Source organism: Chryseobacterium sp. CP-77, from assembly GCF_036362765.1.
In the GTDB taxonomy this organism is placed as follows: domain Bacteria; phylum Bacteroidota; class Bacteroidia; order Flavobacteriales; family Weeksellaceae; genus Chryseobacterium; species Chryseobacterium cupriresistens.
In genome coordinates, this window is record NZ_CP143637.1 from 4,960,072 (window position 1) to 5,075,414 (window position 115,343).

General features: G+C 37.5%; 107 protein-coding genes (2 of these 107 only partly in view). 65 read left to right on the forward strand and 42 right to left on the reverse strand.

The annotated features are described in order from the left end of the window. Window positions 1–380 carry the 5' portion of a hypothetical protein gene (locus V0410_RS22230; RefSeq protein WP_330745667.1) on the reverse strand. The gene continues 331 nt to the left of window position 1, outside the view, so only the first 380 of its 711 coding nucleotides appear in the window; it begins with the start codon at window positions 378–380; the stop codon falls past the left edge of the window. A 13-nt stretch (window positions 381–393) separates the two neighbouring features. Next, on the reverse strand, window positions 394–1,086 hold the full coding sequence (locus V0410_RS22235) for a hypothetical protein (protein ID WP_330745668.1): 693 nt from the start codon (window positions 1,084–1,086) through the stop codon (window positions 394–396). Between the two features lie 109 nt (window positions 1,087–1,195). On the opposite strand from V0410_RS22235, the gene V0410_RS22240 reads away from it, so the two are divergent. From V0410_RS22240 to V0410_RS22275, 8 genes are all read left to right on the forward strand, one after another. Further along, window positions 1,196–2,026, forward strand: a complete 831-nt coding sequence (locus tag V0410_RS22240) for a CPBP family intramembrane glutamic endopeptidase (protein ID WP_330745669.1) — start codon at window positions 1,196–1,198, stop codon at window positions 2,024–2,026. Window positions 2,027–2,067: 41 nt separating this feature from the next. After that, window positions 2,068–2,643, forward strand: a complete 576-nt coding sequence (gene rdgB / locus V0410_RS22245) for an RdgB/HAM1 family non-canonical purine NTP pyrophosphatase (protein ID WP_442879161.1) — start codon at window positions 2,068–2,070, stop codon at window positions 2,641–2,643. A gap of 68 nt (window positions 2,644–2,711) precedes the next feature. Beyond that, window positions 2,712–3,626, forward strand: a complete 915-nt coding sequence (locus V0410_RS22250; RefSeq protein ID WP_110009301.1) for a ribonuclease Z — start codon at window positions 2,712–2,714, stop codon at window positions 3,624–3,626. A gap of 7 nt (window positions 3,627–3,633) precedes the next feature. Beyond that, window positions 3,634–4,404, forward strand: coding sequence for a TIGR02757 family protein (locus tag V0410_RS22255; protein WP_442879162.1), 771 nt, complete (start codon window positions 3,634–3,636; stop codon window positions 4,402–4,404). Between the two features lie 11 nt (window positions 4,405–4,415). After that, complete coding sequence (locus V0410_RS22260; protein ID WP_330745670.1) at window positions 4,416–4,982, forward strand: DUF1003 domain-containing protein; 567 nt, start codon at window positions 4,416–4,418, stop codon at window positions 4,980–4,982. A 195-nt stretch (window positions 4,983–5,177) separates the two neighbouring features. Further along, on the forward strand, window positions 5,178–7,538 hold the full coding sequence (locus V0410_RS22265; protein WP_330745671.1) for a choice-of-anchor L domain-containing protein: 2,361 nt from the start codon (window positions 5,178–5,180) through the stop codon (window positions 7,536–7,538). Window positions 7,539–7,706: 168 nt separating this feature from the next. Continuing rightward, window positions 7,707–11,291 (forward strand): choice-of-anchor L domain-containing protein, encoded by a 3,585-nt coding sequence (locus tag V0410_RS22270; protein ID WP_330745672.1) that lies wholly within the window; start codon window positions 7,707–7,709, stop codon window positions 11,289–11,291. A 288-nt stretch (window positions 11,292–11,579) separates the two neighbouring features. After that, window positions 11,580–13,937 carry a choice-of-anchor L domain-containing protein gene (locus V0410_RS22275; RefSeq protein ID WP_330745673.1) on the forward strand — a complete coding sequence of 786 codons (2,358 nt, stop codon included), beginning with the start codon at window positions 11,580–11,582 and terminating at the stop codon, window positions 13,935–13,937. Between the two features lie 127 nt (window positions 13,938–14,064). On the opposite strand, the gene rsmA is transcribed toward V0410_RS22275, so the two are convergent. Continuing rightward, window positions 14,065–14,835 carry a 16S rRNA (adenine(1518)-N(6)/adenine(1519)-N(6))-dimethyltransferase RsmA gene (gene rsmA, locus V0410_RS22280; protein WP_330745674.1) on the reverse strand — a complete coding sequence of 257 codons (771 nt, stop codon included), beginning with the start codon at window positions 14,833–14,835 and terminating at the stop codon, window positions 14,065–14,067. 91 nt (window positions 14,836–14,926) lie between these two features. On the opposite strand from rsmA, the gene V0410_RS22285 reads away from it, so the two are divergent. The 7 genes from V0410_RS22285 to V0410_RS22315 all read left to right on the forward strand — a co-directional run bounded on the left by V0410_RS22285 (window position 14,927) and on the right by V0410_RS22315 (window position 20,460). Then, window positions 14,927–15,826, forward strand: coding sequence for a cell division protein FtsX (locus V0410_RS22285; protein ID WP_330745675.1), 900 nt, complete (start codon window positions 14,927–14,929; stop codon window positions 15,824–15,826). A 2-nt stretch (window positions 15,827–15,828) separates the two neighbouring features. Continuing rightward, entirely contained in the window at window positions 15,829–16,125 is a 297-nt protein-coding gene (locus tag V0410_RS22290) for a DUF3098 domain-containing protein (RefSeq protein WP_110009308.1), read from the forward strand. 110 nt (window positions 16,126–16,235) lie between these two features. Beyond that, on the forward strand, window positions 16,236–17,054 hold the full coding sequence (locus V0410_RS22295; protein WP_330745676.1) for an undecaprenyl-diphosphate phosphatase: 819 nt from the start codon (window positions 16,236–16,238) through the stop codon (window positions 17,052–17,054). 20 nt (window positions 17,055–17,074) lie between these two features. Further along, a complete protein-coding gene (gene truB / locus V0410_RS22300; RefSeq protein WP_330745677.1) occupies window positions 17,075–17,773 on the forward strand; it encodes a tRNA pseudouridine(55) synthase TruB in 699 nt (232 codons plus the stop codon). Window positions 17,774–17,853: 80 nt separating this feature from the next. Further along, on the forward strand, window positions 17,854–18,348 hold the full coding sequence (locus V0410_RS22305) for a hypothetical protein (RefSeq protein ID WP_330745678.1): 495 nt from the start codon (window positions 17,854–17,856) through the stop codon (window positions 18,346–18,348). Next, window positions 18,348–19,070, forward strand: coding sequence for a 23S rRNA pseudouridine(2604) synthase RluF (gene rluF, locus V0410_RS22310; RefSeq protein WP_110009312.1), 723 nt, complete (start codon window positions 18,348–18,350; stop codon window positions 19,068–19,070). The genes V0410_RS22305 and rluF overlap by 1 nt, the downstream gene beginning before the upstream one ends. A gap of 166 nt (window positions 19,071–19,236) precedes the next feature. Further along, window positions 19,237–20,460: a YncE family protein gene (locus tag V0410_RS22315; RefSeq protein WP_330745679.1), complete on the forward strand. Its 1,224-nt coding sequence runs from the start codon at window positions 19,237–19,239 to the stop codon at window positions 20,458–20,460. Between the two features lie 78 nt (window positions 20,461–20,538). Here the strand turns inward: V0410_RS22315 and V0410_RS22320 are convergent, their stop codons facing one another. Further along, complete coding sequence (locus V0410_RS22320) at window positions 20,539–21,801, reverse strand: hypothetical protein (protein WP_330745680.1); 1,263 nt, start codon at window positions 21,799–21,801, stop codon at window positions 20,539–20,541. A 228-nt stretch (window positions 21,802–22,029) separates the two neighbouring features. On the opposite strand from V0410_RS22320, the gene V0410_RS22325 reads away from it, so the two are divergent. After that, window positions 22,030–22,254: a hypothetical protein gene (locus V0410_RS22325; RefSeq protein ID WP_202838507.1), complete on the forward strand. Its 225-nt coding sequence runs from the start codon at window positions 22,030–22,032 to the stop codon at window positions 22,252–22,254. A 106-nt stretch (window positions 22,255–22,360) separates the two neighbouring features. On the opposite strand, the gene V0410_RS22330 is transcribed toward V0410_RS22325, so the two are convergent. Next, window positions 22,361–22,705, reverse strand: coding sequence for a MerR family transcriptional regulator (locus V0410_RS22330; protein WP_062671077.1), 345 nt, complete (start codon window positions 22,703–22,705; stop codon window positions 22,361–22,363). A gap of 203 nt (window positions 22,706–22,908) precedes the next feature. On the opposite strand from V0410_RS22330, the gene V0410_RS22335 reads away from it, so the two are divergent. Next, window positions 22,909–23,790, forward strand: a complete 882-nt coding sequence (locus tag V0410_RS22335; RefSeq protein WP_330745681.1) for an AraC family transcriptional regulator — start codon at window positions 22,909–22,911, stop codon at window positions 23,788–23,790. A 187-nt stretch (window positions 23,791–23,977) separates the two neighbouring features. Here V0410_RS22335 and ccoG read toward each other — a convergent pair whose 3' ends face one another. Further along, window positions 23,978–25,420 carry a cytochrome c oxidase accessory protein CcoG gene (ccoG, locus tag V0410_RS22340; protein ID WP_330745682.1) on the reverse strand — a complete coding sequence of 481 codons (1,443 nt, stop codon included), beginning with the start codon at window positions 25,418–25,420 and terminating at the stop codon, window positions 23,978–23,980. A 254-nt stretch (window positions 25,421–25,674) separates the two neighbouring features. Between ccoG and V0410_RS22345 the strand changes: the two genes are divergently transcribed. Continuing rightward, on the forward strand, window positions 25,675–26,568 hold the full coding sequence (locus V0410_RS22345) for an SMP-30/gluconolactonase/LRE family protein (RefSeq protein WP_330745683.1): 894 nt from the start codon (window positions 25,675–25,677) through the stop codon (window positions 26,566–26,568). 78 nt (window positions 26,569–26,646) lie between these two features. Here the strand turns inward: V0410_RS22345 and V0410_RS22350 are convergent, their stop codons facing one another. Then, window positions 26,647–27,954, reverse strand: coding sequence for a DEAD/DEAH box helicase (locus tag V0410_RS22350; RefSeq protein ID WP_330745684.1), 1,308 nt, complete (start codon window positions 27,952–27,954; stop codon window positions 26,647–26,649). A gap of 472 nt (window positions 27,955–28,426) precedes the next feature. Between V0410_RS22350 and rpsA the strand changes: the two genes are divergently transcribed. The 4 genes from rpsA to V0410_RS22370 all read left to right on the forward strand — a co-directional run bounded on the left by rpsA (window position 28,427) and on the right by V0410_RS22370 (window position 35,416). After that, window positions 28,427–30,217, forward strand: coding sequence for a 30S ribosomal protein S1 (rpsA, locus tag V0410_RS22355; RefSeq protein ID WP_137905342.1), 1,791 nt, complete (start codon window positions 28,427–28,429; stop codon window positions 30,215–30,217). A gap of 384 nt (window positions 30,218–30,601) precedes the next feature. Continuing rightward, window positions 30,602–33,229, forward strand: coding sequence for a T9SS-dependent M36 family metallopeptidase (locus V0410_RS22360; protein ID WP_330745685.1), 2,628 nt, complete (start codon window positions 30,602–30,604; stop codon window positions 33,227–33,229). 128 nt (window positions 33,230–33,357) lie between these two features. Further along, window positions 33,358–34,335 (forward strand): EamA family transporter, encoded by a 978-nt coding sequence (locus V0410_RS22365; protein WP_330745686.1) that lies wholly within the window; start codon window positions 33,358–33,360, stop codon window positions 34,333–34,335. An 88-nt stretch (window positions 34,336–34,423) separates the two neighbouring features. Beyond that, entirely contained in the window at window positions 34,424–35,416 is a 993-nt protein-coding gene (locus tag V0410_RS22370) for an alpha/beta fold hydrolase (protein WP_330745687.1), read from the forward strand. Window positions 35,417–35,562: 146 nt separating this feature from the next. On the opposite strand, the gene V0410_RS22375 is transcribed toward V0410_RS22370, so the two are convergent. Then, window positions 35,563–36,705, reverse strand: a complete 1,143-nt coding sequence (locus V0410_RS22375) for an MFS transporter (protein WP_330745688.1) — start codon at window positions 36,703–36,705, stop codon at window positions 35,563–35,565. Between the two features lie 75 nt (window positions 36,706–36,780). Between V0410_RS22375 and V0410_RS22380 the strand changes: the two genes are divergently transcribed. Together V0410_RS22380 and V0410_RS22385 are read left to right on the forward strand one after the other, a co-directional pair. Beyond that, window positions 36,781–37,563: an AraC family transcriptional regulator gene (locus V0410_RS22380; RefSeq protein WP_330745689.1), complete on the forward strand. Its 783-nt coding sequence runs from the start codon at window positions 36,781–36,783 to the stop codon at window positions 37,561–37,563. A gap of 150 nt (window positions 37,564–37,713) precedes the next feature. After that, window positions 37,714–38,181: an SRPBCC family protein gene (locus V0410_RS22385; RefSeq protein WP_330745690.1), complete on the forward strand. Its 468-nt coding sequence runs from the start codon at window positions 37,714–37,716 to the stop codon at window positions 38,179–38,181. Window positions 38,182–38,250: 69 nt separating this feature from the next. Here the strand turns inward: V0410_RS22385 and rplS are convergent, their stop codons facing one another. Further along, window positions 38,251–38,607 (reverse strand): 50S ribosomal protein L19, encoded by a 357-nt coding sequence (rplS, locus tag V0410_RS22390; RefSeq protein WP_002980648.1) that lies wholly within the window; start codon window positions 38,605–38,607, stop codon window positions 38,251–38,253. Between the two features lie 293 nt (window positions 38,608–38,900). On the opposite strand from rplS, the gene V0410_RS22395 reads away from it, so the two are divergent. After that, window positions 38,901–41,639: a fibronectin type III domain-containing protein gene (locus tag V0410_RS22395; RefSeq protein ID WP_330745692.1), complete on the forward strand. Its 2,739-nt coding sequence runs from the start codon at window positions 38,901–38,903 to the stop codon at window positions 41,637–41,639. 200 nt (window positions 41,640–41,839) lie between these two features. Here the strand turns inward: V0410_RS22395 and V0410_RS22400 are convergent, their stop codons facing one another. Then, complete coding sequence (locus tag V0410_RS22400) at window positions 41,840–43,381, reverse strand: membrane-binding protein (protein WP_330745693.1); 1,542 nt, start codon at window positions 43,379–43,381, stop codon at window positions 41,840–41,842. Window positions 43,382–43,768: 387 nt separating this feature from the next. Here V0410_RS22400 and V0410_RS22405 point away from each other — a divergent pair, with 387 nt between their 5' ends. Further along, window positions 43,769–44,470 (forward strand): CoA transferase subunit A, encoded by a 702-nt coding sequence (locus V0410_RS22405; protein WP_062671053.1) that lies wholly within the window; start codon window positions 43,769–43,771, stop codon window positions 44,468–44,470. A gap of 48 nt (window positions 44,471–44,518) precedes the next feature. On the opposite strand, the gene V0410_RS22410 is transcribed toward V0410_RS22405, so the two are convergent. Beyond that, the gene (locus V0410_RS22410) at window positions 44,519–46,321 is read right to left on the reverse strand and encodes an ABC transporter ATP-binding protein (protein ID WP_330745694.1); all 1,803 of its coding nucleotides are present in this window, start codon (window positions 46,319–46,321) and stop codon (window positions 44,519–44,521) included. 124 nt (window positions 46,322–46,445) lie between these two features. Here V0410_RS22410 and V0410_RS22415 point away from each other — a divergent pair, with 124 nt between their 5' ends. Continuing rightward, the gene (locus tag V0410_RS22415) at window positions 46,446–47,099 is read left to right on the forward strand and encodes a CoA transferase subunit B (protein ID WP_002980639.1); all 654 of its coding nucleotides are present in this window, start codon (window positions 46,446–46,448) and stop codon (window positions 47,097–47,099) included. A gap of 1,388 nt (window positions 47,100–48,487) precedes the next feature. On the opposite strand, the gene V0410_RS22420 is transcribed toward V0410_RS22415, so the two are convergent. Next, entirely contained in the window at window positions 48,488–49,297 is an 810-nt protein-coding gene (locus V0410_RS22420; RefSeq protein WP_330745695.1) for a DUF4197 domain-containing protein, read from the reverse strand. A gap of 232 nt (window positions 49,298–49,529) precedes the next feature. Between V0410_RS22420 and V0410_RS22425 the strand changes: the two genes are divergently transcribed. The 6 genes from V0410_RS22425 to V0410_RS22450 all read left to right on the forward strand — a co-directional run bounded on the left by V0410_RS22425 (window position 49,530) and on the right by V0410_RS22450 (window position 55,992). After that, complete coding sequence (locus V0410_RS22425) at window positions 49,530–51,794, forward strand: family 20 glycosylhydrolase (protein ID WP_330745696.1); 2,265 nt, start codon at window positions 49,530–49,532, stop codon at window positions 51,792–51,794. A gap of 8 nt (window positions 51,795–51,802) precedes the next feature. Next, a complete protein-coding gene (locus tag V0410_RS22430; RefSeq protein ID WP_330745697.1) occupies window positions 51,803–52,444 on the forward strand; it encodes a Crp/Fnr family transcriptional regulator in 642 nt (213 codons plus the stop codon). Between the two features lie 171 nt (window positions 52,445–52,615). Next, window positions 52,616–53,410, forward strand: a complete 795-nt coding sequence (locus V0410_RS22435) for a sulfite exporter TauE/SafE family protein (protein ID WP_330745698.1) — start codon at window positions 52,616–52,618, stop codon at window positions 53,408–53,410. Window positions 53,411–53,492: 82 nt separating this feature from the next. Continuing rightward, entirely contained in the window at window positions 53,493–54,908 is a 1,416-nt protein-coding gene (locus tag V0410_RS22440) for an MBL fold metallo-hydrolase (protein ID WP_330745699.1), read from the forward strand. Window positions 54,909–54,912: 4 nt separating this feature from the next. Beyond that, window positions 54,913–55,476, forward strand: coding sequence for a YeeE/YedE family protein (locus V0410_RS22445; protein WP_330745700.1), 564 nt, complete (start codon window positions 54,913–54,915; stop codon window positions 55,474–55,476). Window positions 55,477–55,503: 27 nt separating this feature from the next. Then, complete coding sequence (locus tag V0410_RS22450) at window positions 55,504–55,992, forward strand: DUF6691 family protein (RefSeq protein ID WP_330745701.1); 489 nt, start codon at window positions 55,504–55,506, stop codon at window positions 55,990–55,992. Between the two features lie 59 nt (window positions 55,993–56,051). Here V0410_RS22450 and V0410_RS22455 read toward each other — a convergent pair whose 3' ends face one another. From V0410_RS22455 to V0410_RS22470, 4 genes are all read right to left on the reverse strand, one after another. Continuing rightward, window positions 56,052–57,431 (reverse strand): TolC family protein, encoded by a 1,380-nt coding sequence (locus V0410_RS22455; RefSeq protein ID WP_330745702.1) that lies wholly within the window; start codon window positions 57,429–57,431, stop codon window positions 56,052–56,054. A gap of 22 nt (window positions 57,432–57,453) precedes the next feature. Then, the gene (locus V0410_RS22460; RefSeq protein ID WP_330745703.1) at window positions 57,454–58,611 is read right to left on the reverse strand and encodes an HlyD family secretion protein; all 1,158 of its coding nucleotides are present in this window, start codon (window positions 58,609–58,611) and stop codon (window positions 57,454–57,456) included. Window positions 58,612–58,616: 5 nt separating this feature from the next. Then, window positions 58,617–58,982 (reverse strand): DUF3302 domain-containing protein, encoded by a 366-nt coding sequence (locus V0410_RS22465; protein ID WP_330745704.1) that lies wholly within the window; start codon window positions 58,980–58,982, stop codon window positions 58,617–58,619. Window positions 58,983–59,208: 226 nt separating this feature from the next. Then, window positions 59,209–59,787 (reverse strand): Crp/Fnr family transcriptional regulator, encoded by a 579-nt coding sequence (locus V0410_RS22470; protein ID WP_330745705.1) that lies wholly within the window; start codon window positions 59,785–59,787, stop codon window positions 59,209–59,211. A 148-nt stretch (window positions 59,788–59,935) separates the two neighbouring features. On the opposite strand from V0410_RS22470, the gene V0410_RS22475 reads away from it, so the two are divergent. From V0410_RS22475 to V0410_RS22515, 9 genes are all read left to right on the forward strand, one after another. Next, on the forward strand, window positions 59,936–60,931 hold the full coding sequence (locus V0410_RS22475) for an isoaspartyl peptidase/L-asparaginase family protein (RefSeq protein WP_330745706.1): 996 nt from the start codon (window positions 59,936–59,938) through the stop codon (window positions 60,929–60,931). A 105-nt stretch (window positions 60,932–61,036) separates the two neighbouring features. Next, the gene (locus V0410_RS22480; RefSeq protein WP_330745707.1) at window positions 61,037–61,597 is read left to right on the forward strand and encodes a hypothetical protein; all 561 of its coding nucleotides are present in this window, start codon (window positions 61,037–61,039) and stop codon (window positions 61,595–61,597) included. 14 nt (window positions 61,598–61,611) lie between these two features. Continuing rightward, window positions 61,612–62,274, forward strand: a complete 663-nt coding sequence (locus V0410_RS22485; protein ID WP_330745708.1) for a copper homeostasis protein CutC — start codon at window positions 61,612–61,614, stop codon at window positions 62,272–62,274. A 231-nt stretch (window positions 62,275–62,505) separates the two neighbouring features. Next, a complete protein-coding gene (locus V0410_RS22490) occupies window positions 62,506–62,892 on the forward strand; it encodes a GxxExxY protein (RefSeq protein WP_330745709.1) in 387 nt (128 codons plus the stop codon). Continuing rightward, a complete protein-coding gene (locus tag V0410_RS22495; RefSeq protein ID WP_330745710.1) occupies window positions 62,885–65,353 on the forward strand; it encodes a beta-mannosidase in 2,469 nt (822 codons plus the stop codon). Before V0410_RS22490 ends, V0410_RS22495 begins: the two co-directional genes overlap by 8 nt. Before the next feature lie 247 nt (window positions 65,354–65,600). Then, window positions 65,601–66,509 (forward strand): AEC family transporter, encoded by a 909-nt coding sequence (locus V0410_RS22500; RefSeq protein ID WP_330745711.1) that lies wholly within the window; start codon window positions 65,601–65,603, stop codon window positions 66,507–66,509. Window positions 66,510–66,798: 289 nt separating this feature from the next. Beyond that, complete coding sequence (gene priA / locus V0410_RS22505) at window positions 66,799–69,246, forward strand: replication restart helicase PriA (RefSeq protein WP_330745712.1); 2,448 nt, start codon at window positions 66,799–66,801, stop codon at window positions 69,244–69,246. A gap of 161 nt (window positions 69,247–69,407) precedes the next feature. Beyond that, complete coding sequence (gene dacB, locus V0410_RS22510) at window positions 69,408–70,877, forward strand: D-alanyl-D-alanine carboxypeptidase/D-alanyl-D-alanine endopeptidase (RefSeq protein WP_330745713.1); 1,470 nt, start codon at window positions 69,408–69,410, stop codon at window positions 70,875–70,877. A gap of 83 nt (window positions 70,878–70,960) precedes the next feature. Then, window positions 70,961–72,892, forward strand: coding sequence for a M1 family aminopeptidase (locus V0410_RS22515; RefSeq protein WP_330745714.1), 1,932 nt, complete (start codon window positions 70,961–70,963; stop codon window positions 72,890–72,892). Between the two features lie 67 nt (window positions 72,893–72,959). On the opposite strand, the gene V0410_RS22520 is transcribed toward V0410_RS22515, so the two are convergent. Next, window positions 72,960–73,838 (reverse strand): cupin-like domain-containing protein, encoded by an 879-nt coding sequence (locus V0410_RS22520; protein WP_330745715.1) that lies wholly within the window; start codon window positions 73,836–73,838, stop codon window positions 72,960–72,962. A 158-nt stretch (window positions 73,839–73,996) separates the two neighbouring features. Here V0410_RS22520 and kbl point away from each other — a divergent pair, with 158 nt between their 5' ends. From kbl to gldG, 5 genes are all read left to right on the forward strand, one after another. Continuing rightward, window positions 73,997–75,193 (forward strand): glycine C-acetyltransferase, encoded by a 1,197-nt coding sequence (gene kbl, locus V0410_RS22525; protein WP_110009461.1) that lies wholly within the window; start codon window positions 73,997–73,999, stop codon window positions 75,191–75,193. Between the two features lie 175 nt (window positions 75,194–75,368). Beyond that, complete coding sequence (locus V0410_RS22530) at window positions 75,369–75,827, forward strand: hypothetical protein (protein ID WP_330745716.1); 459 nt, start codon at window positions 75,369–75,371, stop codon at window positions 75,825–75,827. Window positions 75,828–75,835: 8 nt separating this feature from the next. Further along, on the forward strand, window positions 75,836–76,387 hold the full coding sequence (locus V0410_RS22535) for a CopD family protein (RefSeq protein ID WP_047432297.1): 552 nt from the start codon (window positions 75,836–75,838) through the stop codon (window positions 76,385–76,387). A 59-nt stretch (window positions 76,388–76,446) separates the two neighbouring features. Then, a complete protein-coding gene (locus V0410_RS22540; RefSeq protein ID WP_330745717.1) occupies window positions 76,447–77,175 on the forward strand; it encodes an ABC transporter permease in 729 nt (242 codons plus the stop codon). A gap of 4 nt (window positions 77,176–77,179) precedes the next feature. Next, a complete protein-coding gene (gene gldG, locus V0410_RS22545; RefSeq protein WP_123278027.1) occupies window positions 77,180–78,850 on the forward strand; it encodes a gliding motility-associated ABC transporter substrate-binding protein GldG in 1,671 nt (556 codons plus the stop codon). A gap of 85 nt (window positions 78,851–78,935) precedes the next feature. On the opposite strand, the gene V0410_RS22550 is transcribed toward gldG, so the two are convergent. The 3 genes from V0410_RS22550 to V0410_RS22560 form a co-directional block, all read right to left on the reverse strand. Then, a complete protein-coding gene (locus V0410_RS22550) occupies window positions 78,936–79,754 on the reverse strand; it encodes a DUF2314 domain-containing protein (RefSeq protein ID WP_330745718.1) in 819 nt (272 codons plus the stop codon). A gap of 38 nt (window positions 79,755–79,792) precedes the next feature. Further along, window positions 79,793–80,431 carry a hypothetical protein gene (locus tag V0410_RS22555; protein ID WP_330745719.1) on the reverse strand — a complete coding sequence of 213 codons (639 nt, stop codon included), beginning with the start codon at window positions 80,429–80,431 and terminating at the stop codon, window positions 79,793–79,795. 111 nt (window positions 80,432–80,542) lie between these two features. Further along, window positions 80,543–80,971, reverse strand: a complete 429-nt coding sequence (locus V0410_RS22560; protein WP_330745720.1) for a DUF4268 domain-containing protein — start codon at window positions 80,969–80,971, stop codon at window positions 80,543–80,545. Between the two features lie 152 nt (window positions 80,972–81,123). Here V0410_RS22560 and V0410_RS22565 point away from each other — a divergent pair, with 152 nt between their 5' ends. The 4 genes from V0410_RS22565 (at window position 81,124) to V0410_RS22580 (ending at window position 83,079) form a co-directional block, all read left to right on the forward strand. Then, window positions 81,124–81,531: an RrF2 family transcriptional regulator gene (locus V0410_RS22565; protein WP_202844131.1), complete on the forward strand. Its 408-nt coding sequence runs from the start codon at window positions 81,124–81,126 to the stop codon at window positions 81,529–81,531. A gap of 88 nt (window positions 81,532–81,619) precedes the next feature. After that, complete coding sequence (locus tag V0410_RS22570; RefSeq protein ID WP_330745721.1) at window positions 81,620–81,811, forward strand: hypothetical protein; 192 nt, start codon at window positions 81,620–81,622, stop codon at window positions 81,809–81,811. 1 nt (window position 81,812) lies between these two features. After that, window positions 81,813–82,700, forward strand: coding sequence for a sulfite exporter TauE/SafE family protein (locus tag V0410_RS22575; RefSeq protein ID WP_330745722.1), 888 nt, complete (start codon window positions 81,813–81,815; stop codon window positions 82,698–82,700). An 88-nt stretch (window positions 82,701–82,788) separates the two neighbouring features. Continuing rightward, entirely contained in the window at window positions 82,789–83,079 is a 291-nt protein-coding gene (locus tag V0410_RS22580; RefSeq protein WP_034696070.1) for a putative quinol monooxygenase, read from the forward strand. Between the two features lie 137 nt (window positions 83,080–83,216). Here the strand turns inward: V0410_RS22580 and V0410_RS22585 are convergent, their stop codons facing one another. Together V0410_RS22585 and V0410_RS22590 are read right to left on the reverse strand one after the other, a co-directional pair. Then, window positions 83,217–84,509, reverse strand: a complete 1,293-nt coding sequence (locus tag V0410_RS22585; protein ID WP_330745723.1) for a T9SS type A sorting domain-containing protein — start codon at window positions 84,507–84,509, stop codon at window positions 83,217–83,219. A 195-nt stretch (window positions 84,510–84,704) separates the two neighbouring features. After that, on the reverse strand, window positions 84,705–85,511 hold the full coding sequence (locus tag V0410_RS22590; protein WP_330745724.1) for a T9SS-dependent choice-of-anchor J family protein: 807 nt from the start codon (window positions 85,509–85,511) through the stop codon (window positions 84,705–84,707). Window positions 85,512–85,606: 95 nt separating this feature from the next. Between V0410_RS22590 and V0410_RS22595 the strand changes: the two genes are divergently transcribed. The 9 genes from V0410_RS22595 (at window position 85,607) to V0410_RS22635 (ending at window position 95,051) form a co-directional block, all read left to right on the forward strand. Then, window positions 85,607–87,712, forward strand: a complete 2,106-nt coding sequence (locus tag V0410_RS22595; RefSeq protein WP_330745725.1) for a TonB-dependent receptor plug domain-containing protein — start codon at window positions 85,607–85,609, stop codon at window positions 87,710–87,712. 16 nt (window positions 87,713–87,728) lie between these two features. Continuing rightward, window positions 87,729–88,844 carry an HmuY family protein gene (locus tag V0410_RS22600; protein WP_330745726.1) on the forward strand — a complete coding sequence of 372 codons (1,116 nt, stop codon included), beginning with the start codon at window positions 87,729–87,731 and terminating at the stop codon, window positions 88,842–88,844. A 21-nt stretch (window positions 88,845–88,865) separates the two neighbouring features. Continuing rightward, window positions 88,866–89,744, forward strand: a complete 879-nt coding sequence (locus V0410_RS22605; protein WP_330745727.1) for a heme/hemin ABC transporter substrate-binding protein — start codon at window positions 88,866–88,868, stop codon at window positions 89,742–89,744. Window positions 89,745–89,760: 16 nt separating this feature from the next. Next, on the forward strand, window positions 89,761–90,768 hold the full coding sequence (locus V0410_RS22610; RefSeq protein WP_442879163.1) for a FecCD family ABC transporter permease: 1,008 nt from the start codon (window positions 89,761–89,763) through the stop codon (window positions 90,766–90,768). Then, window positions 90,768–91,541: a heme ABC transporter ATP-binding protein gene (locus V0410_RS22615; protein ID WP_330745729.1), complete on the forward strand. Its 774-nt coding sequence runs from the start codon at window positions 90,768–90,770 to the stop codon at window positions 91,539–91,541. The genes V0410_RS22610 and V0410_RS22615 overlap by 1 nt, the downstream gene beginning before the upstream one ends. 2 nt (window positions 91,542–91,543) lie before the next feature. Then, window positions 91,544–92,194 carry a class I SAM-dependent methyltransferase gene (locus tag V0410_RS22620; RefSeq protein ID WP_330745730.1) on the forward strand — a complete coding sequence of 217 codons (651 nt, stop codon included), beginning with the start codon at window positions 91,544–91,546 and terminating at the stop codon, window positions 92,192–92,194. 4 nt (window positions 92,195–92,198) lie between these two features. Further along, window positions 92,199–93,227, forward strand: a complete 1,029-nt coding sequence (locus tag V0410_RS22625) for a hemin-degrading factor (protein ID WP_330745731.1) — start codon at window positions 92,199–92,201, stop codon at window positions 93,225–93,227. 118 nt (window positions 93,228–93,345) lie between these two features. Then, complete coding sequence (locus V0410_RS22630; protein ID WP_330745732.1) at window positions 93,346–94,218, forward strand: ChaN family lipoprotein; 873 nt, start codon at window positions 93,346–93,348, stop codon at window positions 94,216–94,218. A 197-nt stretch (window positions 94,219–94,415) separates the two neighbouring features. Beyond that, window positions 94,416–95,051 carry a peptide deformylase gene (locus V0410_RS22635; RefSeq protein WP_330745733.1) on the forward strand — a complete coding sequence of 212 codons (636 nt, stop codon included), beginning with the start codon at window positions 94,416–94,418 and terminating at the stop codon, window positions 95,049–95,051. A gap of 167 nt (window positions 95,052–95,218) precedes the next feature. On the opposite strand, the gene V0410_RS22640 is transcribed toward V0410_RS22635, so the two are convergent. Genes V0410_RS22640 through V0410_RS22650 form a run of 3 tightly spaced genes read right to left on the reverse strand, consistent with a single transcriptional unit; the run spans window position 95,219 to window position 96,743 of the window. Further along, window positions 95,219–95,644, reverse strand: a complete 426-nt coding sequence (locus V0410_RS22640) for an organic hydroperoxide resistance protein (RefSeq protein ID WP_330745734.1) — start codon at window positions 95,642–95,644, stop codon at window positions 95,219–95,221. Further along, entirely contained in the window at window positions 95,641–96,078 is a 438-nt protein-coding gene (locus V0410_RS22645) for a MarR family winged helix-turn-helix transcriptional regulator (RefSeq protein ID WP_062670961.1), read from the reverse strand. Before V0410_RS22645 ends, V0410_RS22640 begins: the two co-directional genes overlap by 4 nt. A 32-nt stretch (window positions 96,079–96,110) precedes the next feature. Next, window positions 96,111–96,743: an NAD(P)H-dependent oxidoreductase gene (locus tag V0410_RS22650; RefSeq protein WP_110009438.1), complete on the reverse strand. Its 633-nt coding sequence runs from the start codon at window positions 96,741–96,743 to the stop codon at window positions 96,111–96,113. A 278-nt stretch (window positions 96,744–97,021) separates the two neighbouring features. Here V0410_RS22650 and V0410_RS22655 point away from each other — a divergent pair, with 278 nt between their 5' ends. Beyond that, a complete protein-coding gene (locus V0410_RS22655) occupies window positions 97,022–97,774 on the forward strand; it encodes an SDR family oxidoreductase (RefSeq protein ID WP_330745735.1) in 753 nt (250 codons plus the stop codon). Between the two features lie 6 nt (window positions 97,775–97,780). On the opposite strand, the gene V0410_RS22660 is transcribed toward V0410_RS22655, so the two are convergent. The 14 genes from V0410_RS22660 to V0410_RS22725 all read right to left on the reverse strand — a co-directional run bounded on the left by V0410_RS22660 (window position 97,781) and on the right by V0410_RS22725 (window position 109,680). Beyond that, window positions 97,781–98,056: a hypothetical protein gene (locus tag V0410_RS22660; protein WP_330745736.1), complete on the reverse strand. Its 276-nt coding sequence runs from the start codon at window positions 98,054–98,056 to the stop codon at window positions 97,781–97,783. A 106-nt stretch (window positions 98,057–98,162) separates the two neighbouring features. After that, window positions 98,163–99,122 carry a protein-glutamine glutaminase gene (locus V0410_RS22665; protein ID WP_110009435.1) on the reverse strand — a complete coding sequence of 320 codons (960 nt, stop codon included), beginning with the start codon at window positions 99,120–99,122 and terminating at the stop codon, window positions 98,163–98,165. 550 nt (window positions 99,123–99,672) lie between these two features. Next, on the reverse strand, window positions 99,673–100,401 hold the full coding sequence (gene lipB / locus V0410_RS22670) for a lipoyl(octanoyl) transferase LipB (protein ID WP_110009434.1): 729 nt from the start codon (window positions 100,399–100,401) through the stop codon (window positions 99,673–99,675). Window positions 100,402–100,432: 31 nt separating this feature from the next. Beyond that, complete coding sequence (gene trpA, locus V0410_RS22675) at window positions 100,433–101,167, reverse strand: tryptophan synthase subunit alpha (protein WP_330745737.1); 735 nt, start codon at window positions 101,165–101,167, stop codon at window positions 100,433–100,435. An 86-nt stretch (window positions 101,168–101,253) separates the two neighbouring features. Next, window positions 101,254–102,438, reverse strand: a complete 1,185-nt coding sequence (trpB, locus tag V0410_RS22680; RefSeq protein ID WP_330745738.1) for a tryptophan synthase subunit beta — start codon at window positions 102,436–102,438, stop codon at window positions 101,254–101,256. Between the two features lie 4 nt (window positions 102,439–102,442). After that, window positions 102,443–102,988: a GNAT family N-acetyltransferase gene (locus V0410_RS22685; protein ID WP_330745739.1), complete on the reverse strand. Its 546-nt coding sequence runs from the start codon at window positions 102,986–102,988 to the stop codon at window positions 102,443–102,445. Continuing rightward, entirely contained in the window at window positions 102,985–103,494 is a 510-nt protein-coding gene (locus V0410_RS22690) for a hypothetical protein (protein WP_330745740.1), read from the reverse strand. The genes V0410_RS22685 and V0410_RS22690 overlap by 4 nt, the downstream gene beginning before the upstream one ends. A gap of 18 nt (window positions 103,495–103,512) precedes the next feature. Continuing rightward, on the reverse strand, window positions 103,513–104,196 hold the full coding sequence (locus tag V0410_RS22695; RefSeq protein ID WP_330745741.1) for a phosphoribosylanthranilate isomerase: 684 nt from the start codon (window positions 104,194–104,196) through the stop codon (window positions 103,513–103,515). An 11-nt stretch (window positions 104,197–104,207) separates the two neighbouring features. Continuing rightward, window positions 104,208–104,981: an indole-3-glycerol phosphate synthase TrpC gene (trpC, locus tag V0410_RS22700; protein ID WP_330745742.1), complete on the reverse strand. Its 774-nt coding sequence runs from the start codon at window positions 104,979–104,981 to the stop codon at window positions 104,208–104,210. A 59-nt stretch (window positions 104,982–105,040) separates the two neighbouring features. Next, on the reverse strand, window positions 105,041–106,027 hold the full coding sequence (trpD, locus tag V0410_RS22705) for an anthranilate phosphoribosyltransferase (RefSeq protein WP_330747742.1): 987 nt from the start codon (window positions 106,025–106,027) through the stop codon (window positions 105,041–105,043). Window positions 106,028–106,068: 41 nt separating this feature from the next. Continuing rightward, on the reverse strand, window positions 106,069–106,671 hold the full coding sequence (locus V0410_RS22710; protein WP_330745743.1) for an anthranilate synthase component II: 603 nt from the start codon (window positions 106,669–106,671) through the stop codon (window positions 106,069–106,071). A 52-nt stretch (window positions 106,672–106,723) separates the two neighbouring features. Further along, window positions 106,724–108,148, reverse strand: coding sequence for an anthranilate synthase component I family protein (locus V0410_RS22715; protein ID WP_330745744.1), 1,425 nt, complete (start codon window positions 108,146–108,148; stop codon window positions 106,724–106,726). A 246-nt stretch (window positions 108,149–108,394) separates the two neighbouring features. After that, entirely contained in the window at window positions 108,395–109,036 is a 642-nt protein-coding gene (locus V0410_RS22720; RefSeq protein ID WP_330745745.1) for a hypothetical protein, read from the reverse strand. A 191-nt stretch (window positions 109,037–109,227) separates the two neighbouring features. Next, window positions 109,228–109,680 carry a cupin domain-containing protein gene (locus V0410_RS22725; protein WP_330745746.1) on the reverse strand — a complete coding sequence of 151 codons (453 nt, stop codon included), beginning with the start codon at window positions 109,678–109,680 and terminating at the stop codon, window positions 109,228–109,230. Window positions 109,681–109,881: 201 nt separating this feature from the next. Between V0410_RS22725 and V0410_RS22730 the strand changes: the two genes are divergently transcribed. The 4 genes from V0410_RS22730 (at window position 109,882) to lysS (ending at window position 113,268) form a co-directional block, all read left to right on the forward strand. After that, window positions 109,882–110,094, forward strand: coding sequence for a hypothetical protein (locus V0410_RS22730; RefSeq protein ID WP_330745747.1), 213 nt, complete (start codon window positions 109,882–109,884; stop codon window positions 110,092–110,094). Next, window positions 110,094–110,468 (forward strand): c-type cytochrome, encoded by a 375-nt coding sequence (locus V0410_RS22735; protein ID WP_330745748.1) that lies wholly within the window; start codon window positions 110,094–110,096, stop codon window positions 110,466–110,468. The genes V0410_RS22730 and V0410_RS22735 overlap by 1 nt, the downstream gene beginning before the upstream one ends. A gap of 3 nt (window positions 110,469–110,471) precedes the next feature. Then, the gene (gene rlmF, locus V0410_RS22740; RefSeq protein ID WP_330745749.1) at window positions 110,472–111,401 is read left to right on the forward strand and encodes a 23S rRNA (adenine(1618)-N(6))-methyltransferase RlmF; all 930 of its coding nucleotides are present in this window, start codon (window positions 110,472–110,474) and stop codon (window positions 111,399–111,401) included. 169 nt (window positions 111,402–111,570) lie between these two features. Continuing rightward, window positions 111,571–113,268: a lysine--tRNA ligase gene (gene lysS, locus V0410_RS22745; RefSeq protein ID WP_330745750.1), complete on the forward strand. Its 1,698-nt coding sequence runs from the start codon at window positions 111,571–111,573 to the stop codon at window positions 113,266–113,268. A 41-nt stretch (window positions 113,269–113,309) separates the two neighbouring features. On the opposite strand, the gene V0410_RS22750 is transcribed toward lysS, so the two are convergent. The 3 genes in view from V0410_RS22750 to V0410_RS22760 are tightly spaced (at most 4 nt apart) and all read right to left on the reverse strand, a layout consistent with a single transcriptional unit that may run on beyond the window. Continuing rightward, window positions 113,310–113,825 carry a ClbS/DfsB family four-helix bundle protein gene (locus V0410_RS22750; RefSeq protein ID WP_330745751.1) on the reverse strand — a complete coding sequence of 172 codons (516 nt, stop codon included), beginning with the start codon at window positions 113,823–113,825 and terminating at the stop codon, window positions 113,310–113,312. Between the two features lie 4 nt (window positions 113,826–113,829). Next, window positions 113,830–114,834: a cytochrome d ubiquinol oxidase subunit II gene (locus V0410_RS22755; protein ID WP_330745752.1), complete on the reverse strand. Its 1,005-nt coding sequence runs from the start codon at window positions 114,832–114,834 to the stop codon at window positions 113,830–113,832. After that, window positions 114,831–115,343, reverse strand: the 3' end of a protein-coding gene (locus tag V0410_RS22760) for a cytochrome ubiquinol oxidase subunit I (protein WP_227943934.1). The gene runs 831 nt beyond the window's last position; 513 of the gene's 1,344 nt are visible here — the last part of the coding sequence; the start codon falls outside the window, past its right edge; it ends in the stop codon at window positions 114,831–114,833. The genes V0410_RS22755 and V0410_RS22760 overlap by 4 nt, the downstream gene beginning before the upstream one ends.

Consider the following 115,343-nt stretch of genomic DNA (forward strand, 5'->3'; position numbering starts at 1 on the left):
AAAACATGTACATCGGTGGATGAGTGCTGAGCTGGCTGAAGTTCATGATATAATATGGTTTCAATAATTGCATTACGGTGGTTGTAGAATGTTACTCCTTTTTCATCTACAATGGCTTTTCGGATCTTTTGTTTTTTTCTGTAAGTTAAAGCCACGATCAAAGCGATACAGCAGAACATAAGAAGAAGCAGGGCAATAAGAATCGTGAAAAAGATACCAAGGTCATTTTCTATAAATGGTTTGAAATTATTATAAATAAGATTGAAAACAACCCCGATTACCACCATAATCAGAATAACAGCGATCCACAGAATTCCCGTGAGAAAGTAAGTAATGGGTATATTGATTTTGGATTCTATGGTCTGGAATTTTTCAATCATATTAATTCTTAGCTTAAGTTAACAAAAATACAAGCCCGCATATAAATGACGTAATTATGAGTGCTGCCAGTATGACAAGCCAGCCTCCCAGAGAAATCCCTTTGCGGTTCACTTTCCAGGTTTCTGTATCAATAGAATAGCTTCGGAAAACGAGAGGATCTACCTTCAAATCACGTCGAAAAGTGACGATGCCGTGTAGGAAACGGGCATACAAAATAGATTTGTTTTTTACCACTTTTAAAGGAAGATTCATATCAATACGTCTTGAAGTTTGTTCTTTTTTATCTGATAAGATTGTTACTTCCAGTAAAGGGGCGATTCCTGATCCTACCGGATTTACCGTGTAAATATCAAAATCCTGTGTTGAAGGCCGGAGATCTGTATAGAGGATCTGATCCACAATTTCATTTCCTGAATTATAAAATAAAAGTCCGGTTTCATCAACCACAATTGTATGGGCCAGTTTTTTTCTTTTAATAATATAATAACGGATTGCAGGAATCAAAATCAACAATGAAAGTCCCCAGCCGATCAGGGCAGGGTACAGCATGGCTTCAAATCCTCTTTTGTAAATTCCATAAGCAGGGCCTAAAACGAAAATCAAAGCGAAGGAAATAAAGATCACAAAGAAAAGAGCATTCAGGACAATGGTCATCCATCTGTTGGTGGTAGACTCAATTTTTTGGAATGGAAATTCTGTATGCATTTTGTGATGTTCATGGATAAAGGAACGAAAATAAGAAAATCCTTTTTTAGTTGCCTGTAGCAGTCAAAAAAATTATCTTTGTTTTTCATAAACTTTTTACAGAGAAAGGATGGAAAATAGCAAATATCCGAAGTTTACGTTTACATGGTTGGGCGGTGTTGTCTTGGTGGTTGGATTATTCGTAGGAACAATGGCCGTTTCTTTATTCAGTACTTTTTGGAAAGTGGTTTTCAGGGAAAATATTGAATTGAAAGACTGGTTTCTGATGGTAGCGAATTCTGTAGGATTCCTTACTGCTATTGCCTTTTTTGACTTTTTTATCGTAAGGCGTACCACACAGAAAAAGCTTAATTTCAACTTGTCATCAGTTAATTTTTCAACCTATCTCCTCATCTTTCCAATGATGGCGGGAATGATGTTTATTTCTGAATTTGTAGCCGCTCAGATCCCAACTACAGGGCCTTTTTTCGGAGATTTTTATGAATATTTTACAAGGCTGATGAGCCAATTGACAGACAATCCGGTGATAATGATTATCATGACGGTTATTATGGCTCCCGTTTTTGAGGAAATTATTTTCAGAGGAATTATTCAGAAAGGATTGATCAATAAAGGAGTAGAACCCTGGAAAGCGATTCTGTATGCTTCCATTATTTTTGGAATAGTTCACGGAAATCCATGGCAGTTTATCAGTGCAGTGATGCTGGGCTGTGTGCTTGGATTGGTGTATTATAAAACAAAATCTTTACTGATGCCGATATTACTGCATGCCTTTAATAACTTAACACTGTCGTTGTTGGTTCTGTATGGTAAAGATGAGAGTTTTGCAAAAGTTCTTCATATTTCAGAATGGCTTGTATTAGCCGTAGGAATTGTACTTTTTTCCTTATTCTATTACCTGTTTATGAAAAAGTATAAAGTACATTATGCTGAAATGTAAGTAACCCGATTTAAAAAGTAAAATTGAAAATGAATATAGAAATGGAATTATTAGTAGCTACACACAATGAACATAAAAAAGAAGAAATCCAACAGATCCTGGGAAGTGACTGCGTGGTGAAAAGTCTTACCGATTATAATATTCACGAAGAAATTGTAGAAGACGGAGATTCATTTCATGCCAATGCCCTGATCAAGGCTAAATATTGCTTTGAAAAAACAGGTGTTCCAAGTTTGGGAGATGACAGCGGTTTGGTTGTAGAATCTTTGGATGGAAGACCTGGGATTTTCTCAGCCCGCTATGCCGGAGACCACGATTTCGCAAAAAATATCGAAAAGGTATTAGAAGAAATGCAGGACGTTGAAAACAGAAAGGCTTATTTTGTAACGGTTCTGTGCTATTATGATGAAAACGGGGCTCAATATTTTGAAGGCAGGGTTCATGGAAATTTACTGACAGAAAATAAAGGTTTCAAAGGTTTCGGATATGATCCGATTTTTGTTCCTGAAGGATATGAAAGAACCTTTGCAGAAATGGATCCTGAAGACAAAAATAAAATCAGTCACCGCAAACAGGCATTAGACCTGTTTATGGATTTTTTAAAAGTAACCGATTAAGTTTACATATCAGGGCGAAATCCCCATTTAGTTTTTCTGTTGTACATTTGTCATCATAAATTATTGATTTGAGTACTTATTTAACAATATTAGGTTTTAACTCTGCGATTCCGACCATCAACACGTCACCCACAGCACAGCTGCTGGAAATGGAAGAAAGACTCTTCCTGATCGATTGTGGAGAAGGTACACAGGTTCAGCTGAGAAAAGCAAAAGCAAGATTTTCAAAAATCAATCATATTTTTATCTCTCATCTTCATGGAGATCATTGTTTTGGGCTGCCGGGGCTTATAGCTTCTTTCCGTCTCTTAGGAAGAGATATGCCATTGCATGTTTATGGGCCGAAAGGTATTAAGAAAATGCTGGAAACTATTTTTCAGATCACGGAAACCCACCGTGGTTTTGAAGTGATTTATCATGAACTGGATAAAGATTATTCTGAAAAAATATATGAGGACAACAGGGTAGAAGTATATACTATCCCGCTGGACCACAGAATCTACTGTAACGGTTATCTTTTTAAAGAAAAACCGAAAGACAGACATCTTAATATGAAAGAGATTGCGAAATACAGCGAAATTGAAACCTGCGATTATCACAATATCAAAGCAGGGAAGGACTTTGTACTGAGTGATGGCTATGTTCTTAAAAATGAAATTCTGACTGTTGATCCTGCTCCGTCGGTATCCTATGCATTTTGCAGTGATACCCGTTATCTTGAAAGTGTCATCCCGATTATTAAAAATGTAACGGTTCTGTATCATGAATCCACATTCTTACATGATCTGAAGGAAATGGCAGATTATACAGGTCATACCACAGCTTTGGAAGCAGCTACGATAGCTCAGAAAGCTCAGGTTGGAAAGTTGATTTTAGGCCACTTTTCCAACAGATATGGAGATCTGACCGTATTTACTGATGAGGCGAGAGAAATATTTCCCAATACATTTTTACCAAAAGCATTGGAGAGTGTAAAGATTTAGAATGAATATGCTGAAATTTGAAGAACTCAGAGATTTTCTCAACGAAAAAGCAGATCAGTATAACGCTCCTGATTTTATTGAAAATGATCCGATACAGATTCCTCATCGTTTTTCTTTAAAACAGGACATTGAAATTGCAGGATTTCTGGCAGCTACGATTTCCTGGGGAAACAGAAAGTCGATCATTAATTCTGCGGATAAAATGCTTGATATTATGGGAAATTCTCCCTATGATTTTGTAATGAATTATTCTGAAAAAGATCTGGAAAGTATTCAGGATAAAAGCATTCACAGAACTTTCAACGGACAAGATTTCTCTTATTTTATCAAACAGTTCAACAGAATTTATAATGAAAATGAAAGCCTGGAAAGTTTATTTAAAGTAAAAAAAACAGAAAATAACTTTCTGCATGCCATAGAAAGATTCAGAAGTGGTTTCCTGGAAACAGAAAAGCACAGAAGCCATAAACACATCAGTTCACCTTATAAGAATTCCTCTGCCAAAAGGATTATTATGTTTTTAAGATGGATGGTGCGTAAAGACAAAAGAGGGGTAGACTTTGGAATCTGGGAGAATATAGATCAGAAAAATCTTTCCATTCCTCTGGATGTGCATACCGGGAACATTTCCAGAAAACTGGGATTGGTTTCAAGGACACAAAATGATTGGAAAACAGTGGAAGAGCTGGATATTGCCATCAGAAAATTTGATGAAAAAGACCCTGCAAAATATGATTTTGCATTGTTTGGATTAGGAGTAACAAAAGAACTGTTGTAAAAATAGAAAGGATGAAAAAATATAACGAAAAAACAGAAGTTCTTGAGAAAATTGCAGACAGCATTACCTCATGGATCGGATCTATTCAGTCCCTGATTGTTCATACCCTGCTGTTCCTTACCTCGTTTTTGCTTCCGATGCTGAATATCGTGGATTTTGATAAAATGCTTCTGATTCTTACGACCGTACTTTCCCTGGAAGCTATTTATCTGGCAATCTTCATTCAGATGTCTGTGAATAAAAGCCACGAGAAAATTGAAGATATCCAGGAAGATATTGAGGAGATCAGCGAAGATATCGAAGACATTCAGGAAGATCTTGAAGAAATCAGCGAAGACATTGAAGAGATCAATGAGGATATAGAAGATATCCAGGAAGACATTGTGGAAATCAGCGAGGATATTGAAGAGATCAACGAAGAAGAGGATGAGGAAGATCACAATGAAAGAGCGAAAAATGTAATGCTCAAGAGCAATGTAAGCTCCAACAAAAATGAAATAAAAGCTTTAAAGGATATTATCTCGCAATTGCAGAATGAAATAGACCAATTGAAAAAAGATGATAAATTGCCGGAATAAGTTTATTAAAAATAGAAACAGACTAAACCTCTTAGTCTGTTTTTTTATGTCTGAATTGTTGGGTTTAATGATTTATGGAAAATGTAATGATAAGAAAAATTTATTGTGAATGTACACGATGAATTATAAAAATAGTAGTGGTTAAGGGGGGATTAGTATAATTATTTTTGCTACATTTGAACAAATGAAAACAAAATGTTAATTTATAGACTAAAAAACTATTTTTTCCTTTTTTCTTTTTTATTGATTTCTGTTTCTGCATTTTCTCAAACGAGACCTGTCAGGAAGTCTGAAAAAATAAAACCTTCTGCGGCCAGTCTCAGAGCTGGAGCATTCATTGATGTGAATGTGCCTCCATATACACCTTCCAATTATACACCGGAGCAGTTGGTAAAGAATATTCTGATCAATGGCGGTACCAACTGTACAACAGCCAATGTGACCAACGTTACCGTATCTCCTAATCATGATGTGACCAACAGCAACAGATTCTGGGGCTATTTTCATAAAGGAACTACCAACTTTCCTTTTACCGATGGTATTGTCCTTACTACAGGATACGCTTCAGAAGCTGGTAATAACTATGTAGCAGCTGTCGGGCAATCCGTAGGAACAGGAAGTGATGCGGATCTTGTAGCCGCTACCGGAGCCAATGTCAGTTTAACGGATGCAGTAGCTCTTGAATTTGATTTCGTCCCGAATTCCAATCAGGTAAAATTTAATTATATATTTGTTTCTGATGAATATACTTCCAATTATCCCTGTACAGGTTATTCCGATGCCTTTGCATTATTGCTGAAAAAGGTGGGTGACCCTACCTATACCAATCTTGCCGTATTACCGGGAGGAGCGGGACCTGTAAGTGCAACCAATATTGTTCCTGCAGGAAATGGATTCAGCTGCGGACCGATCAATGCCAGCTATTTTGGAGCACTGGAAAACCCACACCTGGTTACAAACTATTTTGGAAGAACAACTCCCTTAACAGCTATTGCAGATGTAATTCCGGGACAGACTTATCACTTCAAAATGGTATTGGCAGATGCCAAAGACCCTTCTCATGACTCTGCGGTCTTCCTGGAAGGAGGATCTTTTGACGTGGGAATTAAAATTGTAGATGAAGCAGGAGTAGTGTTACCGGGCAGTATCAATATGTGTGATAATACTCCAAAACAGTTGAAAGCACAGGTGGCAGCAATTCCGGGAATGACTTATCAGTGGTACAAAGACGGAGTGGCTATTCCGGGGGCAACCAGTGCCGTGTATGTAGCTACCCAGGCGGGAGTTTATACGGTAAAAGTAATGGTTCCCGGAAATCAGTGTCCTGGCGAAGCTACTATTACCATTATCGGAGGAACAAGTCCTACTGTACAAAATGCTGAACTTAAACTCTGCACAACCCCTGCAATTAACAGCTTTAATCTGGAAACAGCAAAACCTCTGATCAGTACAACGCAGGGAGCGGTATTCCGTTTTTATGCGAATCAGGCTGATGCGCAGGCTCAAAATAACAGTTATATCACCAATCTTACCAATTATACAGGAACAGATGGACAGATATTATATGTTCTGGTTTCCAATGGCGCTTTCTGTAGTAAAATTGCAACCTTAACGTTAAGAAAAGAAGAAACACCAACAGCATTGGTTACAGCACCGAGATTGAAAATCTGTGCCGGAGAATCCGTATTGTTAACAGCTGCCGGCGGTGTAACCTATGAATGGACCGATTCTGCAGCTGCTACCGGAGGAATCAGAACGGTAAGTCCAACTCAGACGACTACCTATACGGTATATGCTATCGGAGCACAGGGATGTAAATCTCTTCAGCCGGCACGTATTACCATTGAAGTAGTACCGGCTATTGTTTCAAATTTAAAAGGCGGCCATATCTGCCAGGGAGATAAAATTATTCTGGATGCGGGTTCAGGGCCAGGATATACCTATCAGTGGAGTACTGGTGAAACGAGTCAGAGCATTACTGTAGGTACTCCTGGGGAGTATTCAGTAGTAATCAGTAACGGGGTTTGTTCAAAAGAGTTCGAAACTGAGGTGATTAAAGCTGTAATTCCGGAAGTGATCAAAGTGGATTATAATGAGAGTGGAACCATGATCGTTACAGCAAGTAATCCAAGTAACGGTATCCTGGAATATTCAGTAGATAACGGAGTTACATGGCAGTCTTCCAATGTATTTAATAATGTACCTAAAAATAAGATCATTTCGATCAGGGTAAGAGTTAAATTTACAAGCTGCGTAGGTTTCCTTGAATTCTTTACATTCGTCATGAAAAATGTAATTACTCCAAACGGGGATAATATTAATGATACGATTGATTTTAGCGGGGTAGTTAATTACAAAGATTTCAGCGGTCAGGTTTTCGACCGATATGGAAGAGAAGTTTTCAAAGCAGAGAAGACCAGACCGTATTGGGACGGGTATTTCCAGGGTAAAAAGCTTCCTACTTCAACATATTGGTATCAGGTAACCTTCGAAGATCCTGCAAGCAAGGAACTTACTGTGAAAACAGGCTGGATATTGCTTAAAAATATAGAATAATTTGAACTATAACTGAAAGACTGACTATTTTGTCAGTCTTTTTTTATTATTTTAAAATAAACAGAGTTGATATTCTAACATAAATAAATTTGCGTTAGTAATAATGTAAATTGTGTTAACATGAATTTCAATTAAAAAAAATAGTATTTTTGTTTAAAATAATATAAAATGTTAAATAGGAGGATAGGAAATTTATTTTTAGCGTTATTTTTAGCTTTCATGGGGAACTTTATTTTGGCCCAAAATAAAGGAAGGGTAGAAATAGCATCAAAACCTACTGCTGCTTCTTTGAGGGCAGGTGCCTTTATAGATGTGAATGCACCCAGTTACCCGGAATCCGGCTATCCTATCACTCAGCTGATCAATGATGTTCTTATATCCGGAGGTTCCACCTGTACCAGCTCAACAGTAAGTAATGTAACTGTTTCCCCCAACCTGGCTGCTACCAATCAGAACCGAAGCTGGGGATATTTTAATAAATCAAATACCAATTTTCCTTTCAGCAAAGGGATTATCCTTTCTACCGGATATGCCAATAAAGCAGGGAACACTCTTCAGGGAACTTTAAGTGATGATCTTGGAACCGGAGGTGATATAGATCTTGCGAATGCGTTGGGAATCAGTAATACTAACCTCACCAATGCTACCTCTATAGAGTTTGACTTTGTAGCTGCTTCTACTGAAATTACTTTCAGGTATTTATTTGCTTCTAAAGAATACCAGCAAAACTTTCCATGTACCATCACAGATGGTTTTGCATTGCTGTTAAAAAAATCAACAGATCCTACTTATACCAATCTTGCAGTGCTTCCGGGAGGAGCGGGACCTGTAAGTGTAACGAATATCCACCCGCAATATCAAAACTGCGGACCTAAAAATGAAGCGTATTACGGAGGAACCAATACCGCTCAGATTGAAACCAATTTTAATGGACGTACTATTCCTCTGACAGCAAAAGCAACTGTCATTCCCGGGCAAACCTATCATTTTAAAATTGTGCTTGCGGATTATCAGGATCCCAACTTTGATTCAGCAGTATTTCTTGAAGCAGGATCATTTGATATCGGGGTGAAAATCCTGGATCCGGCTGGCGTGCAGCTTCCAGATTCCGTTAATATGTGTGACAATACACCACAGACTTTTACAGCTTCTGTGCAGGGACCTAATATAACGTATCAGTGGTATCAGGGTACCACTCCGATTGCAGGAGCTACCAATGCAAGTTACACGGCAACAGCACCAGGGGTATACACCGTTAAGGTTTTCATCCAGGGGAATACCTGTCCGGGAGAAGCTACTATTACAGTAGTTGGCGGAACATCTCCTACAGTACAGAATGCTACATTAACAGCCTGTTATGCTGCCGGAAACGCAACTTTTAATTTAACATCAGCACAAGCTTCTATAAGTACTACTCCGGGAGCTGTGTTTTCATATTATACTACCTTGGCGGATGCCAATGCAGGAAATGCCAATACAATCCCTAATCCAACAGCTCATCAGAGTGCAGGTGGAACGGTGTATGTAAGAGTAGCCAACGGTTTCTGTGCAAAAGTAGCACAACTCCAACTGGTAAAAGCTCCACAGATGATACCTACCATTGCCCCTCCGGCAGTGCTTACCTGTAACAATTCTCAGACCACGCTGGATGCATCAGCTTCCGTTTATCCGGCAGGAGCTACTTTCAACTGGACGACTACGGGAGGGAATATTGTTTCAGGAGCAACGACTTTAAATCCTGTGATTAATGCTGCAGGAACTTATACTTTAACCATTACAAAAGTGTATCAGCCTGGAAATATCAGCTGTACAGCGGTAGGGACTGTAACCGTGACAGGAAACAGTGCTCCGCCAGTTACCGGGCTTACAGCAAGCAAAATAAAAATCTGTAAAGGAGATTCTGTAACACTCACCGCTTCAGGCGGGGCTACCTATAACTGGGGTAATGGCCTTACAGGAAACGGAAGTACACAGGTTGTTTCACCTACTGCCACAACTACTTATACCGTAACAGCAGTAGGGGCGAATGGCTGTGTTTCTCAAAACCCTGCAACGATAATAATAGAAGTTTCAGAACCTTTTACAGCGCAAAATGCAACACTTCATAAATGTTATCAGCCGGGATTAACTTATAATCTTACGGAAGCCCAGCCGCAGATTACAACTACTGCAGGAGTTACTTTTACTTACTACGTCAATCAGGCTGATGCCAATGCTGCTAACGGAAACTTTATTGCAGCACCTACAACATATACGCCGCCGGGAGGAAGCCAGACTATTTATGTACTGGTAAGTAATGGAGGCTGCAGTTATGTAGTATCCCTGCAGTTACTAAGCACGGCTCAAACTACGCTTACCATTGCTGCACCACAAACAATTACCTGTACAACACCACAGGTTACCATCAATGCATCAGCGTCTGTTGTACCTGCTGGATCTACCATTGCATGGACAACCACCGGAGGTACTATTGTGTCCGGAGCTAATACACTTACCCCTGTTGTAAGCGCCGGCGGAACCTATACTTTAACAGTTACGAATGTATCACAACCAGGAAATCTGAGCTGTACATTTACTTCGACAGTAACAGTACAAGAAGATAAAGTACAGCCGGTTGCTGCATTAGTTTCATCACAACCCCGTATTTGTGTAGGAGAATCCGTAACATTAACGGCTTCCGGAGGGGTAACCTATAACTGGGGAAATGGTCTTACAGGAAATGGAAATACCCAGGTAGTTTCACCTACTACAACTACTGTATATACGGTATTTGCCGTTGGAGCTAACGGATGTATTTCTGCTACACCAGCGTCAGTTACTGTTCAGGTAGGTCCGCCTATAGCAGGGCTTACAGCATCTAAATTAAAAATCTGTGAAGGTGAATCTGTAACATTGACTGCCACAGGAGGAATTACATATAACTGGATAGGCCTCACAGGAAACGGAAACACTCAGGTAGTTACTCCTACAGCAACAACAGAATATTCAGTATATGCATTGGGAGGAAACGGATGCAGCTCTGTGGATCCTGCCAAAGTTAAGATTGAAGTTGTTCCTGCAATCGTTTCCACATTAAAAGATGTATTTGTCTGTGCCGGAGATAAAGGAACGCTGGATGGCGGTTCAGGACCAAACTATACTTATGTATGGAGCACGGGAGCCACTACTCAAACCATAACAACGAATATTCCCGGAACATATTCTGTGACAATCAGTAATGGGGTTTGTTCCAAAACTTTCTCAGCACAGCTTATTAATCCTGATCTGCCGCAGTTTACCAATATTGTGTATGATAATCATATTCTTACGCTTACGGCAAGTAACCCTACAGGCGGAGTTTTAGAATATTCCATCGATGGAGGATTGACATGGCACGAATCGAATGTGTTTACAGGTATTTTAAACAATACCATGTATACTGTAATGGTAAGAGTGAAAGGTGCTAAATGCGGTACTTCGCTGGATTATTTTACATTCATTATCAGCAACGCTATTACCCCTAATATGGATGGTATCAATGATACCATTGACTTCACCGGAATAAGCGGTTACAAAGACTTCGCAGCTTCTATTTTCGACAGGTACGGCGCAGAAGTATTCAAAGCCAGTAAAGGAAATGTTATCTGGACAGGCTCTTTAAAGGGAATTAATCTTCCTACTGCTACTTATTGGTACAGGGTACAATGGGAAAATCCAGCCAGTAAGAAAATGGAACAGCGTTCAGGGTGGATTCTTCTTAAAAATAGAAACTAGATTTTATAAAAATAAAAATTGATCAAAAAAATCTTTCAGTAATGGAAGATTTTTTTTGATTTGATGAATAAATATTATCGTGTTTTGTGAATTATTTAAAATAAGTGGAAAATATGTTAAAATGATTTGTAATACGATGCTGGTACAACAGGTATGATTTGTCCGAATAGGGATTGATTAATGAAAATTTACTGTAAAAGCTTCTTGTTTTGTTTTTTTATAGTAAAAAATATAAATATGTATGCGAGATATTTAAAAAAAAATTAAATTTGTTGAAACAAAAATATTATGAGAAGATATCTACCGCTTTGTTTATTTTTTTTAGTCATCTCGACTTTTTTATTTTCACAAGATCTGCCACCACGAAAACACGCCAAAGAAACACCCTCAAATCTGTCTGCCAGAGCTGGTGCTTTTATTGATGTGAATGCTCCGCAGTATCCTGAAACCGCTTATACTATTGAAAAAATGGTTAAAGATGTATTGATCTCCTCCGGGACCAATACCTGCCTTACTCCCAATGTAACCAATGTAAAAATTACTCCTAACCACGCTGCAAGTGAGGCAAACAGAGCATGGGGATATTTTCATAAGGCTGCAACCAATTTCCCTTTTAAAGACGGGCTTATTCTTTCCACAGGGTATGCAAGAAGAGCTGGTAATACTTTTGAAGGTGGTCTGAGTGATGTCAACGGTGGAGGTTCAGATGCTGATCTTGCACAGGTGATCGGGGTTGTGGAAAGCAGACTGAATGATGCCGTTCTTTTGGAGTTTGACTTCGTTCCTACAACTTCTCAGATCAAATTTAATTACCTTATTGCCTCAGAAGAATATACAGGCTCATTCCCTTGTACCTTTGCAGATGCATTTGCCATCTTATTGAGACCTACTTCAGGTGGACCTTATGTAAATATGGCTGTACTTCCGGGAGGAGCAGGACCGGTAAGTATTACCAATATCCACCCTGCAATCGGATCCAGTTGTGGTGCTGTAAACGAACAATATTTTGCAGGATATAACACCGGGAACGTTGAAACAAATTTTAACGGGAGAACGATTCCATTGACTGCCACAGCAACCGTAGTAGCAGGACAGCAATACCACTTCAAAATGGTAATTGCCGATTATAGTGACCATAGTTATGACTCTGCTGTATTCCTTGAAGGAGGATCTTTCAATATCGGGGTAGACCTTTTAGATCCTGCAGGAACAAAACTGCCTTCAGATATTAATGTATGTGATAATGTACCTCAGGTCATTACAGCTTCTGTAAATGATCCTAACCTTGTATACCAGTGGTTCTTTAATGGAGCACCAATCCCGAATGCTACAACCAATACCATTACTGCAATACAACCCGGTACCTATACGATCGAAGTAAGTGTTCCTGGTAACCCTTGTCCGGGTAAAGCTTCCATACAGATTCACGGAGGAACAACACCTCAGGCTCAGGATGCAACATTGCTGCTTTGTACCACACCGGATATTACTACTTTCGATTTAAGTACAATTATGCCTACCATCAGCCCAACGCCTGGTGCTATCTTTAAATTCTATGAAAATCAGGCGGATGCTGTTGCACAGAATAACAACTATATTCAGACACCTTTAAATTATAATGGTAACGATGGCCAGATTCTGTATGTTCTTGTTTCCAATGGAGGATTCTGTAGCAAAATTGTAGAATTGACATTACAGAAAGAAGCAACGCCAACCGCTAAAGTGAAGGCTTCCAGAATAAAAATCTGTCCGGGAGAATCTGTAACCCTTACGGCTGAAGGAGGAGATACCTATCTTTGGAGCAATTTCATGGGAACAGGGAATATGCAGACGGTTACTCTATATCAGACTACAACATTTACAGTATATGCCATTGGGGCAAAAGGATGTAAATCTCTTAATCCGGCAACGATCAGAATTGAAGTGACACCAGAAATTACCTCTACATTAAAAGACGTTGAAATGTGTGTCGGTGATATTGTAACTCTGGATGCAGGAGCTGGTGATGGTTATAAATATCTTTGGAGTACAGGTGCCACAACACGGAAAATTAATGTAGACCAATGGGGAATCTACTCAGTAGAAATTGATAATGGTATCTGTAAGAAAGTTTTTGAAGCCAAAGTAATGGGGGCAGCAACTCCTTTTGTTACTGCATTAAATTATGAAAGCATCAAAAAAACAGTAACAATCACTGCTGAAAACCCGCCAATGAACAATACACCAAGCACTTTGGAATATTCTCTTGATGGAGGTATCACATGGCAGGCTTCAAACGTATTTACGAATCTTTTAGACAATACAAACTATACTGTTTTGGTAAGAAGAGTAGGTACACACTGTGTAGGATCTCTTGAATTCTTTACATTGCAGATCAACAATATCATTACTCCTAACGAAGACGGAATCAATGATGTATTGGATCTTAAGGCTCTTGGAGACTTTAAAAACTTTACAGGTTCTATCTATGACAGATATGGAGTGGAAATGTTCAGGTTCTCGAAAGAAAATCCTGTCTGGGACGGAACAGTAAGTGGTAAGAGACTTCCTACAGCAACATACTGGTATAAGTTCAATTTTGAATATCCGAAATCAAAAGCCCAGATGAACTGGTCGGGATGGATCATGCTGAAAAACAGAAATTAAAATTGATAATGTAATATAAAAGAAAGCCTTTCGGATTTATTCGAAAGGCTTTCTGCTTTTAACAAACAATGTATTGTAATGTATTCAGCAAAAAAGCTCCCGGTAAGGAAGCTTTATAGTGATTATTTTATTGATTTTCTTTCCACAGATTGGCAAAGTGTATAAAATCTGTTACACTCAGTTCTTCGGCTCTCTTATCTAAAAATTCGTGCCCTTTCAAGGCTTCAGGAATATTGAGTGTTTTTAAAGCATTGGAAAGCTTTTTTCTTCTTTGGTTGAAACCTGTTTTCACGATTTGTTTAAACAGGACTTCATTGCCCGCAAGCCCTTCTTTAGGGTTTCTTGTAAGCCTGATGACTCCCGATTTTACCTTTGGCGGCGGATTGAAGACATTCTCATGTACCGTAAACATATAAGATACATCATAATAAGCCTGTATCAGAACAGAAAGAATACCGTAATCTTTAGTTCTCGGAACAGCCGCTGTCCTTTCCGCTACCTCTTTCTGGAACATTCCTACCATTTCCGGGATCAGCTGGTAATGATCTACAATCTGAAACAGAATCTGTGACGAAATGTTATAAGGGAAATTACCAATGATTGCAATCTGATCATCCTTAATAAAACTGAAATCCTGCTTCAGAAAATCGCCAACAAAAGTTTCTTCAGTTACTTTTGTATAGTTGTTTTTCAGGTATTCTATAGATTCCGTATCTATTTCGGCAAGGTAAATGTTCTGATCCTTTTCAAGAAGATATTTGGTAAGAACGCCCATTCCGGGACCTACTTCCATGATGTTGGTATAGTTCTCAAAACTAAGACCTTCTACGATTTTTCTTGCGATATTTTCATCTGTCAGGAAGTGCTGTCCAAGATGTTTTTTTGCTTTTACACTCAAAGTTTTTTATGATTTTATTAACAGTGATTTTCTTTATTTCGTCCCAAATTTCGGAAGATTTTTTCTATTTTAGCCAAAAATTTTAATATTAATGGCTAAATCTGTAGATGAATTTAATAAGAAAAGGCTTCGGTCCAGCAATATTACAGTAGTGATAAGTATTGCCTTAGTGTTATTTTTGTTAGGATTAATGGGGCTTATTCTGATTAATGCCCAGAAGTATTCTGACTATATCAAAGAACAGTTGGTAGTGAATGCCTACTTTGATGAAAACTATGACGCTAAAGATTCTGTAAAAATTGCAAAACTTGAGGAAGAAACTTTTAAAAAGGTACAGTTATTAGCTCCTGTAAAAAAAGCGACTTATATTTCAAGAGAAATGGCGGCAAAAGAAGCCAAGAAAAGTATGGGAATCGACAGTGATGCATTGTTTGAGGAAAATATTTTCCCTTCTTCTATTGAAGTGGCTTTAAAGCCGGAGTTCGTAGATCCAGCAAAAATTGATGAAGCTATTAAAGAAATCAAATCCGTTTCCGGAATTATTGATGTTAAAAATGACAGTACTCTGATGGTAGATGTCTACAATAACCTGAGCAGAATCCTGAAGTGGATCCTTGGATTTTCAGTCCTGTTCCTGATATTGGCTGTTGTATTGATCAACAACTCTATCCGTCTGAAAATATTCTCGAAGAGATTTATTATTAAAACAATGCAGCTGGTAGGGGCGAAAAGAAGATTTATCCTTAAACCTTTCATTGTGGAAGCTATTATTTTAGGAGCTATCGGTTCTGTTATAGGTCTTCTCGCTTTGGGTGGAGTGTGGTATTATTTCACAAGTCAGATTGGTTCTGCATTCGTACAGGACAATAACCAGTACTTCTTGTTAGTAATCCTGGTACTGGGTGTTGGAATTTTTATTTCTGTCTTAAGTACCATTTTCGCTACATGGAGGTTCTTGAAATCAAACGTTGACGATTTATATTACTCTTAATAATGAGCAAAAAAACAAATAAATTTTCTGCTTCAGACTACGGGCATGAAGCTGAAGTACCACAGGAAAACGCTTTCTATTTCGGACAGCAGAATTTCAAATGGATGCTGATCGGATTAGCCTTCATTGTAGTAGGATTTCTACTTATGATGGGACCTGATGCCAATACGGTAGACGGAAAATTTGATCCTAACTCATGGAATGACGGGATCTTTTCTATCAGAAGAATCAGAATAGCACCTTTGTTTGTGGTTATAGGATTTGCAATAGAAGTGTACGCGATCTTAAAAAGAAAATAAATAAAACAATTTTATTTAAGGATTAAAAAATTTAAGAATTGAAAGATGTAAGCCAATGAGCTGATTTTTTAATTCTTAAATCTTTTAATCTTTTTAATTTTTAAAAGAATATGGATTTAATCAAAGCAATTATTATTGCCATTGTAGAAGGGTTGACGGAATATCTTCCGATTTCCTCTACAGCACATATGGGATTTACTGCAAATCTTATGGGGTTGGAAGAAACAGAATTTTTAAAAATGTTTCAGGTGTCTATTCAGTTTGGAGCTATTCTATCGGTGGTAGTAGCCTATTGGAAAAAGTTTTTTGACTTAAATAATATTCAGTTCTATTTTAAACTTGCATTTGCTGTAGTTCCGGCTTTGGTGTTGGGTTATTTATTCGATGATAAAATTGAAGCCGTTCTTGGGAACCAGATTGCGATCTCTTCTGTATTGGTGTTAGGTGGTGTAGTTTTATTATTTGCAGATAAATGGTTTAAGAATCCTAAAATTGATGATGAAAAAGGAATTACCGTAAGAAATGCTGTTACCATTGGTTTCTGGCAGTGTCTTGCGATGATGCCGGGAACAAGCCGTAGTGCGGCCTCTATTATTGGAGGAATGGCACAAGGTCTTACCAGAAAGGCTGCTGCAGAATTTTCTTTTTTCCTTGCAGTTCCTACCATGCTTGCGGTAACAGTGTACTCAGTTTTTGTTAAGACCTGGGGAAAAGAAACCGCAAATCCGCAGAAAGGATATGAAATGATTATGTCTTCGCAGGATCATATTATGATCTTTGTAATTGGAAATATCGTTGCATTTATTGTGGCACTTATTGCCATTAAAGCATTTATTGGTGTGCTTAACAAATATGGATTCAAACCTTGGGGCTGGTACCGTATTTTTGTAGGAATAGCCCTGTTGATTTATTTCTATTTCTTTAAATAAGAAATCTTTTATACTCATTCATGACTGCTGAAGAACTGAAATCAGGATACATCTTTTTATTGGACAAACCTTTGGACTGGACCTCCTTCCAGGCTGTCAATAAAATGAAATATAAACTTAAAAGGGAATTTGATCTTCCCAAGAAATTTAAAATCGGACACGCCGGAACCTTAGATCCAAGAGCAACCGGGCTGCTTATTGTCTGCTGTGGAAAATTTACCAAGAAAATTCCTGAAATTCAGGATGCTCCCAAAGAATACTGGACAGAGATCAAGATCGGTGTCCAGACAGAATCCTATGATACCGAAAAACCTGAAATTCTTCATCAGGATATCTCTCATATTACTGAAGAACAGGTAAAAGAAGTTCTTGAAAAATTTGTTGGAGAAATTGAACAGAAACCACCCGTTTATTCAGCTATTAAAATTGATGGCGAAAGAGCTTACAACCTTGCCAGAGCCGGTGAAGAAGTGGAAATGAAGGCAAGGAAAACAACCATCCATTATATCAAAGATATAAAAATCGATTTTCCTTTGGTAAGTTTTATGGTAGGCTGTTCAAAAGGAACCTACATCAGAAGTCTGGCTCATGATATCGGGCAGGAACTGGGAGTAGGAGCGTATCTGACACAGCTGAGACGTACCAAAATTGGTGATTACGCCATTGAAGATGCTACAGATCAGTTCCTGAATAACGAGTACAGATTTGAAGGCCTATGAAAATAAAATTATCCATTTTCTTATTAATATTTTCTTTTTGTAAAGCATTTTCTCAGGATACAGAAACTGGAAAATCAAAAATGGATTTCTACTTCAATCCTTCTCTGAATGTAGGATTTAATAGTAATAAGAAGAACCAGACCAGCAATTCGCAGTATATTGAAAACAGATCTTCACTAGGAAATCTTACTTATGGGATTACTGCTGTCGGTGGATATAATTTTCTTCCTAACTTTGCATTGGGAACAGGATTTAAATATAGCTTTATCCAGGATAATTATCATCTGATTTATTGGGTTATTCAGCCAAAGATTATTTTTTCTCCGGGCGATAGACCTTTTTATATCGATATTAATTATGGAAAACAGCTTAATCACTCTGCTGTTTCAGATACTGAATTCTGGGGCGGGAGACTGGGAATGCAGGTTTCCTATTCAAAAAGATTGAGCCAGGAAGGAGGAATTGTTTTTGAATCACATCGGCTGAAAGACGGAGCTGACGGTTTTTTCATAGGCCTGAGCTATGGAATTACCCTTTTCAGCAATAAAAATTATACCGGTTACGGAAAAGACTAATGGAAAAGACACGTATTAATAAATATTTATCAGAAGCAGGATACTGTTCGAGAAGAGCAGCTGATAAACTTCTGGAGGAAGGCAGAATTAAGATAAACGGAAAAATTCCTGAACTGGGAACCAAAGTTTCTGATGAGGACCTCGTAGAAGTAGACGGAAAACCCATCAGAGAACCTCAGGAAAAACCTGTGTATATCGTTTTTAATAAACCGGTAGGAATCGTTTGTACTACCGATACCAAACGTGAAAAAAATAATATCGTAGATTATATCAACCACCCGAAAAGAATTTTTCCTATCGGAAGACTGGATAAACCTAGTGAAGGGCTTATTCTCTTAACGAGTGACGGTGATATTGTCAATAAAATCCTGAGAGCTCGAAATAATCACGAGAAGGAATATCTGGTTCGTGTAGATAAGCCGATCACTCCAAAATTCCTGGAGAAAATGAGAAATGGAGTTCCCATCCTGGATACTGTGACTAAAAAATGTGAGGTAGAGAAGATTGACGAAATGAATTTCAGGATTATCCTTACTCAGGGACTGAACAGACAGATCCGAAGAATGTGCGAATATCTGGGGTATGAAGTTAAAAAACTCAAAAGAATCCGTATTATGAATATCAAACTTGATCTGCCGATAGGGAAATGGAGAGATATGACTGATGAGGAACTTAATACCTTAAACTCCTTGCTGGTAGATTCCAGTAAAACATTTGATTAAAAATATCTAAGATACTTTAACGATTTTTAATTTCATGCTTCCTTGTATAACTACAGGAAGCATTATTTTTGATGTTATCTGTTGTTTTTTCACATATTAGTGTGTTATATTTTTATTTTCATTGGAAATGTTTTATATTTATAATACTAATAATAACCACAAAACCATGAAATTAAAATTGAATTTAGTGTTCTTGTTTGTTATTTTGATAATATCTGCGAGTTGCCTGAATGAGAACCATAATCCCGATCACCCCCATAATACTTCGTTTTACATTGATTACAGAAGCCTGAAAGGGTCATCAGACGGAATAGCCGTTATAGAACTCGATCCTGAGGCTCCGAATTTTGGAAACATCAGCAGTAAGCTTGAATTGGGTAATGGAGTATTGCCTCATCATATTTATTACAATCTGGATGCAAAAAAAATGTTCACCACTGCTTTGGGAGGCAGTTATCTCTATGAAATAAAAACTGATAAGGACCAATACGGACAGCCGAAATTAATAAGCGCAACTCCTATTGATACGGGCGAAAATACAGTAGGTGAAAACTTATTTTTCACAAATGACGGTAGATATTTTATGACTTTTATGGGTGGGGCAGGAGGTCCGAAAGATGGAAGTATTGGTGTTTTTAATGCTAATAATAATCAGCTTATCAAAACGATTAAAGCTTCCATTCAGGCTAATCCCGGTAAGTTTATCATGTATCCCCATGGCATTTCCGTTAACGAGGAAAAAGGATTAATGATGGTAACTTCTACCATTCACCCTGATCTTACGACAGGAATGGGAAACACCTGTACTTTATTAGATCTGAATACCTATGAAATCAAGGAAACATACCAGGTGGCAGATTCACCAACGGATTTGTCTGCTCCGGTTGAGGTATTGTTGCTTCGCGGAAAATTTCCACAATATGCACTTGCTACAACAATGCTTGGCGGTGATATCTGGATTGCCCCATACAATACTGCGACTAAAAAGTATGATGCTTTTACCAGGATTTTTGACGGAAGTACACAAGGATTAGGCTGGGCGCTTGAAATGTATATTGATGATACAAATAAACTTTATGTAAGTTTTGCAGATCCTGGAAAAGTACTTGTTTTTGATATAAATAATCTTCCCCAGCTAAAGCTTTTGAAGATTTTTGAAGCTGATAGAGGGGCGCATCATATGGCTTTCTTTAAAACCAAGTCAGGAAAAGATGTTGTAGCAGTACAGAATAACCTATTGGATCTACCTAACTTAAATTCCGGTACGATCAGTATCATTGATATTAATTCCGGGAAAAAATTAGGAACAGTAGATTTAAGGAATAAATATGGAATTCTACCGGAATCCATTGAAGGAACTAACGGGCCAAGCAGTTATATGCATCACTAAAGTGTAAGACATTATTTATAGTATAACTCTTCCGGAATATTATTTCGGAAGAGTTTATGTCAACTTCTTGTTGTCATGTTATTTTACATATAATTTCATTCTTTCTTCATACTCAGGTTTCAGCTTTAAGAGTTTCCATATTTTTTTATCATCTGGATTACTGATCCTGTAGAATATGATTTTATCTGCTGAGTACTTGAAATAAGGATGATTTTTAAGCCATTCCTCCGGTGCATTTACTAATGAGTACCGGGGAACATCTGATGTATTCAACGGAGCTATTGAAATCAGTTTCTGAACCAGATCCTGATCGATGTTGTAAGTACTTAGGATTTGCTGCTTATTCATAAAACCTCCCAGTTTCTTTCTGAAACCAATGATTGAACCTGCACTTCTTTCATCCAGTCCGAATTCTATAAGCTGTTTAAACGTAATGGTATTAAGGTCTGTTTTTGAAAAGTCTGTTTTTTCCTGCTGTTTTTCCTGAAGTTTGATATAAGGTTTCATTTCCTGAAATTTCTCAGCAGAAATCACAAAACATTTCTGCAGATCGTCAAGGCTTTTAAAGCTTCCTCTTAAATTCCGGTTCCGGTAATTGAGGATTGTGATTGCTTGTTTTTCTGAGAATCCAAGTGTTTTCCAGCCCTCTAAGTCCAGTTGATTAGGATCAAAAATATGATATTGAATTCTGGATTTTACAGGATTATCCTTCGCGAAATTCCTGAAGTTTTCCGGAGTTTTTGCCGGCAGCAAAAGATAAGGTTCAAGTTTGCTGTAATTCTCCGGGGAAATGATGAAGCATTCTTTAAACTTTTTCTTACTGACAAAACTTCCCCCAAGATAATTTTTATACTTTATAATGGCTTCTGCCTGCTTTTCACTGAAACCCATCTTAAGCCAGTCATGAACAGAAAACTGATCAGGATTGAATTTTCCTGAAATCATAATTCCTTTCTTCCCGTATGGAGTGAATCTTTTGGAATCTCCTTTTTCTGCTGTTTCAGGAAGTAAAATGAAAGAGGACAGTACACTGAATTTCTCATTGGAAATAGCATAACATTTTTTCAACTGCTGTTTCGAAGTAAACTTTCCTCCAATAATATCTTTATACTTCAGAATGGTTGCTGTTTGTTTCTCTGAAAATCCAAGTTTCTGCCATTGTTCTTTGTCCAGTATATTGGGATCAAAATCTGATAGATTTGCTGGTATTGAAGCATCTGAAATAAACGTTACCTTGGGAAAAGGTTCTTTTTCACGACTGGTGTATTTCTGATAGGCTAATAAAACAGTCAGCAATGTGACCATCAATGCCAGTTTCCGGTAATAGTTTTTTCTCATCATACAGTAAACATATTAATAAAAATAAAGCACTGCAATAGCTGATAATGAAATGATTAAATATGATATAGAGAAAGTGTTTTATGGTTTATAAGGTGGCGGGAATATTGCTTTTTTGGTGATATGATTTCGTAATTGATACTGAAATTCTTGATTGCTCTTTATATAGCATTTCTTCAAACGGCTTGGTTTTTGTAAATTTTTTATCACACCTAATTAATCGATATAAATATGAATTACACAGAAGCATTAAAATACAAGGAAGAGGCATTGAAAAAAGCCGACAGTACAGTGGCTGATAATTACCATATTGTTATAGTTCCGGCTGATACAGCTGAAAGTGCGAGGTATATTGAAGAATACACCAAAAAGCCTGAAAACTTTAAAGATGACAGTTGTAAGAAATACTGTTCAAACGGAGAATATCTGGTGGTGAGTTTTAAGAAAGAAGAATAAGTCTGGACAAAAAGCAATAATGAATCATTGTCTTTCCCATGTGTTACTATGAATAAAAACCTCCGCTGCAATTCATTGCAGCGGAGGTTTTATATTTTCAAAGCATTTAATCCTCTTCTCTTTCTCCTAAAGATTCTTTCAGCTTGATCAGTTCAGCTTTTACAAACTCCAGGCGGTCGATCAGGGTAATGGTTTCGGAAATTTTACTGTTGGTGGTCAGAGCGATACGGGCTCCGTCAAGGGTATATCCTTTTTCTTTTACGAGATGATAGATCATCTGAAGATTTTTGATGTCTTCAGGAGTGAAATACCGGTTTCCTTTTCTGTTTTTTTTAGGCTTGATAATCGGGAATTCCTGTTCCCAGTAACGTATTAATGAAGTGTTTACATCAAATGCTTTCGCAACTTCTCCTATAGAATAATACAGCTTATCAGGTAAATTTATTTTCATTTTACAACTCCTAAACTTCAAAGATAAAAATTTTTTAAAGTTTCATCCAAAATATATTGTAAAAAGTGCGGTCAGACTTTGTTTTAAAGGAAAAATAAAGATGTAAAATCATCACAAAACAGCCATTTGGTCATCACAGAGAAGAAGAGCAGCTATTACCGGTTCTTTTTATCTAAATTTGTGAATCCTTAAGATATTTATCAATGAATCCGATCTCCGTTCTTCATATTGATCTTTTCCAGGCGGGTAAAAATACTTCAGATTTTTATTTTAACACTATGAAGAGTCATTTGGTGTTGGGGCATCGTCATATAGAGAAGCCTCACAGACATGATTTTTATGCAGCTGTTCTCTTTACCAAAGGGACAGGAGTGCATGAGATTGATTTTCAAAAATATGAAGTCTCTGAAGGAAGTCTTTTCTTCCTGTCACCGGGACAGATTCACAGCTGGGAGCTATCAGAAGATATAGACGGTTATATTTTCTTTTGTTCCCAGGAATTTTATGAAATGCATTATGTGAATCAGAAACTCAGAAATTTTCCGTTTTTCGGATCCGTATCATTCCCGAGAAAACTACAATTGAACGCTCAGGAATTGAAGAAAAACATGAGTTTATTTAAAGAACTGGGAGAAGAGCATCAGGCTAAGAATATCATGAAAGAAGGCCTGATTTTATCATTAATGTCTCAGATTTTTATTAATGCTGCAAGATTGTTTTCAAAAGATTTTGATACAATGGATTCTGCTGCCGGACTTTCTTATTTTAAACATTATCAGGATTTCGAAAATCTGATTGAACAAAACTTCACAAAACACAAGTCCATTACGCATTATGCCTCTTTGTTAGGTATTTCATCCAAACATCTGAACAGGATTGCCCAGACTGTTGTTCAAAAAACAGCAACTGATGTGATCACCGAAAGGGTAGTGCTGGAAGCCAAAAGAATGCTCATGTATCTCAACGAGAGTTTGGTGGAAATTGCCTTTAGACTGGGATATGAAGAATATTCCTACTTTGTAAGAGTATTCCGGAAAAGCTCCGGAATGACTCCCACGCAGTTTATGAGGAAATATAAGGCTTAATGAGTGTAAAGTTTAAAGTGTAAGGTTTAAGGTTCACAGTTTAAAGTTTAATGGAGAGGTTGTTGTAAACCACCCCGTCAAAAATTCTTTGAATTTTTGCCACCCCTCCGGAGGAGGGGAATTAGGGAAGCATCAACTACTTTTTCTGATCCAAACAACCTACCACCGATCACCTATCATCTGCCACCTAAAGAGCCAGCTTAAACGGTCCTTCAAAAGTAGTTTCAAACGAATCTACCAACTGTCCCTTTTCATCAAATACTCCGATGACCATATTCTGTTTTGAGAATTTAATTTCGTTTTCAGGAAAGGAAATGTTGATGTTTCCTTTCAGGATCTGATCCCCTTTTAAAATAATTTTTTCAGAACCAAAGTAAGTGATCTCTGCATTTGTTGGGGTAATCACTTTTATGGTAAGCATTTTTTTCTCGTTAGATTTATTCAGAAGGGTGTAAATAAAGGTGTTTGTGATTTTGCCATTTTTAACAAAGAATGTGGACCCTGCCGGTTTGATGAATTTGGCTTCCATAGAACCACGATCGTACATTAAAAATCCAAGGAATCCGATTAATAAGGCAAGGATAACGGTTGTTGCTTTCATTCTTGGCGTAAAGCGGAATTTATCCTGATTTTCAATTTCAGCTTCCGTTGCATAACGTACCAATCCTTTAGGTAAGCCAACTTTCTCCATAACTTCATCGCAGGCATCAATACAGGCCGTACAGTTTACACATTCCAGCTGCTGTCCGTTTCTGATATCGATTCCCGTAGGACATACCACAACGCATTGGTTACAGTCGATACAATCTCCTTTCCCTGCTGCTTTTCTGTCTTCATTATTTCTCCATTTTGCACGGCCTTCCCCTCTTTTAAAATCATAATATACATTGATCGTTTGCTTGTCGATCAATACACCCTGCAGCCTTCCGTAAGGGCAAACCAGCGTACAAACCTGCTCACGAAGCCATGCGAAAACAAAATAGAATGTCATGGTAAAGAAGATCATAACGATAAACTTCAGTGAGTTGGCTTCAGGTCCTTCACTCATAATACGGAAAACTTCTTCGTAGCCCACAATATACATGAACATAAAGTGAGAAATAATCAATGAAATTAAAAGGAAAACAGACCATTTCGTCAGTCTTTTTCTTATTTTCTCTGCATCCCATTCCTGTCTGTCCAGCTTCATCTGTTTATTACGGTCTCCTTCGATCCAGTATTCTATTTTACGGAAGACCATTTCCATAAAAAGCGTCTGCGGGCATAGCCACCCACAGAATATTCTTCCGAAAACGACAGTAAATAACATCACAAAAATGACGGAGGTTACCGCTCCTAAAGCAAGAATAAAAAAGTCCTGCAGATAAAACGGCTGTCCGAGGATAAAGAATTTCCTGTCGATGACATTGATCAGCAGAAAAGGATTGTTATTGATCTTTACAAACGGCAGTCCGAAAAATAAAGCAAGAAGAAAATAGCTGGTGTAATTCCTGTAGTTGGTATACTTTCCTTTGGGCTTTCTGGGAAAAATCCACTTCCTTTTACCGGTTTCATCCATGGTTCCCACTGAATTTCTGAAATCTTCATTTTCAATTTCCAAAGACTTGATATTGTTGGACTCTGCGCTCATTGTTATATGCTATAAAAGTATTTTAGTACAATTTTCATCCTGACCAATCTTATTTTCAAATTGACTGTTCCATGAAAAAGTGATTGATTCTGTTACTGCAAAGCTCCGGATTATATCTTTTCATTACTAATATGATCTACTTCAAAAATAGGACAATTAGGACATTTTGTGTCTGTTGTTTTTATTGTGTCAAAATGGGAAAATATTTTGAAACCTCTGGGTCATATCGTAAATTGCAGCCTTAAAAATGAAGCATGAAGAATATACTTAAAATAGGTATGATTGGTTTGGTTTTCGCATTGGTAAACTGTCAATCAGTAAATTATAGTAAAATGTTTTATGAGGGAGTGCAGCCGGAAAAGGTTTCCGACAAGTTCAGTTTCACAGAAGGACCATCAGCAGATAAAGAAGGGAATGTTTATTTCACCGATCAGCCTAATGATAAAATTTATTATTGGGACTGGAAAACCAATCAGGTGATAGAGTTTTTGAATAAAACAGGAAGGGCAAACGGAACACACTTTGACAAAGATGGGTATTTGATCACCTGTTCAGACGATCAGGGTGAGATATGGAAGATATCCAAAGACAAAAAAGTAGAAGTTCTGCTAAAAGGTTTCGAAGGAAAAAGGCTGAACGGCCCCAATGATGTATGGAATGATGAATTTGGGGGAATGTACTTTACAGACCCTTTGTATGAAAGAGATTACTGGGTTGGTTTTAAACAGGAAATTCAACATAAAAGTCTTTATTACAGAGATAAATCAGGAAAAGTTACCAAATTAGAGACTTTCACCCAACCCAATGGTATTGTTGGGAGTGAAAAACTAAAGAAATTGTACTTATCTGATATTGATGCCGGAAAAACCTACGTTTATGATATATTGGGAGAAGGAAAATTATCTGAGAAAAAACTGTTCTGTGAGATGGGGTCAGATGGTATGACGATGGATAAACACGGAAACCTCTACCTGACAGGAAAAGGAGTACATGTTTTCAACAGTTCCGGGAAGAAGATCTATCACATTCCGATTCCTGAAGACTGGACCTCCAATGTCACTTTTGGCGGTAAAAACAATGATATTCTTTTCATTACTGCCTCCAGGTCAGTGTATACTTTCCCTCTGAGAGTGAAAGGAATTAAATAATATTATGTCATTGCGGGGAGGGCAGATTGCTTCGTCGCTGTGCTCCCCGCAATGACAATAAAGTATAGAGTGAAAGGTCTAATAAGCAATCTCCATTTTTACCTTCTTACCTTTAAGTTTTTCGTTCTGAAGCTTTCTTAAAAGGGCGTTTACTTTATTTCTAGAGACAGCAACATATGATGTCGTATCTTTTACTTCGATAATTCCTACATCTTCTTTTTGAAGCTCTCCTTTCTTTAGCAGATATCCTACAATATCTACCTTATTTACTTTATCCTTTTTTCCTGCACTGATGTAAACCGTCTGGAAAGATGTTTTTTGCGGAACTTTAGTGAATCCGGCAACGCTTTCTTCAGGAGTATTGTTTTTAATGAACGGGAAGTTTTCCTCTTCAGTCATGATCAGGTAGACAAAACCTTTGGCATTCATTCTTGCGGTACGTCCGTTTCTGTGAATAAAAGCATCTTCTTTTGGAGGAAGTTGATAATGAACAATAGATTCTACCTCAGGAATATCAAGTCCGCGGGCAGCAAGATCCGTAGTAATAAGAATTCTTGCAGAATCATTACGGAATTTCAGCAGCGCACGTTCTCTTTCATCCTGTTCCATACCGCCATGGAAGGTTTCTCTGTCTATTCCCATCTGATGAAGAAGTTCAGAGATACGGTCTACAGCATCACGGTGGTTGCAGAAAATCAACGTCCTTTTGTTTCCGATTTTACAAACCAGATTGAAAAGTGTATCCAGTTTTTCCTCCGGAATAGTCATCACTTTTCTCAGCTGGAGATCGGGTTTTACATCATTTTCTTTTAGGAAACTGATTACTTTCTCATCTTTTAAGCCTGTAAAAGCCGGAATTTCATCCATAGCTGTGGCAGATGTTAAAATTCTCTGAGAAAGCCCTTTTAAAGAATTGGAAATAAATTCCATATCATCATGGAAACCCAATTCCAGAGCTTTGTCGAATTCATCAAGAACCAGAGTCTTAATTGTTTTCGGATCAAAATTGTTATTTCTTAAATGATAAACAACTCTTCCGGGAGTTCCGATCAATACAGCCGGAGCTTCAATCAAATTGTTAACTTCAATTTTTTTATCATGTCCTCCATAGCATACAGAAACTTTAAAATCTGTTCCCATGGATTTAAAAACCTGCTCAATCTGTAAAGCAAGCTCCCTTGCCGGAACCAGTATCAATGCCTGAACACCCTGAACATTTTTTTTCAGATTTCTGAGAACAGGAAATAAAAAGGCCAGCGTTTTCCCGGATCCTGTAGGAGAGAGTAAGACAATGTCTGTATTGTTTTCAGACGCTTTATAAGTAGATTTCTGCATCTGATTCATATCCTGAATCTGCAGTTTTTGATAGATCGGCTGTAATTCCATGCTGCAAAGGTAGTGAATTTTGGAGTTTGAGGGTTTAGAGTGGAAGAGTTTGAGAGCAGGAGAGTTTGAGAAGGATAAGAAAGTGTGGGCCTTCTTTAATTCTGTGTTCCTGTCATTCTGAATGAAGCGCAGCGAAATGAAGAATCTCATGAACTGCTTTCGTAAACTTTCAGTTTATGCTCAGCATTACCACTATAATACTATGCTGTTGCATTATATTGTTCAAATCATACATTGTCATGCTGAGCTCAGTCGAAGCATACTTTAATCAAGGTGTTGATTTTTAAATATATAAATTAAATATCAGAGTAGTAGAATCTATTGCTTATCTCAAATAAAAATAGTATCTTTGCACCCACTTTTGTGGCGAAAAGGTTTGAAGAGTAAATTACTTAAAATTAATTACTTCCGTATTTTTTAATCTGCATTTATTCAAACCGTTAAAAAAGAAGGAATACAAATTTATTAGAAAATGTCAAAAGAGACAAATTCAGCAGAGGTTTTATTAAACCAAAACGTAGCACCAGAACAATTTGATTGGGATTCATTCGAATCAGGTCTTGATGCAGATGCGAGAAAAGAAAAAAGCGATTTAGAAGAAATCTACAACGGATCATTAAACAACTTAGACGATAACGACGTTCTAATTGGTAAAGTTGTAAGATTAACTGATAAAGAAGCTATCGTAGACATCAACTTCAAATCTGAAGGTGTTATCTCTCTAAACGAATTCCGTTACAACCAAGGCCTGAAAGTAGGTGACGAGGTAGAAGTAATGGTTGACAAGAGAGAAGACAAAACTGGACAATTACAGTTATCTCACAGAAAAGCGAGAACGCTTAAAGCTTGGGATAAAGTAAACGAACTTCACGAAACTGGAGAAATCGTTAACGGTTTTGTTAAATCAAGAACTAAAGGTGGTATGATCGTTGACGTTCACGGAATCGAAGCATTCTTACCTGGTTCTCAAATTGACGTTAAGCCAATTAAAGATTACGATCAGTTCGTAGGAAAAACTATGGAGTTCAAAGTTGTGAAAATCAACCCTGAGTTCAAAAACGTAGTGGTATCTCACAAAGCATTGATCGAAGCAGATATCGAAGGTCAGAAAAAAGAAATCATCGCTCAGCTTGAAAAAGGACAGGTTCTTGAAGGTACTGTTAAGAACATCACTTCTTACGGTGTATTCATTGACTTAGGTGGTGTAGATGGATTGATCCACATTACAGACCTTTCTTGGTCTAGAGTGAACCACCCATCTGAAATCCTTGAGGACGGACAAACTGTAAAAGTTGTAATCCTTGATTTCGATGATGAGAAAACAAGAATCCAATTAGGTATGAAGCAATTAGAAGCTCATCCTTGGGATGCTCTTTCTGCTGACTTGAAAGTAGGTGACAAAGTAAAAGGAAAAGTAGTAGTTCTTGCTGACTATGGTGCATTCGTAGAAATCGCTCCAGGTGTTGAAGGATTAATCCACGTTTCTGAAATGTCTTGGTCTACTCACTTAAGATCTGCTGGAGATTTCGTAAAAGTAGGTGATGAAGTAGAAGCTGAAGTATTAACTTTAGATAGAGAAGAAAGAAAAATTTCTCTTGGTATCAAGCAATTGTCTAAAGATCCATGGGAAAACATCGAAGCTAAGTATCCGGTAGGATCTCAGCATGTAGGAACTGTAAGAAACTTCACTAACTTTGGTGTATTCGTAGAGTTAGAAGAAGGTATCGACGGATTAATCTACATCTCTGATCTTTCTTGGACTAAGAAAATCAAGCACCCATCTGAGTTCTGTGCAGTAGGTGATAAATTAGACGTTGTAGTTCTTGAATTAGATATTCAGGCTAGAAGATTATCTCTAGGTCACAAGCAATTGACTGAAAACCCATGGGATAAATTCGAAACTAAATATGCTGAAGGAACTATCCACGCTGGTAAAGCTGTAGAAGTTCACGATAAAGGAGCTTCTGTTCAATTCGAGGATGCTGAGGTTGAAGCTTTCTGTCCTTCAAGATTATTAGAGAAAGAAGATGGATCTAAAATCAAAAAAGGTGAAGAAGCTCAGTTCAAAGTAATCGAATTCAACAAAGAATTCAAGAGAGTAGTAGTATCTCACACAGGTATCTTCAGAGACGAAGAGAAGAAAAACGTAAAAGAAGCTTCTTCTAGAAACGTAACTTCTTCTTCTAACAACGAAGAAAGATCTACTCTTGGAGACATCGATGCATTAGCAGAGTTGAAAAGAAAAATGGAAGAAGGTAAATAATCTTTGAACCATTATAATACATAAGAGCCGCTCATTTGAGCGGCTTTTTTTATGGCTGTACGGCAAAGAACATAAAAGTGTAATAAGACATTAAAAAAACAAAAACTATCGGGTAAAACAGTAAAAACAGATTTCTGTGGGTCAGAAATTTATATTCATTAAAATGACTTATAAAAAGAAAATGTTTGTATGGAAAAAAATTAAACATGTGGTAAACATAATGTGGTACGCGTAAATATAATGCAGGATTCTCATGATTGAGAAATATGTAAATTGATTTCAAAGTGGTCTTTCTTTATTTGTATTGATTTATATTTAATTTTTAATATAAAAAGTATTAAAGTTATGTGAATTATTTGTAGATTAGCGCCTTTAATAATGGATATGAAAAACAAAGCTTTACCTATTTTATTTGCGGTATTTTCTGCATTTCCGGCAATATTATTCGGACAGGATAATGAAAAACTGATTAAAGATTATATTTCTCAAAATAAAATCAGGGAATATAAAAAGTCTGATCTTAATAATATCATTGTTGATAATGTAGATCCGTCAAAATCATTGAATGGTAATGTTGTTAAATTTTTACAGACTTATAATGGTTTGCCAATATACAGCTCTGTAGGAACAGCATTGATTCAGGACAATAAAATTGTTTACTACACTGATAATTTTGTAAAAGATTATACTGCATCTACATCAGGTACTGCTGCTATCAGTAAAAGTACAGCGCTTCAGAAGATTGCTGAAGATCTGAAAAATCCTGAGATAGCAAACTTCACTATTCTTGAGTATCTTGAAAAAACTCAGAAGAAAGCAACTTCGGCCAATCAAAGATTGGTATACGCAAATGATGAGAGCGGAGACCTCCGTTTGGCATATGAATATACCTTAATGGAACCAAAGTCACCCAATTACTGGAATATTGTAGTAGATGCCAACAATGGAAATATCCTGTTGAAAAATAACCTTACATTATCTTGTAATTTTCATCATGATGCTTATTCATCCGATGTGGAATATACCCATGCCGATCATTTTGAAAATACCTTGGTGGGGCCTCAGAACAACATAGCACAGAATAATATTCCATTACTTTTGCCGGATAATGCATCATACAATGTGTTTCCGTTACCTATTGAAGCACCAACTTTTGGTTCAAGATCCATTATTACCAATCCCTGGATCCTGAGTGCTTCTCCTGAAGGATGGCATTCTGACGGAACCAATCATTACACTATTACAAGAGGAAATAACGTTTTTGCCTATGAAGATTCAGCTGGAACAGCTTTAACTGCACCTGATTATCTTACAGGAACTCCGGCAGACGGAGGGGCAACAAGAAATTTTGATTTCCCTTTTAACATCAATGAAACGCCGTTAAATAACAGAAATGCTGCCATTACAAATTTATTTTATCTGAATAACAGAATTCACGACGTTTTCTATAAATTTGGATTTACAGAATCTGCCAGAAATTTCCAGCAGAACAATTTTGGTAACGGACCTGTTGGAGGAGATGATGATTCTGTATATGCAGAGGCACAGGATGGAAGCGGATTAAATAATGCGAATTTCTCTTCAGGGCAGGATGGTTATAATGGAAGAATGCAAATGTATCTTTGGTCTCCGGTTGGAAGAGTATTCTTCTATAACGCACCAAGTGCTGCTGTTTCCCGAACACCGGGAGCAGGAACTGCACAGTTCGGTAATCCATTACCAATGAACGGACTGACAGGAGATGTAGCACTTTCATCAGTGTTAGACGGATGTACGGCTTTACCTGCAAGCTCATTGACTAATAAAATAGGGCTTGTTGAGAGAGGAACATGTGCTTTTGCAGTAAAAGTGAAAAATCTTCAGGATGCCGGAGCTAAAGCGGCCATTATATATAACAACGCAGTAAATGGTTCTACTTTAGGAAATATGGCAGGGAATGACCCTACAATTACAATCCCTTCAGTATTGATTACCAATGCAGAAGGGGAATATATCAAAACTCACCTTGCAGCAAGTACAACAGTAAATGTTACTTTAAAAGGAAACCAGACTCCTGACGGAAGTTTTGATAACGGAATCGTAACCCATGAATACGGTCATGGAATATCCAACAGAATGACCGGTACCGGATACAACTGTCTGAATTCAGGCGTGAGTAAGGAACAGATGGGAGAAGGATGGTCTGATTTCTTTGCTTTAATGCTGACAAACAAAGCAGGAGACGATGCTACAGTAGCGAGAGGTACTGGTACTTACGCAATAGGTCAGCCTATAACAGGCGGTGGTATCAGACCTGCAAAATATTCTACCAACATGACGGTTAACGGATTTACATACGGAAATACCAACGGAATGGAATACAATAACGGATCAGCAATTGTTCCGGATGTACACTCAATTGGTTTTGTCTGGGCAACCATGTTATGGGATCTTCACTGGAAATATGTTGAAAAATATGGTTATGCTTCAGATGTGCTGTCAACAACCCCTAACGGAAGCACAAAAGTACTACAGTTAGTAACAGATGCTCTTAAACTTCAGGGTTGTAATCCTAGCTTCATTGATGGAAGAAATGCAATATTGGCAGCTGAGATGGCAACTACTCAGGGACAGGATAAATGTATGATCTGGGGAGTTTTTGCAAGAAGAGGTTTAGGAGTGAATGCGTCAGCAGGAGCTAAAAATAATATTAATGATCAGGTTCAGGACTTTAACGTTCCGGAAGCATGTTTATTGGCTACCAATGATGTAAAGGCAGATAAGAACAACAACATTTCTATCTATCCAAACCCAGCCAAGGACGAGTTCTATATTAAATTCCCAAGCAATACGCTTGGAAAAGTAAGCGTAGAATTGTATGATATGTCTGGTAAGCTGGTTTCTTCAGAAGATAAAATCTCACCGGATGCAAAGAAAGCAATTTCTACAAGCAACCTTGTCAACGGAACTTATATGGTTAAAATCAAAGGACTAGGTTTTGAAGCTGCTTCTAAAGTAATGGTTAAGAAATAATTTACTTTTATAATCAATCTCAAAAATCGCCACAAGCTTTGCTTGTGGCGATTTTATTTATCTATCACCATAACACCGCTGAATGATTTAATTTATATGTTGTACCTTTGCAGGCTGTTAAAAAAATTATGAAGAAGAAAAATATACTAAAAGGTGTTTTATTTGTAGGGATTGGAGCTAGTATATACGGTATGTTGGCCACTTTTGTAAAAATGGCTTATCATGATGGCTTTACAACCTCAGAAGTAACTACTTCCCAATTCGTATTAGGTTTGACAGGACTTTTGATCCTGAACTTTATTCAGACCCTAACCTCAAAACAGAAATTATCGATGCCAAGTTCTAAAGAAGTAAGAATGCTCTTGCTTGCAGGAACTTCTTTAGGCGGAACAAGTTTATTCTACTATATTGCCGTGCAATATATCAATGTTTCCATTGCTATTGTATTATTGATGCAGTCGGTGTGGTTCAGTGTGGTGGTAGAAAGTATCCTAACTAAAAAACTTCCCAACACAAGAAAAGTGGTTTCTGTGGTTATCGTTTTGCTGGGAACGGTTCTGGCAACCAATCTTATTAATATGGAAATAGAGCTGGACTGGCACGGAGTATTCTGGGGGCTGATGGCAGCTGCGTCATATACTTTAACAATGTTCACCTCTAATACGCTGGCTACTCATCTTCCGGTTTTCAGAAAGAGTATTATTATGCTGGCGGGTGGTTCTGTTGTCGTTTTTGCATTCTTATTCTTTGCCCAGATAGGGCCTATGTATTTTGATGGTCTCAAATCATTATACCTGAATTTTACTGATAATACGGAACATATCCATTCATTTAATTATTCAATATTTCTCACGTATGGATTTGTACTGGCGCTCTTTGGAACTATTATTCCGCCTATCTTATTCAATGTTGGGTTTCCCAATGCAGGATTGGGCCTTGGAAGTATCGTTTCATCGCTGGAACTTCCGGTTTCCGTAACCATGGCTTTTGTTTTGCTGGGAGAGAAAGTATTTTTCATTCAGTGGGTAGGAATTGCCTTGATTCTTTTTGCAATTGTTTTAATGAATTTACCTTCAAAACAGGAAAAAGAAGTTTCAATGGCATAATGGTCTGAAAAATATTAACTAAAAATAACAGTTAAAACCGTTCCTTTTGGAGCGGTTTTTTTAATTTTAATCTTTAAATAAACGTTTTATGAAACATTTCAGAAATATAATGACCGCTTTTGTTTTAACGGTCTCCGGTTTTATGTTTTCACAGGTAAAACCTCTGGATGCAATGCTGTCTGATTATCAATATCCTTACGAAGTTCATTTTCTTAATTTCAAGTCTCAGGGTGAAGATTTGAAAATGGCTTATATGGATGTAATGCCGCAAAAACCCAACGGAAAAACGGTCATGCTTCTCCACGGCAAAAACTTTAATGGAGCGTACTGGGAGAAAACAGCAAAAGACCTTTCTGCTAAAGGATTCCGGGTAGTGATTCCTGATCAGATAGGATTTGGAAAGTCTTCAAAGCCTCATGCTTACCAATTTTCTTTTTCACAGCTTGCAGAAAATACAAAAGCAGTTCTGGATGAACTGAAAATTGACAAAACCATCGTACTTGGACATTCAATGGGAGGAATGGTGGCCACCAGATTTACATTACTATATCCTGAGAAAGTACAGAAACTGATTCTCGAAAACCCGATCGGACTGGAAGATTATAAAACTTTTGCCGCCTACCAGACCATTGATCAGGCTTATCAGTCTGAACTTAAAAATACAGCCGAAACCTATAAAAATTATCAGCTGAAATTCTATTACGACAATAAATGGAAAGAAGAATATCAACCCTGGCTTGACTTAATTGCTGGATGGACTCTTCATAAAGATTATCCTCAGGTCGCATGGGATGCAGCACTTACTTCGGATATGATTTACAATCAGCCGGTATGTTATGAATTTAAAAATATAAAAGTTCCGACATTGCTTATTATTGGAACAAGGGACAGAACCGCGATAGGAAAGGACAGAGCTCCTAAAGAACTTCAACCTAAAATGGGGCAATATCAGGAATTGGGAAAGGAAACCCAACGTGAGATTGCAGGCTCAAAGCTTGTCGAGATTGAAAATGTCGGGCACCTTCCGCATATCGAAGTATATCCTAAATTTTTTGAAGCACTGTATGATTTTATACAATAAATTAATTTTAAAATATAAAATATTTGAAACATTAAGTTTTTGCAAGTGAGTAAAAATAATAAGTTTTATAAACATTTTGCTTAATTTTTCATCTTTGATGAAACTTACTTAATCTTATCACCTTCATTAAACTTAATGTTTCAAAATCAATTCTTTTTGTTCCCAAACAGCAATAAAGTACCAACTCCAATTCCAGAAAACAGGACACACGCAATTCCCAGATTTTGTATCAGTCCAATACTCACCAATCCTAAACCTATCAGAACATAATAAATTAATCCTAATAAAGCCCCGGCGCTTCCTGTTTCATTTTTATAATGAATCAATGCAGTACTTAAAATATTGGGAATTGCAATGCTGAATGCCATCACAATAAAGAAGTAGGGAATTACAAAATAAATTCCTGTACCTGTCAGAATCCAGACAAAAACAGAGGCAGCCAATGCTGAGAATGTACTTGCTTTAACTAAATATTCAGACCGTATATTCTTCAATAACAAAAATCTGTTAAGCTTTGCTCCCGCGAAGGTACCGCCAGCCAGTATCATACTGCTGTAGCCGAAAACATAAGAGGAATAATGATTTTCTTTAAAGATAAACGGAGCCAGTGAATAGTATGAAAATAACAAGACATTAAAGCTCATAATCAGTAAACAGCACTTGATGATGCTCTGATCAAGCAGCATCCGTTTCAATAAGCTGATCAATGTGTTTAAGCTGATGGATTTCTTTACATGATGAGTTTCAGCAATTTTCTGTCTGGAAAGGAGTAAAAAAAGTATACTCAGGATACACAGTGTAATAAATACGCTCTGATGTCCGCCGGAGGAAGCCAGTATTGAACCTGTAACCATTCCGATTACCGGACTGATGGACAAGCCGATTCCGATCCAGGAAAATACTTTGCTGAGATTATCTTTGTCAAAAGTATCCCTTAAAATGGTTTGTGTTACGATGGAACCCACCGAAATTCCGAATGCAGAAATAATCCTGGCTCCCAGAAGAACCATAAAATCAGGAGCGAAAACAGCAGCCAACGTTCCTGCTCCATAGGTAATGAGACCATATTCCAATGATTTTTTCCTCCCGATCCTGTCGCATTGCACTCCCCAAAATACCACGCCCAGTGCAAATGCGATAAAATATAAACTGATTGTTAAGGTAACTGCTTCTTCATGTACTCCAAACTGTTCCTGTACCATTGGCAAAACAGGACTATAGATGGTTTCCACAAACTGCGGAAGCATCACAAGCAGAGTCAGCAGCCAGATAGGATTTGTCTTTCTCATTTTTTTCTGCAAAGTTTCCAAAAAATCAATGTATATTTATAATGATATAAAAACAAAAAATATCAAAAATAGGACATGGCTGTACTGGAACAAAACGACGTCTTTGATGCTGATTCAATCCCGGAAAAAGTAGTTGGAATAACTTCTGATATGGTAATGCATGACTCCGGCTTTCATTTTCATACAACGAAATCTCAGCTGTTGTATGCGCCATCAGGCTGTATGACTGTAACGACTTCCGACAGGCAGCTGGTTCTCCCTCCATTCAGAATGCTTTGGATTCCTGCCCATGAAGTTCATCGTGTGAATTTCAGAAATATTGTAGCCTACAGATCCATTTATTTTGATGAAAAATATTCCCAAAGATATATGAATCCTGATCTGAAAGTTCTTCATGTCAACGCCTTGTTAAAAGAAATTATTGAAAGAATTTGTTCCTGGGAATGGTCAGGGTTGAGGCAGGATCAAACTAATCTTTTAAAAGTATTCTGGGATGAAATGCAAAGGGCTCCGGAAGAAAAACTGGAACTTAAAATGCCGAAGGATACGCGTTTTACGAAAATAGCTGAAGAATGGACACTGCGGAAATCTATGCCTCCAATGCTGAAAGATTTTGCAGAAAAAACAGGAGCGGTGGAGAAAACGATCAGCCGTATTTTTAAAAAAGAAACGGGATTGTCGTATCAGGATTGGAGACAGCAGTGGCGGTTGCAGCGATCAATTGAACTTTTGGTGGAAGGAAATTCAATAGGAGAGGTGTCCTATATCCTGGACTTTTCATCAGACAGTGCTTTTATTGAATTTTTCAAAAAGCAGACAGGCTCAACACCTTTGCAATATCTTATGAAGAATGAATAGTCCTTTTGTACAGCTGATAAAAAGTACGATTGTTAACCTTGTCAAGGTTGCGAACCTTGACAAGGTTAATGTCATATAATATTTCTTGTCCTATGAAAAGCCTGGTTTATAGTAGATTTCATAAAATTGTACTACCAATACAATAATTTTATGAAAACAATAAATACAAATAGTGTTGAAAACTACGTACATCTACTTGAGGTCAACACCACAGCAGATAAAGTATATCAGGCTTTAACAGATGAAATTCCCCTTTGGTGGACCGAATTGTTTGAAGGTTCCTCTTCAGAGGTCGGAAATCTTTTTACCATAAGATTTGGAGATAGCATCCATAAAACAATGCGTGTGAAAGAATTAACTGCCAATACAAAAATTGTCTGGCTGGTTGAAGACTCATTGATTGCCCTTCCTGAATTAAAGAACCGGACAGAATGGATAGGAACAACAATTGTCTGGGAAATAGAGAAAAATAAAGAAGACACTCAGATAAAACTAACCCATATCGGCCTGAACCCGGATATTGAATGCTATGAGATCTGCTCCAATGGCTGGCTGCAATTTCTCGGCAGCCTGAAAAAGTTTCTGGAAACCGGAGAAGGAGCTCCCTATAAAAAGTAAAAATATTTACACAAAAAAAGAGACTGTTTATAAGTAAACAGCCTCTTTTTGTATGTATTGTTGTCTGAATTATTTCTTCTTGTAAGCAGCGTCTTTGATTCTTGCTTTCTTACCTCTAAGGTCTCTGAAGTAGTAAATTCTAGCTCTTCTAACTCTACCTCTTCTATCAACTTCAATTTTTTGAAGTGCAGGCATGTTAATAGGGAATACTCTTTCTACACCTACATCACCACTCATTTTTCTGATAGTGAAAGTTTTTGTAGAACCAGTACCTCTTAATTGGATAACTGTTCCTTTGAAGAACTGAGTTCTAGTCTTTTGTCCTTCTTTAATTTCGTAATACACAGTAATTGTATCACCTGCTTTGAATTCAGGGAATTCTTTTTTCGCAATGTACTTGTCTTGTACGTACTTTAATAAATCCATTATTAATAAAATAAAATGTTAAAGCTAAGCAACTTACACGTTCTTCGTCAGAGGTTGAATAACAGGTTGCAAATGTACAAAATAGTTTTTGAATATGCCAAATATTTAATGTACTAAAAACTATAATTTTTTCATTCCGGTTTTGCTAAAAAATTAACGGTTTCTTTAAAATCCCATCAGACAGAGTTTATATGGGAATTCTACTTTTGCCCGAAGTAAAAATCCGGATAACGGTTTTTTAAATTCCTGATTCACAACTTAAAACTATATGTTATTTTAAAACTAAAGCTATTATGAAACATTATTTCTTCTTTTTTTGTTTCGCGGTCCAGATGGCTTTCGGACAGGTTTTGTTCCCTTATTTACAAAACCCGACTCCGAATTCTATGATCGTCAATTGGAAAACAGCTTCCAATAATGAAACAACAGTAATCTACGGAGATTCTCCAACAAATTTAAATGTGACGGTAACAGGAACTACCAATATCTTCTCGGATACCGGATACAACAACAACTATTATTATCACACGGCAAAGATTACGAACCTTCAGCCGAATACCAAATATTACTATAAGATCAAAACCGGAACAAGCGAGTCGGCCGTTTATAATTTCAGAACACTTCCTTTACCGGGACAGGCGGTAACTGCCAATGGAAAGATCCGTTTCCTTATTATGGGAGACAACCAGATTAAAGCAGAGCCAAGATATGATACGCTTACATTGAATGCGTATAAAAAACTCAAGGAAAAATTTGGCGCCAATTCAGATCCGTCAGATAATATTGCGCTTACTTTTATGGTGGGCGACCAGGTAGACGTAGGTACATTGGATCACTATGAAAATGTCCACTTTAAAAAGAATATCAAATTATCACCTTATCTGCCAATTCAGACAACGGTTGGAAACCATGAAACCTACGGAACGATGGGAATGAATTCTTACTATGCCCATTTTTATATTGATGAAATCAGTTATAAAGGGATAAGCTCAGGAAATGAAAATTATTATGCCCAGCAGGCAGGAAATGTATTATTTGTGAGCTTAAGTTCCGAACATACCGGATCAGCACAACAGACATGGCTTCAGCAGATTTTAACCGCAGCCAACAATGATTCTACGGTAGACTGGATTATTTCTTTAAGCCACAGACCGTATCAGGCGGAGCAATACGTAGGAGATATTTCTACCTGGGTAAGAGAAAATGCCGTACCGCTTCTGGTAACTTCTGATAAATATTTAATGCACGTTGGAGCTCACCATCATTTATACCACAGAGGTCAGCTTAAAAACACACCGAATTACCAGATTATTTCCGGAGGAACAGCCTGGGATCAGTATTGGGGAATGTCTAATGAGCAGGATTTTGACGATGTTCAGAAAACATTGACAGACTGGACCTATCAGATTGTGGAAGTAGATGTCCCAACCGGAAAAGTAGATATCGAATGCTATTCAATCGGTGGAATTTACAACAAGAAAAACAATGTATTGGTAGATTCTTTCCACAGATATAAAAATCAGCCCAAGCCGGCAAAACCATCCATTACAAATACTTTCTCAGGGCCAATTACTTTACCATTAACATTGAATGGAAGTGCATTTTCATCTTCCAACGGAGAACTTTTAAATACAACACAGTTCCAGATCAGTAAAACCTCAAACTTTTCTGTAATTGAAAAAGAATTTTACCGTGATTTTGAAAACTGGTTCGGAAAAGACGGAAACGGAACTCCTGATAAAACCAAAAACCTGAATGATGGAGTAGACATCACCAAAGCAACATTGGCAGCGAATTCTATCCCCAACGGAATCTATTATGTAAAAACACGTTACAGAGACAGAAACCTTGAGTGGAGTGAGTGGAGTGATGTAAAACAGTTCGAAATTACAGGAAGTGTGGTTTCAAATCCTACATTTACTTTAAACAAAACTGAATACGCTCAGAATGAAGCTATCACAGCTACATTTACCGGAGGTCCCGGAAATCAGCAGGATTGGGTAGGAATCTATAAAAAAGGACAAACTCCGGCTTCTACAACTTCACAAGGGTATATTTATACGAATGGTCAGATTGCAGGAACAGTAACCTTCAATAATGGTCTGGCTGCTAAAGGACAATATTTTGCAGGATTTTTTGCCAACAACGGGTATACGGAAATCACCCCGAGAAAAAATTTCTATGTAGGACCGAAAGTGCAGCTGCAGACTACTGCTGATACGTATCCTGTAGGAGGAACCGTTACTATTAATTTTACAAACGGACCCAACTTACAGAAAGACTGGATCGGAATTTATAAAATGGGCCAGACGCCGGGGACCACAGCTTCTATCAAATGGAGCTATGTAACAACTGCATCAGGAACATTAAATTTCACAGGACTTCCAAAAGGGTATTATTATGCTCAGTATTTATTGGAAGACGGATATAACGGAATCGGGGAGAAGGTGTTCTTCAAAGTAGGAGATATCGTTACAGATCTTTGGATCAACAAACCTGTTTATACTTTAGGAGAAAATATTACGGCTTCATGGACAGATTCTCCGGGAATCATCAAAGACTGGCTGGGAATCTATCCTCAAAGTGTTCAGACACCGGATGATAATTTTGTTTCTTATACCTATTTTGACGGAATAACTCAGGGAACAAAAACTATTCAGGGAACAGCAGTACCTGCAACACCGGGAAATTACTACATGGTGATGTTTACCAATGATTCCTACACGGAAGTTTCAAACAGAGTACAGTTCCAGGTAACTTCACCCACTTTGGGAACTGAAGAAACCAGAAGTACAGAGAAAAATGTAGTATTGTATCCGAACCCAACCAAACCGGGACAGCCTACTTTTATTAAAAGTGATTACCCGATTGAAAAAATCGAGCTGGTTTCAGCTTCGGGAGAGTTACTGTATGTATCGAAAAATATCAATAACCAACGTTTCTCTTTGGTGAATGAAAATCTTCCGGCAGGCGTTTACTATGTAAAAGTACATGGAAGAAAACTGTTTACTTTAAAGCTGATCATTCAGTAAGGTAAATTACAACATAATTATAACGGAGAGGCAGTCAGCAATGATAGCCTCTTTTTTATGGATGTAAAAAAGTTTAATTTTCCAAAATCATCTGTGAAAGTCTGTGCCATCTGTGGGAAAAGACTTAACAATAAAAATCTGTGATTAAATAAAAAGCGATTCCAAAAAATGAAACCGCCTTTGATATATAGTTGTGGTAATTAGTCAAATAAATGATGCAGATCATCCTCGTTAATCATCGTAGGGGTTTCAGCAGAAGCATTTTCCTCCTGAGTATCGGCCAGCGTTTTAGTTTCCTGAATGAGCTTTCCATCCATATTATAAAGTTTTAACAAGATCCATTTCCCGCTGCGTTCAAGTTCTTTAGCTCCATCCCATGTTTTGAGTCTGATTTTTCCGCTTTGAATAACACCTGCTTTTACAGAAGACTTATTGGCAGGCTTCCCCTTTACATACTGTGTGATTTGTGCTGTAAAGGAATAATCATCCCCATCTTCACTGATCGGTTGTGTAAATGTATATAAAATAGTGCCTTTAGGGTCATAAACAGTTGCATCATAGCCTGTTTGTCTGGCATTCAGCTTTTTTTCAAAACTTAACTTCGTATTGTTACCTTCAAAAAAGCTTTTGATGTTTACAATAATACCTTCCTTATAAACTGTTTCATTAAAGCCTTCATAGGTAGTACCATTATAAGGAATACCATCTTTGTAGGTCAATGTAGATTTCAGCTTTCCATCCGGGGAATAATATTTAATTTCCTGGATAAGATCATCTTTTAAAAATTGCTCGGAGGATAACTTTCCGTCTTCATCAAAATATTTACTGGTTACCTTTGAGCCTTTTTCATAAGTATCAATAGAGGAAATCTGTGAATATTCATAAGCCAGATGATAATCATCCCCGTCCATTGGATTATAAACATCATTTTCCTTATCATATTGGTACACCAGATGGGCTATTTTTTTACCCGACTCATCATAAGTGGTTTTATAGCCATCTTTTTTATTCATTTTCTGTTCCTGTAAGATCTTTCCGCTTTTGCTATAAACAAAACCTTCTTTTACACTGCCGTCCTTTCTGTATTTTTCTATCTTAGAGATCCTCATGGGACTGGAATAGTAATCTACCATCATATTTTCACCCGAACCGGAGGTAGTGTTGCTGCCCAGATATTTTCCCTTTTCACCGTAATATTTTGTTTCAGTGTTGTTGTCCTTATCAATGATGGTTTCATTTCTGATCCCTTTAATGTCATCATCATAAACGGTTGTTTTTACTGGCGTAGAGTTTTCGTAATCCACCACAATATTAAAGTCCATTCCATCCTCAGCATCCTTATAACTGAACATCTTTCCTGAAAAACTTCCGTCAGCTTTATATACCACATCTTCTGTCAGCCTGCCATTCATATCATAAGTCTGGGCCGGACCAATCTGCTGTCCGTTGGAATAGGTGGCAAAATTCTGAACCTTTCCTTCTTCAGTATACCAGGTTACTTTTCCCTCAAAAACCTCACTGCTAGGAGTGGTGTCCGAAGCCAGTCCTTCCATCTGGAGCTTTCCGTCTTTATAGAAATCTTTGATAAGGGTAAGTTTTCCTTTAGGAGTCGTTTCACGATAATACTCCATGTTGTTTGCAGTGGTTTTTTCCCAGTTTTCATCGAAATAAGTTTTCTCCTGTGCGTATACTTTCATGCTCAGTACCAATGCAAGTAATGCTGAGGTAAATAATTTTTTCATGTTTTTATGTAAGCTTTGATATTTTTATATGATTAGTGAGATGGCAGATATCGAAAGAGACCTTCATAGAGGTCAAAAGAAGTAATGAAGACAGTAGTGATCTGCCATAAAATAATTTCTACATTAAAATTGTGTTTAAAAATAATACCCGAAAACAGCCAATGTGCCATGTTTCCTGATTTCAAGCCCCAAATATAAATCAAATTGATGAGATTCACTATGAAAAATGAACAGATCTGTTCGTTTTTATTGCTAAATGTTTGATTATTATTGATTTAAAATGGAAAAGAATAAGATGTAAAGAGTGTGAAATTGCAGGATTATTTCCATTCATCGGATATACAAGAAAATTTATTAAATTTAGCCAACAGAAAAATCTAATATTTCATGATAGATAAAAGAGTAAAAAATGCAAAGGAGGCCATCGAAGGAATTAATGATGGAATGACACTAATGCTAGGTGGATTCGGACTTTGCGGAATTCCTGAAAACTCAATCAATGCTTTGGTAGAAAGCGATGTGAAAGATCTTACTTGCATTTCAAACAATGCCGGAGTAGATGATTTCGGATTAGGATTACTGCTGCACAAAAGACAGATTAAGAAAATGATCTCTTCCTATGTAGGAGAAAACGCTGAGTTTGAAAGACAGATGCTTTCAGGTGAATTGGATGTAGAACTAACTCCTCAGGGAACTTTAGCTGAAAAATGCAGAGCTGCCCAGGCAGGAATTCCAGCTTTTTACACACCGGCAGGTTACGGAACTGAAGTTGCAGAAGGTAAAGAGGTAAAAGAATTCAAAGGAAAACCTCATATTCTGGAGCATGCATACGATGCAGACTTTTCTATCGTAAAAGCATGGAAAGGTGATCATGCAGGAAACCTTATCTTTAAAGGATCTGCAAGAAATTTCAATCATCCGATGGCGGGTGCGGCAAAGATTACCATTGCTGAAGTGGAAGAACTGGTAGAACCGGGACAATTAGATCCGAACGAAATTCATATTCCGGGAATCATGGTTCAGAGAATTTTCCAGGGAGAAAAATTTGAAAAAAGAATTGAGCAGAGAACCGTAAGAACTAAAGAATAAGTTCAAACAATATAATAAAAAGCGCTGAACATGCATTCAGCGCTTTTTTTATGCTTGAGGAGTAAGCGTTTTTCTTTCTCCGATCTGTTGTCTCCACATCGCGTAGTAGAGTCCTTTTTCGTCAATGAGATTGGCGTGAGATCCTGTTTCTACAATCTGTCCGCGTTCAAGAACATAAATTTTATCAGCATGCATAATGGTACTTAAACGGTGGGCAATCAGGACGGTGATCTGTTCCCTTTCTTTCGAAATGTCTTTGATCGTCGTAGTGATTTCTTCTTCGGTGATACTGTCCAGAGCAGAAGTGGCTTCATCAAAAATCAAAAGATGAGGTTTTCTTAAAAGAGCCCTTGCAATGGCAATTCTTTGTTTTTCACCACCACTCAGTTTCAGACCTCCTTCACCGATAACGGTTTCAATTCCTTTCTCAGCCCTTTCCAATAATGCGGTACAGCTTGATTTCTGCAATGCAACGGCCAGATCTTCTTCAGTTGCGGAAGGATTAACGAAAAGAAGGTTTTCTTTAATAGTTCCTGCAAATAACTGGGTATCCTGTGTTACAAAACCAATCTGATTTCTCAGCTCATCAAAATCAAATTCTTTTCCATTGATTCCATTGTAAAAAATATTCCCTTCCTGAGGTCTGTACAATCCAACCAATAGTTTCACCAAGGTACTTTTTCCGGAACCGCTCGGTCCTACAAAAGCAATGGTCTCACCGTTTTTAAGATCAAAAGAAATATTATTTAAAGCTTTATACTGCGCAGACTGATGCTTGAATGAAACATGTTTGAATTCCAGCTCCTCAATAGCCCCGATTTGTTTCGGGTGAAGCGGCTTTTCTTCCACTTCTTTTTTCATCAAACGGTCAAAATTCTGAAGAGAAGCTTCTGCTTCACGATAAGAAATAATAATGTTTCCAATTTCCTGCATTGGCCCGAAAATAAAGAAACCATAAAACATCAGAGATAAATACTGACCTGGTGTAACAATATTTTTAAAAATTAAATACAATAAAGTCAGAGTAATCATCTGTTGAAGAAAATTGACCATGGTTCCCTGAATAAAACTCAAAGAACGGATGCTTTTTACCTTTCTCAGTTCAAGGCCAAGAATCTTATAGGTATTGTTATTTAAACGGATTACTTCCTGATTGGTTAATCCTAAACTTTTAACAATTTCAATGTTTCTGAGACTTTCAGTGGTACTTCCGGCTAAAGCGGTGGTTTCAGTCACAATATTTTTCTGGATCACTTTGATTCTCTTGCTCAATAAATTGGTGACAATGGCAATAAAGAAAATCCCGCAGATATAAACCGGCATAATAGACCAGTGTAAACGGATCGCATACACGGAAACGAAAATAATACTCACCAGAATTCCGAAGAAGATATTAATGAAATTCGTGATAAATTTTACCGTATCTTCTCTTACTTTTGTTAAAATAGACAGCGTTTCACCGCTTCTCTGATCTTCGAATTCCTGATAAGGTAATGCCATCGAATGCTTTAAGCCATCTGTAAATATTTTCGCTCCAAACTTTTGAGTGATCACGCTTACCACATAATCCTGAAAAGCTTTGGCAATTCTGCTCACCATTGCAGTTCCGATAAGAAGCCCCAAAAAGTAAAAAGCCCCATGATATACAGAACTTCCGTATAAATATTCATTCAGGCTTCTGGGCAATAGCTTTTCTTTATCAAAAAAGTTGGGATGAGTAACCAGCTGATCAAGGATATTTCCTGTGATCGCCGGAGCAAATAAAGAAAAAACCTGATTGACAGTAGCCAAAAATAAAGAGATGATTATCAGCCACTGATAAGGTTTTAGATATCTAAAAAGTATTTTCATTCTATTAAAAAATAATAGAACAAAATTACAGATATTATTTTAACTAACAGTGTTAATTATTGAATACAACAAAGCTCTTTTGTATTCAAGTGAAAATAATTAAATTGCAGTCTAAGTTTTTATTATGCTTACAAAAGAACAAATTGCCAAAAGAATTTCAAAAGAACTGAAAGATCGTTATTATGTAAACCTGGGAATTGGAATTCCTACTTTGGTTGCCAATTATGTACCGGAAGGTATTTCCGTAGAATTCCAGAGCGAAAACGGAGTATTGGGTATGGGGCCTTTTCCTTTCGAAGGAGAAGAAGATGCGGATATCATCAATGCCGGAAAACAGACTATTACTATTCTGGAAGGAGGTTCATTTTTTGATTCAGCCTTCAGTTTCGGGATGATTCGTGGTCAGAAAGTAGACCTTACCATTCTTGGAGCAATGGAAGTTTCAGAAAACGGAGATATTGCCAACTGGAAAATTCCCGGAAAAATGGTGAAAGGAATGGGGGGAGCAATGGATCTTGTTGCTTCTGCTGAAAATATTATCGTAGCCATGATGCACGTAAACAAGGCAGGAGAAAGCAAAATCCTAAAAAAATGTACACTACCTTTAACGGGGGTAAACTGTGTGAAAAAAGTAGTTACTGAGTTAGCCGTTCTGGATGTAACTCCGGCAGGATTCAAGCTGGTAGAAAGAGCACCAGGCGTTTCAGTAGAAGATATTATTAAAGCAACAGAAGCAGATCTTATCATTGAAGGAGAAATTCCTGAAATGCAGTTCTAATTCTGAATAACAATATAAAGTTTCGGCCTCACAAAGTGAGGCCGAAACTTTATATAAACGACATCGGAACTCGGAGCTTTAAAAAAATAAATCCTGTGAACGTTAAGAAAATTCTCCTGTCCGAAGCGCGAGGCAAAATCAGAACCGATAAAGAAATAATGATTTCGCGCAAGTTTAGAATTTTTAGAGAACAGGACTTATTTTTAGCGGAGAGATCCAGGTCTTGAATTTTTGTTTCTTTTGTTTCAAGACAAAAGAAAATAAGACAATAAAAAAACAGTTCTTTGCTCATGTAGGCACAAACAAATAGTTCTATTTACTACCTTAAAACTGATATCGGAACTCGCAGCGTCAAAAAAATAAGTCCTGTGAACGTTAAGAAAATTCTCCTGTCCGAAGCGCGAGCCCAAATCAGAACCGATAAAGAAATAACGATTTCGCGCAAGTTTAGAATTTTTAGAGAACAGGACTTATTTTTAGCGGAGAGATCCAGGTCTTGAACTTTTGTTTCTTTGTTTCAAGACAAAAAAAACGGTCCTTTCTTCATTTAAACACAAACAAATAGTTCTATTTACTACTTTAAAAGTGACATCGGAACTCGCAGCGTCAAAAAAATAAGTCCTGTGAACGTTAAGAAAATTCTCCTGTCTGAAGCGCGAGGCAAAATCAGAACCGATAAAGAAATAATGATTTCGCGCAAGTTTAGAATTTTTAGAGAACAGGACTTATTTTTAGCGGAGAGTTCCAGATCTTGAACTTTTGTTTCTTTTGTTTCAAGACAAAAGAAAATAAGACAAAAAAACGGTCCTTTCTTCATTTAAACACAAACAAATAGTTCTATTTACTACTTTAAAAGTGACATCGGAACTCGCAGCGTCAAAAAAATAAGTCCTGTGAACGTTAAGAAAATTCTCCTGTCTGAAGCGCGAGGCAAAATCAGAACCGATAAAGAAATAATGATTTCGCGCAAGTTTAGAATTTTTAGAGAACAGGACTTATTTTTAGCGGAGAGTTCCAGATCTTGAACTTTTGTTTCTTTTGTTTCAAGACAAAAGAAAATAAGACAAAAAAACGGTCCTTTCTTCATTTAAACACAAACAAATAGTTCTATTTACTACTTTAAAAGTGACATCGGAACTCGCAGCGTCAAAAAAATAAGTCCTGTGAACGTTAAGAAAATTCTCCTGTCTGAAGCGCGAGGCAAAATCAGAACCGATAAAGAAATAATGATTTCGCGCAAGTTTAGAATTTTTAGAGAACAGGACTTATTTTTAGCGGAGAGTTCCAGGTCTTGAATTTTTGTTTCTTTTGTTTCAAGACAAAAGAAAATAAACATAAAAAAGCTGCTTCATCATGAAACAGCTTTTATATATTTAGTCTAATCTTATTTATCTCCCATCCTGAGCTCCAAACACCTTCTGCAAAATACTCGTAGTTCTCATGGCAGGTGTATTTCTGATCCCGCTTTCTTTATCTGCTACCATTTTGAAAACTCCATTGATAGTTTCTGTAGTAACATATTCATTAAGATCTGTGGTAACAGCCTGTCCGGTAAACGTATTATACTTTGAAATCAAGTTTTTCCAAAGCGTATCAGCACCTACCTTACCTAAAGAGGCTTTTACTTTAGGCTGAAAGGCATTGAACAGCTGAGTCTGGGTTTTTCCCTGCAGATAGTTGGTTGCAGCATTATTACTCCCTAATAAAATGTTTTTAGCATCCGTAATCGTCATAGAAGTAATCGCGTTTGTAAAAATAGGAGCAGCTTCTGTTACGGCATCTTCAGCAGCTCTGTTTAATAATTTTACCCCTTCATCAGCAAGGCTTCCCATCCCGATTGAACGTAGGGTAGTATCAATTTTTCTTAATTTTTCAGGCATTAAAATCTTTACGGCCTCATTCTTGAAAAAACCATCGGTTACTGCCAGCTTTTTTACACCATCCGTTACGCCCATACTTAAAGCTTCTTTTAATCCCGAGGAAATCTGACTGGAAGTAAGGTTTCCAATATTGGCCGAAGAATTACCGGAGGTGGTAGTGGTTGTTTTAGTAGAAGTTGCTGTACCATTATTTTTTACCGGAACATTAAGATCTACACCCGTTTTGTCTTTAACCGTAGATTTTATAATATCAAAAATTTGTGCATGAGCTGATAAAGAAAATAATAAAGCGGCTGCCAGAAAAATGTTTTTTTTCATCTTATTTTTTTACAAATTTAAACCTTTAATTTTTTTAAGTCGACTAAATTGAACAAAAAACAAACCATAATAAACCGTATTTTATAGAATAATTTCTAGACAGAATGATTTAAAAACTGTAAATACTTCATCTTATAGGGATCCCAATCCATGAGGTCTTTAATTTGTTTTAAAAAAAGGCCCAAAGAGTTTTGAAAAATAATTATCTTAGCTCAAACCTTAACCACATCCAATGATACGGACTTTTTTAGTACTTTTTGTATTGATTTCAAACGTGATTTTTGCCCAGAATAAATTAAACCTAATTCCTTATCCTCAAAAAGTTCAACTTTTACAGGGCGAATTTGTAATCCCAAAAACTTTCGTACTAAGCGGTAACCTGCCAAAAGAGGAAACAGAATATTTCAAAAAGAGAATAGGTTCTCAGGTAGAATTTCAATATGCTCAAAAGGGTGGTAATATTCATTTAACGAACTCTATAATTCCTCAGGCACCAGGAACAGATGCTGAACAGAAAAAGGAGTATTATTCATTAGAAATTTCTCCAAAACAGATCCATATAAAGTCTTACACTAAACAAGGATACTTTCTGGCTCTTCAAACTTTGATCCAGCTTATTGAACAGTATAAAGAAGGAAAGAATATTCCGGCTATGAAAATCGAAGACCAGCCAAAGTTTGCATGGAGAGGAATGCACCTGGATGTCTGCCGCCACTTTTTCACAGTAGATGAAGTGAAGCAGTATATAGATTATCTGGCAATGTATAAACTGAATACCTTCCACTGGCATTTAACGGATGATCAGGGGTGGAGAATTGAAATCAAAAAATATCCTAAGCTTACTCAGATCGGTTCGAAACGTAAAGAATCCATGATTGGGGCTTATGTGGATAATACTTTTGACGGAAAACCTTACGGTCCTTATTTTTATACACAGGAACAAATAAAAGACGTGGTGAAATATGCTCAGGACAGACATATTACCGTGGTCCCGGAAATTGAAATGCCTGGGCATGCATTGGCAGCATTATCGGCATATCCTGAACTGGCATGTACCAAAGGTCCTTTTGAACCTGCTACAAAATGGGGTGTCTTTGATGATGTTTTCTGCCCGAAAGATGAAACTTTTACGTTTCTTGAAAATGTTCTGGATGAGGTCATCAAATTATTCCCTTCCCGATACATTCATATTGGTGGTGATGAATGCCCGAAAACAAGATGGAAGGAATGTGCGCACTGCCAGGAACTGATTAAGAAAAATAATTTAAAAGATGAACATGGCTTACAAAGCTATTTTATTCAACGGATTGAAAAATATGTCAACAGCAAAGGCCGAAAAATTATTGGCTGGGACGAAATTTTAGAAGGCGGATTAGCTCCGAATGCGGCTTTAATGAGCTGGACAGGCGTGAATGGAGGTATTGAAGCTGCAAAATCAAAACACTTTGCTGTAATGACTCCCGGTGCCTACTGTTATTTTGACCACTATCAGGGAGACCCACAGTCTGAACCTAATGCTTTTGGAGGATTTACGCCTTTGGAAAAAGTATATTCTTACAATCCTGTTCCTTCCGAACTGAATGCAGAACAGAGTAAGTACATCATGGGAGTTCAGGCGAATCTCTGGACAGAATATATTTTAGACTTCAAACAGGTACAGTATATGATTTTCCCAAGATTAATGGCGCTTTCTGAAGTGGGATGGGGAACTTCAGATCCTAAAAACTATAAAGAATTTGAAAACAGAGTGATCAGCCAGTTTAAAGTTCTGGATGATATGAAGGTGAATTATGCGAGAAGCATTTATAACATCACCGGAAAAGTAATTCCTTCCAATAAAGGAATTGCTTACGAGCTTTCCACTTCACAGAACTCAAATGGTATCCGATATACACTGGATGGAACAAACCCTTCCATTAATTCTGAGACCTATCAGAATGCAGTTCAGATTCCTAATTCTTTAACACTTAAGTCAGCCTATTTTGAAGACGGGCAATTAAAGAGTGCTGTTTCATCACAACAATTTACAATTTCAAAAACCACAGGGAAAAATATAACACTTGAGCAGCAACCCAATGAAAATTATTCTTTTGGAGGCGCTTTCACCCTGGTAGATGGAATTATCGGAAATGTAAAACAGCTGGGTAAAACATGGCTGGGCTTTCAGGGTAAAGATGTGGTGGCAACCATAGATTTTGGTCAGAAAACAGCTTTCTCAGAAGTGTACTTCAATACCCTTGAGAATAAAGGAAGCTGGATTCATCTGGCTAAATCTGCAAAGATTTTTGTTTCTGATGATAATAAGAATTTCAAACTGATTAAAGAGATTGGTACGCCTGAAATTCAGAAGGCCGGCGGAAAAATCAAAGTGAATGTAGGAACGCAGAATACAAAATACCTGAAAGTAACTATCGAAAATGCAGGTATTATTCCCGCAGGAAATCCCGGAGCAGATTCCAAAGCATGGTTGTTTGTTGATGAAATTGGTGTAAATTAGAATAAAAAATGCAGGACGATACCATACTTTCTTCCGAATTTTCATCATCACCAGATCTGGTAGAAAAGCTGTATCAGTATGGTACAACGAAAAATTATCATGAAGGTGACATTATTTTAGATGAAAATGCTTCCATCCGCTCCATTCCTATTGTGATGAAAGGAATGCTGAAAGTGATCAGAACTGAAGAAGACGGACGCGAAATTTTATTATACTACATCAAAGCAGGAGAAAGCTGTATCATGTCTTTTCTGGGTGGCATGCACAATGAAAAAAGTATTGTAAAAGCAGAGATAGAAGAGGATGCGGAAATACTTTTCTTACCGGTAGACAAGGTGTCTTTATTCATCAAAGAACATCCGGAATGGCTGGACTATATTTTCAGATTGTATCATAAACGATTTGAAGAACTTTTGGATATCATCAATGCCATTGCTTTTAAAAAAGTAGACGAGAGGCTTCTCAACTTGTTGCAGAAAAAATCTGAGCTTACCCGTTCTGAAACCATTCATACAACCCATGAGCAGCTGGCCAATGAGCTGGGAACAGCAAGGGTAGTGGTCTCCAGGCTCCTTAAACAGCTGGAAGAAGACGGAAAACTCAAGTTAGGCAGAAACAAAATCACCCTTCTGAAAACCCTGAACTCATAAGTTCTCTCTCAATTTAATCGAAGGTACTCATATTCCCCTCCTCTGGAGGGGTGGCAAAAATTCAAAGAATTTTTGACGGGGTGGTCATAGAAAAAACCTTCTTATGTAACAAAAGTAGCTGTAGACTTTCATTCATATTCCCATTTTTGCATCAGAATTATTTGAATAGAAATGGAAATTATAGGATATACAGCGGCCGTTTTAATAGGTATTTCTCTGGGGTTAATCGGAGGAGGAGGTAGTATTCTCACCGTTCCCGTACTCGTTTATCTATTTGGGGTCGATGCTTTTATGGCCACAGAATATTCGCTCTTTGTAGTGGGAATCAGTAGTTTGGTGGGCTCTGTGTCCTATTTGAAAAAAGGGTTGATTAACTTTAAAGTGGCGCTGATATTCGGAATACCTTCGGTAATTTCGATTTTTCTGACAAGAAAATATATTCTTCCTCTGATTCCTGAAGAAATACTTCAAATGCACAATTTTACCATTACCAGGAACATTTTTTTATTACTGGTTTTTGCCGGTTTGATGATTCTTGCTTCCTATAAAATGATAAAAAGCAATTCCTCAAAAGAAACTTTAGAAAACATTCAGGATGAAAATAATTTTTTTCTGGCAGCCGGACAGGGTTCGCTAGTCGGTGTTTTAACCGGTCTGGTAGGAGCAGGGGGCGGTTTTATGATCATTCCGGCATTGGTTAACCTGTTAAGAATTCCCATGAAGATTGCAATAGGGACTTCATTAGCTATTATTTCGCTCAATTCTCTGATCGGCTTTTTTTCCTCTGTAAATCATATGAAAATAGAATGGAAACTTTTGATTTCTATTACGGTCATTGCCATTGCCGGAATTATAATAGGATCGCAATTATCCAAAAGAATTGACGGTAAAAAGCTGAAACCCGCATTCGGGTGGTTTATCCTGATCATGGGTATTTATATTATTACGAAAGAAATCTTCCTTTAATGTTCTTATGTAACAAAAGTAGCTGTACAGGAAAGCAGAAAGCAGGAAATTTGTATCAGATAACAAATCAAAATAAAACAGAATGAAAATAGAACAGATTTATACAGGATGTCTTGCTCAGGGGGCTTACTATATAACCTCAGCCGGAGAAGCTGCTATTATTGATCCTTTAAGAGAAACTCAGCCTTATATCAACAGACTGAAAGAAGATGAAGTAAAATTGAAATATATTTTTGAAACCCATTTTCACGCAGATTTCGTCAGCGGACATCTGGATTTAAGCCATAAAACCGGAGCTCCGATTGTTTACGGGTCAACAGCCAATCCCGACTTTAATGCAGTTATTGCAGAAGATGAACAGATATTTGAACTAGGAGATATTAAAATTAAAGTTCTTCATACACCCGGACATACCCTTGAAAGTTCATGTTACCTTTTAATGGATGAAAATGGTAATGAAAAGGCTCTTTTTAGTGGTGATACCTTATTCCTTGGGGATGTTGGCCGTCCAGACCTGGCGCAGAAAGCAGCAAATATGACCCAGGAAGAACTGGCAGGACTTTTATATGATAGTTTGTATCATAAGATTTTGCCTTTAGATGATGATATTACAGTCTATCCAGCTCATGGAGCCGGTTCAGCCTGCGGTAAAAACATGCAGAAAGAAACAGTAGATACTCTGGGAAATCAAAAAAGAACCAATTATGCCCTGAATCAAAAGGACAGACAGAGTTTTATAAAAGAAGTAACGGATGGTCTTTTGCCTCCACCAGCGTATTTCGGAATGAATGTGATGATGAATAAAAAAGGGTACAGCAGTTTTGATGAAGTACTTTCAAAAGGATTGCATGCCCTTGCTCCGGAACAGTTTGAAGAAATTGCCGAAGCCTCAGGAGCTTTGGTATTGGATGTAAGATCCAATCGTGAATTTGCCGGAGGTTTTATCCCGCAGTCCATTAATATAGGATTGGATGGTGATTTTGCCCCTTGGGTGGGAGCTTTAATTGCTGATGTCAACCAGCCTATTCTGCTGGTTACTGAAAAAGGAGCTGAAGAAGAAACGGTAACCCGGTTGAGTAGGGTAGGGTTTGATCATATTTTAGGTTTTCTGGACGGAGGTTTTGAAAGCTGGAAAACAAGCGGAAAGGAAACTGACTTTGTCAACCGTATCTCTGCAGAACAGTTTGAAACTGAAATCAAAGAGAAAGAAGCAAAAATTATTGATATAAGAAAAGAAAGCGAATACCATGCAGAACATATTCATGAAGCTTACAGTAAACCTCTGGCCTATATCAATGAATGGATTCATGAGATAGAGCCAGCAGAACATTTCTACATGCATTGTGGAAGCGGCTATAGAAGCACAATGGCAGCGAGTATCCTTCAGGCAAGAGGCTACAGAAACTTTTCAGAAATTGAAGGTGGTTTTAAAGCCATTGCCTCCACAAATGTTCCTACAAGTGATTTTGTGTGTCAGACTAAAATTTTAAATAAATAGAAAAATGCTGGAGATTATAAAAGAACCCTGGCCGTGGTATATTGCCGGTCCGTTGATTGGGCTTACTGTGCCTGCCTTATTGATTATGGGAAATAAATCCTTTGGAATCAGTTCCTCACTAAGGCATATCTGTGCAGCCTGTGTTCCGGCCAATGTGAATTTTTTCAGATACGACTGGAAAAAAGAAGCCTGGAATTTATTTTTTGTCCTGGGAATCTTCTTCGGAGGAATGATTACATCCCAATTTTTGGTGAATCCCAATGAAATAACAGTGAATCCTGATCTGAAAGCAGAATTGGCAGGCTACGGAATTACAGATTACAGCAATCTGGTTCCGTTACAACTGATGAATTTCGAAAGCCTGTTGACCCTTAGAGGATTTATCATGATGGTTGTGGGAGGATTTTTGGTAGGCTTCGGAACAAGATATGCGGGCGGATGTACCAGCGGACATGCCATTATGGGGCTTTCCAACCTGCAGTGGCCGTCTTTGGTGGCAACAGTCTGTTTCATGATCGGTGGATTTTTAATGGCAAACTTTGTTCTGCCCATCATTCTTTCCCTATAAATATAATTTTAAAAAGAGAATTACATTATGATCAAAGAAAAAGAACAGGATATACGTCATCAGGATGCTGTTTGCGTGAACGAAAGTGCCCTTACTCACCAATGGTATCACAATCTGAAATACCTTGCCGCAGGAATTATTTTTGGGATTATTTTCGTAAAAGCAGAGGTGATCAGCTGGTTCAGAATACAGGAAATGTTCCGCCTGCAGTCTTTCCATATGTACGGAATTATTGGAAGTGCTGTATTGGTAGGAATGATTTCAGTGTGGCTGATTAAAAAATTTAAAATAAAAACAATGTATGGGGAACCTATTACATTGACCCCTAAAAAGTTCAACAAAGGTCAGATCTACGGTGGATTGATTTTTGGTTTTGGCTGGGCGATAACCGGAGCCTGTCCGGGACCTCTTTTTGCTCAGATCGGGACGGGTGCTTTAGCCGTATCTGTTACCTTACTGAGCGCTATTGCCGGAACATGGGTATATGGATATTTCAGAGACAAATTGCCTCATTGATACCTTATAAATTATAAAAAAGACTGCAGATTATTTCTGCAGTCTCCCAAGTATAAAAATTATGAATAAATAAAATTCTCCGCACCTAAAGCCATATAAAGATTAATGCGCTCTATTCTGTACTGAAGTTCCAGATTGATGAGGTTCATTTCATTTTTCAAAAGATCTCTTTGTTTACGGATCAGTACAAAACTGTTGCTGGTACCGACCTTTATTTGTTTTTCGGTAAGAGAAATATTGTTTTTCAGTTCATTGACAGCGTTGGTTGTATAAGCCATCTGTCTTTCAATAGAACGGAGATTAGCTAAAGAAGATTCCACTTCGTTCAATGCATTCAGAACAGCTTTTGAATATTCTTCAACAACCTGTTTCTGCTGGGAATTTTTTACTTCCACATTCTTTTTCAGCTTTCCACCGTTGAATAGCGGAGAAACTAATCCTCCGCCCACTTTTACCAAAGGATTGGAAAATAAAGAATTAATGGATTCCACATTACTTCCGGCACTACCAAGTGAAGAACTGATACTTAATGAGGGAAGTCTTGCTGCTTTAGCTTCCTGTACTTCATAAAAAGCTTTTTCGATCTGGAAATGACTGGCCTGTATGTCTGATCGGTTTTCAAGAAGTTCCAGAGGAAAAGATTCAGGAATACTGCTTTTTACGGAATTAAAGAAATTCTGGGTTGCCAGCTTTCCCTCCGGATACTTTCCGGTAAGAAGCTCCAGAGACCTTCTCGACTGCATATTGGCATTTTTAATCTTTTCAAGATACCCCTGCAGGGAAATAATTTCGGCAGAAATATTGGACACATCGATAGCATTTGCTGTTCCAATTTTCTTTTGAATGATATAGAGCTTTTCCAGGTCTTTAGTCTTCTGAATATAGCTTTCAATCTTATCTTCCTGAATGTTTCCTGCAATATTCAGATAATAAGCTTTGGAAATCATTCCTGCAATAGACTGATGCAGCAGTGTATTCTGATGTTTTGCAGAAAAATAACTGCTGGTGCTGGCCATCTGTGAAGATTTATTTTTACCCCAAAGGTCAATTTCCCAATTGGCTTTTAACGCAAGGCGCTGAACCTGGCTGCCACTGACCAGATTATTCGAAGTGTTGGCCACAGCACTTACGCTCGGATAAAGGTCGCTTCCGGCAGTTTCCATCGCCAGCTCAATCTGATTAAGCTTTTCTCTGGCAATAATAAGATCTGCATTGTATAACATTCCTTCTTTAACCAGGGCTTCCAGCTGTGGGGTCTTAAGATCATTAATCCAGTCGTAGGAAATTGATTTTGATCCAGCCTTTCTGTCAAAAATCCAGTCATCAGGAATTTGTATATGAGAAGCAATTTCACTCTTTTCTTTAAGCTGATCTATATTTTCCTTCGTAGCCTCTTTATAACCGATGCAGGAGCTTAAGGATCCAGCAAGTATGCTCACTAAAATTAACTTTTTATACATGTTAATGAAGTTTAGGAATCAGGAAGTTGATTTTGCTGTTGATACGCACCATTACTTTTCTGATAAGATGAAGAGGTTTAATGTGGTCAGAATAAATTACCGCAGTTCCTCTTGCTCCCACTGTAAGCTGCTTCTGATTGTCTTCTAGTACAAATTTGGCAATAAGCTTTCCATCGGTTTCCGGCAATTGTCTTGCCGTATCAGGAAGTCCGGCTGTAGAACCATTTCCGCCCAGCATTCCTCCTGCATTATTCATGATCCCCTGGCTGGTAGCATCAATGACATATTCAAGTCTGGCTTTCACCACTTTTCCAGGTTCTGTTTTAAGAGCAAGCTCTACTTCATCTCCTTTTTTTACTGATTCAAGTTCATTCTGAGCAAAAAATCCAATGACTGACTGTTGTTTCTGAATCAGAACAAATGCAGATTTGAAAGGTGCCATAATAGCTCCTTCATTCAGCTGAACATTCGGAATCACACCATCCGTAGGTGCCAGAACAACGGTTTGAGAGAGATTCCATTTGGCCTGTTCCAGCTTAGCCTGGATCTCAGACACCGATGAATTTTCTCCACCATAAGAAGCATTGGATTTTGTTTCCAAAGACTGCTGTTGTGACTGTGCAGCACTGATTCTGGATTGTAGATCACGTGCATTGGTTATCGCCTGTTCAAGATCAAATTTGTTGGCTGCTCCTGCCTGTACAAGCTCCTGATATTGTGATACTCTTTTGTTGGCAAGATCAAGCTGCGACTGTAATGCCGTAATATTTTTTCTGGAGGCCGAAATGTCTGCATCATAAGAATGTACAGTAGCTTTCATACTGCTCAGTTTAGCTTCCAGTGATTTAATTTCCTGTAAATAGGGCTCCCTGTCAAGCATAAATAAAGTATCTCCCTTTTTTACTTCCTGGTTGGTACTTACATATACTTTTTTTACCTTTCCCAAAACCTGGGTAGTGATATCCACACTTCTGTTTCCCACCTTTACATCAGAGGTAATGGGACAGTAATAATTTAAACTCAATATCAAGGCGATAGATCCGAAAATAGGCAGTGAATACACTATTACCTGCGTGGTAAATGTCCACGGGATCAATTTTAATTTTTTAATGAGAAGCCAGCAAATCCCGGCATATATTGCGACTAGTAATTCCAGCATGTCTTTTAATTTTCGATGGGTTTAAATTCTTCTTCAGGTAAATTTGTTTTGTCTGTTTCCTTTTCAGGAGCCGTTTGATTTCCATAATCATAGTTGGCCCAGATTAAGGCAACCGGCCATAAAAGGCCGCCAAAGACCAGTGAAAGAAGGCACATGCTTTTGATAGCGTTCAATTGAGGATGATTTTTCTTTTCTGCTACCTTTTCCGGATAAATATGAACCTTCCAGAAGAGATAAATTCCGGCAACTGGCAATACAACCAGTATTAGCCAGGAAGCTCCATCGGCTATTTTGTCTTCAAGATTGCCTGTAGATGCCTGAGCAAAATTGCATGCCAGTAACAGGCAGAGAATGGTGGTTATTCTTTGCATAAATATATATGGTAATAAAATTTTGACTTAAGAAAATACAGATTCAGATCCCGATGAATATCCGGACAATCACATATTAATCCTGTTAAGATGTAAAGACTATTCTATAAGATGGAATGCTTTGGAGATGATTATATTTTTTTTCATTTGGTTTTTTTAGTGGTGAAGAACAAGTTTTTGACCGGACAAAATTATACTGAATGCAACAATTAAAAATATTCTTAAGTTATTTTTTTCCTTGATTCTTTTTTTTATTGTCGCGGGCAGTAATACGGGAAAGGGAATTGGGAGTGATGCCCAGAAAATTAGCAATGTATTTTCTGTTGGCATTTTGACAGACAAACGGATGGCTATTCAGAAAATCTTCATAACGGGAAAGCGGCGAGCTCCTGCAGAACTGCTCTGTGCGTGCTGATAAAATGCTGATAATCTGTTTCAACGATTTCAAATACAAATTGTAAATTCCTTTATGCTGAAAGGCAGTCTGCTCAAATTCACCTTTGTTAAAAAGAATAATCTGAGAATCAATCACGGCTTGTATGGTATACTTTTTAGTACCTTCAGCAGAATAAGATTCCGGACTCTCCAGAAAGGCAACCTCTTTTTCTGAGGGCAGAAAAGTATTAATTTCAACTCCGTTTTCATCGTCAAAGAAAAATCTCAAAAGACCATTGGTCAATATAAATAAATGGTTAAACGGCTGACCGGGCTCTAATAGTTTTTCTTTTTTCCGAAGAAGCTTAGGAGTACTGATGCTTGCAAGGACATGGATTTCTTCATCCGATAATTCCTTAAAGCAATCCATTTTTCTAAAGGTTTTAAACATATATATTAATTAAAATAACCATTATAAAAATAATAAAAAATTGCCAAGAAAAATAGTGGGAAAACCATAAGATTTTCAACGGATTTTTTTAAGATATTTGCTTTGTATTAAATAATTCTTACATCCAATGAACAATAACCGAAGAAGTTTTATCAAAAAACTGGGAATTGCAACCGCAGCACTTACCATTAACCCTTTAGAACTAATGGCCGCAGAACGACCTGAAAGTAAAAAAATCATCAATAAACCTATCGTTCTTTCCACCTGGAATTTCGGATTAAAAGCCAATGAAGAAGCATGGACCATCCTTGGAAAAGGAGGGCGAGCTCTGGATGCCGTAGAAAAGGGAGTACGTCTCGTAGAATTAGATCCCAAAGAAAGAAGTGTAGGATATGGAGGCCGTCCGGACAGAGACGGAAGAGTGACGCTGGATGCCTGTATCATGGATGAGAATTATAATATCGGTTCCGTAGCATGTCTGGAACATGTTAAAAACCCGATTTCGGTTGCGAGAGCCGTAATGGAAAAAACACCCCACGTTATGCTGGTTGGGGACGGTGCGCTGCAGTTTGCCCTTTCACAAGGTTTTAAAAAAGAGAATCTTCTCACTCCTGAATCAGAAAAAGAATGGAAAGAATGGTTAAAGACCAGCCAATACAAGCCCATTGCCAATATTGAAAACCATGATACCATCGGAATGATCGCTTTGGATGCACAAGGAAATCTTTCCGGAGCTTGTACTACCAGTGGAATGGCTTTCAAAATGCATGGCAGAGTAGGAGATTCCCCAATTATCGGAGCAGGGTTGTTTGTAGATAATGAAGTGGGAGCAGCTACGGCAACAGGTCACGGTGAAGAAGTCATAAGAACGGTAGGAACACATCTTGTGGTTGAATTGATGAGACAAGGCAGAAATCCACAGGAAGCCTGTAAAGAAGCTGTAGAGAGAATTGTAAAAATCAATCAGCGAAGAAACAAAAATCTGAAAGATATTCAGGTAGGTTTTATTGCCATCAATAAACAGGGAGAATATGGGTCTTACTGTATTCAGGATGGATTCAACTTTGCGGTGTACGATCAGAAAGGAAACCGCCTTGAAAAGCCTGAATTTGCTTTGAAATAATTAAAAATTCAATAGGAATGGGCTATAATCCTGAGCATAGACGAAGGAAGCCCATTTAAACAAATCAATGACACCTGGTAGCTTTAGCCAAAACATAAAATAAATATGAAAAGAACGATTATCGCTTCCTTGTTTATGATTATTGCTTGCAAGGAAGAAAAGAAGGAGATAAAAAAAGATGGTGAAATCCAGCCAATAAAAGAAAAAGTAGTTTTGCATAATGAGTCCAATGAAGCTGAAGAAGCCCAAAAATGGTTGGAAAAAAGTATTGTCGATTATTTTAAAGCTGATATCGGAAGTGAAGAAAAGAATATGCGGAAAATCACAACCAAAGACTACTTTGATTATAAAATGGATGCAATGAATGTTGATCTGGATGTAAGCGGAGGCCTTACTGAAAAAGAATTTCAGGATAAATGGAGAACCAGATTTGATGTAAGTAAAGCAGGTGTTGGAGCGGGCTTCCTGATTGCAGCACAGGATTGGGATAAAATTGAAGTTGGAAGCTGTGATTTAGAACTCTCCTCAACAGATGAATATCTCTTCAATGTAGTGCTGACAGACAAAAATGTTAAAGCAGAATATCCATCAGTAATAAGAGTAGTAAAAGAAAACGGTTCTTTTTTGATTGCAGATGTACTGCAGGAAGAACCAAAATCAAATTAAATAGATACAATACAATGTCAAAAATAGAAATAGCTTGTTTTAATCCTGAATCAGCGATTATCGCTTTTGAAAATGGGGCAGACAGAATAGAATTATGTGATGGACTCAGTGAAGGCGGAACGACTCCGGATTTCGAAACGATGAAGAAGCTTCGTGAAAAAATTACAATCCCGATTTTTGTGATGATCCGTCCGAGAGGTGGAGATTTTACGTATTCAGATTCGGAATTTGAACAGATGAAAAATGACCTGGCTCATTTAAAATCATTACATGCAGACGGTTTTGTATTCGGTATTCTGGATGAAAATGATGAGGTTAATATAGAACAGAATAAAGCTTTAGTAGAGTTGGCCGCACCGTTTCCATGTACTTTTCACCGTGCTTTTGACCGTGCTGCAAGCCTGGAAGAATCTCTGGAAAAAGTAATCGAATGTGGTTTTACAACCATTCTTACCTCCGGTCAGAGACCCAATGTATCTGAAGGAAAAGAGAATCTGAAAAAGCTTGTTGAATTATCCAACGGAAGAATAGAAATCCTTGTCGGAGGAGGTCTTCGTTCATCCAATATTGAAGAGATAAGAACCCTTACAAATGCAGGATATTTTCACTCTTCCGCTATTACTGATGGTGGGGCTTTTGCGAATGCGGATGAAGTGGTTGCTCTGAAAAGTAAATAATATTTAGTGATATTATCGTTGTTTATTTAAACGCAAAGTTTAATAGATAAAATGTATGATATATTGAGTGAGCAAAGTATTGCGGCAAAGCCGCTGATTAAGCTTGAAAATAATAGCTTCATCCAATCGATTGAAAATCGATTCCATCTTCGCTTCCTTAAAATATTATAGAGCCAAATATGAAACTTTGCGTTTAAAAACTACACAATAAAAATAAAAACACACAAATGAATGACAGAAAACGAATTATCCTACAAAATAATAGGAGCAGCAATAGAAGTGCATAAGAACTTAGGAGTTGGTCTTTTAGAAAATGCATATGAAACTGCTTTAGTTTATGAATTAAAGATGTTGGGACTCAATATTAAACAACAACTATCTTTACCTTTAAGGTATAAAGAAGTATACATAGAAAATGCATACAGAATTGATTTGATTGTAGAAGATAAAGTTATTGTAGAAGTGAAATCTGTATTGGAGTTACATCCTATTTTTCACTCACAAGTATTGACTTATCTCAAACAGACTAACATAAAATTGGGATTGCTTATTAATTTTAATAATGAACTTATTAAATATGGAATCCATAGAATTGTAAACAAATTTATTGATGAATAGAACGACCCTTTTTGCTTTACTTTTTATGCAGAATATCCTTTCTGCACAGTTTTCACAAAGAAGCTTGTCTTCGGAGAACTGGCAGTTTAAAAATTCAAAAGACTCAAACTGGTTTCCTGCGAAAGTTCCGGGAACCGTTCATTTGGATTTAATGGATAATAAGATCATTCCTGATCCTTTTAAGGATGAAAATGAAAAGAAAGTGCAATGGGTTGAAAATGAAGACTGGGATTACCAGACCTCATTTACTATTTCACCTCATGAACTAAAGAATGAAAACATTGATCTTGTTTTTAACGGTCTGGATACATTTTCAGAAATTTATCTTAACGGAAAACTGTTAAAGAAAACAGACAATATGTTCCGAAAATGGAATATTCCGGTGAAACAATATTTGAAACCGGGTCATAATACATTGCAGATTAAGTTTACATCCGCTGTGAATACCGGAAAGGAATTAGCGAAAAAAATTCCGTTCACCCTACCGGAATCACCAAGAAGTTTTGTGAGAAAAGCACAATACCAGTTCGGTTGGGATTGGGGACCAAGGCTGGTTACTGCTGGAATATGGAAAGATGTTCAGCTGGAATTCTGGAATAATGCTAAAATTATTACGGTTAAGGATATTCAGAAAAGAGTTCCCGGCACTTCTGATAATTTGAGCTTTGAAGTTGAAATGTATGCTCAAAATGACGGAGATTATACATTGGATCTTAATGAAACTCACCAAAAAATATCTTTAAAAAAGGGGATAAATAAGATATCGGTTCCTTATGAAACAAAAGGAATGAAGCTTTGGCAGCCTAACGGACGTGGTGAAGCACATCTTTATGATTTTGAAGTGAAACTATCTAAAGATCAGAAAAATATTGATACTAAAAATATCAGGATAGGCTTAAGGACCGTTGAATTGATTCAGGAAAAAGACGAAAAGGGGAAATCATTCTATTTTAAAGTGAATGGGCAACCACTGTATATCAAAGGAACCAACTGGATTCCGGGAGACAGCTTTTCACCCAGAATGACCAAAGAAAAATACCAGAAACTGATCAGGGATACCAAAGAAGCCCATATGAATATGATCCGTATCTGGGGTGGAGGTATTTATGAAGATGATGAATTTTACAAAGCCTGTGATGAAAATGGGATACTAGTGTGGCAGGATTTTATGTTTGCGGGAAGCTTTTATCCGGCAGATGAAGCGTTTTTAAACAATGTAAAAGAAGAAGTAAAAGACCAGGTCAACAGACTTCAGAATCATCCGTCCATTGCTTTGTGGTGCGGGAATAATGAAATTGATGAAGCGATTGTCAACTGGGGATATCAGAAACAGTTCAACTATTCAAAAAGCGATTCATTGCAGGTTTGGAAAGACTACAAAAAGCTGTTTCATGATGTTATTCCAAACGCATTGGCGGAAAACCTTTCTTCTGATAAAAATATATACTGGCCGAGTTCTCCGTCCATTGGCTGGGGACATAAGGAAAGTCTTACCGAAGGAGATTCTCATTACTGGGGCGTTTGGTGGGGTGAGCAGCCCTTTGAAATTTATAACGAAAAAGTTGGACGATTCATGTCTGAATATGGCTTTCAGGGTACACCAACTCTTGAAACGACAAAATCAATGTTTTCCGGAGTTCCGGATTTAAACCTTCAGAATCCAGCGATAAAAGCTCACGAAAAGCACGCCCGTGGCTGGGATATCATTAATGAATATCTGAAGCGTGATTACAAAATTCCAACGGACTTTGTACAATACAACTACGTTTCACAGCTCTTGCAGGCAAGAGGAATGCAGATCGCTATTGAAGCTCACCGCCGTGCAAAACCTTATAATATGGGAACGCTCTATTGGCAGCTGAATGATTGCTGGCCGGTGGTTTCCTGGTCTTCTATTGATTACCTTGGAAACTGGAAAGCCTTCCATTATCAGGCGAAAAGAAGCTTTGAACCTGTTTTGGCATCAATAGCGGAAACCGAAAAAAGCTACGACATCTATCTGATAAGCGATCTCTTGAAAGAACTGAAAACAGAGACAAAATTTGAATTGATTGATTTCACAGGAAAAGTACTTTGGAAAGCCAGTCAGTCAAATCTTATTAATGCTGATGCAAGCAAGAAAGTACGAAGTATCAGTAAATTGGATTTGTCTCAGTTTAATCTGTCTGAAGCCGTTTTGAAGATTAGCTCCGAAAAGGATGCAACATTTCAAAAACTGTTCTTCTTTAGTAAACCAAAAGATCTGAAACTCTCACAACCTGATATTAAAATCAGAAAAATATCACCCACTGAAATTGAAATCTCAACAGATAAGCTGGCTAAGGACATTTATTTAATCGGTGATACTCATTTCAGTGATAATTTCTTTGATCTTTTGCCAGGAACTTCAAAAAGGATTACCCTTTCAAAACCTTTGGAAAAGGTAGAATTAATGAGCCTTTGGGATGTGATGAAGGAGTAATAGTCAATTTTAATTGATAATAAGAAAAAAAACTCTTAAAAAGTCAGTCGTCAACCCTTGTCAAGGTTTTAAGCCTTGACAAGGGTTATAATTTTCCGGCAGGTAGATCTCTAACCCTTATAGGTTTTCAAAATCTATAAGGGTTAATACTGAAAAGTTTCATTAGAAATTCTACCGAAAAAAATATAAATTTTACCCCTCCAACTCAAAAATCAGCCGTAAATTTGCCTCATATTTTATTACAGTTATGGTAAATTTTGTTCTGATTGCAGTGTGTATCATTGCAGGAATGATATTCAAAGCAACAAAATCTATCCACCCCGATGCTCACAAAGGCATCAATACCTGGATTCTTTATCTTGCTCTTCCGGCAGTTTCGTTTAAATATCTGCCCAAAGTAAAATGGACAACAGAAATGCTGTTCCCGATTGCAGCCACATTTTTAATTTCTGTGTTCTGTTTCTTTTTTATGATGTTTTACAGTAAGAGCAGGGGATATTCAAGGCGTTCCAGAAGTACATTAGAATTGGCAAGCGGATATAGTAATACTTCGTTCATCGGATTTCCATTAATCAGTGCTTTTTATGGCGAAGGGCTTTTGAGTATTGCAATCATCTGTGACCAGACGATGTTCTTTGCCCTTTCAACCCTGGGAATTATTGCTGCAGTAAAAGGGGGAAGTAAATCAGGAAAGGTGAGCGCGACATTTATTTTAAAGAGATTAATAACATTTCCACCTTTAATTGGCTGTATTTCTGCTTTGGTATTGTCTCAGTTCATTGACTTTACCGTTGCAGAACCATTTTTTGATAAGCTGGCAGCTACGGTAAGTCCATTAGCTCTGTTTTCAATCGGGTTACAGCTGAAATTCAATGGATGGAAAAAACTGATCCCTCAAATGTCTATGTCGATGCTTTATAAATTGATTCTGGCACCCGCAATTGTTCTGGGAATGGCTTTGTTATTCGGAATAAAAGGAGATGTAGCTAAGATTACAGTATTTGAAGCAGCAATGCCTACACTCGTAACCTCAAGTATCATTGCAGAACAGTTCAGGCTGAACACAAAACTGACGAATCTGATCATCGGAGTCAGTATCATTGTCGGATTTATTACCTCTGCATTTTGGTATGAGATGACAGAACTGCTTTTTTAGTTATTCATGAATCCTTATCTTCGATCCTTTCTGAATTTGTGTTGATCTTTTATCCACACGCTTTATCATTCCGCAGGAATCCAGCCTGTCATATCATTGTTTTTGATCAATGTAATTCTAGACATTAAAAAATATCTGAATGGGTTAGATTCTTACAGAATGGATAAAAATAAGGAGAAAGTAAAGAATAGAATGCAGTTTGAGGTTCTTGGTTAAAGATTATGAAAGAATCCCAACAAAGTTGCAGTTCTCTCAGGAAAAATCTAATTTTACATTTTAAATATTTCCCTTGCAGTACGCTCAAATTGTTTTACCCCTGAATCTAAAAGGATCTTTCACTTATAAAGTTCCTGAAGAAATGATGTCTGAAATCCAGCCCGGAATGCGTGTTCTGGTGCCGTTTGGCGGAAAGAAAATCTATACGGGAATCGTGTTTGAGCTTCATGATAATGCACCGGAAAAATTTGTAGCCAAGGAAGTCATCAGTATGCTGGATGATCAGCCGATTCTTCCTCAGGAGCAGATTGATTTCTGGAACTGGCTTTCAGAGTATTATTTGTGCAGCCTTGGAGAGATTTACCGGTTTTCATTCCCTTCTTCTCTAAAACTGGAAAGTGAAACCTATTTAAAATTAAAACCCGGAGCTGTTATTGATTTTGAAAATCTGGATGTTAACGAAATGTATCTGATTCAGGCTTTGGAAGTGCGGCAGCTGATCAATCTGACGGATATTGAAGCATTTATTCCAAAAAAAGATATCATCAAGACCATCAATTCTCTGATTGATCTTCAGTACATTGAAATTGATGAGAAAATTGCTGAAAAGTATAAAGCCAGGGAAGTTGCTTATGTAAGAATTAATGATGAGGTTCTGGCCAATCAAAATCTTACGGATATTCTTTTAAAACTGAACAGAGCTCAAAAACAGAAAGATCTTTTCCTGCTTATTCTGGAAAAACAAACAGAAAATCCTGACGTTCCTATTAAAAAATCTGAACTGTTCGAGGACGGTTACTTCGGAAGCTCCCACTTCAAACCTTTGGCAGACAAAGGTCTTGTGGAGGAATACTTTATGCAGAAAGACAGGATTGAAAGCTATGAAGGTGAAATTGAAGAGCTTGAAGAACTTTCCGAACAGCAGAAAACAGCAAAAGCTGAAATTGATGAAGCTTTTGAAGAAGGGAAGAATGTCCTGCTTCATGGCGTTACTTCATCAGGGAAAACCCATATCTATTTAGAGAAAATTGATGAATGTATCCGTGACGGAAAGAATGTTTTGTTTTTGCTTCCGGAAATTTCGCTTACCAAACAGATCACCCAGAGATTAGAGAAGAAGTATGGAAGGCAGCTCGGTTTTTATCACCAGAAACTGACTGATTTTGAAAGAGTGGAAGTCTGGAGAAGAATTAAGCAAAACGACATCCGTATTCTGATCGGAACCCGTAATGCTTTGTTTTTACCTTACCGGAATCTTGGGCTTATTGTCGTTGATGAGGAACATGACTCTGCTTACAGGCCAAGGGAAGTATCACCCTATTTTAATGCTAAAGACGCGTCTCTGGTGTTAGGCATGATGTATAAGGCCGGAGTGATTCTGGGATCAGCTACCCCTTCTGTCGAAAGCTACTACAGTGCCCGGAAAGATAAAATGAAATATGTTTTCCTGAACGAAAGATTCGGGAATGTTAATTTGCCGGAATACGAACTGATCAATTTCAAAGAAGCTCAGGAATCTAAAAAGGTTTCCGGAAATTTCTCGCTGAGGCTTATTGAAGAGATAAAGAAAACGGTGGACGAAAAGAATCAGGCGATTGTCCTTCACAACCGCCGTGGTTATTCCAATGTCATAGAGTGTGAAAGCTGTGGCTATGTGAACTACTGTTCCAATTGTGATGTAGTCATGACTTATCACAAAGCTGCAAATGAAATGAAATGCCACTATTGCGGGCAAAGAGCTTCAAAACCGAAGACCTGCCCGAAATGCAATTCTGAAAAACTGAATGAAAGAGGAGTGGGAGTAGAGCAGATTCACGAGGAAGTTTCTAAACTGTTTCCGGAAAATGAGGTGGACAGAATGGATGTAGACTCTATGCGTAAGAAATTTGCCTACGAAAAACTCTATGAAAAGATTGAAGACGGAGAAACAGATATTATTGTAGGAACCCAAATGATTTCCAAAGGGCTGGATTTTGATCATATTGAACTGGTGACGATTCCTAAAGCAGATTCCTTATTATATGTACAGGATTTCAGAGCGGAAGAAAGAGCGTATCAACTGATCACACAGGTTTCGGGAAGGGCCGGAAGGGTTTCAGGAAAAGGAAGGATCCTTATTCAGACTTTTAATCCTGATCATTCTGTATTTCAGCTCATCAAGATGAATAATCCTGCCAAGATCTATAAATATATCCTTACAGAACGTCAGAAGTTCCATTATCCGCCTTTCACCAAGCTGATCATGATTGAATTGAAACACAGGAGAGAGGATAAAGCAGACCGGGCATCCCGGTTTCTGGGTTCAATCCTCAGAAAATACCTTCCTGAAGAATGTGTTTTAGGTCCGGAAAGAGCACAGATTGCAAAACTGAATAACTTCTATCAGTTCCAGATTATGCTGAAGCTTCCCCGTGGGAAAAACTATGAGAAATTCAAAAAAATGGTTTTGATAAGTTTGAAAGAATTTGATGAAATCACTGCATATCAAAGCATTAAAAAAGATGTTTTTGTTGATTTTTAACAATTTTTAACAAACTTTACAGTCTTTTATAACGGGTCGAAGGTCTGTTATATAACAATAATTTCTACTTTTGGACGTTGATTAAGTGTTTGGCTCTTTTACTGAATGATTTAACCTTTCATTTTTTATAGAGTCAAAACTACAGAACAAAAAGAAGATAGATGGTAAATTTCAGAAAATATATTTCAAGTGCGGCGGTGTTGGCTTCTGGTCTTTTCCTGGCTCAATCTACCGTTTCTACCGTTCTTTATTCCCAGAATTATGACAATCAGAAAAGCAGTTTAAACCTGCCTTCACCCGTTAGTACGATGGTGGAGAAAACTGTTTTGTCAGCAAAAGAACTGGTAGACATTAATGTAAACACAATGATTGCGGATCCTGTGCTGAAAAATGCAACCTGGGGATTCGTAGTGTACGACCCGAAAACGAAGAAGGTTATTTCTTCGTACAACGAAAATACTCCTTTAGTACCTGCTTCTACGACCAAATTACTGACAACGGAAACGGCTTTAAATATGCTGGGTGAAAACTACCGTTGGATGACTCAGCTGGAGTACTCAGGAACTATAGATGAAAACGGAGTGTTGAATGGAAATCTTTATGTGATAGGAAGCGGAGACCCTTCTTTGGGAACCAACAAAGCAGGTGCAGCATCTTATCGGGATATTATTTCAGATTTCGTGGGCGGTATTTCAAGAGAGGGAATTAAAAAGGTAAATGGTGATATTATCATTCAGACAGCGCTTTTCAAAGGCAATATTTCAGTGCTTCCGGAAAATGTTGTATGGTTGGAAAACAATAACTATTATTTACCTGCAGGAAGTACCCGCGATATCAACCCGGCTAACGAAAAACTGATCGTTAAAAAAGGTGGTTTCTCTACAGAAAAGAAATTTTTCTACGTTTCTCCCTACAATCATCAGATGGTATATGCTGATAAATACGAAGGAAATGGAGTTTTAACAACCAAACTTCCTGATGCACCGGCTTATCTTGCCAACTCTTTCAGAACAACACTGGTGAAAAGCGGAATTCCTGTTACCGGAAAAGTAACTCCGAAAATGACAGATGCAGCCCCTGAAAACAGAAAAATGCTTTCAGCGTATAAATCACCTACTTTAAGTGATATTATTTATTATACCAACCAGCACAGTGATAACTCACTGGCAGAAGCTTTGCTGAGAACCGTAGGATATCAGAAAATGGGTGATCAGACTTCAGAATCCGGAAGAATCGTGGTGACTAATCACCTGAAAGATGCAGGTTTTGATATGGCCGGACTTAATTACATCGATGGAAGCGGACTTTCAAGAAGTAATAATGTAACCCCGATTTCCCAGGTGAAATTTCTTACTTCTCTGATGGATCAGAAATACTACAGATCTTATCTGACTTCTTTGCCCATCGGAGGACAATCCGGAACATTGAAAAGAATGTTTAATGCAGGAGGGAACGGACAGGTTTTTGCGAAAACAGGAACTTTGAATAAAGTAAAAACATTAGCCGGTTATCTGAAAACCAATTCAGGAAAAACATTGGTTTTTTCTTTAATGGTGAATAATTATTCAGGATCGGTAGATATGGTAAAAAAGAGAATGGAAAAAATTCTTGAACCCGCACTGGATTTGTAAAAATTTTTTATTTTATATATTATAACAGCCTTTTAATCACGGATTAAAAGGTTTTTTTTATATTTGATTAAATTTTTCTAAACATGACAAAATTGTACCTTTTGGTGTTGGGATTGTTATTGTCTCAACAATTTTATGGCCAGAAGCAAAGGCAAAATACGGATATGAAAGGATTAATCGAAAAAGAGAAAAAATCCTTCACCCAAAAGATGAATATCGGGAATATCAATCCCAATACCCTGAATTACGATTTACAGTATCAGAGAATGGACGTCAGCCTTGATCCTGCAGTGTATAATATTTCAGGTTCGGTAACTTCACATTTCAAACCTACACAAAGTATGGGAAGCATTTATTTTGATCTTTCCAATTCATTAACGGTTTCTCAGGTGAAATATCATGGAACTAACATTACAAGCTTTCAGCAGCTTCCATCAAAAGAACTGAAGATTGATTTTCCTGCCTCGATTCCCGCCAATACACTGGATTCTCTTACCATTTATTATGCAGGAGCACCGTCCACAAGTAATGATGCATTTAAAACTGCTCTTCAGAGCGGAACTCCGGTACTTTCTACTTTGAATGAACCTTATGGCGCTCAGGACTGGTTTCCAACAAAGCAAAGTTTAAATGATAAAATTGAAAGATTTGATTTTAAAATTACAACTCCATCAAACTACAGCGTGGCAGCCAATGGAAAACTGATGTCTGAAACTTTTCCTACAGGAAACACCAAACTTACGTTCTGGAGAACAATGTATCCTACACCGGCTTATCTGATTGCGCTGTCTATTACCAATTTTGTTAAGCTTAATGATACCATCGGAAACCCTCCGTTTCCTTTTGTGAACTATATTTATCCGTCCACGAATTCAAATGCCACCAGTATAGCGAATATTAACTGGACAAAACAGGTGATGAATACTTTTGAAACCTATTTTGGCTCTTATCCTTTCCGTAATGAAAAATACGGACACATGGAATTCATGTATGGCGGAGGAATGGAACATCAGACGATGTCTTCCATGGGTGGATGGAGCAAGCAGTTGATTGCCCATGAGCTTACTCACCAGTGGTTTGGAGATAAAGTAACCTGTGGTGCATGGAATGATATCTGGCTGAATGAAGGTTTTGCAACTTTTGGAGAGCATCTTGCCAATGAAAAACTATTGATGACCAATACAGAATTTCTGAATTATTTACAAGGCCAGTCCAGCTACATTACCGCAAGTACAACAGGAAGCGTGTATGTCCCGGATTCCGGACTTTCCAGCATCAACAGAATATTTGACAGCAGATTGTCTTATGCTAAAGGAGGATATGTGCTGAGAATGCTGAAATGGATTTTAGGTGATGCTGCGTTTTATCAGGCAATTAAAGATTATCATGCAAGACCGAACCTGGCATACAGCTATGCTCGTACTGCTGATTTTAACGCTTCTTTGCTTCAGTCTACCGGAACAGATTTTACAGAATTTTTCAATGACTGGGTTTATGGCGAAGGATATCCTACGTATACCATCAAGTGGATGCAGGGCGGAAATCAGGCTCTATTTAAAGTTTCTCAGACACAAAGCAGTTCTACGGTAAGCTTTTTCGAAATGCCTCTGCCAATTAAAGTGACGGGAACTTCAGGGCAGACTGCTTACTTTGTTCTTAATAATACATCCAATAACCAAAGCTTTTTACAGTCGGTAACATTCCCGATTGCAAGTGTTCAGTTTAATTATGAATATCAGATTCTTGAGAAAAACTCTACAGTGGTTCAGGATAATACGTTAAGTGTTTCTTCTGTTGAGAAGGAAGGTTTTGGTTTGTATCCGAACCCTGCCAAAAATGAAATTAATCTTAAAGGAATTGACAGGCCTGCGGATTTTACGATCCATGCCATAGACGGAAAACTGATTGGAAAAGGAACGTATCAGCCGGGTAAAGCGATTGGAATTGCAGAATTGGTTCCGGGAACTTATTTTATTACGATTGATGAAAAGAATATCAAATTTATCAAACATTAAAAATAACAAACGGTGAAGTATGAATGAGTACTTTTACCAATCAATCAAAATATGACAAAAGAAGCTTTCAGATTTGAAAGCTTCTTTGTTTTCTTGCTGCTCTGGCTCCTCTTTTTCTGGCCGTTTTCACTTTGTATTCAAACCATTTTTCTTTGAATATTTTACGCATGAGATTATCAAAATGTCTGGTGATCACAAGATTTTTAAATCCACGCCATTTTTCAAGCGGACTTGAGGGAAGTGCCCTTACTGATATCGAATAACCTTCCGTATCATATTGAATATAATGCCACCAGCCGGAAGGAATATAAAGGGTTTCACCTGGATGAATGATAGCTTCATAGCCATTTAAATAGAGAAGGGCCGGATATTTTCGGTAATCAGGGTTTTTAATCTGAGCCAGACTGTGGAAATTGTAGGGGAGTTTATACATAAAATCAGATTGTTCCCACGGGAAAAGCCAGATCCTCTTGATTCCCTGGAATTGGGTGATAAAAACATGGGACATGTCAATATCAATATGGTTTCTGGTGACAGAACCTTCTCCTCCAAAAAACATAAAGGGCAGCCATTTCAGTATTTTACCATTCGTTACATCATTGTAGATGAGGTCATTCTTCAATTCAGGTTTTATTTTTAATAAATTAAATAAGAAAAGCCTGTGTTCAGTGGGAGCAGATTGGATGAGATCCAGATATTCTGAAAATGTTGTTTGTGCAATAGGATCACTGGCCACTCTGTCCAGGGAATCAAGCTCACTTCCGTAGATGTTAACTTTATGATCTCCTGCAATCTCTTTGAAATACTCATAATTCCACTTTTTAAAAGCTGGACTTTCCGGATGCACAAAGTCTTCCATAATAACCGGAACTCCCGGCTTCATGTGGGTGTTGATAAAGGTTCCTGAACTGATCGTCTTTATTTTTTGTACCGGCTTTAGTCTCATGCATTAAAATTTTAAACAAATATAACTATTATCCTACTAAATTTGTAGACTAATAATGTTAAAAGTGAAAGCCTTTTCAATTTTTTAGAATTAAACTGATAAAAGGTTTTATTTTACTGCCTTTTTAGTAAATTAGCACATCTAAAAAATTACTAAAAATGATCTCTGAAAAATACCTTCAACATTTACAGAACGAACTTCAGAATATTGAGAATGACGGACTTTACAAAAGAGAAAGAATCATCACCTCTCAGCAGAGTGCAGAAATAGAAGCGAACGGAAAAAAGCTTTTGAACTTCTGTGCCAATAATTATCTGGGATTATCCAACCATCCGGAAGTGATGAAAGCTTCGCAGGATATGATCCAATCTCACGGATACGGAATGTCTTCTGTACGTTTTATCTGTGGAACACAGGATATTCACAAAGATTTGGAGAAAAAAATTGCTGATTTCTTAGGTCTTGAAGATACCATCCTTTACGCAGCAGCATTTGATGCCAACGGAGGTGTTTTTGAACCCCTGTTTACAGAAGAAGATGCTATTATTTCAGATGAACTGAACCACGCATCAATCATTGATGGTGTTCGTTTGTGTAAAGCAGCGAGATACAGATATAAAAATAATAATATGGAGGATCTGGAAGCTCAGCTGATTGCAGCTTCTGAAAAGAACCACCGTTTTAAAATCATCGTTACAGACGGAGTATTCTCAATGGACGGTATTGTTGCAGATTTAAAAGGAGTTTGTGATCTTGCCGATAAATATGATGCTTTGGTAATGGTAGATGATTCTCACGCAACAGGTTTCATTGGAAAAACAGGCCGTGGAACTCACGAAGCGAATGAAGTAATGGGTAGAGTAGATATCATTACTTCTACTTTAGGAAAAGCCTTAGGTGGTGCTTTGGGAGGATTTACTTCCGGTAAAAAAGAAATCATTGATATGCTGAGACAGCGTTCAAGACCTTATTTATTCTCCAACTCTCTGGCACCTGGAATCGTAGGGGCTGCATTAAGAGTCTTGGATATGATTTCAGATGATACCTCTCTTCGTGATAAAGTAATGGAAAATGCAGAATATTTCAGAACAGAAATGAAAGCGAAAGGCTTTGATATTCCTGATGGAGATGCTGCTATCGTTCCGGTAATGCTTTACGATGCACCGCTTTCTCAGAAAATGGCAGAAAAGCTTATGGATGAAGGCATCTACGTCATCGGATTCTTCTATCCTGTAGTACCGAAAGGAAAAGCAAGAATCAGAGTACAGTTATCTGCTGCCCACACTAAAGAACATCTGGATAAAGCGATTGCTGCTTTTGAAAAAGTTGGAAAAGAATTAGGAGTGATCTCTTAATTATTAAATGGGGTACAGCAATGAAAATATAATGTTCGGCTCGGGGCAGCTTTGCTGCCCCGAGCCGAACTATTTTTTTATATAAATCTGTTTTTGATTGAGATTTTATAATCAAAATAAATTTATTTTTAACAATTATATAATAAGCTTATCTTTGCGCATAATTTTCAATGAAATGTTTTTTAAATCCAAGTATATAGTTGAATTTTCAAAACCAAAAGAGGAAATTTTAAATGATATAGATAAAAATTTATCTAAAAAGTTCTTTGATTGGAACAAATTTTTCGTAGGAAGGGTATCTGAGAATAGTTTTGATATTAAGTTTAATTATCATAAAATGTCTCCTTATTTTAAGGGAAAGTTTGTTGCAAAAGAAGATAAACCGGAAACTATTGAATTAACCGTATACAATGGCGTTCTTTCCATTTTTGGAAATATTTTAGGAATAATAGTTATGTTGATGTTTGCTATCGTACTTTTTCAGCAGGAAAATTATTTATGGATTGCTTTGATCTTTATTTCTATTTTAATTGTTTTATTTGAACATGTTCAGATTAATAACGCAAAAGATAATTTTTTTGAATATTTGAAAAAACTAGATACTTTTAGTAAGATTGTTCCTGTTAAAAAATAGAATTAAAAATGCTTTACACAATAATCAAAGCGCTGCACATTATTTTTATGGTAAGCTACTTTGCGGGAATCTTCTATCTCGTGAGGATTTTCGTTTACTATAAGGATACCGATGAATTTCCGGAAGAAAAAAAGAAAATTCTGAGAGAGCAGTACACTTTTATGGCCAGAAGGCTGTGGAATATTATTACGGTTCCTGCGGGGGTAATCATGGCCGTTTGCGGATTGGTCATGATCTTTTTAAATACCGGGCTGATGAAAATGCCGTGGTTTCATTTGAAACTGACCTTTCTTATCGGACTTGCCATTTACCATTACTGGTGCTGGAAAAAAGTCCTTCATTTAAAAGAATTACATGGAGATACACTGCCGATTGCCAATATCAAACTGAGACAGGCGAATGAGATTGCAACGTTCATTCTGTTTCTGGTCGTATTTACCGTTATATTAAAATCAATGGTGATTGAATACTGGTGGCAATTAATTGCAGGATTTTTCGTTCTTGTATTTCTGATTATGATGACAGTGAAACTGGTTAATAAAAATAAAAAAAACAAATAATTGTAGAGTAGGGCGCATGTCCGAATATATTCATCCTTTCTACATCTTATAAAAAAACTATGATTGCAATTTTAAAGAAAGAACTTTGGAGTTACTTTGGAAACTGGAGCGCATGGGTGATTATTGCCGCTTTCAGTTTGATAGCGACTCTTTTTCTGTTCTTTTTCGACAACGATTCTAATATTTTTGAGATTGGAATGGCCTCATTGCAGAGCTATTTCGTATTGGTTCCATGGCTGTTGATGTTTATCATCCCGGCACTTTCCATGAAAACTTTTGCGGAAGAACAGCAAACCGGAACATTAAACTGGCTTTTTTCACAGCCGTTAAAAGTTTCAGAACTGGTAACAGGTAAATTCCTTTCCGTATGGATTGTAGGAATTTTATGTCTTATTCCATCATTAATTTATCTGTACACCGTATATGTTCTGGGAGTTCCTGCAGGAAATATTGACCTGGGAATGACTTTCGGAAGTTATATCGGACTGATAATCTTAATTGCAGCATTTTCAGCAGTTGGAATTCTTGCTTCCTCTCTATCTCAGAATCAGATTATGGCTTATCTGCTGGGTGTTTTTATGTGTTTCATCATGTATTTTGGGATCGAACAGCTGGCAAGTTATAAACTATTGGGAGGTGCAGATTTTATCCTTCAGAATATTGGCTTCTATCAGCATTTCTTAGGCTTCACAAGAGGACTTATTGATGCTAAAGATGTGGCGTATTTTGTTCTTGTCATCGGCGCTTCATTAGTATTTGCTAATCATTTTATTAACAAAAAGAAGTAGAAGTATGAAGAAGTTCAATGCCAAATCTCCACTGGGAATTTTCTTAATTGCAATTGTTCCTTTGGTTATTATCCTGACCTATTCGGGAATCAGATTAGACTTAACAAAAGAAAAAAGATATACCCTTTCTGATAACACCATCAAAGTACTGGAGTCTGTTAAAAAGCCTCTGACGGTTGAAGTATATCTGGAAGGCGACTTTCCGGCAAGTTTCAAACAGCTGCAAAGCGAAACGAAATTCATGCTGGAAGAATTCAGAAAAATTAATCCGAAGATTGATTTTAAATTTATCGATCCGATTAAAACAAAAATGTCTCAGGATACTTTGATGGCCATGGGAATGCAGCCGTCTATTCTTCCGGATGTGAAAGACGGGAAAATCTCACAGATTACCCTTTTCCCTTACGCTGTGATTAAATATGGAAATGACGGGGTTTCTATTCCTTTAGTGGTTCAGCAGGCCGGAATTGATGCCGATCAGCAGCTGACAAGATCGATTGAAGGACTGGAGTACAATCTTGTTTCCAACATTAAAAACATTGCAGCCGCAAAGAGAAAGAAGGTCGGAATCCTGGTCAACCATGATGAGCTGAACCCGGATGAATTCCAGGGATTTGTACAGCTGGCCATGGAAAACTATGATGCCGGACCTATCATTCCTAAAAATCAGACTGAACTTTCACTGGAAGATGTTCCTTTATTAAAGCAGATGAGTGCCCTGGTGATTGCGAAACCAAGAAAAGCTTTTACCGATAATGAAAAAGTAATTCTGGACCAATACATCATGAACGGAGGGAAAACCCTTTGGATGATTGATGCAGTAAATGCTGAAATGGATACGTTAACAAGATCCAAAAAAGTAATGCCTTTCCCTGTCGATATCAATATGACAGACTTCTTTTTCAATTACGGGCTGAGAATCAATCCGGCGTTGGTAAAAGACGTTAAAAAGTTTGCCCTGTTAAGGCTGGTTACAGGAGAAGTGAGTGGAAACCCTCAGTACACAAGCTTACCCTGGCCTTATTATCCGCTTGGAATTGCCGAAAATAATAATCCGGTCACCAAGAATATCAACCCTGTAAAATTTGAATTCCCGACTTCTATCGACACATTAGGAGGTAGAAAGAATATCAAAACAAAAGTCCTTTTCGAATCCAGTGAAAGAACATTATTGAAACAGGTTCCGAACTATGTGGATCTGAAAGAAATTGCAAGTGTAGACAGTCTTGGACAAATGGAAAAGCCAAGTACACCGAAGATCTTCGCTGTAGCCTTGGAAGGAAAGTTCAATTCTGCATATGCATCAAGAATTGAGAGAAAATCTTACCCTGGATTCAAAACATCCAGCCCGGAAAACAAAATGATTGTTATTGCAGACGGAGATGTGGGAAGAAACAAAGTGATCAAAGGGAAACCGCTTCCTTTAGGGGTAGATCTGCTGACGAACGAACAGTTTGGAAACGAACAGTTCCTGAGAAATGCATTGGATTATCTGCTGGATGACAGCAACCTGATGGAACTGAGAAACAGAAACATTGAAGAAAGACTTCTCGACAGACAAAGAATTACGGAAGAGAAATCGACCTGGCAATGGATCAATTTACTGCTTCCATTGGCCATTATCGGCCTTATCGGAGGACTGTTCTTCTGGTTAAGGAAAAAGAAATTTGGATAAAATATAAAAAATTCCGGAAGATGTTCTTCCGGAATTTTTATTTTGGCAACTTTATTATTGAGTTGTAACCATTTTAATTAATAATTTATCCTTCCAATACAGGAATAAGATGTTCCCATTTCAGTTGTTTTGCATAATCTAATGCTGTCTTCCCTTTTTTAGACCGGATATTTTTATCTGCTCCAGCTTCCAGAGCAACCTGTACTGTGGTTAAATTCCCTGCAATGGTTTCTTTGTGAAGAAGTGTCAGCCCGTCTTCATCGGTTTGGGTAAGTTCATCCGGATATTGTTGTAAAAACTTTACAAATTCCTCCTTCATATTTTTACTCATCGGATGTTCAATAAGATTTTCCGGATTTTCTTTCTGGTTATTGACCACTAGGATATCATTAAAGTCTCCGAAATCCAGCTGCCATGCATTATCGTGTTCCCTTCTTTCTGCATCAGACATGTCAGCACGCATTTTCTGGATGGTAAACCCTCCGTAAGCTTTCGGAAGTGGAGAAGATGAGGATGAAAATAGCTTGGAAAGTCCCTTTGGTTTCTGTACAGTCGGAGTGATGGCAAAAAGCCAGTCACTGATATTTTGTAAAGGGATTTCCACATAATCACCCACCTGCACGTTTTTAAGGCTGTTGGGTTCATTAATCAAATATCCTCTCACGTGATCTCCGTCAAAGAATATTTCATTAATCCACATATGTTCTACCAGGCTTTCTCCGGTTTCTTTATCCTGTTCTTCAAAAGCCGTTTTAACGCATGATACATTAAGTCCGGGAATGATTCTTCTGTATTCCCAGGACTGTTCGCGCCAGAAATACTTAAAGGTTTCCTGAGCTTTTCTGTAAGCTTCAATCATTTGCGGGTCATTTCCGTCTGCAAAAAAAATTGGGTTCTCTTCCATTTAATAATTGGGGATGTGGTGTGTTAAAGAATATAAGATTATTGCTGATAGGCTTGTTTGGGAAGTAAGGCTGCTGTTTTGTAATAGCTGATGTCAGTAGGGATTTGTGCCTGAAGATCTTCGAAAGTATCATAATCATAATGGATCCAGTTTTCTTCATTGTCCGGGTCGGGTGTTTTATCTACAGCCAGTTCCAGTTTTCCGTCTTCCTGATAGCTGCATTCTATGGCAGCATATTTTTCACCGTTTTCGTCATTCGTATACCAGCATTTTATGGTTCTTTCAAGGTGTGGTTGATGGGTTTCGTTATCGATGACCTGTGAGCAGATAAAGTTTTCAGGATCGTCCGTTTTGAAAACAGTTTTGGAAATAAGGGGCAGATCATCTACGGATAAAGAATATAATGTATTGGTAGAAATAATATAGCCGTCGGCAGTTTCTTTTCTTTCGATATCAAAAAAGTCAGATTTCTCTTTAAGATAATCCACTACCTTCGCCTCGTCTTCCTCGTCACTTAGAAAATAATTGATGTTGTAAACACTGTCTTCATTGATGAATTCAATTTCTTTCAGGAAATCAGAGCCTTCTTCATAATAATACAGATGATATTCGCTTAGCTTCACAGCTTTACTTTTAGAGATGATTTCTCCAAAAATGTTTTTGTACACTTTTCTCATTTTTAATCATGTTAGTTTGTTTCATCTATTAGTTTAAGTGGTAGTGCAAAGATAAGTTTTCTTTTTTTATCTCAACCTGAAGTATAAAGTGGTATTTATTTCGTAAGTATTCTATATATCCTTTATAAAATCCTCATATTCGTAGTAAAACCTTTCGAAACCGTCCATTTTTTCCACAAAAAATTCAAAAATTTCTTGCCAGGTATTTTTATTAAAAACAGAAACATTATGTTTTTCAACCCATATCCTGCTGATGATCTTACCATTTTCAAGAGTGAAATATTCTTCCTTCTGAAAATCTCCGATGAAATCTTTTAATATATCCTCCAAAGACCAGATCTTCTCATAGTAGGCATTCCGGAAAATTTCATCTTTCATTTCGATATCCAGAGAAACTTCTGCTTTTTTATTGTCGGCAGAAAACTTAAATGCCATGTCCTTGATTTTGGTATCATAAAGAATCCATTTTCTGGGAAATGATCTTCCGAAAGCTGTCCAAAATTCTTTTTTTAATTGCTGTGCTTCTTGTTTACTGAACATATGGCAAACATAATGATTTAATAGGAGAAAGGCAAAAGTGTGGTACCTAAAACCGTAAAATTACGGATAGATACACCGGCATTTTTTTCGTTTGTTATTCCTGCTTTTCAGGTCTTTTTCAAATATTAAACAATTTTCGTATTTTTGCTTTAATGCTTTCAAAAAAATCTCAATATGCTTTTAAGGCGCTGTCATATCTTGTAGAAAAAAGAAATGACGGCCCGATTCTTATTTCTGAAATTGCGGAACATAAAAAAATTCCTTTAAAGTTTTTGGAAAATATCCTTCTTGAACTGAAAAAAGCGGAAATCCTCGACAGTAAAAAAGGAAAGGGTGGAGGATACTTTTTCAAAGAAAATCCGGAAAATGTGAAACTGGCAAAGATCATTCGTCTTGTAAACGGTCCTATTGCGATGCTTCCCTGCGTAAGTCTCAATTTTTATGAAAAATGTGATGACTGCAATGAAGATCACTGCGGGCTTCATGATGTCCTGATAGAAGTTCGCGATGCTTCTCTGAATATTCTGGAAAGTAAAACTTTAATGGATCTGGTAGATTAACCCGGTCCTTTTTTTTGAATTAATAGTCTACTTTTTTTGTAGGATAAATATTTTATCAGATATTTGCACTACTTCAAATGAATAAACTATGATTTCAAAAGAAGAATCAAACCAATTACAAAAGCTTACCCGCTCTATTACTGCAGTGCATTCTGATGCTGCATATAGTATACCTGAAAATATTTCCTTGTACAGAAGTGCAGAAAATATACGATCGTTAAATATCCTTATTTTCAATGTGACGGATAATCAGGAAATACAGACCAAAACGATTTTTTAATATGGTGATTTCAAGAAAAATTCAGGTAAGGTTGAATGTCCTTTTGGTAACAGCTGCTATTATATCCATTGCTGTTTTTTCCATGTACGAACTGGGATATCTGGAAGAACTGCAGACCATTCTGGCCAAAGACAATTACATTTTTTACTGGATGCTTCTGGTAGGTGTTTTTGCAGAAATTGTGGCAGGTTCCATGGGAATGGGATATGGAGTTATTTGTACCACAACACTGATGCTCCTCAATATTCCGCCGCATATTGTAAGTGCGAGTATTCATTCTGCAGAAAGTTTTACTACTGCTGCGGGAAGTCTCAGCCACATTAAACTGAAAAATGTAAGCAAAAGTCTGGTGAAAAAGCTCGCCATTCCGGCTGTGATAGGAGCAATTATCGGAGCTGTCAGTCTTACTTATCTTGGAGAATATTATGCGAAAATCACCAAAACACTCATTGCTTTTTATACTTTATACCTTGGATTCCAGATTCTTTCGAATGCTTTTAAAGAAAAACAAAGCAAAGCATTGAAAAGAAAAACCAATCTAACCAGACTTGGCGTGATAGGAGGCTTTATAGATTCCTTTGCCGGAGGAGGCTGGGGGCCTTTGGTTACCGGAACACTCATTAAAAATGCATTCACCCCAAGATTTGCTGTAGGAAGTTCTACAGTGGCCAAATTTATTCTTACCATAACGGCTGCCGTTACCTTTTTCTTTACCCTGGGAATCCAGCACTGGAATATTATTTTAGGGCTTTTAATCGGTGGAATTATTACCGCTCCTTTTTCAGCCATGCTTACTGCCAGGCTTCCTGTGAAGAAAATGTTTGTGATTATCGGAACCCTGGTGATTGTGATGAGTTCTATAACTATTTATAAATCAGTTTTTAATTAAAAATTATGTTGGATGTGGAAAAATAAAAGGGTTAAAAAGGTTTTCGGTTTTGAAAATATTTTACTTTTACATCACTAAATATTAGAACATGAATTTACATATCATTGCACTTTTTAAGTTTAATGAAAATTATCTGATGGACGCTGTAGAGCTGTTTCAGAACCTTGTGAAAGAAACAAGAAAAGAAGAAGGCTGTCTGCAGTACGATCTTATTGAGGATAAAGATAATAAAGGAACTTTCTTCCTGATCGAGCTTTGGGAAAGTGTAGAACATCATAACAGGCATAACGGTCAGGATCACCTTTTGGATTTCCGTAAGGATGCTTCCAAAATTATGGAAAGTTCTGTAGAGGTTTATAAAGGGTTTAAAATATATTAATGGTATTGAAGGATTTAAAGATTTAAAAATTTAATGATTTAAAGAAGAATCTTATATCAATAGAAAATAAAAGGCGGTTTCAACAATCTGAAACCGCCTTTTTATTAGAAAAAATAGAAAGTATTAAAATAGAAAGTTTATTTTACGATAAGCTTTTTCGTCTCCGAATGGCCACCGTAAGTAATTTTTACAAGGTAATTTCCTGAAGTAAGGGTAGAAAGATTCAAATCCTGCTTATAAAAACCAGCCTGGTTCGTAAGTTCAGCTGAATAGACCTTTTTCCCGGTCTGGTCATAGACCTCTACATTTCCCTTATTACCTGTTTTTTCTTTAACATCAAAAAGAACCGTTACTTTTTTATCCGCCGTAGTTGGATTAGGATAAATACCGAATGATGCTTTTTTTCCAACTTCAGTTATCCCTAACGTTTCCGTGATCTTTTTGTATTTGAAATACATATTTCCTGTACTGGCACCACCATTGGTTGTGAAGTACATTCTGTAGTAATCATTTCCTTTTTTGACGTAGTAGACCACATCATTTTTCACCGTCCCGATCCCTTTCCAAGAGTGTCCTACCGTAGTGATAGCAGATGAGAAACTTGCATTGGCAGGAATAGCATATGCTGCGGTTTGCTGCGTTTCAGGCTGAACCATTGCCACTTTTACGTTCGGACTTTGAATGGCTCCGGAAAGCGGGTACATCTGCACACCCATATAGAACGTGTAATATTTGGTGAATACGAAATCCCATGCCGTTCTGGAAGGCTCAAGATTGGGAACTTTTTCTCCGGTATCAAATGAGAAATAGTTGAAATATGAATCATCCGTCCCGTTGGCGATCGTTCTTGTTTCCGTAGCTCCCCATGAAGTCCCGTTCCATTTTGAATACTTGAAGGTATATCCTGCAAAAGCATCTTCAATGGCAAACTTGATATAAGTTCCTGAAGCATATTTTAAAACAAAAATAGCTTTCCCCTGAATGTGGTGGTTCACCGGGTTATAAACGCCCCATCCGGTTGAAGGAATATTGGGGTTTGGAGAGGTTACTGGTCCCTGTTCAAAAGCTCCCTGGCTCCAGTCAGTGGTCTGGTCCGGATTGTAAAGAGGATCTCCCCATGAAGCTTCATTGCTGATGCTGATGTTATCCCAGTCTGCTAAGTTGGTTGATGCAGTGAATACTTCAATATCTTTAGCATCATTGACTCTGGATCCGAATGCATAGTTTGAGTTCCTATAAAAAGCAATATCCCACGTATTGGCTGGCTGAGAAACCATATTACCATCTGCAAGGTTTACAAACACGCGGTTTTGGTATCCGCTTCCCATGGTCATATTTACCTGTGAATATCCCAACGCGTCAGTCTGCGCCAAAACAGTCTGCTGAACAGACAATGCCAGTACCGATGCCAATAATAGTTTTGTTTTCATAATTTATTTTTTAAATCCTTATTTAGAATGATTCCACAAAAGTATATAATTATTTTTAATAAGTCTAAATAAAAACATGATTTTTATCGTGTTTTTATTTTAATCCTTATGATAAACAGAGAAAATCGGACATAGAAAAGCCGGCAGGATCACTCCTGTCGGCTTTAAAAAAGGCAAATAATAGTCTAATAAACCTTATTTTTTAATGAATTTTGATTGGATCAATCTGCCTTCTGCAGTCTCAATATTCATATAATATACTCCTGTCTGAAGCGTGCTGATATCAAATCTTTGTCCGTTCAGTTTCCCTTCCGCTGCTTTTTGTCCTGCTGCAGAATAGATCTGAATGTTTTTAGGATCTTTTTTGACAATGAATTCTATTGCAGACTGATCAGAATTTAAGGCAAATCTGAAATTTTCTGTCGATTTATGGTTGTCTGATACGCCTAAAGAAGCGGTCGTGTTATACACTACATTATCCACCTGGATTGCTACGTGAGTAGCAGTAGGCGTGAACTTAAATACAATGTATGAGCCTGTGGATGCCGGAATATTAACACTGATATTCTGCACGGTTCCGATAGTGGCTACATTAATAGGGCTTCCTACAGGAACGAATGTTGACATATCTGCAGGGTTGGATGCTACTCCTATCTGAATGCTTCCCGGACCTGGAGATGGAGATACCAGGGTAGTATCAAAGGTCAAAGTTTTATTTCCTGTTGGAGTTTCAATCTGTGGCGTAATCAGATAAGAAGAACCTGTTGCATTGTTTCCTGCATACGACTGAACGAATCTGTTGGAATCTCCTGCTACAATCATTCTTGGAGGTACAGGAGGAAACTCACCGGTTATTGGTGCAACGATGGCGGACCATCCAAACTGAGGGAAAGTTGTGTTCCCAGCGGTAAAATTGTTGAAATTTTCATTGATGTTAGACACCTGAGCATTCGCCGTTAAGGCTGTAAACATCAGAGCTCCTAAAAGTAATTGTAATTTCATGAGATTATTTTTATTTAGAATTATTCCACAAAAATATATAATTATTTTTAATGAGTCTAAATAAAGTTTTATATTTGCTGAAAATTTGTACCCTTATGAAGAAGAAAGTGCTTTCCGTTCTATCATTATCCTTGGCCTTATGGGTAAATGCACAAGAAAAGGATTCTCTTAATCAAAAGAAAATTGAAGAAGTTGTTATTACAGGACAGTACATGCAGCAGTCCATTAACAAATCGATATATAAGGTTGATGTTATTGATGCAGAACAGATCAAAAATATGGCAGCAACGAATGTTGCCGAGGTTTTGAATCAAAGTCTTAACATACAGATCACTCCGGATACCCGTTCAGGAAATTCCACCGCCAATATCATGGGGCTTAATGGTGATTATGTAAAGATCCTTATAGACAATATTCCGGTAGTAGGGGATACAGGGCTGGGAAGTAATATTGACCTTACCAAAATTACCTTAAGTAATATCGAAAGAATAGAAATTGTAAAAGGAAGTATGGGAGTTGAATATGGAAATGGAGCTGTTGCCGGGGTCATCAACATTATTACAAAGAAAACCAGTACAAAAAAGATCAGTGTTAGAGGTTCGATACAGGAAGAAACAGTAAGGGACAACTATGATCTTAAAAAAAGAGGAAACGGAAGGCATATTCAGAACCTTAATGTAGATTATAATATCAGCAATGAATGGTTTGCCAGCATCAATTTCAACCATAACCAGTTTATGGGATATGAAGGGGAAAGCAAAGGCTACAAATATTTCGGACAGGATAACCAGAGAGGGTATGAATGGAACCCGAAAGATCAGTATGATGCTTCTGCTCTATTAAGATATACCAAAAATAAAACGACATTCTTTTACAAGTTGTCTTATCTTGACGAAAAATTCAATTTCTATAATCCGGAAGTAAACAGAAATCCTCTTAATGATGGATTGGGCGGTGTTTCGTATGAAAGCAGAGACAGAAGATATAACACCGACCGATGGATTCACCAGTTCAATATTCAGACTAATCTGGGACATATCCGATACATGGGAGACTTCTCGTATCAGAACCAGGATAGGAAATACTACGACTATAATTACGATATCCCGAACAGACAAATCAAAAGCCGTCAAGAAGAAAAATCTTATTATAAGACCGATGTCATCTACTCCAGAGGAATGTTCAGCAACTTCCTCGACAGCAAGGTTTTTGATTTCCAGTTAGGGTATGAATTAGACTATACCAATGGCTATGCCGCTTTGATTGCCGGAGATTTCTTTGGTGAAGCGGTAAAAAGAAAGATCTTCACCTATTCCAATTTCCTTTCTGCAGAATGGAATGTGTCAGACAAATTCTCTTTAAGACCGGGAGTAAGACTTTCTCTTAGCGAAAACTTTAATAATCAGTACAACTATTCTTTATCAGCAAGATATAAAACCTCTGAGAATTCAAACCTTAGAGCAGTTGTGGGATCGGCTAACCGCTTCCCAAAATATGACGAGTTGTACACCTATTTTGTGAATCTTAATCATGATGTACAGGGAAATCCGGACTTAAATCCTGAAAAAGGATTCTCTGCTGGACTTTTCTGGAATCAGAACTTTTCAGCAGATAATGGCTGGAAGATCGCTTATGGAGTAGACGCATTATACCTTGATGTACGTGACAGAATTGAAATGGTGATGATTAAAGAGCCGTCCACCTACAAATATATGAACCTTAATACCTATAAAAATCTACTATTCTCCGCTAATGTAGATTTCAGAAAAGATCAGTTTGCCCTGTCTTTAAGAGGATCAGTAAACGGAACTTCCGTATCGATGATTGATTTGAAATCTTCTTCCCCAACAGACTTTCAGTATCTGGTACAGGCAGGCGCTTCAGCAACTTACAAACTGAAAAGTACCGACACCAATTTTGCCCTTTACTACAAATTCACAGGTCCGGACAGAATTTATGTATCCGATGGAGCTAATGACTTCCGTCTTGGAAAAATAGATAGTTTCCATATGATGGATTTTATTGTGAGCCAGCCTTTCTGGAAGAAACATTTTGAAATTTCTGCAGGAGTGAAAAATATATTTGATGTCACAAGATTAAACTCTACGGCAGTGGCCGGTTCAGCCCATACCGCTGCGAACGGGTTTGTTAATTTATATTATGGCAGAAGCTATTTTGCCCGATTAATGTTTCAATTTTAAATAATACGTTACGATTATGAAGTATTTAAAAATAGTATCTCTTCTTTCCATCATGGCAGCCACACAGTCTTGTCTTTCTGCAGACGAAGATCCGGTTCCGGTTCCGCCTATGACGGGATCTGAAGTAAGTGTGCCAATTGGCGGTCCTACAGAACCTAATCAGGTTTGGATCGATTTAAGTGACTATACCAATCCTGCGGTCAACAGCAGAACAGACTGGGATCTTGGTTTTTACAGCGGCGATGCCTACAGAGTGATCATGAACGGATCTCTTGCCATGACGGTGATCAAAATACCCAACGCATCAGACATCAGTAAAGTAAAGGAAGCTGATATTTCAAGTTTAAAAGATATTGCCCAGGTAGGAACATTTGATGCTGCCAACATGAAGTATGTTGACAATCCTAATGGTGACTTCTTAAATCAGACTTCAGGAATTGATGCCATCAAAGAAAATGATGCGGATAACCCAGTGTATCTGATCAATCTTGGGAGAGAGATACCTTCTGCTGCCAATATCGGGGCAGGTTCAGTTTCATTGTCCGGTGATCCGAGAGGATGGAAAAAAATTCAGATCCTGAGAGCTCAGAATGGGTACAAAATCCGTTATGCTGACGTGAACGCAGCAGAAGCAGACATCAAAGAATATATCATTACAAAAGATACAGAATATAGCTTCTCATTCTTCAATCTGAAAACAGGAACCCCGGTAAAGATTCAGCCAAAGAAAAAGAAATGGGATCTGGCATTCACAACATTTACCAATGAAGTGTTTATGGGACCTACAACCAGTGCAGGAAGCTATTTTTATGCAGATTTTGTAACAACCAATACTTTGAATGGAGTAGGTGCTTACCAGGTAACAGTTACGGGAAGTCTTGATGCTGCTTACAGTGCATTTAAACTGAAAGATGTAGAGCCTTCAAAATTTGTTTTCAATGACCAGAGGGCTATTGGGGATAAATGGAGAACCACTACCGGTACGGCATCCAATCCTGTTCCTTTTGTATATGCAGACCGTTTCTTTGTATTGAAAGATGCTGAAGGTTTTTATTTCAAGCTGAGATTCAATACCATGAAAAATACAAAAGGAGAAAGAGGGTACACCAATTTTGAATTCGAACCTTTATAAATAATCAAATAATAGTAGATCATGAAAAAATTCATCCTTGCAGCTTCTGTTCTTGTAGCAGTATATTCTTGCAAAAAAGCAGAGACAGGAGCAAAAGAAAATACAACAGAAGCCAGTTCAGAAGCACCCAAAACCAACAATAAAATAGTAACATTAAATGGAGGAATTACTGAAATCGTAGCTGCTTTAGGCCACGAAAAAGAAATCGTGGGAACTGATGTTACCAGCACCTATCCTGCCTCATTAAAAGCTACAGCGAAAGATTTAGGCCACATGAGATCAATGACAATTGAACCGATCATGGCTGTAAACCCTACTTTGATTCTGGCTTCTGATAAAGATATCAATCCGGAACTAATGGGGAAAATTAAATCTTCAGGGATTCAAACCGAAGTTTTTAAACAGGAATATACGGTTGAAGGAACTAAAAAACTGATCGAGCAGGTAGCAAAAGCGATCGGAAATACAGATTATCAGAAATTAAATGATAAAATTGATGCTGACTTAAAGCAAGTACAGCCTATTGCTAAAAAGCCCAAGGTATTGTTCATCTACGCAAGAGGAAATATGCTGATGGTGAGTGGTAAAAATACCCCAATGGCGTCATTGATCAATCTTGCAGGAGGAGAAAATGCAGTAACTGATTTTGAAGATTTCAAACCATTGACTCCGGAAGCCGTTGTAAAAGCTAATCCTGATGTACTATTTTTCTTCGAAACCGGTTTACAGGGAGCAGGAGGAAACGAAGGCGCGTTAAAAATGCCGGGAGTATCTCAGACCAATGCAGGTAAAAACAAGAAAATCATTGCAATGGACGGAGGTTTGGTATCAGGTTTTGGACCAAGAGTAGGAGAAGCAGCAGTAGGATTAAACAAACTTTTAATTGAAAGCACCAAGTAAATTATACTTTTATCTAATGATAAGTGCGGTACTGCTTGCCATTATAGCAGTACTGTCACTTAATACAGGAGTTTATGATTTCGGAGAAAATTCTCCGTTCAGGGCTCTGTGGCAATTGATAAAAGGAGATTCCGGTTTGTCACTCAGTGATAAATATGTGATCTGGGACGTAAGGGCAGCCAGGATTATCATGGCCATTTTAGTAGGAAGTATGTTGTCGGTTTCCGGGACGAGCCTTCAGGGACTTTTCAAGAATCCTCTGGCAACCGGAGATTTAATAGGACTTACATCAGGAGCAACATTGCTGGCAGCCATTGCGATTGTTTTAGGAGGACATTTCAAAGAATATCTTCCTGAAGCTGTACAATTTTCACTGGTAGGAATCGCCGCTTTTATCGGTTCTTTTTTATCCATGATGCTGGTCTACAGAATTTCAACAAGCGGAGGGAAAACCAATGTAGTCATGATGCTGCTTACCGGAGTTGCGATAACGGCTATCGGGTTTTCGATAACCGGATTTTTGATCTATATCTCAAAAGATGAACAGCTCAGAGATCTTACTTTCTGGAACCTGGGAAGCCTGGCCGCAGCCACATGGACGAAAAATATCATTCTCGCCATTGTGATCACCATCGCCTACATCATTTTATTACCCAAAGGAAAAGCATTGAATGCAATGATGCTGGGAGAAAAAGATGCACAGCATCTGGGAATCAATGTGGAAAGACTGAAAAAACAGATCATCATCACCGTGGCATTAATGGTGGGAACGTGTGTGGCATTTTCAGGAACCATTGGCTTTGTAGGGCTTATTGTACCTTATATTCTAAGGCTTTTATTTAAATCCAATTATGTTTTTATTTTGCCATTATCGGCAATGTGCGGAAGCATTTTGTTATTAACGGCAGATACCTTCAGCAGAAGTATTGTGGCACCGTCAGAACTGCCGATAGGAATTTTAACAGCCTTAATGGGAGGACCTATTTTTATCGCTATTTTGGTTAAATTTAAAAAATCACTGTAATGATCAAGGCACACCAGATAAATTATAAACATAAAGAATTCAGGATTCTGGATGGGGTAGATGTCTCTCTGGAATATGGCGAATTTCTGGCCATTGTGGGACCGAATGGAGCAGGGAAGTCAAGCCTGCTGAGCGTGTTGGCAGATGAAGTGAAATCCGGACATAACAAAGTTTTGTTTAAAGATAAACCTATTAAAGAATGGAATATCAAAGAACTTTCAAAACATAAAGCCAAGTTCTCGCAGCATAACAGCAATGATATTCCGCTTGAAGTGAAGGATGTGATCATGATGGGGAGGTATCCGTATTTTGATGCCCAGCCCGGAAAAGAAGATCTTGAGGCGATGAATAATATGATGTACGAAACCGATATTTTTCATCTCAAAGAAAGAGAATACAACACCCTTTCAGGAGGAGAAAAGCAGCGTGTACATCTATCAAGAGTAATGGCTCAGCTTGAAAATGAAATTGCCCATAAACTGGTTTTTCTGGACGAACCGTTGAATAATTTAGATATAAAACATCAGTACAAAGCATTGGAAATTATCAAAAATTTCACCAAAAAAGCCAACAGTGCTATTGTTGTTTTGCATGATCTGAACCTTGCTGCACAGTTTGCAGATAAGATTTTATTAATGAAATCAGGACAAGTCTCTGCCTTTGGAACCCCACAGGAAGTTTTTACTGAAGAAAATATCAGCAATGCCTATAATTTTCCCTGTACCATCTGCGGGCACCCTATTACCAATAACCCAATGATCATTTTTGGATAACCATGGAAAAAGAAGAACTCAAAATCCTCGCACAGAATCTTGCCAACCCTCAGGGTGAAAAAGGCATTGAGATTGGTGAAATGATGAATGCCACTAACATCAGCATGACGTTAGAAAGTATCAAAACACTTGTGATTGATGACGGCCAGCAAATCCTTGAAATAGGACATGGGAATGCCGCACACCTGAAAAGTATCATGAACCTTGCCAAAAGCCTGAAATACACAGGGATTGACATTTCCGAAACCATGCACAATGAAGCCAAAAGGCTCAATAAAGAATTTGAAAGCCAGACGGAATTTGTTTTATACGAAGGGAAGAAACTTCCTTTCAAAGATGAAACTTTTGATAAAATATTTACAGTCAATACCGTGTACTTCTGGGAAAATCCCGTGGAATTCTTAAACGAAATCTACAGGGTTTTAAAAGATGACGGAACATTTGTTCTTACGTTCGGACAAAGAGAATTCATGGAAAAACTGCCGTTCACGGAATATGATTTCACTTTGTACAGCAACAGTGAAATGGAAGAGCTGGTCTCCAAAAGCCAATTTAAAAGAATGAAAACTTCTGAAAGAGAAGAAGAAATAAAAAGTAAAACAGGAAACGAAACCATACGAAGAATTTATACAATTTTAACCATAAAAAAGTAAAGTAATGAGCACATTAGTTAATGATTTAAAGGAAAAATGGGAAGCTCTGAAAGCAGAAAATCCACATATCAGAATAAGAAACGCTGCAGCACAGCTGGAAGTAAGTGAGGCAGAATTATTGGCAACAAGCATTGGAGAAGGCGTTACGGTCCTGAACCCGGATTTCCAGGGAATCCTTACAGAAGCTGGGCAATTAGGAAAAGTAATGGCTCTTACCCGTAATGATGAATGTGTTCATGAAAGAAAAGGAACTTACCTGAACGGTGATTTCAGCAGTCCTCATGCACAGCTTTTTGTGGGTGAAGATATTGATCTCAGAATTTTCCTTAACCACTGGAAATTTGCTTTTGCAGTACTGGAAGGAGAGAAGAAAAGCCTTCAGTTTTTCGGGAAAGACGGTTTGGCACTTCACAAGATTTATCTGACGAAGGACAGTAATGAAGCTGCTTTCGATGCGATCGTAGAAAAATTCAGAGCAGAAGATCAGAATCAGGCATTGGCTTTTGAAGCAATCGCTCCAAAACAGGCTGAAAAAGCAGATTCAGACATTGATGTAGAAGGCTTTAAAAAAGCATGGACAGAATTGAAAGACACCCATGATTTCTTCATGATGACCAGAAAATATGGTGTAAGCAGAACGCAGGCATTAAGATTGGCTCCGGAAGGATTTGCTAAGAAAATTGATAATGCGAAAGTGGTGAATATCCTTGAAGATGCTTCTGAAAAGAACGTTCCGATCATGGTTTTCGTTGGAAACAGAGGCATTATCCAGATCCACACAGGAAATGTAAAGAAAACACTTTGGCACCAGCAGTGGTTCAACGTGATGGATCCTGATTTCAACTTACATCTTGACGTAACGAAAATTGCTGAAGCATGGATCGTGAAAAAACCAACTGAAGACGGAGAAGTAACCGCTATCGAAGTATTCAACAAAGAAGGAGACTTTATCGTTCAGTTCTTTGGAAAAAGAAAACCTGGAATTCCTGAACTTCAGGAGTGGAAGGACCTTGTAGCAGCTTTAGAGAAATAATAATTAGATGATTTGAATGAGACCGTTTTGTTTGTAAAATTCAAAGCGGTCTTTTTTATTGCATGCGATCTGCGGGTGATGAAATATTTGTGTAATTTGTGATTAAATATAAAATAAAATGAAACATATTTTCATAGCGATATTGCTGGCCGGTTTTTGTGCATTGAAAGCACAGGATTTAAAAGCGTATCAGTTTTATGATAAAAAAGGAAAAGAAGTAAAGACAGACAAGCTGGTCAAAGAACTGGCAGATTATGATGTGGTCTTTTTTGGTGAAAATCATAACAGTTCTATCAACCACTGGCTTCAGCTTAAAATTACAGAAGCGCTGTTTGCCAAAAAGAACGGACAGCTGATCTTAGGAGCAGAAATGTTTGAAAGAGACAATCAGACACAGCTGGATCAATATTTAAACGGAAAGTTTGCTGCTAAGACTTTGAAGGATTCTGCCCGTTTGTGGAACAATTATGCAACCGATTACAAGCCTTTGGTAGATTTTGCTAAGGATAAGAAGCTACATTTTGTTGCTACCAATATCCCAAGAAGATATGCCTCTCAAACCGCCAAAGAAGGTCTTGAATCCTTGAATAAATTAAGCGAAAAAGAGAAAGCCTACATTGCCCAGCTGCCGATTAAAGTAACGTTAGACACTCCAGGATATCCAGAAATGAAAAAGATGATGGGAGATCATGCAGAAGGAACCAAAGTGATGAATTTCATTTCAGCTCAGGCTGTAAAAGACGCTACGATGGCTGAATCTATCCTGAAAAGTTATCAGGCCGGAAAGACCTTTATCCACTACAACGGTAACTATCACAGCAAAGAATTCGGAGGAATCTACTGGTATATCAAACAGAAGAATCCAAACCTGAAAATGGCAGTTATCTCCGTTTTTGAATCAGACGATCCTGAATTGAAAGTACCCGCCAAAGATTATATCCCGACGGATTTCAATCTGATTATTCCGGGGGATATGACGAAGACTTTTTAATAAGAAGATGATGCGGATTGAGCAGATCTTACTATGAATTAAATAATTTAAATTGCATTCATTCAATAGGAACGGGCTTTAGCCCGTTCATTTTTTTATATCAAAATTCCATTGGCTTTAGCCAAAACTTAAAATTCATTGCTAAATAAATTATTTTTACACCACAATATTTACCTTTGTATCAGATTCAAAAACATATGAAAAAAATCCCCATCCTGCTGATCTTTTTTACCGGATTTTTTAATGCTCAGAAACTCACACGCAGTGAAGTTTCAATCATCAATCAGGGAGATGTAAACACGGCGTTACCCATCTATCAGACGACAGATAATAATCAGCACCAAACCCTGCTGAACATTTCTTCAGAAGCAGATCCTCTTGATCCCAATACAGCTGTTCTGGTAAAAAGGATGAAAGAATCTCTTCTTTCAACAGATGGCGGAGTAGGTATTGCAGCTCCACAAGTGGGAATCAACAGGAAGATTATCTGGGTGCAGCGTTTTGATAAAGAAGGAGCCCCTTTGGAATATTTTATTAACCCGGTCATTGTTTGGCGATCTGATCTTCAGAATCTCGGTCCTGAAGGTGATTTATCTATTCCTGATTTCAGAGATCAGTTCTACAGAAGCAAAGTTATCCAACTGGAATATGTGGATTTGAAAGGACAGAAATATTCAGAAATCGTAGAAGGTTTTACTGCGGTGATTTTCCAGCATGAAATCGACCACCTTTTCGGAATCCTGATTTCCGATAAAAAGGAAAAAGAAAAAAACGATTCTTATAAAAAGGTAGATGCCTATCAGAAAAGTGACGTAAATAAAGACAGGAGGTAATTATAAATGATGTTTGATGAATGATGAATGAAATTCTTAAGCATTATATACAAAAAAATATTCTCAATCATCTGTGCCCATCTGCGAAATCCGTGGGAAAATAAAAAAAAGGAGCTGTTTCCATGGAAACAGCTCCTTTCGTTATAACTATGCTTAAAAAAATTGGATTAATCTTTGTTGGTGACTGAAAGTTTCACCTCCATATTATTTCTGGTCGCATTAGAATAAGGACAGATCTGGTGTGCTTTTTCTGTCAAGGCCTGTGCCTCTTCAAGAGAAACTCCGGGAATGTTGACATCCAGTTCTGCTGCCAATCCAAAGCCGCCATTTTCAAGCTGACCTATGCTCACCTGAGCAGTCACTGTTGTTTCACCTGTTTTTACTTTAGAAAGACTGATCACTCTGTTCAGAGCACTGTCGAAACATGCAGAATATCCCGCTGCAAAAAGCATTTCCGGGTTGACAAAATCATCATTGGCTCCTCCTAAAGCTTTTGGCATTCTTACATCAAGATCCAGCACTCCGTTTTCACTTTTCACATGTCCGTTTCTTCCTCCTTTTGCAGTGACCTGAGTGGTATATAATGTTTTCATTTATTTTCTATTTTGTTTAATATTTTTAAGACTGTGTCTTTAAGGTGCAGCAGCTCTTCCGGTTGTATTCCCAGTTTTTCCTGAATTTTCCCCGGAATTTCACAAGCCTTTTGCTGAAGCTGTTTTCCTGCTTCGTCTAAAAATACTTCAACCACTCTTTCGTCCTCTTTTTTTCTTTTTCGGATGATAAATCCTTTAGACTCCAGCCTTTTAAGAAGAGGGGTCAAAGTACCACTGTCCAGAAACAGTTTTTCTCCGATATGCGTTACGGTAAGTCCGTCACCGTCCCATAATATCATCATCACAAGATATTGTGGATAGGTAATGCCCAGCTCATCAAGAAAAGGACGGTAAAGCCCTGTAATTTCTTTGGCAATGACATACAATGGGAAACAAATCTGGTTTTCCAGTTTAGGTGTTTTAGGATTTTCCATAATTTTGGGGTACGAAAGATTCGATGAAGGTATTACTTTTTTATGATAAATTCATCCATTGGAATTCTGACTTTTTTCATAGTAGAAAGCCAGTCATTAGCTTCATCACGGTATCCAAGATATAAAAGGCTTACACTTTTTAATCCCAGTTCTCTTAGTCCCAGTACTTCATCTACCACCTCATTGCTGAATCCTTCCGCCGGAGTACTGTCGATTTTAAGCTCTGCAGCCTGGGCAAGCGCAATTCCTAAGGCAATATAAGTCTGGCGGGCAGTGTGGGCAAAATGCTCTTCAGGAGTCTGTGCACCATATATTTCTTTAATTTTATCGGTATAGCTTCCGAAGCGGCCTCTTGGAAGATCTCTTACATCTGTATGATAATCGTAAACTTTGTCAATTTTTTCATTAGAATAACTGTCCCATGCTGCAAAGACCAAAACGTGAGAAGAATCTCTCATTACTTCAGGGTTTAAAGCACCCGCCACCATTTTTTCTTTCAGTTCCTGATTTTCCACTACAATAATTCTGAACGGCTGTAAGCCCGATGAAGTAGGAGCCAGTCTTGCTGATTCTAAAATCGTATTAAGGTCTTCCTGTGATACTTTTTTGGTCGGATCATAAGCTTTTACAGCATGTCTCCAGTTTAGATTTTCTATTAATGACATTTTTCTTTTGTTTTTAAATTAAACTACTTTGTGTTTTATCACTTCTGTTTTTATGTTGAAGTAAATGAACAGTACAAATGTACACTCAATTTAATTGTGTGCAATTTAATTTTGAAAGATTTTATTGATAGCAATTATTGATGAAATTTAAAAAGGTAAATAAATGAAGATGACCAATGAGAAATTTTTAGTTTCAGTTTTAATCATTTCAGCATGATTCGGATTTTTTCAAAGCCTTTGAATTCCAATCTTTGCCGTAGAATTTTAAACTTAAAACAATGCAGAGATTTAAAAACAAAACCGCTTTAATTACCGGAGGAACCAATGGGATGGGTTTGGCAACCGCTCAGAAATTCATTGAAGAAGGAGGGTCTGTGATCATTACCGGAAGAAGCGAAGAAACGGTGAATAGTGCTTTAGAGAAACTTGGAGAAAAGGCTTTTGGAATTGTTTCCAATGCCGGAAATATGAAAGACCTTATGATGCTGCAGCATGAAATCAGAAAATATACAGAACATATCGATCTGGTCTTTGCCAATGCGGGATACGGGAGATTTTCTCCTGTGGAATATGTGGATGAAAATCAGTTTGACGAATTATTTAATATGCTGGTGAAAGGTCCGTTTTTTACGGTACAGCAGGTGTTGCCATTAATGAAAAGCGGAAGCTCTGTTATTTTCAATACTTCCGTAGCAACAGAGATTGCGATGCCTAATTTTTCGGTGTATTCTGCAGCAAAATCTGCAGTGCAGTCAATGATCAAAACTTTTGCTGTAGAACTTACAGAACGTGGAATCCGTGTGAATGGAGTAAGTCCCGGACATATCAAAACCAATATTTTTAATAATACAGGTTTAACCGGAGAGCAGATAGAAAGCGCTATTGATGATATCATTCCGACAATTCCTTTTAAAAGACAGGGAGAGCCTTCAGAAATAGCCAGTGTAGTTCTGTTTCTGGCTTCAGAAGAAGCGTCCTATATTCATGGGGCAGAAGTGAAAGTGGATGCCGGAATTTCTGTGATCAGATAATCCGGATTATTTGACCTCTTTAATTTCTTTAATGATATTGGTTTTATTTTCAATACCAATATTATAGGGCTTACCTTTTTTAAAGCTTTGGGTTGCTTTTTCCATCAGGCTTTTATATTCCGGTGATTTTTTAGAGAGATAAAAAACCTGTGCACTGATTCCAATAGCGACCCGTACCACTTCATCCGGTTTATCGGGATCTTCCATGATGTTGGAAATCGTGGCATTATTGTACCATGTCAAATTCTGTGAACTGGAGTTACCGGAACAGGATGTAATCATAATAAAAAGTAATAGTAAATAGGACCAGGCTTTCATAATAAAAAAAGATTAAGTAAAAAGCTCCTGCAATATATCAAAATATCGGCAGGAGCTCTATATAAATTAGTTAGAATCCACAGCTCGCTACGCTAGGTGCAGGGGAAGGAGAACATCCGGAAAGGGATGAGAATATGTTTAATACACAGTTGGTATTTACATAATTGTTATCATATAATAAAGATCCTGATGGACTTCTGTAGTACACGTTTCCTGCAGTATTGGCATAAGAAGATACTGAAGCAGATCCACAGCTTGTATTGGTGCAAGCAGCTCTCCATGCAGAATCGGTTACCGGTCCGCTGGAGAATAATGACGGATCAATGATTCTTTTCTCAACAATTCCTGAAGCATTTTTGAAGCTTACCAAAATCGCTACGTGATATACCCATGAAACACAGCATGTTCCTGTAGACGCTCTCAGATTACCGTAAACGAACTGTTTTTCGCAGTCATAACCTGCGTTCAAAAGGATCTGTCTCATTTTGTGCGCTCTTGCATAGCATCCATCCACAGGATATCTGAATGTGATACATGGTGAAGATGCCGTAGAAGTTCCACAAGCCTGGTTTTTGATCTGGGTAAAAAGACTGTTTAACGTAGCAAGATTGGGAATAACACTTACTGCCTTGTTACTTTCTCCTCTTTCTTCTTTGTTGAATACCGATTTGAAATAACGGATGTCATCAGCAGTTGCTTTTTCTACTTTCGCAATTTTATTGGTATTGGCTTTAAGGAAAACATGAACAGGAGTTTCGTTTTCAACAGCCTGTCTGATCATGGAAATATAACCTGCATTCTCTTTACTGTCCGCAATTTCGTACGGTTGTGCAGTAACCATAAATGAGATTTTAAATTTTCCATCTTCTTTTTCAATCCCTACCGGAACAGTTTTGCCGAAATCTTTCATTGCAATTTCATTAGACTCCTTGGCTACAAGATTAGGATCCTGGTTGGCAGCTGAATCTGAGCAGGAATTCACTGACAGTACCGTCACGAATACCATCATGGATAACAGAAATTTTTTCATAGTTTTTATATTTTGTGGTTAGTTTTAAGTGAACATTTTAATTATGATAGTTCACTTATTTGTGACATTAAAAGTAATAAAAATTAAAATATATGCAAGATTTTTTTTGAAAAAAATACATTATTCTGTTGTTTTATTGATTTTATAATATTGAAAACAACTAAAAAACCTTAGGTTTTTAATAGTAGAATTTTGAAACATAGAAAATTTTAAAATAGAATTTCGAGATCTGGATTCCTACGGAATGGACAAGGTGGATGGATAGTTTATTCCTGTCATACAAATGTTCTTCAATAAGATAAGTCTATTTATACTTTGTCCATTCCGTAGGAATCTAAACTATGTAATACGGATTAAATCTAAAAAAAGTCTCAATAATAGTAGAATTCTGAAAAGCAAGAAGAATTTTAAAATAGATTTTGAGGTATGGATTCCTGTGGAATAACAAACGTTGCGGATAGTCTAAGCGAATAAAAATAACATTATCATAAAAATAAAAACCCGGTTTCAACGATTGAAAACGGGTTTATTTTATTGTAAGTAAACTTGACTATTTATAAATCAATTCTGCCTGAAAAACATCCGCGAAATGCTTCCTGATTTTTGCTTTCAGTTCTTCCATTTCTTCAGGTGTCAGTTCTCTTTCAAGCTCTCTTTTTAATGAAGTAACCTGCTTATCTTTGATCCCACATGGAATGATATATTCAAAATAACGCATATCAGTATTCACATTCAGTGCAAAGCCGTGAAGAGTTACCCAACGGGAAGCTTTCACTCCCATGGCACACATTTTTCTGGCGTAAGGTTTTCCCACATCCAGCCATACTCCGGTCTCACCCGGAGAGCGTTCTCCTTTGATACCGTATTCTGCAATGGTTCTGATGATCACTTCTTCCAGATTTCTCATATATAAATGAATATCCGTGAAAAAGTTTTCAAGATCCAGAATAGGATAACCTACAACTTGTCCATAACCATGATAGGTAATATCACCGCCGCGGTTTACTTTCACGAAGGTAGCCTCAATTTCTTTCAGCTTATCAATACCGGCAAGCATATTTTCTTCATGTCCGCTTTTTCCTAACGTGTACACGTGAGGATGCTCTACGAAAAGAAGGTGGTTGGGAGTAATACTATGCTGTTCTGCAGGAAGATCTCTGTTTTTTATTTTGGTATCAATGATGTTTTTCATCAGTTGCTCCTGATAATCCCAGGCTGGCTGATATTCTTTGATTCCTAAATCTTCAAATTCTACTGCTTTATTTTGATTTGTATTCATTTCAATTTTTGATATACAAATTTAGTGAATTTTACCCTTTTATGGAATGGATAAAATCTATGGCATTCTTCTTCCAGTCTCTATCCTGAAGTAAAATATTCACGAAAGCAGTTCCGATGATACCGCCATCCGCTTTTTCCGTTACATTTTCGAAGTCATCTTTCGATTTAATTCCAAACCCAATCATCACCGGATTTTTAAGTGGAAGAGCAGCGAGCCTGGAAAGATAGTCCTCATTCTTTAAAACCGCATTTTCATTTCCGGTAGTGGAAGAAGAACTTACGGCATACAGAAATCCTGAACTTAATGAATCCAGATAGATCATTCTTTCATCGGAAGTTTCCGGTGTTACAAGGAAAGTGAAATTAAGATGATATTGTTTTAAAATCTGCTGATAATTTTTCTCAAACTCAATAGGAGGAAGATCGGGTAGGATCAATCCTGAAACACCGCTTTCCGCACAAGCCGCACAGAATTTCTCAAATCCGAAACTCAATACCGGATTGATATATCCCATCAGGACAATTGGAATGTTGATTTTGTCTTTGATGGCTTTTAGCTGAGATAACAGTTTTTCGATCGTCATTCCGTTTTGTAAAGCCAGTTCGTGAGCTTTCTGAATGACAGGTCCGTCTGCCACAGGATCAGAATAAGGCATTCCGATTTCGATCATATCAGCCCCGGAATCCTGAATCAGTTGTATAATATCAGCGGTATCTTCCAGTTGTGGAATTCCTGCTGTGAAGTATATATTTAGTTTTTTCATTTTTTTATTATCGAGGTTAGAAATTAGAGGGTAGAAGTTAGATGGTGAATACTTGTTATTAGGTAATACTTACTGATTTCCAGTATCTAACTTCTAATTTCTTTAAGATATGTTTCCATATCCTTATCTCCACGACCGCTCAGGCAAATGACCACAACATCATCTTCATTAAATTTCTTCTTATCCAGAACAGCCAGCGCATGAGAACTTTCCAGTGCAGGAATAATTCCTTCCAGTCTGGTCAGCTCAAAAGCACATTTCAAAGCTTCATCATCATTAATGCTAAAGAATTCAGCTCTTTTTTCTTTAAATAAATGAGCATGAAAAGGTCCGATTCCCGGATAATCCAGTCCGGCAGAAATAGAGTGGGGCTCAATAACCTGGCCGTCTGCTGTCTGCATCACAAGACTTTTGCTTCCGTGAAGGACACCAAGCGTTCCCAGGAAAGTAGTAGCAGCAGATTTTCCGGAATCCACTCCCAATCCTCCGGCTTCAGCAGCAATGATTTTTACCTCTTTTTCCTCTACAAAATGGTAGAAAGTTCCGGCAGCATTACTTCCTCCACCTACACAGGCAATCACATAATCCGGATTTTCCCTTCCGATTTTCTCTTTAAGCTGTTCTTTGATTTCCTTTGAAATAATACTCTGGAATCGTGCTACAAGATCCGGAAAAGGATGAGGTCCCACTACACTTCCAATCACATAATGAGTCGTCACAGGATTGTTGATCCAGTCTCTTAATGCTTCATTTACTGCATCTTTCAGGGTTTTTGAACCTGAAGTGGCAGCCACTACTTCTGCTCCCAGCATTTTCATTCTCGCTACGTTTGGGGCCTGTCTCTGGATATCAATTTCTCCCATATAGACGATGCATTCTAGACCAAGCAAAGCACATGCTGTAGCGGTAGCAACGCCATGCTGTCCGGCTCCGGTTTCCGCAATAATCCTGGTTTTTCCAAGACGTTCCGCTAATAAAACCTGGCCAAGGGCATTATTGATTTTATGAGCTCCGGTATGGTTGAGATCTTCTCTTTTCAAATAGATCTGAGTCTTGTATTTCTGACTTAAATTTTTAGCAAAATAGAGTGGAGTGGCCCGCCCAACATAGTTTTTCAGCAAATCCTGATACTCGGCCTGAAAATCTTCAGACTCTATGATTTCGAGATAGTTTTTTTGCAGTTCTTCTACATTAGGATAGAGCATTTCGGGGATAAAGGCTCCTCCAAACTCGCCGTAATATCCGTTTTCATCGGGGTTTTTATAATTCATTTTTTTATTCTTTAGTTATTAAATAAGCATTGTTTTGTGAACTCAGCCGGTTGAGCAGCTCTTTTCTTTCCTGCGAGGTATGGAAAAGCAAAATATCATCATCTTCAGAATTCACCCAATCCGGGCCGACACTTTCTTTGATCATTCTGGCTTTATCATGAAGAATTTCGATGTCACACTTTTCATAAAAAGGACGCAGATCCGAATGGCAGAAACCAATGGTTTCCAGGTTTCTCTGAGTAACATTTTCTTTGAAATGTTTCACCAAAGCGGTTCCATACCCTTTCTTTTTATGAGCAGAAACAAGTCCTACGGCTTCTGCAAAGGAATAACCGGTGTCTGCTATTTGTAAGGTGAAATCAAAATTAACTCTCATAACGGCCAATATGCTTTCATCCGTATCCATCAGAAAATGAAATTCCGAGTCTTTAAAAAAAGAGCGGAAGTAGGATGATTTCATGGTGTTCCATGCGGAAATATCCCAAAGTTCCAGGATGTGTTTTATTTCGGCTTCTGTTAAATCTTTCGTTTCTTTTACGTGATATTTCATGGGTTCAAACTATTAATAAATGTGAGATGGTAATCGTACTGCTGTTTGGTAATCAGCTTTTTATAATATAATAATTCTATTTTATGCATTAAGTCAATTAAGGTTGCTTTATCTATTTTCGACTGATACATGGTAATGGCAATTTCAAGGTTGTCAATCAGAAAATAAGGATCGGAATCCTCGTAAAGCAGAAAAATTTTAGAATAAATCAATCCCAGGTCATACTTTACACTGGATTTTACATGGTTTTCCAAAAATTTATCTGAAATAATAACCAGATAATAACTGTTCCATAAACTGATTCTTTCAAAAAAATACTGGATATCACTTTCTGCAAAATCTTTAATAATACAAATGAAATCAGACAATAATCCACCTGCTTCCCAATGTTCTGTATTGCTGTCGTTTTGTGCAACAAAATGGTACAGATTCTGGATTTTTTCATTCCCGAATTTAGGCGGAAATAATGTTTTATAAAATGTCTTCTTTAGCAAATGTATATTCATCCTTGTGTTTTTTATGTGTTATTTATTTTGTTGAAATTGGGTTTTAAATTTTTTTATCCTGTCAATATTTTTACTGCCGGGCTCTGTTTCAAACTTTGAATTGATATCCAAAGCGAAAGGCTGTTGCTTCAATGTTTTTACATCACAGATATTATCTTCAGAAATTCCGCCGCTTAGAAAGTAGGGCAGTGAAATCTCAAATTCATTCAGAATATTCCACTCGAATTGTTGCCCTGTTCCGCCAAATGCTTTACTGTCTGTATCAAATAGGTAGTAGGTGACAGGTTGCGGGTTAGAGGAAAGAGTTTGTGCTATTTTATCTTTGTTATCAGCATCAATATTTCCTATTCTGATTACTTTAATGATTCCAACCTTAGGATTCAGTTTTTGTCTTAGTTCAGCAATAAAATCATTGCTTTCATCACCGTGAAGCTGTACAAAATTCAAATCTGCATGCTGAACAATCTTTACAATGATATCTGCTTCTTCATTGACAAAAACGCCCACTTTTCCCCGGTGATCAATGGTTGAGAGCTCTTCCAGACTCAGATGATTCAAAACATATCTCGGCGATTTTTCGTAGAAGATAAAACCGAGAAAATCTGTTTTCATAGCAATCAGTTCCTGAATCTGGTCCGGTTTTGTAAGACCGCAGACTTTGAGTTGAGGTGGCAGGTTTGAGGTTGTAGGTGGCAGGTTCATTGTTATTGAGTTTAAATTTGAGAAGCAAATTCTTCAAAAGCTTTGGCCGGATCTGTATTTTTCATGAAATATTCGCCCATCAGGAAACCGTCAAATCCTTTTTCTTTTAAAAACTGAAAATCTTTAAGATTGTAAATACCGCTTTCTGCAACAGACAAAACGCCTTTTGGAAGCTGGTTTTTCAGCTGAACGGAATGCTGAAGATCAACTTTAAAATCTTTAAGGTTTCTGTTATTAATTCCTGCCAAATCAATTTCTGAATTGAAATGCTTCAGTTCATCTTCTGTATGAATTTCCAGTAAAACCTCCATTTTCAGTTGGTGAGCTAATTCTGTGAATTCCTGTACCTGATCCGGTGAAAGACATGAAGCGATCAGCAGGACAACATCAGCACCGATGCTTTTAGCTTCATAAAACTGGTATTCATCAATCATAAAATCTTTTCGCAGAATCGGAATATTGATGTCATTTCTTACAGTGAGAATATCATTTAAATCTCCTCCGAAAAAATCATGATCAGTCAGGATAGAAACTCCGCTGGCTCCAGAATTTTCGTAAGCAGAAACTACTTCCAAAGGCTGTACATTATTATTGATGATCCCTTTTGAAGGTGATTGTCTTTTAAACTCAGCGATAATTCCGCTTTTATTTTTGATAGATTCTTTTAATGAATAGGTTGGCCTTCCAAAGAAAGAGGTGTCTTTTAACCTGTCAAGGGAAATGCGCAATTTTGCGGCAGCAATTTCCTCTTTTTTTCGTTCAATAATTTTATCAAGTATAGTCATTTTTTTGTGTCTGTAATATAGTCAATAGTGAATTTTGCTTTGCAAGTGAATGGTGAATCTTATTGGACCAAAAGATTAAAACTATTCAATGCTTTTCCGCTTTGCAGACTTTCATCAGCCATGAGAAGACAGTTATCGTAGGTCCCGAATTTATGGGTGTTGTAAAGTGCGGCTGAAGCGTTGGCAAGAATTACTGAGTTCTGCTGTTCTGTACCTTTTCCTTCCAGAATATTCATAAATATTTTTGCCGTTTCCCGAATGGAGTTTCCTGCTTTAATATCTTCCAGCGTTACCGGATTGAAACCTAAATCTTCTGCAGAATAAATTTCTTCTCCGTTTTTGGTGATGATTTTGCTGTCGCCGGTAAGACTTATTTCATCATATCCGTCAAGACCATGCACCAGAATAAATTCACGTTCTTCCTTTTGAAGAAGATACTGATAAATTCTTGCAATTTCCAGATTATAAACTCCAATCATTGAATATCGGGGCTTTGCCGGATTGACCAAAGGACCCAAAAGGTTAAAGAAAGTTCTTAATCCCAGCGATTTTCTTAATAATCCGACAGATTGCAGCGCAGGATGAAAATAAGGAGCGTGCAAAAAGCAGATGTTAGCTCTTTCAAGATCTTCATTCAATTGTTCTGAGTTGTTTTTAAACTGGTATCCCAGTTCTTCCAGTACATTGGAAGAGCCTGTAGTGGTAGAAGCACCGTAATTTCCATGTTTTATTACCTTCTGTCCGGCTCCGGCTACTACAAAACTGGCCAGAGTGGATATATTGATGGTATCTTTTCCGTCTCCTCCGGTTCCTACAATATCAATCGCATCACTGGCATCGATGTTTACAGGAACAGCCATCTGTAATAATGCTTCTCTAAAACCTTCCAGCTCTTTCAATGTGATATTCCGCATCAGAAAAACACTGATAAAAGCAGTCACTTCCGCAGCGTTGAATTTATTCTGTGCAATCTCAATCATGGTAGCCTTCGCTTCTGATTTTGAAAGCGTATTATGGTTGAACAGGTATTGAAGTATTTCTTTCATTTGTGGTAATTTTATGGTTGTTGAAGGACTTTCTAAGGTTTTCATGACAACAGAAAGTTTTTAATGATTACTTCTCCTTCCGGCGTTAAAATGCTTTCAGGGTGAAACTGTACTCCGTGTACATCATAGGTTCTGTGCTGCAAAGCCATGATCATTCCGTCTTTATCTACAGCCGTAATTTCCAGTTCTTCCGGAAAATCTTCAGTATTGACTACCCAGCTGTGGTATCTTCCTACTTCCAATCCTGAATGTAAATCCTGAAATAATTTGGTGTCTTCTTTCACCAGATCGGTAGTGGTAGCCACTCCGTGAAAGATTTCGGACAAATTGATCAGACTCCCTCCGAAAGCTTCAGCAATGGCCTGCTGTCCGAGACATACTCCAAGGATGCTTTTTGAAGGAGCATATTCTTTAATAAGGTCTAATAGAATACCTGCTTCTTCAGGAATTCCGGGACCGGGAGAAAGGATGATTTTGTCGTATTTTCCAATTTCTTCAAGGGTAATTTCATCGTTTCTTACCACATCTACTCTTTGGTTCAGAATTCTTTCGATAATCTGAACAAGGTTATAGGTAAAGCTGTCGTAATTGTCGAAAACGAGAACTTTAAGTGGCGTCTGCTGAGTGTTTATATTGCTGTTCATTGCTTTTTTTGTTAGATAGTTGCTGGTTGTTTTTTGTTGCTAGCTGGTGGGTTTATTTTTCAACTATTTTTTCTGCTTTTTCTACTGCTTTTTTCAGTGCATTCAGTTTGTTGTTGACTTCCTGTAATTCACTTTCAGGGACAGATTTTGCTACAAGACCGGCACCAGCCTGATAAAATAAGGTATTGTTTTTACTTAAGAAAGTTCTGATCATAATGGCCTGGTTGCAGGTTCCGTTCAGTCCGATGATTCCGATACAGCCTCCATAATAGCCGCGGGAATCTTTTTCATATTGATTGATCAGCTGAAGCGCTTTATGCTTGGGTGCACCGCTCAGTGTTCCCTGGGGGAAAGTAGCGGAAACCATTTCCAAAGGATTGATGTCATCAGCAACATCTGCAGTCACCTCACTTACCATATGAATAACATGAGAGAACAGCTGGATTTCTTTAAGCTTGGTAACCGTTACATTTTTTCCGAGTTTTCCAAGATCATTTCTTGCCAGATCCACCAGCATAGTATGTTCTGCATTTTCTTTAGGATCGGCTTTCAGAACTTCAATTGCTTCAAGGTCAGCTTCAAAATTTCCCGTTCTTTTGGATGTTCCTGCAATCGGGTGAATAATGGCTTTATTGTTTTTGATGATTAACTGGCTTTCAGGACTCGATCCGAATAATTTGTAATTTCCGTAATCAAAATAGAACAGGTAAGGGGAAGGGTTGATATTTCTCAAAGCACGGTACACGTTGAACTCATCACCTTTGAATTTCTGCTCGAATCTTCTGCTGAGAACCAGCTGGAAGACATCTCCGCGCATACAGTGTTTCTGAGCTGTTTTTACCAGTTCAATATATTCTTCATCTGTAATATTAGATGTTTCTTCGCTTATTTTCTCGAATGGGTAAACCGGAGTATTCTGATTTTTAATGAGATTTTCCAACAGATGGAATTCAGATTTTACGCCATCGATACAGTTTTCAATAATATACATTTCATCATTAAAATGATTGATAGCAATCACATATTGGTACAATCTATACCTTAAAACAGGAATCTCTACTTCCTTGCTTTGTGCTTTAAGACTGATGTTTTCAAAAAACTGTACCGCTTCAAAACTTGTGTAGCCAAAAAGGCTCTGAGCCGTCTGCTCAATAGGATCACTGGTTTCTTCACATTTAAAAATCTGACGAAACTCTTCAAATACATCTGTAATATTCCGCTCCATAATAAATTGCTTTACGGGAGCAGAAGAAGGAAGTTTGATTTCATATTCGTTAAGATTTTTCACCTCAATTCCGGCGATGGCATTCACCGCAATGAAGGAAAAATTATTATCAATACTTTTTGAATCTGAACTTTCCAGAAGAATCGTATCACGGAATTTATCCCTGATCTTAAGGTAAATATTCATGGGAGTATGAAGGTCTCCCAGTGTTTTTTTCGAAACGGTTTTTATCGTAATTGTTTTGGTCAACATTTTATTGTTTTTTGTGAGATTAAGGAATAAAAAAAGGCTTTAACGGTATCCGTCAAAGCCTATATATTGTTTTTTGATTATTTCTGCTGTAATTAACAACATGACAATACCTCCAGACCCGACGAAGAGTTTGAAAGCCACCACCAAATATTGTTGTTCATTTTAAACATAGGACAAATGTAGAAATTTTTTTTATACAAAGACGAAAAAATTTCTGAAAATAAAAAAACTTAACATTGAAACCTCTTATTTAAGCTGTTTGAGTTCTTGTTTCAATACTTTGATTTTTTCTCTGTAAGTTTCATCATCATAGTCTTTTACATAATCTTCCAATGCAGCAATATATTCTTCAATGAATTGTTTATTTGTTCTGTCTGCTTCATATTTGATTCTTGCAGAATTCACAGGAGCCATTTTTTCATTTTGTAATACAATTTTTCCTTCCCTGGATTGATCATAAAGGATGACCATGTTTTTTTCATATCCTGGAATGTATTTTACAGGAATATCCTTATCACCCGGAATTCTGATTGAATTTCTGATAGGATAAATGGCTGCAGTAGTAGTGGAGAAAAAGGTAGTGGTATATTTTCCGTCCTGTTTCTTTACAATAGCTTCATAATCGTGGATGTACATGTCATTCAGAGTAGAATTGGTTTCTACATCAGAGGTGATAATAGCTGTGCTTTCTACTCCGTATTTGTTTAAAAACCATGCATTTAGAAACTGCCCTCCAAAACCATTCAATATAGCAAGTGGAATGATCGGAATCAAAAACCATGCTTTTTTGGTCAGATAGGAGAGCAATCCAAAGAATGCAAACAACAGAACCACAGTATAAAAACCATGATGGCTGGTGAAAAACAGAATTTTTGAAATTAAAACCATGGATTAAATATAATTATAATAATCTTTTATTTAAACGCTGAGATCGCAAAGATGTTATTAAATGATTATTAAAATGATCGCAAGGGCGTTTCACTTAGCAAAAGACGCTGTCATTAGCTGAATGAAGATCTTTGCAGACAAAAAAATAAAGTTTTATCATCATTACCTTGCGAACCCAGCATTTGAACTATTTATTGTACTGGCTCAGATAAAGGAATGTCCGGAGTCCCGCTGTAGAAAACAATCAGCGTTGCTCCGAGGTCTCCGGTTTTACCTCTGTGGCCGGTATTAACCATTTCAGGAAGCACCTGACCTTTTTTTATCCATTGCGTTTTTCCATCCTCTTTTCTTTCAATCTGAATTTCACCTTTTTCTACATACGCCGCATTGATGACGGGATGTTTATGCCAGCTCAGTGCCGAATTGGGAGGTACAGCAATTTTAAGAACCGAAATTTCCGGCTGAGTTGAGGGGTAAGCAGGATACGTAGTTCCGTCCCAGGATTTTGTGGTTTTTAAAAGCGTCACCGATTCAATTTTATCAGAATATTCTGATTGTGGTTCATTAGATGAATTATCACATGAAAAAAGGAGAGAAGAGAGTATAGCAAAGCAAGCAGTACCCAATACATGTTTTCTGGTCATACATTTTTAAATTAATACGTTGATTTTTGGCTCGGATCATCCGATATACAAAAATACTAACCCAATTTAAAATTCTCCCATGTTTGAATTATTTTTTTACCAGTTGTACAGATCCTGGTCTCAAAAATATTTCCTAAAGAAAACATTTGTCATAAGTTTAAAAGTTTATTTTTTATATTTTTGCTTCCAAATTAGAAAAAAATGAAAAAAGTATTAGCAATCGCATTTATCGGAGGTTTATTATTGGCAAGCTGCAAAAAGAAGCCAGATCACTCTTTACAGGATAGCAACACAATGCTTGAGGAACCGGAAGCAACTACAGTGGTAGATTCTACTGCTAAAACTGCTGCTCCAGCTGCTGCAACTCCGGCTACCCCTGAAGCTGCTAAAACAGATTCTACAGCGAAGAAATAATGAAAAAAATACTTTTGGCAGGAACACTGGGTCTTATGATCATTTCCTGTTCTAAAAAAGAAAATACAGCAGAAGTGGCATCTTCTTCTGAAACTACAGCTGTTTCAGAATCTGCTCAGTCTCATCTTTCCGGTGATCAGATCATGGAAACATTGGACTGCTCAGGCTGCCACTCTGTGAATGAGAGAATGATAGGACCTTCTTATCAGGAAATTGCAGGAAAGTACTCTGAAAAGGATACTGAACTGCTGGCTTCCAAAATTATAGAAGGCGGAAGTGGAGTATGGGGAAGTGTGCCTATGGCCGCCCATCCACAGGTATCTAAAGAAGATGCCAAAAAAATGGTGGAATATATTTTAAGTCAGAAGAAATAAAATATGTCTGCTGAAAAATCCAGTCTGCACACAAGAAATCTGCATCGTGATCCCTACGATTTTGATCAGCTTATTTCTTGTGTGCCGGAACTGAAACACTATGTTTTTACGAATGCCTATCAGACGGCAACCATTAATTTCAGCATTCCACAGGCTGTAAAACTGCTCAACAAAGCCTTACTCTTACATTTCTACAACATTAAAGGCTGGGACATTCCTGACACCAATCTTTGTCCACCGATCCCGGGAAGGGCAGACTATGTACATTATATTGCCGATCTATTAGGTGAACCACTTAACAAAATTCCCACAGGAAATTCTGTAAAAGGATTAGACATAGGAACAGGCGCGAATCTCGTGTATCCTTTAATCAGCTGCAAATCTTATGGCTGGACCATGCTGGGAACGGATATCAATCAGGATTCTTTAAAAAATACTCAGCATATTCTGGATCACAATGAAGATCTTTCCTCTGTTATTCAGCTAAAAAGTCAGCCTGAGGCTGATCATATCTTTACCAATATCATCGGTGCGGAAGAAAGGTTTACTTTCACCATGTGCAATCCTCCTTTTCATGATTCCGAAGAATCTGCAATGAAGGGAAATATCAGGAAAACAAAAAATCTCCATCAATCAAAGAGAACAAGACCTCTTCTTAACTTCAGCGGCCAGCAGTCTGAACTTTGGTGTGAAGGTGGTGAACTTGCTTTTATTACAAAAATGATCAATGAAAGTACATTGTTTTCATCACAGGTTCTTTGGTTCACGTGTCTGGTTTCCAAAAAAGACAATCTCAATAAACTCAACAATCTTTTAAGGAAAGTAAATGCTGTAGAGGTGAAAACCATCGATATGGCTCAGGGACAAAAAGTAAGCAGAATGCTGGCGTGGACGTTTATTCCTCGAAAAGACAGGAAGACCTGGTTCATTTAAGGTTCAAGGTTTAAAGTTTATAGCACGATAGTGCACATCTCGAATCTCATTACCCCGTATCCTGAACCCCAATACCCCGCATCTTTACCACTTTTTAAAATTTCTTAAAAAAGCCATTGACGGTCATGTCAAAAATGCCTAAATTTGTACGCTTTTAGAAAAATAAGAAATGCAATTATCAGAACAAGAAATCATTAGAAGAGAAAAGCTGAATAAGCTTACTGAAATGGGGATTAATGCGTTCCCTGCGGATGAGTATATAATTACAGATACTACAGAATCTATAAAACAGGATTTTTCTGAAAGTAAACAGGTGAAGATCGCTGGTAGATTGATGTCCCGCAGAATTCAAGGAAAGGCTTCTTTTGCAGAATTGCAGGATTCTAAAGGAAAAATCCAGGTTTATTTTAACAGAGACGAGATCTGTCCGGGTGAAGATAAAGAACTCTATAATGAAGTTTACAAGCACCTTCTGGATATTGGAGATATTATCGGTATTGAGGGAGAATTGTTTACCACTCAGGTAGGAGAGAAGACGGTTTTAGTGAAAAACTTTACGCTTCTTACAAAGGCTTTACGCCCGCTGCCTCAGGCTAAAACTGATGAAAACGGAGTAGTACACGATGGTTTTACAGATCCTGAATTAAGATACAGACAGCGTTATGTAGATTTAACGGTAAACCCACAGATAAAAGAAATTTTCGTGAAAAGAACAAAATTGTTCAATGCCATGAGAACATTCTTTAATGATGCAGGATATTTTGAAGTGGAAACACCAATCCTACAGTCAATTCCTGGTGGAGCTGCAGCAAAACCGTTTATCACGCACCACAATGCATTAGATATTCCATTATATTTAAGAATTGCCAACGAATTATATCTGAAAAGACTGATCGTAGGTGGTTTTGACGGAGTATACGAGTTCTCTAAAAACTTCAGAAATGAAGGAATGGACAGAACGCACAATCCTGAGTTTACTGCTATGGAAATCTATGTAGCGTACAAAGATTACAACTGGATGATGGATTTCACTGAGAAATTACTGGAATTCTGTGCTATCCAGGTAAACGGAACTACAAAAGCTACATTCGGGGAACATGAAGTAGATTTCAAAGCTCCTTATCCAAGAGTTTCCATGACAGAAGCGATCCTGAAATTTACAGGTTTCGATATCACCGGAAAAACTGAGAAGGAATTATATGATTTCGCAAAATCTATCGGTATCGAAGTAAATGAGACGATGGGTAAAGGAAAATTAATCGATGAAATCTTCGGTGAGAAATGTGAAGGAAACTTCATTCAGCCGACTTTCATTACGGATTATCCGATCGAAATGTCTCCACTGACAAAGAAACACAGAAGCAAAGAAGGCTTAACAGAGCGTTTTGAATTAATGGTATGCGGTAAAGAAATCGCTAATGCATATTCAGAGCTTAATGATCCTATCGATCAGAGAGAACGTTTTGAAGCACAAATGGCGTTATCTGAAAGAGGAGATGATGAAGCTATGTTCATCGATCAGGACTTCTTAAGAGCATTGGAATACGGTATGCCGCCAACTTCAGGATTAGGTATCGGTATGGACAGATTAATCATGTTCTTAACGAATAATGCCTCAATCCAGGAAGTATTATTCTTCCCTCAGATGAGACCTGAAAAAGCAGTTCCACAAATTGAATTAGGAGAGGATGAAAAAGTAATCCTTGAAATCCTTAATTCCCAGGAAGAGCCGATGGCTTTGGCAGAAGTAAAAGAAAGAAGCCAGTTATCCGGTAAAAAATGGGATAAAGCTTCCAAGACTTTGACAAAAAATAATATTGTGAAAGTAGAGAAAATTGACGAAAATCTTTTGATGAAACTGGCTTAAGATTTTTCAGAAGATCTAAATATAATATAAAAGGTACAGAACTATGCTGTACCTTTTTCTTTTTTCCATTTCCGGAGCTGTGCCCTGAAGTTTTTAAAGGGAGCTACGGTATTGATATGAATCCATTTCCAAACCGGCCACTGGGCGGGAGTCGTTGCCCATTTTCTCCGTCCGGGAGTGAATAGTGTGTCATCACTAAGGTTTTCTATCCAGTTGATAATTTCATCCACGTGATTTCGAAGCAGTTCTCTTTGTTCTTGTAAAGTATGAGAACCATATTCATTATAAAAAGACTGGTACAATCCTCCCAGGTTATTCCATTTGTATTCAGGAGTGGGCGTTTTTACTTCAATTCCTTTGCTTTCATCAGATTCCCATTGTAAAAGGAGGTGAGTCCAACCCAATTGATAGGAAATATTTTGTGATGGAGTTTTATCAACTCCCGGCTGCAAAAGATCTTTGTCCTCTTCTTTGATATCATTAAATTCCTGATCATAGAGAAGATATCTTTTCTTTAGCTCTTCAATGAGTTCTGTTTTGTCTTTATAAGTCTGCATATATTTATTTTCTTAACTTACTGAAAGAAGCCATCAGATAAAATAAGAAAGGAAGAATAAATAGTGATCCCAGCATCAATGCCCATCCCAATGCAGCGATAGTTTTTTCAGGAGCCATATGTTCCAGTAATGAAAGATGCTGTCCGTTTCCTAATAAAATAATATCCGGATTATGCTGATACGTTGCCGCTACTAAAATCATCACCATCTGGAATCCTGCCAAAGCACGTACGGGAAGTAGTTTTTGACGGTTCATCGCTCTTAAAATAAGCAATAAAGCTATCGTAGCAAAAGCAATCGCCATAATACCCAAAGGTTTAGAAAATACCCACATCAAAAGGGGAATGTCTGAAATATAAGCGGTCACAAATACCAAAATACCTGTAATTACCACGAAGATCATTGTCTGCTTGGATTTTCTGATCATTAATAAAAGATCTGCCTTATCACGCGTTTCTCTTAATGAAAAAATAGATGCCAGGTAAGCACAAAGCGCTACCGTAAATAAACCTACGGAAACCCCAAACCAGTTCAGCCAGCTGAATACATACAAATCCAGAAAACCTACAGCATCAGGATTGATAGAATGTGAAACCGTAGCAGCAGCTATTAATCCCAAAAAGAAAGGTGTTAAAAGGCTTGCGTAGTAGAAAATATGAGTGTATAAAACCTGCCAATTGTCTTTCACAGCATCATAATGCCTGAACGTAAAAGCTGTTCCTCTTGCAATAATTCCTAAAAGCATCAGTACTAAAGGAATATGAAGGTAGGTTGACATGGTGGTATAAATCTCAGGAAAACCAACGAAGAGAATTACAATCGCAATGATAAGCCACATGTGATTGGCTTCCCAAACAGGAGCAATAGATTCATACATAATCTCATGGGTTTTATGGCGGACTTTTTTATTGGTGAACATTTCTACAATACCTGCTCCAAAGTCAGCTCCTCCCAGAATAATATAAAGACAGATGGATAGCCAGAGAAAACCTATTACAATGTAAATCATGATTTTTTGTTTTTATCGTTAAACTGAGCATCGGTAGGATCGTAAAGCTTCGGTACCATTTGAATCTGTCTCTTTAAAAGGAAAACAAGGATCAATGATAATGATACGAAAATAGCCGTGAAGAAATAGAATGAATACTGTATTCCCGGCATAGGAGTTACCGCATCTGCTGTCCTCATAATTCCATAAATAATCCAGGGCTGTCTTCCGACTTCTGTTACCGTCCATCCCGCTTCCAGAGCAATATATCCAAAAGGTGTTGCGATTAAAAAGGTTTTTAATAACCAGTTTTTATTCAGCCATTCTTTTTTGAAGAAGAAGGCATATAAATAGACAGCTCCGATAACAATCATCACCACACCGAAGAAAATCATAATCTGAAAAGCATAATGAACCACAGCAATCGGAGGCCATTCATCTCTAGGGAAATCCTTAAGACCTTTTACTTCAGAATTAAAATCATTACTCACCAGAAAACTCAAAACTTTTGGAATTTTCACTGCATATTT

Excerpts from the sequence above, each read along its gene's own strand:
- V0410_RS22235 (WP_330745668.1), bottom strand. The coding sequence starts at position 1,086 with ATGCATACAGAATTTCCATTCCAAAAAATTGAGTCTACCACCAACAGA.
- V0410_RS22240 (WP_330745669.1), top strand. The coding sequence starts at position 1,196 with ATGGAAAATAGCAAATATCCGAAGTTTACGTTTACATGGTTGGGCGGT.
- rdgB (WP_442879161.1), top strand. The coding sequence starts at position 2,068 with ATGGAATTATTAGTAGCTACACACAATGAACATAAAAAAGAAGAAATC.
- V0410_RS22255 (WP_442879162.1), top strand. The coding sequence starts at position 3,634 with ATGCTGAAATTTGAAGAACTCAGAGATTTTCTCAACGAAAAAGCAGAT.
- V0410_RS22260 (WP_330745670.1), top strand. The coding sequence starts at position 4,416 with ATGAAAAAATATAACGAAAAAACAGAAGTTCTTGAGAAAATTGCAGAC.
- V0410_RS22265 (WP_330745671.1), top strand. The coding sequence starts at position 5,178 with ATGTTAATTTATAGACTAAAAAACTATTTTTTCCTTTTTTCTTTTTTA.
- V0410_RS22270 (WP_330745672.1), top strand. The coding sequence starts at position 7,707 with ATGTTAAATAGGAGGATAGGAAATTTATTTTTAGCGTTATTTTTAGCT.
- V0410_RS22275 (WP_330745673.1), top strand. The coding sequence starts at position 11,580 with ATGAGAAGATATCTACCGCTTTGTTTATTTTTTTTAGTCATCTCGACT.
- V0410_RS22285 (WP_330745675.1), top strand. The coding sequence starts at position 14,927 with ATGGCTAAATCTGTAGATGAATTTAATAAGAAAAGGCTTCGGTCCAGC.
- V0410_RS22290 (WP_110009308.1), top strand. The coding sequence starts at position 15,829 with ATGAGCAAAAAAACAAATAAATTTTCTGCTTCAGACTACGGGCATGAA.
- V0410_RS22295 (WP_330745676.1), top strand. The coding sequence starts at position 16,236 with ATGGATTTAATCAAAGCAATTATTATTGCCATTGTAGAAGGGTTGACG.
- truB (WP_330745677.1), top strand. The coding sequence starts at position 17,075 with ATGACTGCTGAAGAACTGAAATCAGGATACATCTTTTTATTGGACAAA.
- V0410_RS22305 (WP_330745678.1), top strand. The coding sequence starts at position 17,854 with ATGGATTTCTACTTCAATCCTTCTCTGAATGTAGGATTTAATAGTAAT.
- rluF (WP_110009312.1), top strand. The coding sequence starts at position 18,348 with ATGGAAAAGACACGTATTAATAAATATTTATCAGAAGCAGGATACTGT.
- V0410_RS22315 (WP_330745679.1), top strand. The coding sequence starts at position 19,237 with ATGAAATTAAAATTGAATTTAGTGTTCTTGTTTGTTATTTTGATAATA.
- V0410_RS22320 (WP_330745680.1), bottom strand. The coding sequence starts at position 21,801 with ATGATGAGAAAAAACTATTACCGGAAACTGGCATTGATGGTCACATTG.
- V0410_RS22325 (WP_202838507.1), top strand. The coding sequence starts at position 22,030 with ATGAATTACACAGAAGCATTAAAATACAAGGAAGAGGCATTGAAAAAA.
- V0410_RS22330 (WP_062671077.1), bottom strand. The coding sequence starts at position 22,705 with ATGAAAATAAATTTACCTGATAAGCTGTATTATTCTATAGGAGAAGTT.
- V0410_RS22335 (WP_330745681.1), top strand. The coding sequence starts at position 22,909 with ATGAATCCGATCTCCGTTCTTCATATTGATCTTTTCCAGGCGGGTAAA.
- ccoG (WP_330745682.1), bottom strand. The coding sequence starts at position 25,420 with ATGAGCGCAGAGTCCAACAATATCAAGTCTTTGGAAATTGAAAATGAA.
- V0410_RS22345 (WP_330745683.1), top strand. The coding sequence starts at position 25,675 with ATGAAGAATATACTTAAAATAGGTATGATTGGTTTGGTTTTCGCATTG.
- V0410_RS22350 (WP_330745684.1), bottom strand. The coding sequence starts at position 27,954 with ATGGAATTACAGCCGATCTATCAAAAACTGCAGATTCAGGATATGAAT.
- rpsA (WP_137905342.1), top strand. The coding sequence starts at position 28,427 with ATGTCAAAAGAGACAAATTCAGCAGAGGTTTTATTAAACCAAAACGTA.
- V0410_RS22360 (WP_330745685.1), top strand. The coding sequence starts at position 30,602 with ATGAAAAACAAAGCTTTACCTATTTTATTTGCGGTATTTTCTGCATTT.
- V0410_RS22365 (WP_330745686.1), top strand. The coding sequence starts at position 33,358 with ATGAAGAAGAAAAATATACTAAAAGGTGTTTTATTTGTAGGGATTGGA.
- V0410_RS22370 (WP_330745687.1), top strand. The coding sequence starts at position 34,424 with ATGAAACATTTCAGAAATATAATGACCGCTTTTGTTTTAACGGTCTCC.
- V0410_RS22375 (WP_330745688.1), bottom strand. The coding sequence starts at position 36,705 with ATGAGAAAGACAAATCCTATCTGGCTGCTGACTCTGCTTGTGATGCTT.
- V0410_RS22380 (WP_330745689.1), top strand. The coding sequence starts at position 36,781 with ATGGCTGTACTGGAACAAAACGACGTCTTTGATGCTGATTCAATCCCG.
- V0410_RS22385 (WP_330745690.1), top strand. The coding sequence starts at position 37,714 with ATGAAAACAATAAATACAAATAGTGTTGAAAACTACGTACATCTACTT.
- rplS (WP_002980648.1), bottom strand. The coding sequence starts at position 38,607 with ATGGATTTATTAAAGTACGTACAAGACAAGTACATTGCGAAAAAAGAA.
- V0410_RS22395 (WP_330745692.1), top strand. The coding sequence starts at position 38,901 with ATGAAACATTATTTCTTCTTTTTTTGTTTCGCGGTCCAGATGGCTTTC.
- V0410_RS22400 (WP_330745693.1), bottom strand. The coding sequence starts at position 43,381 with ATGAAAAAATTATTTACCTCAGCATTACTTGCATTGGTACTGAGCATG.
- V0410_RS22405 (WP_062671053.1), top strand. The coding sequence starts at position 43,769 with ATGATAGATAAAAGAGTAAAAAATGCAAAGGAGGCCATCGAAGGAATT.
- V0410_RS22410 (WP_330745694.1), bottom strand. The coding sequence starts at position 46,321 with ATGAAAATACTTTTTAGATATCTAAAACCTTATCAGTGGCTGATAATC.
- V0410_RS22415 (WP_002980639.1), top strand. The coding sequence starts at position 46,446 with ATGCTTACAAAAGAACAAATTGCCAAAAGAATTTCAAAAGAACTGAAA.
- V0410_RS22420 (WP_330745695.1), bottom strand. The coding sequence starts at position 49,297 with ATGAAAAAAAACATTTTTCTGGCAGCCGCTTTATTATTTTCTTTATCA.
- V0410_RS22425 (WP_330745696.1), top strand. The coding sequence starts at position 49,530 with ATGATACGGACTTTTTTAGTACTTTTTGTATTGATTTCAAACGTGATT.
- V0410_RS22430 (WP_330745697.1), top strand. The coding sequence starts at position 51,803 with ATGCAGGACGATACCATACTTTCTTCCGAATTTTCATCATCACCAGAT.
- V0410_RS22435 (WP_330745698.1), top strand. The coding sequence starts at position 52,616 with ATGGAAATTATAGGATATACAGCGGCCGTTTTAATAGGTATTTCTCTG.
- V0410_RS22440 (WP_330745699.1), top strand. The coding sequence starts at position 53,493 with ATGAAAATAGAACAGATTTATACAGGATGTCTTGCTCAGGGGGCTTAC.
- V0410_RS22445 (WP_330745700.1), top strand. The coding sequence starts at position 54,913 with ATGCTGGAGATTATAAAAGAACCCTGGCCGTGGTATATTGCCGGTCCG.
- V0410_RS22450 (WP_330745701.1), top strand. The coding sequence starts at position 55,504 with ATGATCAAAGAAAAAGAACAGGATATACGTCATCAGGATGCTGTTTGC.
- V0410_RS22460 (WP_330745703.1), bottom strand. The coding sequence starts at position 58,611 with ATGCTGGAATTACTAGTCGCAATATATGCCGGGATTTGCTGGCTTCTC.
- V0410_RS22465 (WP_330745704.1), bottom strand. The coding sequence starts at position 58,982 with ATGCAAAGAATAACCACCATTCTCTGCCTGTTACTGGCATGCAATTTT.
- V0410_RS22470 (WP_330745705.1), bottom strand. The coding sequence starts at position 59,787 with ATGGATTGCTTTAAGGAATTATCGGATGAAGAAATCCATGTCCTTGCA.
- V0410_RS22475 (WP_330745706.1), top strand. The coding sequence starts at position 59,936 with ATGAACAATAACCGAAGAAGTTTTATCAAAAAACTGGGAATTGCAACC.
- V0410_RS22480 (WP_330745707.1), top strand. The coding sequence starts at position 61,037 with ATGAAAAGAACGATTATCGCTTCCTTGTTTATGATTATTGCTTGCAAG.
- V0410_RS22485 (WP_330745708.1), top strand. The coding sequence starts at position 61,612 with ATGTCAAAAATAGAAATAGCTTGTTTTAATCCTGAATCAGCGATTATC.
- V0410_RS22490 (WP_330745709.1), top strand. The coding sequence starts at position 62,506 with ATGACAGAAAACGAATTATCCTACAAAATAATAGGAGCAGCAATAGAA.
- V0410_RS22495 (WP_330745710.1), top strand. The coding sequence starts at position 62,885 with ATGAATAGAACGACCCTTTTTGCTTTACTTTTTATGCAGAATATCCTT.
- V0410_RS22500 (WP_330745711.1), top strand. The coding sequence starts at position 65,601 with ATGGTAAATTTTGTTCTGATTGCAGTGTGTATCATTGCAGGAATGATA.
- dacB (WP_330745713.1), top strand. The coding sequence starts at position 69,408 with ATGGTAAATTTCAGAAAATATATTTCAAGTGCGGCGGTGTTGGCTTCT.
- V0410_RS22515 (WP_330745714.1), top strand. The coding sequence starts at position 70,961 with ATGACAAAATTGTACCTTTTGGTGTTGGGATTGTTATTGTCTCAACAA.
- V0410_RS22520 (WP_330745715.1), bottom strand. The coding sequence starts at position 73,838 with ATGAGACTAAAGCCGGTACAAAAAATAAAGACGATCAGTTCAGGAACC.
- kbl (WP_110009461.1), top strand. The coding sequence starts at position 73,997 with ATGATCTCTGAAAAATACCTTCAACATTTACAGAACGAACTTCAGAAT.
- V0410_RS22530 (WP_330745716.1), top strand. The coding sequence starts at position 75,369 with ATGTTTTTTAAATCCAAGTATATAGTTGAATTTTCAAAACCAAAAGAG.
- V0410_RS22535 (WP_047432297.1), top strand. The coding sequence starts at position 75,836 with ATGCTTTACACAATAATCAAAGCGCTGCACATTATTTTTATGGTAAGC.
- V0410_RS22540 (WP_330745717.1), top strand. The coding sequence starts at position 76,447 with ATGATTGCAATTTTAAAGAAAGAACTTTGGAGTTACTTTGGAAACTGG.
- gldG (WP_123278027.1), top strand. The coding sequence starts at position 77,180 with ATGAAGAAGTTCAATGCCAAATCTCCACTGGGAATTTTCTTAATTGCA.
- V0410_RS22550 (WP_330745718.1), bottom strand. The coding sequence starts at position 79,754 with ATGGAAGAGAACCCAATTTTTTTTGCAGACGGAAATGACCCGCAAATG.
- V0410_RS22555 (WP_330745719.1), bottom strand. The coding sequence starts at position 80,431 with ATGAGAAAAGTGTACAAAAACATTTTTGGAGAAATCATCTCTAAAAGT.
- V0410_RS22560 (WP_330745720.1), bottom strand. The coding sequence starts at position 80,971 with ATGTTCAGTAAACAAGAAGCACAGCAATTAAAAAAAGAATTTTGGACA.
- V0410_RS22565 (WP_202844131.1), top strand. The coding sequence starts at position 81,124 with ATGCTTTCAAAAAAATCTCAATATGCTTTTAAGGCGCTGTCATATCTT.
- V0410_RS22570 (WP_330745721.1), top strand. The coding sequence starts at position 81,620 with ATGATTTCAAAAGAAGAATCAAACCAATTACAAAAGCTTACCCGCTCT.
- V0410_RS22575 (WP_330745722.1), top strand. The coding sequence starts at position 81,813 with ATGGTGATTTCAAGAAAAATTCAGGTAAGGTTGAATGTCCTTTTGGTA.
- V0410_RS22580 (WP_034696070.1), top strand. The coding sequence starts at position 82,789 with ATGAATTTACATATCATTGCACTTTTTAAGTTTAATGAAAATTATCTG.
- V0410_RS22585 (WP_330745723.1), bottom strand. The coding sequence starts at position 84,509 with ATGAAAACAAAACTATTATTGGCATCGGTACTGGCATTGTCTGTTCAG.
- V0410_RS22590 (WP_330745724.1), bottom strand. The coding sequence starts at position 85,511 with ATGAAATTACAATTACTTTTAGGAGCTCTGATGTTTACAGCCTTAACG.
- V0410_RS22595 (WP_330745725.1), top strand. The coding sequence starts at position 85,607 with ATGAAGAAGAAAGTGCTTTCCGTTCTATCATTATCCTTGGCCTTATGG.
- V0410_RS22600 (WP_330745726.1), top strand. The coding sequence starts at position 87,729 with ATGAAGTATTTAAAAATAGTATCTCTTCTTTCCATCATGGCAGCCACA.
- V0410_RS22605 (WP_330745727.1), top strand. The coding sequence starts at position 88,866 with ATGAAAAAATTCATCCTTGCAGCTTCTGTTCTTGTAGCAGTATATTCT.
- V0410_RS22610 (WP_442879163.1), top strand. The coding sequence starts at position 89,761 with ATGATAAGTGCGGTACTGCTTGCCATTATAGCAGTACTGTCACTTAAT.
- V0410_RS22615 (WP_330745729.1), top strand. The coding sequence starts at position 90,768 with ATGATCAAGGCACACCAGATAAATTATAAACATAAAGAATTCAGGATT.
- V0410_RS22620 (WP_330745730.1), top strand. The coding sequence starts at position 91,544 with ATGGAAAAAGAAGAACTCAAAATCCTCGCACAGAATCTTGCCAACCCT.
- V0410_RS22625 (WP_330745731.1), top strand. The coding sequence starts at position 92,199 with ATGAGCACATTAGTTAATGATTTAAAGGAAAAATGGGAAGCTCTGAAA.
- V0410_RS22630 (WP_330745732.1), top strand. The coding sequence starts at position 93,346 with ATGAAACATATTTTCATAGCGATATTGCTGGCCGGTTTTTGTGCATTG.
- V0410_RS22635 (WP_330745733.1), top strand. The coding sequence starts at position 94,416 with ATGAAAAAAATCCCCATCCTGCTGATCTTTTTTACCGGATTTTTTAAT.
- V0410_RS22640 (WP_330745734.1), bottom strand. The coding sequence starts at position 95,644 with ATGAAAACATTATATACCACTCAGGTCACTGCAAAAGGAGGAAGAAAC.
- V0410_RS22645 (WP_062670961.1), bottom strand. The coding sequence starts at position 96,078 with ATGGAAAATCCTAAAACACCTAAACTGGAAAACCAGATTTGTTTCCCA.
- V0410_RS22650 (WP_110009438.1), bottom strand. The coding sequence starts at position 96,743 with ATGTCATTAATAGAAAATCTAAACTGGAGACATGCTGTAAAAGCTTAT.
- V0410_RS22655 (WP_330745735.1), top strand. The coding sequence starts at position 97,022 with ATGCAGAGATTTAAAAACAAAACCGCTTTAATTACCGGAGGAACCAAT.
- V0410_RS22660 (WP_330745736.1), bottom strand. The coding sequence starts at position 98,056 with ATGATTACATCCTGTTCCGGTAACTCCAGTTCACAGAATTTGACATGG.
- V0410_RS22665 (WP_110009435.1), bottom strand. The coding sequence starts at position 99,122 with ATGAAAAAATTTCTGTTATCCATGATGGTATTCGTGACGGTACTGTCA.
- lipB (WP_110009434.1), bottom strand. The coding sequence starts at position 100,401 with ATGAATACAAATCAAAATAAAGCAGTAGAATTTGAAGATTTAGGAATC.
- trpA (WP_330745737.1), bottom strand. The coding sequence starts at position 101,167 with ATGAAAAAACTAAATATATACTTCACAGCAGGAATTCCACAACTGGAA.
- trpB (WP_330745738.1), bottom strand. The coding sequence starts at position 102,438 with ATGAATTATAAAAACCCCGATGAAAACGGATATTACGGCGAGTTTGGA.
- V0410_RS22685 (WP_330745739.1), bottom strand. The coding sequence starts at position 102,988 with ATGAAATATCACGTAAAAGAAACGAAAGATTTAACAGAAGCCGAAATA.
- V0410_RS22690 (WP_330745740.1), bottom strand. The coding sequence starts at position 103,494 with ATGAATATACATTTGCTAAAGAAGACATTTTATAAAACATTATTTCCG.
- V0410_RS22695 (WP_330745741.1), bottom strand. The coding sequence starts at position 104,196 with ATGAACCTGCCACCTACAACCTCAAACCTGCCACCTCAACTCAAAGTC.
- trpC (WP_330745742.1), bottom strand. The coding sequence starts at position 104,981 with ATGACTATACTTGATAAAATTATTGAACGAAAAAAAGAGGAAATTGCT.
- trpD (WP_330747742.1), bottom strand. The coding sequence starts at position 106,027 with ATGAAAGAAATACTTCAATACCTGTTCAACCATAATACGCTTTCAAAA.
- V0410_RS22710 (WP_330745743.1), bottom strand. The coding sequence starts at position 106,671 with ATGAACAGCAATATAAACACTCAGCAGACGCCACTTAAAGTTCTCGTT.
- V0410_RS22715 (WP_330745744.1), bottom strand. The coding sequence starts at position 108,148 with ATGTTGACCAAAACAATTACGATAAAAACCGTTTCGAAAAAAACACTG.
- V0410_RS22720 (WP_330745745.1), bottom strand. The coding sequence starts at position 109,036 with ATGGTTTTAATTTCAAAAATTCTGTTTTTCACCAGCCATCATGGTTTT.
- V0410_RS22725 (WP_330745746.1), bottom strand. The coding sequence starts at position 109,680 with ATGACCAGAAAACATGTATTGGGTACTGCTTGCTTTGCTATACTCTCT.
- V0410_RS22730 (WP_330745747.1), top strand. The coding sequence starts at position 109,882 with ATGAAAAAAGTATTAGCAATCGCATTTATCGGAGGTTTATTATTGGCA.
- V0410_RS22735 (WP_330745748.1), top strand. The coding sequence starts at position 110,094 with ATGAAAAAAATACTTTTGGCAGGAACACTGGGTCTTATGATCATTTCC.
- rlmF (WP_330745749.1), top strand. The coding sequence starts at position 110,472 with ATGTCTGCTGAAAAATCCAGTCTGCACACAAGAAATCTGCATCGTGAT.
- lysS (WP_330745750.1), top strand. The coding sequence starts at position 111,571 with ATGCAATTATCAGAACAAGAAATCATTAGAAGAGAAAAGCTGAATAAG.
- V0410_RS22750 (WP_330745751.1), bottom strand. The coding sequence starts at position 113,825 with ATGCAGACTTATAAAGACAAAACAGAACTCATTGAAGAGCTAAAGAAA.
- V0410_RS22755 (WP_330745752.1), bottom strand. The coding sequence starts at position 114,834 with ATGATTTACATTGTAATAGGTTTTCTCTGGCTATCCATCTGTCTTTAT.